Source organism: Vibrio satsumensis, assembly GCF_050337435.1.
In the GTDB taxonomy this organism is placed as follows: Bacteria; Pseudomonadota; Gammaproteobacteria; order Enterobacterales; family Vibrionaceae; genus Vibrio; species Vibrio satsumensis.
This window is the reverse complement of sequence record NZ_JAKJSX010000004.1, coordinates 346029-461371: the sequence shown is the minus strand read 5'-3', so window position 1 is coordinate 461371 and position 115343 is coordinate 346029. Positions and strand designations below refer to the sequence as shown.

Annotated in this window: 100 protein-coding genes, 1 pseudogene and 1 riboswitch (1 of these 102 only partly in view); of the genes and pseudogenes, 59 read left to right on the top strand and 42 right to left on the bottom strand. The window is 44.2% G+C overall.

Features of this window, described 5'->3' with window-relative positions:
* Positions 1 to 1221, top strand: the final stretch of a protein-coding gene (gene luxQ / locus L4C44_RS05035) for a quorum-sensing autoinducer 2 sensor kinase/phosphatase LuxQ (protein ID WP_428804523.1). The gene continues 1350 nt to the left of window position 1, outside the view; only the last 1221 of its 2571 coding nucleotides appear in the window; the start codon falls outside the window, past its left edge; its stop codon occupies positions 1219 to 1221.
* Positions 1222 to 1269: 48 nt separating this feature from the next.
* Here luxQ and L4C44_RS05030 read toward each other — a convergent pair whose 3' ends face one another.
* Positions 1270 to 1929 (bottom strand): PilZ domain-containing protein, encoded by a 660-nt coding sequence (locus tag L4C44_RS05030; RefSeq protein WP_060981612.1) that lies wholly within the window; start codon positions 1927 to 1929, stop codon positions 1270 to 1272.
* 193 nt (positions 1930 to 2122) lie between these two features.
* Between L4C44_RS05030 and L4C44_RS05025 the strand changes: the two genes are divergently transcribed.
* A complete protein-coding gene (locus L4C44_RS05025) occupies positions 2123 to 2473 on the top strand; it encodes a HopJ type III effector protein (RefSeq protein ID WP_285953495.1) in 351 nt (116 codons plus the stop codon).
* A gap of 109 nt (positions 2474 to 2582) precedes the next feature.
* Here the strand turns inward: L4C44_RS05025 and L4C44_RS05020 are convergent, their stop codons facing one another.
* Positions 2583 to 2891 carry a DUF1289 domain-containing protein gene (locus tag L4C44_RS05020; RefSeq protein ID WP_428804522.1) on the bottom strand — a complete coding sequence of 103 codons (309 nt, stop codon included), beginning with the start codon at positions 2889 to 2891 and terminating at the stop codon, positions 2583 to 2585.
* Positions 2892 to 3049: 158 nt separating this feature from the next.
* Between L4C44_RS05020 and yegD the strand changes: the two genes are divergently transcribed.
* From yegD to L4C44_RS05000, 4 genes are all read left to right on the top strand, one after another.
* On the top strand, positions 3050 to 4402 hold the full coding sequence (yegD, locus tag L4C44_RS05015; protein ID WP_428804521.1) for a molecular chaperone: 1353 nt from the start codon (positions 3050 to 3052) through the stop codon (positions 4400 to 4402).
* A gap of 491 nt (positions 4403 to 4893) precedes the next feature.
* Positions 4894 to 5952, top strand: a complete 1059-nt coding sequence (locus L4C44_RS05010; RefSeq protein WP_102479721.1) for a porin — start codon at positions 4894 to 4896, stop codon at positions 5950 to 5952.
* Between the two features lie 288 nt (positions 5953 to 6240).
* A complete protein-coding gene (locus L4C44_RS05005) occupies positions 6241 to 6873 on the top strand; it encodes a fumarylacetoacetate hydrolase family protein (protein ID WP_146490054.1) in 633 nt (210 codons plus the stop codon).
* Positions 6874 to 7023: 150 nt separating this feature from the next.
* Complete coding sequence (locus tag L4C44_RS05000) at positions 7024 to 7656, top strand: LysE family translocator (protein WP_146490055.1); 633 nt, start codon at positions 7024 to 7026, stop codon at positions 7654 to 7656.
* 102 nt (positions 7657 to 7758) lie between these two features.
* Here the strand turns inward: L4C44_RS05000 and L4C44_RS04995 are convergent, their stop codons facing one another.
* Complete coding sequence (locus tag L4C44_RS04995) at positions 7759 to 9465, bottom strand: phospho-sugar mutase (protein WP_146490056.1); 1707 nt, start codon at positions 9463 to 9465, stop codon at positions 7759 to 7761.
* A 470-nt stretch (positions 9466 to 9935) separates the two neighbouring features.
* Here L4C44_RS04995 and coxB point away from each other — a divergent pair, with 470 nt between their 5' ends.
* From coxB to L4C44_RS04975, 4 genes are read left to right on the top strand one after another with little or no spacing between them, the layout of a single operon-like run.
* The gene (gene coxB, locus L4C44_RS04990) at positions 9936 to 11153 is read left to right on the top strand and encodes a cytochrome c oxidase subunit II (RefSeq protein WP_428804520.1); all 1218 of its coding nucleotides are present in this window, start codon (positions 9936 to 9938) and stop codon (positions 11151 to 11153) included.
* Complete coding sequence (gene ctaD / locus L4C44_RS04985; RefSeq protein WP_052880005.1) at positions 11150 to 12811, top strand: cytochrome c oxidase subunit I; 1662 nt, start codon at positions 11150 to 11152, stop codon at positions 12809 to 12811. Before coxB ends, ctaD begins: the two co-directional genes overlap by 4 nt.
* 11 nt (positions 12812 to 12822) lie before the next feature.
* Positions 12823 to 13452 (top strand): cytochrome c oxidase assembly protein, encoded by a 630-nt coding sequence (locus L4C44_RS04980; protein WP_428804519.1) that lies wholly within the window; start codon positions 12823 to 12825, stop codon positions 13450 to 13452.
* Between the two features lie 38 nt (positions 13453 to 13490).
* A complete protein-coding gene (locus L4C44_RS04975; protein WP_086712597.1) occupies positions 13491 to 14375 on the top strand; it encodes a cytochrome c oxidase subunit 3 in 885 nt (294 codons plus the stop codon).
* A gap of 19 nt (positions 14376 to 14394) precedes the next feature.
* Here the strand turns inward: L4C44_RS04975 and L4C44_RS04970 are convergent, their stop codons facing one another.
* Entirely contained in the window at positions 14395 to 14625 is a 231-nt protein-coding gene (locus tag L4C44_RS04970) for a DUF2909 family protein (protein ID WP_371995751.1), read from the bottom strand.
* Between L4C44_RS04970 and L4C44_RS04965 the strand changes: the two genes are divergently transcribed.
* The 4 genes from L4C44_RS04965 (at position 14564) to cyoE (ending at position 18203) form a co-directional block, all read left to right on the top strand.
* Positions 14564 to 15454, top strand: coding sequence for an SURF1 family protein (locus L4C44_RS04965; protein WP_428804518.1), 891 nt, complete (start codon positions 14564 to 14566; stop codon positions 15452 to 15454). The two genes, L4C44_RS04970 and L4C44_RS04965, sit on opposite strands and share 62 nt — an antisense overlap.
* Positions 15455 to 15508: 54 nt before the next feature.
* Complete coding sequence (locus tag L4C44_RS04960) at positions 15509 to 16117, top strand: hypothetical protein (protein ID WP_146490062.1); 609 nt, start codon at positions 15509 to 15511, stop codon at positions 16115 to 16117.
* A 102-nt stretch (positions 16118 to 16219) separates the two neighbouring features.
* Entirely contained in the window at positions 16220 to 17275 is a 1056-nt protein-coding gene (locus tag L4C44_RS04955) for a COX15/CtaA family protein (protein ID WP_428804517.1), read from the top strand.
* The gene (gene cyoE / locus L4C44_RS04950) at positions 17265 to 18203 is read left to right on the top strand and encodes a heme o synthase (RefSeq protein ID WP_428804516.1); all 939 of its coding nucleotides are present in this window, start codon (positions 17265 to 17267) and stop codon (positions 18201 to 18203) included. Before L4C44_RS04955 ends, cyoE begins: the two co-directional genes overlap by 11 nt.
* A gap of 111 nt (positions 18204 to 18314) precedes the next feature.
* Here cyoE and gbpA read toward each other — a convergent pair whose 3' ends face one another.
* Positions 18315 to 19781, bottom strand: coding sequence for an N-acetylglucosamine-binding protein GbpA (gene gbpA / locus L4C44_RS04945; protein ID WP_428804515.1), 1467 nt, complete (start codon positions 19779 to 19781; stop codon positions 18315 to 18317).
* 72 nt (positions 19782 to 19853) lie between these two features.
* Positions 19854 to 19943, bottom strand: a riboswitch (cyclic di-GMP riboswitch).
* 322 nt (positions 19944 to 20265) lie between these two features.
* Here gbpA and L4C44_RS04940 point away from each other — a divergent pair.
* The 4 genes from L4C44_RS04940 (at position 20266) to aroG (ending at position 22984) form a co-directional block, all read left to right on the top strand.
* Entirely contained in the window at positions 20266 to 20619 is a 354-nt protein-coding gene (locus tag L4C44_RS04940) for a hypothetical protein (protein ID WP_048659090.1), read from the top strand.
* Between the two features lie 99 nt (positions 20620 to 20718).
* A complete protein-coding gene (locus tag L4C44_RS04935; RefSeq protein ID WP_428804514.1) occupies positions 20719 to 21390 on the top strand; it encodes a DUF3313 domain-containing protein in 672 nt (223 codons plus the stop codon).
* Between the two features lie 12 nt (positions 21391 to 21402).
* Entirely contained in the window at positions 21403 to 21618 is a 216-nt protein-coding gene (locus L4C44_RS04930) for a DUF3820 family protein (protein ID WP_004730103.1), read from the top strand.
* Positions 21619 to 21931: 313 nt separating this feature from the next.
* On the top strand, positions 21932 to 22984 hold the full coding sequence (gene aroG, locus L4C44_RS04925) for a 3-deoxy-7-phosphoheptulonate synthase AroG (protein WP_060981594.1): 1053 nt from the start codon (positions 21932 to 21934) through the stop codon (positions 22982 to 22984).
* 110 nt (positions 22985 to 23094) lie between these two features.
* On the opposite strand, the gene L4C44_RS04920 is transcribed toward aroG, so the two are convergent.
* The 3 genes from L4C44_RS04920 to L4C44_RS04910 all read right to left on the bottom strand — a co-directional run bounded on the left by L4C44_RS04920 (position 23095) and on the right by L4C44_RS04910 (position 27240).
* Entirely contained in the window at positions 23095 to 24519 is a 1425-nt protein-coding gene (locus L4C44_RS04920; RefSeq protein ID WP_428804513.1) for a phosphohexomutase domain-containing protein, read from the bottom strand.
* 15 nt (positions 24520 to 24534) lie between these two features.
* Positions 24535 to 26019 carry a mannose-1-phosphate guanylyltransferase/mannose-6-phosphate isomerase gene (locus L4C44_RS04915; protein WP_428804581.1) on the bottom strand — a complete coding sequence of 495 codons (1485 nt, stop codon included), beginning with the start codon at positions 26017 to 26019 and terminating at the stop codon, positions 24535 to 24537.
* A gap of 105 nt (positions 26020 to 26124) precedes the next feature.
* A complete protein-coding gene (locus tag L4C44_RS04910; RefSeq protein WP_285953485.1) occupies positions 26125 to 27240 on the bottom strand; it encodes a mechanosensitive ion channel family protein in 1116 nt (371 codons plus the stop codon).
* Positions 27241 to 27426: 186 nt separating this feature from the next.
* Between L4C44_RS04910 and L4C44_RS04905 the strand changes: the two genes are divergently transcribed.
* On the top strand, positions 27427 to 28083 hold the full coding sequence (locus L4C44_RS04905) for a potassium channel family protein (protein WP_428804512.1): 657 nt from the start codon (positions 27427 to 27429) through the stop codon (positions 28081 to 28083).
* Positions 28084 to 28108: 25 nt separating this feature from the next.
* Positions 28109 to 29476, top strand: a complete 1368-nt coding sequence (locus L4C44_RS04900; RefSeq protein WP_327784423.1) for a TrkH family potassium uptake protein — start codon at positions 28109 to 28111, stop codon at positions 29474 to 29476.
* Positions 29477 to 29589: 113 nt separating this feature from the next.
* Here the strand turns inward: L4C44_RS04900 and msrB are convergent, their stop codons facing one another.
* A complete protein-coding gene (gene msrB / locus L4C44_RS04895) occupies positions 29590 to 30732 on the bottom strand; it encodes a peptide-methionine (R)-S-oxide reductase MsrB (RefSeq protein WP_123961962.1) in 1143 nt (380 codons plus the stop codon).
* Between the two features lie 199 nt (positions 30733 to 30931).
* Here msrB and L4C44_RS04890 point away from each other — a divergent pair, with 199 nt between their 5' ends.
* Positions 30932 to 31330: an OsmC family protein gene (locus L4C44_RS04890; protein WP_048659099.1), complete on the top strand. Its 399-nt coding sequence runs from the start codon at positions 30932 to 30934 to the stop codon at positions 31328 to 31330.
* Positions 31331 to 31454: 124 nt separating this feature from the next.
* Here L4C44_RS04890 and L4C44_RS04885 read toward each other — a convergent pair whose 3' ends face one another.
* From L4C44_RS04885 to phnW, 4 genes are all read right to left on the bottom strand, one after another.
* On the bottom strand, positions 31455 to 32534 hold the full coding sequence (locus tag L4C44_RS04885) for an OmpA family protein (protein WP_428804511.1): 1080 nt from the start codon (positions 32532 to 32534) through the stop codon (positions 31455 to 31457).
* Between the two features lie 343 nt (positions 32535 to 32877).
* Positions 32878 to 33696: a phosphonoacetaldehyde hydrolase gene (gene phnX, locus L4C44_RS04880; protein WP_048663347.1), complete on the bottom strand. Its 819-nt coding sequence runs from the start codon at positions 33694 to 33696 to the stop codon at positions 32878 to 32880.
* A gap of 84 nt (positions 33697 to 33780) precedes the next feature.
* Entirely contained in the window at positions 33781 to 35220 is a 1440-nt protein-coding gene (locus L4C44_RS04875) for an aspartate aminotransferase family protein (protein WP_428804510.1), read from the bottom strand.
* Positions 35220 to 36323: a 2-aminoethylphosphonate--pyruvate transaminase gene (phnW, locus tag L4C44_RS04870; RefSeq protein WP_428804509.1), complete on the bottom strand. Its 1104-nt coding sequence runs from the start codon at positions 36321 to 36323 to the stop codon at positions 35220 to 35222. The genes L4C44_RS04875 and phnW overlap by 1 nt, the downstream gene beginning before the upstream one ends.
* A gap of 382 nt (positions 36324 to 36705) precedes the next feature.
* Here phnW and L4C44_RS04865 point away from each other — a divergent pair, with 382 nt between their 5' ends.
* The 12 genes from L4C44_RS04865 to gntR all read left to right on the top strand — a co-directional run bounded on the left by L4C44_RS04865 (position 36706) and on the right by gntR (position 50593).
* Positions 36706 to 37716: a putative 2-aminoethylphosphonate ABC transporter substrate-binding protein gene (locus L4C44_RS04865; RefSeq protein ID WP_017104203.1), complete on the top strand. Its 1011-nt coding sequence runs from the start codon at positions 36706 to 36708 to the stop codon at positions 37714 to 37716.
* 152 nt (positions 37717 to 37868) lie between these two features.
* Positions 37869 to 39290: an FAD-dependent oxidoreductase gene (locus L4C44_RS04860; RefSeq protein WP_428804508.1), complete on the top strand. Its 1422-nt coding sequence runs from the start codon at positions 37869 to 37871 to the stop codon at positions 39288 to 39290.
* 227 nt (positions 39291 to 39517) lie between these two features.
* The gene (locus L4C44_RS04855; protein WP_428804507.1) at positions 39518 to 40627 is read left to right on the top strand and encodes a putative 2-aminoethylphosphonate ABC transporter ATP-binding protein; all 1110 of its coding nucleotides are present in this window, start codon (positions 39518 to 39520) and stop codon (positions 40625 to 40627) included.
* 21 nt (positions 40628 to 40648) lie between these two features.
* Positions 40649 to 42358 (top strand): putative 2-aminoethylphosphonate ABC transporter permease subunit, encoded by a 1710-nt coding sequence (locus L4C44_RS04850; RefSeq protein WP_428804506.1) that lies wholly within the window; start codon positions 40649 to 40651, stop codon positions 42356 to 42358.
* A gap of 68 nt (positions 42359 to 42426) precedes the next feature.
* The gene (gene phnR / locus L4C44_RS04845) at positions 42427 to 43131 is read left to right on the top strand and encodes a phosphonate utilization transcriptional regulator PhnR (protein ID WP_146490080.1); all 705 of its coding nucleotides are present in this window, start codon (positions 42427 to 42429) and stop codon (positions 43129 to 43131) included.
* Between the two features lie 135 nt (positions 43132 to 43266).
* A complete protein-coding gene (locus L4C44_RS04840) occupies positions 43267 to 44169 on the top strand; it encodes an EamA family transporter (RefSeq protein WP_428804505.1) in 903 nt (300 codons plus the stop codon).
* Between the two features lie 200 nt (positions 44170 to 44369).
* Positions 44370 to 45386 carry a TRAP transporter substrate-binding protein gene (locus L4C44_RS04835; RefSeq protein ID WP_019820432.1) on the top strand — a complete coding sequence of 339 codons (1017 nt, stop codon included), beginning with the start codon at positions 44370 to 44372 and terminating at the stop codon, positions 45384 to 45386.
* Positions 45387 to 45451: 65 nt separating this feature from the next.
* Positions 45452 to 46009, top strand: coding sequence for a TRAP transporter small permease subunit (locus tag L4C44_RS04830; RefSeq protein WP_146490082.1), 558 nt, complete (start codon positions 45452 to 45454; stop codon positions 46007 to 46009).
* On the top strand, positions 46002 to 47324 hold the full coding sequence (locus tag L4C44_RS04825) for a TRAP transporter large permease (RefSeq protein ID WP_012600364.1): 1323 nt from the start codon (positions 46002 to 46004) through the stop codon (positions 47322 to 47324). Before L4C44_RS04830 ends, L4C44_RS04825 begins: the two co-directional genes overlap by 8 nt.
* Before the next feature lie 118 nt (positions 47325 to 47442).
* Positions 47443 to 47940, top strand: coding sequence for a gluconokinase (locus L4C44_RS04820; RefSeq protein WP_146490083.1), 498 nt, complete (start codon positions 47443 to 47445; stop codon positions 47938 to 47940).
* A gap of 3 nt (positions 47941 to 47943) precedes the next feature.
* Entirely contained in the window at positions 47944 to 49452 is a 1509-nt protein-coding gene (gene gndA / locus L4C44_RS04815) for an NADP-dependent phosphogluconate dehydrogenase (RefSeq protein ID WP_428804504.1), read from the top strand.
* 139 nt (positions 49453 to 49591) lie between these two features.
* Entirely contained in the window at positions 49592 to 50593 is a 1002-nt protein-coding gene (gntR, locus tag L4C44_RS04810) for a gluconate operon transcriptional repressor GntR (RefSeq protein WP_146490085.1), read from the top strand.
* A gap of 119 nt (positions 50594 to 50712) precedes the next feature.
* Here the strand turns inward: gntR and L4C44_RS04805 are convergent, their stop codons facing one another.
* The 3 genes from L4C44_RS04805 to L4C44_RS04795 form a co-directional block, all read right to left on the bottom strand.
* Positions 50713 to 51495: a siderophore-interacting protein gene (locus L4C44_RS04805; protein WP_428804503.1), complete on the bottom strand. Its 783-nt coding sequence runs from the start codon at positions 51493 to 51495 to the stop codon at positions 50713 to 50715.
* 201 nt (positions 51496 to 51696) lie between these two features.
* Entirely contained in the window at positions 51697 to 53175 is a 1479-nt protein-coding gene (locus L4C44_RS04800; protein WP_048669525.1) for a peptide MFS transporter, read from the bottom strand.
* 415 nt (positions 53176 to 53590) lie between these two features.
* The gene (locus L4C44_RS04795) at positions 53591 to 54961 is read right to left on the bottom strand and encodes an L-serine ammonia-lyase (RefSeq protein ID WP_428804502.1); all 1371 of its coding nucleotides are present in this window, start codon (positions 54959 to 54961) and stop codon (positions 53591 to 53593) included.
* Positions 54962 to 55299: 338 nt separating this feature from the next.
* Between L4C44_RS04795 and L4C44_RS04790 the strand changes: the two genes are divergently transcribed.
* A complete protein-coding gene (locus L4C44_RS04790) occupies positions 55300 to 56178 on the top strand; it encodes a YdcF family protein (protein ID WP_327784415.1) in 879 nt (292 codons plus the stop codon).
* 4 nt (positions 56179 to 56182) lie between these two features.
* Here the strand turns inward: L4C44_RS04790 and L4C44_RS04785 are convergent, their stop codons facing one another.
* Together L4C44_RS04785 and L4C44_RS04780 are read right to left on the bottom strand one after the other, a co-directional pair.
* The gene (locus L4C44_RS04785; protein ID WP_146490090.1) at positions 56183 to 56860 is read right to left on the bottom strand and encodes a hypothetical protein; all 678 of its coding nucleotides are present in this window, start codon (positions 56858 to 56860) and stop codon (positions 56183 to 56185) included.
* 211 nt (positions 56861 to 57071) lie between these two features.
* Entirely contained in the window at positions 57072 to 57326 is a 255-nt protein-coding gene (locus L4C44_RS04780) for a putative hemolysin (protein WP_428804501.1), read from the bottom strand.
* 302 nt (positions 57327 to 57628) lie between these two features.
* On the opposite strand from L4C44_RS04780, the gene L4C44_RS04775 reads away from it, so the two are divergent.
* The 5 genes from L4C44_RS04775 (at position 57629) to L4C44_RS04755 (ending at position 62885) form a co-directional block, all read left to right on the top strand.
* Positions 57629 to 58147, top strand: coding sequence for an NUDIX hydrolase (locus tag L4C44_RS04775; RefSeq protein WP_060981568.1), 519 nt, complete (start codon positions 57629 to 57631; stop codon positions 58145 to 58147).
* Positions 58148 to 58374: 227 nt separating this feature from the next.
* Complete coding sequence (locus L4C44_RS04770; RefSeq protein WP_428804500.1) at positions 58375 to 60138, top strand: ABC transporter ATP-binding protein; 1764 nt, start codon at positions 58375 to 58377, stop codon at positions 60136 to 60138.
* A complete protein-coding gene (locus L4C44_RS04765) occupies positions 60132 to 61916 on the top strand; it encodes an ABC transporter ATP-binding protein (protein ID WP_428804499.1) in 1785 nt (594 codons plus the stop codon). The genes L4C44_RS04770 and L4C44_RS04765 overlap by 7 nt, the downstream gene beginning before the upstream one ends.
* 220 nt (positions 61917 to 62136) lie before the next feature.
* Positions 62137 to 62403: a hypothetical protein gene (locus tag L4C44_RS04760; protein WP_061017461.1), complete on the top strand. Its 267-nt coding sequence runs from the start codon at positions 62137 to 62139 to the stop codon at positions 62401 to 62403.
* Between the two features lie 47 nt (positions 62404 to 62450).
* Complete coding sequence (locus L4C44_RS04755) at positions 62451 to 62885, top strand: hypothetical protein (RefSeq protein ID WP_428804498.1); 435 nt, start codon at positions 62451 to 62453, stop codon at positions 62883 to 62885.
* Between the two features lie 139 nt (positions 62886 to 63024).
* Here L4C44_RS04755 and L4C44_RS04750 read toward each other — a convergent pair whose 3' ends face one another.
* Positions 63025 to 63540 carry a cytochrome b gene (locus tag L4C44_RS04750; protein ID WP_146490095.1) on the bottom strand — a complete coding sequence of 172 codons (516 nt, stop codon included), beginning with the start codon at positions 63538 to 63540 and terminating at the stop codon, positions 63025 to 63027.
* 277 nt (positions 63541 to 63817) lie between these two features.
* Here L4C44_RS04750 and L4C44_RS04745 point away from each other — a divergent pair, with 277 nt between their 5' ends.
* On the top strand, positions 63818 to 64657 hold the full coding sequence (locus L4C44_RS04745; protein WP_327784411.1) for a tetratricopeptide repeat protein: 840 nt from the start codon (positions 63818 to 63820) through the stop codon (positions 64655 to 64657).
* A gap of 161 nt (positions 64658 to 64818) precedes the next feature.
* On the top strand, positions 64819 to 66075 hold the full coding sequence (locus L4C44_RS04740) for a peptidoglycan DD-metalloendopeptidase family protein (RefSeq protein WP_428804497.1): 1257 nt from the start codon (positions 64819 to 64821) through the stop codon (positions 66073 to 66075).
* 139 nt (positions 66076 to 66214) lie between these two features.
* Here the strand turns inward: L4C44_RS04740 and L4C44_RS04735 are convergent, their stop codons facing one another.
* The 3 genes and pseudogenes from L4C44_RS04735 to L4C44_RS04725 form a co-directional block, all read right to left on the bottom strand.
* Complete coding sequence (locus L4C44_RS04735) at positions 66215 to 66535, bottom strand: heavy metal-binding domain-containing protein (protein ID WP_146490098.1); 321 nt, start codon at positions 66533 to 66535, stop codon at positions 66215 to 66217.
* A gap of 36 nt (positions 66536 to 66571) precedes the next feature.
* Positions 66572 to 66826, bottom strand: a pseudogene (locus L4C44_RS04730) (LysR family transcriptional regulator); the annotation flags it as partial.
* A gap of 19 nt (positions 66827 to 66845) precedes the next feature.
* Positions 66846 to 69869, bottom strand: a complete 3024-nt coding sequence (locus L4C44_RS04725; protein ID WP_428804496.1) for an HD domain-containing phosphohydrolase — start codon at positions 69867 to 69869, stop codon at positions 66846 to 66848.
* A gap of 306 nt (positions 69870 to 70175) precedes the next feature.
* Between L4C44_RS04725 and L4C44_RS04720 the strand changes: the two genes are divergently transcribed.
* The 4 genes from L4C44_RS04720 (at position 70176) to L4C44_RS04705 (ending at position 73784) form a co-directional block, all read left to right on the top strand.
* Positions 70176 to 70922, top strand: coding sequence for a phosphatase (locus L4C44_RS04720; protein ID WP_428804495.1), 747 nt, complete (start codon positions 70176 to 70178; stop codon positions 70920 to 70922).
* 156 nt (positions 70923 to 71078) lie between these two features.
* Positions 71079 to 71474 carry a cytochrome b562 gene (locus L4C44_RS04715; protein WP_017059534.1) on the top strand — a complete coding sequence of 132 codons (396 nt, stop codon included), beginning with the start codon at positions 71079 to 71081 and terminating at the stop codon, positions 71472 to 71474.
* Between the two features lie 336 nt (positions 71475 to 71810).
* A complete protein-coding gene (locus L4C44_RS04710; protein WP_146490102.1) occupies positions 71811 to 72161 on the top strand; it encodes a hypothetical protein in 351 nt (116 codons plus the stop codon).
* Between the two features lie 111 nt (positions 72162 to 72272).
* The gene (locus L4C44_RS04705; RefSeq protein WP_428804494.1) at positions 72273 to 73784 is read left to right on the top strand and encodes a PepSY-associated TM helix domain-containing protein; all 1512 of its coding nucleotides are present in this window, start codon (positions 72273 to 72275) and stop codon (positions 73782 to 73784) included.
* Between the two features lie 83 nt (positions 73785 to 73867).
* Here L4C44_RS04705 and L4C44_RS04700 read toward each other — a convergent pair whose 3' ends face one another.
* Positions 73868 to 74800 carry a LysR family transcriptional regulator gene (locus tag L4C44_RS04700; RefSeq protein WP_428804493.1) on the bottom strand — a complete coding sequence of 311 codons (933 nt, stop codon included), beginning with the start codon at positions 74798 to 74800 and terminating at the stop codon, positions 73868 to 73870.
* Positions 74801 to 75281: 481 nt separating this feature from the next.
* Here L4C44_RS04700 and L4C44_RS04695 point away from each other — a divergent pair, with 481 nt between their 5' ends.
* From L4C44_RS04695 to L4C44_RS04685, 3 genes are all read left to right on the top strand, one after another.
* On the top strand, positions 75282 to 76475 hold the full coding sequence (locus L4C44_RS04695; protein WP_428804492.1) for a glycine C-acetyltransferase: 1194 nt from the start codon (positions 75282 to 75284) through the stop codon (positions 76473 to 76475).
* Between the two features lie 109 nt (positions 76476 to 76584).
* Positions 76585 to 77616: an L-threonine 3-dehydrogenase gene (gene tdh / locus L4C44_RS04690; protein ID WP_123301518.1), complete on the top strand. Its 1032-nt coding sequence runs from the start codon at positions 76585 to 76587 to the stop codon at positions 77614 to 77616.
* Between the two features lie 176 nt (positions 77617 to 77792).
* Complete coding sequence (locus tag L4C44_RS04685) at positions 77793 to 78653, top strand: hypothetical protein (RefSeq protein ID WP_428804491.1); 861 nt, start codon at positions 77793 to 77795, stop codon at positions 78651 to 78653.
* Positions 78654 to 78733: 80 nt separating this feature from the next.
* Here L4C44_RS04685 and L4C44_RS04680 read toward each other — a convergent pair whose 3' ends face one another.
* From L4C44_RS04680 to L4C44_RS04670, 3 genes are all read right to left on the bottom strand, one after another.
* Entirely contained in the window at positions 78734 to 79957 is a 1224-nt protein-coding gene (locus tag L4C44_RS04680) for a DUF819 family protein (protein ID WP_428804490.1), read from the bottom strand.
* A 527-nt stretch (positions 79958 to 80484) separates the two neighbouring features.
* Positions 80485 to 82410 (bottom strand): monovalent cation:proton antiporter-2 (CPA2) family protein, encoded by a 1926-nt coding sequence (locus L4C44_RS04675; protein ID WP_428804489.1) that lies wholly within the window; start codon positions 82408 to 82410, stop codon positions 80485 to 80487.
* Positions 82411 to 82413: 3 nt separating this feature from the next.
* Positions 82414 to 83028, bottom strand: a complete 615-nt coding sequence (locus L4C44_RS04670; protein ID WP_428804488.1) for an NAD(P)H-dependent oxidoreductase — start codon at positions 83026 to 83028, stop codon at positions 82414 to 82416.
* Between the two features lie 303 nt (positions 83029 to 83331).
* On the opposite strand from L4C44_RS04670, the gene L4C44_RS04665 reads away from it, so the two are divergent.
* Positions 83332 to 84408, top strand: a complete 1077-nt coding sequence (locus L4C44_RS04665; RefSeq protein WP_428804487.1) for a threonine aldolase family protein — start codon at positions 83332 to 83334, stop codon at positions 84406 to 84408.
* A gap of 124 nt (positions 84409 to 84532) precedes the next feature.
* Here the strand turns inward: L4C44_RS04665 and L4C44_RS04660 are convergent, their stop codons facing one another.
* A complete protein-coding gene (locus L4C44_RS04660) occupies positions 84533 to 84658 on the bottom strand; it encodes a hypothetical protein (protein WP_017060906.1) in 126 nt (41 codons plus the stop codon).
* 247 nt (positions 84659 to 84905) lie between these two features.
* Here L4C44_RS04660 and L4C44_RS04655 point away from each other — a divergent pair, with 247 nt between their 5' ends.
* Entirely contained in the window at positions 84906 to 85340 is a 435-nt protein-coding gene (locus tag L4C44_RS04655) for a YccF domain-containing protein (protein WP_017111843.1), read from the top strand.
* 115 nt (positions 85341 to 85455) lie between these two features.
* Here L4C44_RS04655 and L4C44_RS04650 read toward each other — a convergent pair whose 3' ends face one another.
* The 3 genes from L4C44_RS04650 to L4C44_RS04640 form a co-directional block, all read right to left on the bottom strand.
* The gene (locus L4C44_RS04650; protein WP_285954642.1) at positions 85456 to 86379 is read right to left on the bottom strand and encodes a hypothetical protein; all 924 of its coding nucleotides are present in this window, start codon (positions 86377 to 86379) and stop codon (positions 85456 to 85458) included.
* A gap of 235 nt (positions 86380 to 86614) precedes the next feature.
* Positions 86615 to 87763 carry an L-threonine dehydrogenase gene (yiaY, locus tag L4C44_RS04645; RefSeq protein ID WP_428804486.1) on the bottom strand — a complete coding sequence of 383 codons (1149 nt, stop codon included), beginning with the start codon at positions 87761 to 87763 and terminating at the stop codon, positions 86615 to 86617.
* A 260-nt stretch (positions 87764 to 88023) separates the two neighbouring features.
* Positions 88024 to 88176: a hypothetical protein gene (locus L4C44_RS04640; protein ID WP_017060903.1), complete on the bottom strand. Its 153-nt coding sequence runs from the start codon at positions 88174 to 88176 to the stop codon at positions 88024 to 88026.
* A 213-nt stretch (positions 88177 to 88389) separates the two neighbouring features.
* Between L4C44_RS04640 and yjjG the strand changes: the two genes are divergently transcribed.
* Positions 88390 to 89064 (top strand): pyrimidine 5'-nucleotidase, encoded by a 675-nt coding sequence (gene yjjG / locus L4C44_RS04635; RefSeq protein WP_428804485.1) that lies wholly within the window; start codon positions 88390 to 88392, stop codon positions 89062 to 89064.
* Between the two features lie 180 nt (positions 89065 to 89244).
* Positions 89245 to 90177 carry an aromatic amino acid DMT transporter YddG gene (gene yddG / locus L4C44_RS04630; protein WP_146490112.1) on the top strand — a complete coding sequence of 311 codons (933 nt, stop codon included), beginning with the start codon at positions 89245 to 89247 and terminating at the stop codon, positions 90175 to 90177.
* Positions 90178 to 90226: 49 nt separating this feature from the next.
* Here yddG and L4C44_RS04625 read toward each other — a convergent pair whose 3' ends face one another.
* Positions 90227 to 91123, bottom strand: coding sequence for a cation diffusion facilitator family transporter (locus L4C44_RS04625; protein ID WP_017629660.1), 897 nt, complete (start codon positions 91121 to 91123; stop codon positions 90227 to 90229).
* A gap of 364 nt (positions 91124 to 91487) precedes the next feature.
* Here L4C44_RS04625 and L4C44_RS04620 point away from each other — a divergent pair, with 364 nt between their 5' ends.
* Positions 91488 to 91838: a hypothetical protein gene (locus tag L4C44_RS04620; RefSeq protein ID WP_428804484.1), complete on the top strand. Its 351-nt coding sequence runs from the start codon at positions 91488 to 91490 to the stop codon at positions 91836 to 91838.
* Positions 91839 to 91872: 34 nt separating this feature from the next.
* Here L4C44_RS04620 and L4C44_RS04615 read toward each other — a convergent pair whose 3' ends face one another.
* Positions 91873 to 92751: a LysR family transcriptional regulator gene (locus tag L4C44_RS04615; RefSeq protein WP_146490114.1), complete on the bottom strand. Its 879-nt coding sequence runs from the start codon at positions 92749 to 92751 to the stop codon at positions 91873 to 91875.
* Between the two features lie 161 nt (positions 92752 to 92912).
* On the opposite strand from L4C44_RS04615, the gene L4C44_RS04610 reads away from it, so the two are divergent.
* The 3 genes from L4C44_RS04610 to L4C44_RS04600 all read left to right on the top strand — a co-directional run bounded on the left by L4C44_RS04610 (position 92913) and on the right by L4C44_RS04600 (position 96313).
* Entirely contained in the window at positions 92913 to 93512 is a 600-nt protein-coding gene (locus L4C44_RS04610) for a class I SAM-dependent DNA methyltransferase (RefSeq protein WP_060981529.1), read from the top strand.
* 273 nt (positions 93513 to 93785) lie between these two features.
* Positions 93786 to 95342, top strand: coding sequence for a YjjI family glycine radical enzyme (locus tag L4C44_RS04605; protein ID WP_428804483.1), 1557 nt, complete (start codon positions 93786 to 93788; stop codon positions 95340 to 95342).
* A 56-nt stretch (positions 95343 to 95398) separates the two neighbouring features.
* Positions 95399 to 96313, top strand: a complete 915-nt coding sequence (locus tag L4C44_RS04600) for a YjjW family glycine radical enzyme activase (RefSeq protein ID WP_285954635.1) — start codon at positions 95399 to 95401, stop codon at positions 96311 to 96313.
* Positions 96314 to 96353: 40 nt separating this feature from the next.
* Here L4C44_RS04600 and L4C44_RS04595 read toward each other — a convergent pair whose 3' ends face one another.
* From L4C44_RS04595 to yccS, 5 genes are all read right to left on the bottom strand, one after another.
* Positions 96354 to 97274, bottom strand: coding sequence for a LysR family transcriptional regulator (locus L4C44_RS04595; RefSeq protein ID WP_428804482.1), 921 nt, complete (start codon positions 97272 to 97274; stop codon positions 96354 to 96356).
* Positions 97275 to 97349: 75 nt separating this feature from the next.
* Positions 97350 to 98612 (bottom strand): hydroxymethylglutaryl-CoA reductase, encoded by a 1263-nt coding sequence (locus L4C44_RS04590; RefSeq protein ID WP_048617136.1) that lies wholly within the window; start codon positions 98610 to 98612, stop codon positions 97350 to 97352.
* Positions 98613 to 98773: 161 nt separating this feature from the next.
* A complete protein-coding gene (locus L4C44_RS04585) occupies positions 98774 to 99094 on the bottom strand; it encodes a hypothetical protein (protein ID WP_060981525.1) in 321 nt (106 codons plus the stop codon).
* A 121-nt stretch (positions 99095 to 99215) separates the two neighbouring features.
* Positions 99216 to 99377: a hypothetical protein gene (locus L4C44_RS04580; protein WP_179946897.1), complete on the bottom strand. Its 162-nt coding sequence runs from the start codon at positions 99375 to 99377 to the stop codon at positions 99216 to 99218.
* A gap of 354 nt (positions 99378 to 99731) precedes the next feature.
* Positions 99732 to 101915 carry a YccS family putative transporter gene (yccS, locus tag L4C44_RS04575; protein WP_052880058.1) on the bottom strand — a complete coding sequence of 728 codons (2184 nt, stop codon included), beginning with the start codon at positions 101913 to 101915 and terminating at the stop codon, positions 99732 to 99734.
* A 177-nt stretch (positions 101916 to 102092) separates the two neighbouring features.
* On the opposite strand from yccS, the gene helD reads away from it, so the two are divergent.
* Together helD and L4C44_RS04565 are read left to right on the top strand one after the other, a co-directional pair.
* Positions 102093 to 104168 carry a DNA helicase IV gene (gene helD / locus L4C44_RS04570; RefSeq protein ID WP_428804481.1) on the top strand — a complete coding sequence of 692 codons (2076 nt, stop codon included), beginning with the start codon at positions 102093 to 102095 and terminating at the stop codon, positions 104166 to 104168.
* A gap of 82 nt (positions 104169 to 104250) precedes the next feature.
* A complete protein-coding gene (locus L4C44_RS04565; RefSeq protein ID WP_146490120.1) occupies positions 104251 to 104601 on the top strand; it encodes a VOC family protein in 351 nt (116 codons plus the stop codon).
* Positions 104602 to 104694: 93 nt separating this feature from the next.
* Here the strand turns inward: L4C44_RS04565 and L4C44_RS04560 are convergent, their stop codons facing one another.
* Both L4C44_RS04560 and torT read right to left on the bottom strand, forming a co-directional pair.
* Positions 104695 to 105150 carry a methylglyoxal synthase gene (locus L4C44_RS04560; protein WP_052880060.1) on the bottom strand — a complete coding sequence of 152 codons (456 nt, stop codon included), beginning with the start codon at positions 105148 to 105150 and terminating at the stop codon, positions 104695 to 104697.
* 60 nt (positions 105151 to 105210) lie between these two features.
* On the bottom strand, positions 105211 to 106239 hold the full coding sequence (gene torT / locus L4C44_RS04555; protein ID WP_428804480.1) for a TMAO reductase system periplasmic protein TorT: 1029 nt from the start codon (positions 106237 to 106239) through the stop codon (positions 105211 to 105213).
* A 92-nt stretch (positions 106240 to 106331) separates the two neighbouring features.
* Here torT and torS point away from each other — a divergent pair, with 92 nt between their 5' ends.
* Positions 106332 to 109343: a TMAO reductase system sensor histidine kinase/response regulator TorS gene (gene torS, locus L4C44_RS04550; protein WP_428804479.1), complete on the top strand. Its 3012-nt coding sequence runs from the start codon at positions 106332 to 106334 to the stop codon at positions 109341 to 109343.
* Positions 109344 to 109514: 171 nt separating this feature from the next.
* Here torS and L4C44_RS04545 read toward each other — a convergent pair whose 3' ends face one another.
* From L4C44_RS04545 to L4C44_RS04535, 3 genes are all read right to left on the bottom strand, one after another.
* Complete coding sequence (locus L4C44_RS04545) at positions 109515 to 111869, bottom strand: fatty acid cis/trans isomerase (protein ID WP_146490123.1); 2355 nt, start codon at positions 111867 to 111869, stop codon at positions 109515 to 109517.
* A gap of 201 nt (positions 111870 to 112070) precedes the next feature.
* Positions 112071 to 113735 carry a VRR-NUC domain-containing protein gene (locus tag L4C44_RS04540; protein WP_428804478.1) on the bottom strand — a complete coding sequence of 555 codons (1665 nt, stop codon included), beginning with the start codon at positions 113733 to 113735 and terminating at the stop codon, positions 112071 to 112073.
* A 57-nt stretch (positions 113736 to 113792) separates the two neighbouring features.
* Complete coding sequence (locus L4C44_RS04535; RefSeq protein ID WP_061017387.1) at positions 113793 to 115031, bottom strand: L-lactate MFS transporter; 1239 nt, start codon at positions 115029 to 115031, stop codon at positions 113793 to 113795.
* Positions 115032 to 115343: the final 312 nt, after the last annotated feature.

The window sequence follows — 115343 nt, the reverse complement described above, 5'->3', positions numbered from 1 at the left end:
CAAGGACAAGATATTACCAAGCTTATTGAAGCTGAGAGGCAAGCAGATCGAGCAAGAGAAGAAGCAGAACACCTTGCGAATGTACGTGCAGACTTCTTAGCTAAGATGAGTCATGAGATTCGTACTCCACTAAACGGTATTCTCGGTGTTTCTCAGTTACTGAAGCGCTCTATACACAGTGAAGATAACCGAGAACAGGTGGATGTACTTTGTAATAGTGCGGAGCATCTACTTGCGGTACTTAACGATATTTTGGATTTCTCAAAGATAGAGCAGGGGCAGTTCAATATTCAAAAGAAAAACTTCCGTTTGGGGGAGTTGGTCAATACGTTGGACAGCATTTATCGTCCGCTTTGTGAAGATAAATCATTAGCGTTTACGATTGTGAATCACATAGTTGATGACATCGAAATAAATACCGACCAAGTGCGTCTTAACCAGATCATGTTTAACCTGCTGAGTAACGCCCTTAAGTTCACTCACCAAGGTGGCATTTCCGTGAGCTTTGAACTCGAAAGTATCTTTAATTCAGACCATGCTAGTTTGGTCGTTCGAGTGAAAGATACAGGTATTGGTATCGATGAAAGTAAAATTGATGCTGTGTTCGAACCTTTTGTTCAAGCTGAAGAGACTACTACTCGTGAGTATGGTGGAACAGGGTTGGGTTTAACGATTGTAAAAAACCTTGTCGATATGCTGGAGGGGGACATCCAAGTCCGAAGCGTTATAGAACAAGGTTCGGAGTTCATTATAGAAATACCTGTGGAAGTGCGCTCTAAGTCGCTCTTGAGCATTAAGCAACAAGTGAATATCGATCCAGAGGCGTTGTTTAGCCGGTCTTTGAAGGTGCTGCTGGTGGAAGATAATCACACTAACGCCTTTATTGCTCAAGCTTTCTGCAAAAAATATGGAATGGTAGTTACTTGGGCAAAAGACGGTTTAGAAGCGATAGAAATGGCTAAGGCGACAGCCTATGACCTTATCTTGATGGATAACCAACTTCCCAATCTAGGTGGTGTTGAAACTACACAGCAATTAAGAGGCGAAATTGGTGTCACAGCTCCAATTTATGCGTGTACCGCTGATGCTCAAGATTCAACCAGAGACAACTTTATGGCTGCAGGAGCGAATTACGTGATTGTAAAGCCTATTAAAGAAGAGTCGTTACACCAAGCATTTGTTCATTTTAAAAACTTACACTGGGATGTAACGAAATACTAATTTGACTCTTTGAAAGCGCTATAGATCAAGTATTGTGAATAAAATCATTTATACAAAGCCGGCAACAAAGGCCTGCTCTAACAGCAGCGTTTTTAACTCGTCACTCATATCTAGGTGTTCAGGGAACTGAATGCCTAACAGCCAGCCTTGGCCTTGTCGTTTCTTGCTCACCACTTTGTAGACCAGTTCACTATCTAAGTACTCACTTAAGACAGAGTTTACTTGTATCTTCCAACCTACATCGATATCTGATTGTTGCGTGATATAAATGCCGCAACCTGAAACTGAAAAATCGACCAAAGTGGCATCCAATGACAAAGTATCAAAGGTGACTTCACAGCTAAGGCGTACCTTGTATCTTTCGTGTTCTCGGATAGGCTTGCTTGCAAAGCTCGAAGGAGGACGCAGGAAAATAAGGTGCGCGGGCGAGGTGATATGAGCCAGTACATTGGTTTTAAAGGCGACAATATGCCCCAGTTCAGTATCTGTGATAGCACGAACAATAATATCTACATTGATGAGTTTTCTGAGCGTCAGAGCTTCTGTCGCTTTTTGTGAAAGCTCTAGGATAAGGTACTGATCTTCTTTGTATCCGATATAAAGTGTACTGATCTGGATGGAGTCGTCTGGGCCAAATTCTAATACAGCTGCTGTTTTTGTACCTGGTTTAAGGTATCTAAACAGTTCTAAGTTCTTATCTTTATGCATATTCGTTACTGAACAATGTTAACCGCTTGATAAAATAATATAACGCCCTGACAAAACTATGTCATTACTTTCATTGAGGTAATTAGCATTGTAAGCCCAAAAGTGAATCGCTGTCCAAAGTAAACAACGGCTTACTCTTACCGAAAAACAAGATACACTGCTGTCAGTTATATACTTGATGGAGAAATAGTAAATGGAACTGGAAACCTTATTAAATACTCTGGCTGAAACTCCAGAAAGCGTGCAATTTGAAGAAACAATGCAGGTGATTGAAGCTCACTATGATTTTACGGAGAGTGAATTTCGTAATGGTGAGGTGGTGAATGCAGCAGGGCAAAATAATGGTTCGTGTAAGATTTTTGCTTTTGGTTTAGCGCAAGGTCTATCAGTAGAGCAAACACTTGCTTGTTTTGGTCAATTTTATCGTAACGACGTGCTAGCTTTTCCTAAGAACACCGATCATCAAAATATTCGTAACTTCATGGTTCATGGCTGGAACGGAATACAGTTTTCTCAGCCTGCGCTGGTTGCAAAAGCTAAGTAATAAGTAAATTGCTTTAAAGAAGAAGTAAATACTTACTAAACAATAAGTGTTTTGAAGCGAGATTTGATTTTCTCGCTTTTTCTTTTTGAGTGGCTTTTATCTTGGTGGGCTACTGAATCGGCAACTCAGACAAGCACTTACGACACATGCATACCCCAGTTTTAGGTACGGAGTTAGTATCTCTCTTCTCTAGTTCAAAACACCAACACGTTTCTTTACCTGCACTAATATCGCACTGAGCCGGTTCATTGCATTGTGGACACTGGTGAGTGGAACTTACACCGCTAAGGTTATTCATGACTGACAGTCTTTCGTCTTCAGATAAGCTTTTCCAGCCTATAATCTCATCCATAGTTCGAAAGCAGCCACTGCACATTCCACCGTTATTTTTACAAGCCGCTAGGCAAGGTGTTTTCATTTATCTAACCTGTGATTCATTTGCGCTGAAATGTAGCATACTTGTTTCGCTATTAAGAGTCAGAAAAATAAAAATGAGCAAGCGAAAGAAGCAAATGACCTCGTAATTTCAAGGCTTTTCAGGTAGCATCTTGCCCCTTTTGTTGAGTGGGGGATACTATGTTTATTGGATTTGATTATGGAACAGCTAACTGTTCTGTCGCGGCGATGGTTAATGGAGAGCCAAGCCTGTTACCACTAGAAGGTAACAACCATTATATTCCCTCAACTGTGTTTGCGCCCACCCGTGAAAGCGTTTCTGAACATCTATTCCGCCACTTGAATATCAAGCCGAGTGATGCGATCGGTGAACAAGTACTCCGACGTGCTATTGCTCTGAACAGAGAAGAGAGTATCGATCTAGTGCCAGAAGACATGGCATTTGGTCAGGCTGCGTTGGATCTCTATTTAGAAGACCCTCGCGACGTTTATTATGTTAAGTCCCCTAAGTCTTTCCTTGGTGCGAGTGGACTGCACGATGTTCAGGTCAGCTTTTTCGAAGATTTGGTGTGTGCCATGATGGCCAATATTAAGCACCAAGCCGAGCTCACGACTCAAGAACAGATCAAACAAGCGGTTATCGGCCGACCAATTAACTTTCATGGTCGAGGTGGTGAAGAGGCAAACAGGCAAGCTGAAGATATATTGTCTCGCGCAGCTAAGCGTGCCGGTTTCTTTGATATCGCTTTTCAATTTGAGCCAGTAGCTGCAGGTCTTGATTACGAAAGTACATTAACTGAAAACCAAACGGTATTGGTTGTGGATATTGGCGGTGGTACCACCGATTGTTCATTGTTAGAAATGGGACCAACTTGGTCTGGTAAAGCGGATCGTACCCAGAGTTTGCTCGCACACAGTGGACAAAGGGTAGGGGGCAATGACCTAGATATCTATCTTGCTTTCAAACAACTGATGTCACCTTTTGGTATGGCCAGCAAAGGCATTTCGGGTATCGATATGCCACTGACTCAATTCTGGAATCCAATTGCGATTAATAATGTTGAAGCTCAAAAGAATTTCTATTCAAGAGAAAACCTAGCAGCATTGAAATTACTTCGTAAAGAAGCGTCAGAGCCTCAAAAGCTAGAACGTTTGATGAAGGTTTATCATGATACTTTAGGTTACGGCATTGTGCGCAGAGCGGAAGAAGCTAAGATCGCGCTGGCAGAATCCTCTCAATATCGTGCTGCAATTAATGTTGCCTCTGAATTGGTCGAAGTGGACATCTCAATCGAACAGATGGTTGAAGCGATTGAAACACCAAAGTCTAAGATGATTGAGTTGGTTAAAGAAGCGATTCAACAAGGCCAGAAAAAGCCAGACGTAATCTACATGACGGGTGGTTCAGCTCGTTCACCGATACTTCGTGAAGCTGTACAACAAGCTGTGCCTAACGTACCTATTGTGAGTGGCAACTATTTCGGTTCGGTAACTGCAGGTTTAGCTCGCTGGGCTGAAGTTTGCTTCAAATAAGAGTTTAATGATGTGTTATTAGGGAGCAACCAGTTGCTTATTGGTTGCCCTTTTTTTGTATTTTTTCTAGTGCACTTTCAATTGAGTGATTTTTCCTAGCTCAAATTGAGAATTGTTTCACAAAGAAAAATATTTCAGCTGAGTTCTATATGTTACAAAATGTTTCAAGGTTAAAGGTGTGTCACTCAATGGTCTAATGAGTAATATGTTGCTTTGAATTTTAATGCTACTTTCACGATTGAAAAATCAAAATCTGACAAGGTGTCGGTCTCAAAATATAAAAAGGTTACGGCGGGTTTGTGTTCTATCCTTTTGTTTAATATTGATTTTTTGTTTTTTATAGTGTGATTTGTTTTATTTTATATATTTTAATGCAACTTTTTTGTCATTCGTATATTAGTGTTTTCCTACTTGTTAAATGCAGGTAACAACTTCTCCGTAAGCACGAGGTTGTTAGTGAATAACTCACCCAGTTACAAATGGATATGACAATGAATAAGAAACTTTTAGCGCTAGCAATTTCTGGTGCAGTATTTGGTACACAGGCAGTTGCAGTAGAACTTTACAACGAAGACGGCACAACATTCTCAGTTGGCGGCCACGTTTCAGTTGCTGTTGGTGATGTAAACAGTGGTGACCGTATCAACGAAGATGATATCGGTGTAGAGTCTGTTTCTCCACGTATTAACTTCAACGCTACTCATGAACTAGGCAACGGCTTTACTGCTGATGCTAAAGGTGAATGGGCGCTAAACATGCTTGACGGCGGTGATGAAGCATTCACAACTCGTCTAGGCTACGTTGGTCTAACTCATGATGACCTAGGTCGTGCAGCAGTAGGTACTCAATGGGCACCTTACTACAACGTTGCTGGCGTTGCTGATATGCCAATCGCTTTCGCAAACGACTTTATTTACGATGATCACGGTAACCTAGGTACTGGTCGTGGCGAAGAGATGGTGAGCTACGCTAATGCACTAGACTTCGGAAACGCAGGCTCTCTAAGTGCAGCTGTTGCATGGCAAGGCCGTAAGGCAGATAAAGACAATGGCAACGATTACGGAAACCGTGGCCAGATCGCTTTGAACTACGCTATTGCTGACTTTACTGCAAACTACGCTTACAACACAGGTGACGTTGATTACGCAGGTTTTGTTGGCTCAAAAACTGCTGATTCTCACGTATTAAGTGCAACTTACGGTTCATACGGCGCGGAAGGTCTATACCTTGCAGGTGTATACGCAATGAACAACTACATGAACTCTGCGACTGTAGGTAGCTTCACTGGTGTACTAGAAGAGTCTGTAGCAATTGAACTACTAGCTTCTTACGCTCTGTCTAACAGCCTTAACCTAAGCGTTAACTACGAAGCGGTAGAAGACGACAAGAACAGCGAAACTGTATACAGCACAACGGCTCTACAAGCTGAATACAACTTCACATCTCAGTTCGTAGGTTTTGCTGGTTACCAGTTTGATCTTCAAGGTTCAGGCCTTTACAAGAAAGATGCTGACGACCAATGGCTACTTGGTGCTCGTTACTACCTATAAGTCGCAGACTTATTTAGCATAGTGTTTACTCCTTAAGTTTACCTTTTAGGATACTGTCCTAGACACCATGCTAAGCCCTCTCAAACCTTTTGGTTGGAGAGGGCTTTTTTCGTTTAGAACTTTTATCTGGATTGTTATTTCGTACTGCTGCGATCTTCGGATAAAAGTATTTAAATCATTTAATTGAGTTAAAGATCAGAATTTAGATATTGGTAACCATCTTGTCGAAGACTCTCATTTTATGATGCGTTAAACTTCTCACTCCAAAAAATAGTTCAGGGACAAACTATGAGCAGCGTTGTAGAGCAGGAACAATTAATGAATTCGAAGCGAACCGCAACCCCAACTAAGGTGCTGTGTGTTGGGCGTAACTATGTCGATCACATCGAAGAACTCAATAATGCAATCCCAGACTCTATGGTGGTTTTCAATAAGCCGAGCACCAGTGTTACGTCCTCTCTGTCTTCTTTTCATCAAGAAGCCCTGCACTACGAAGCAGAAATCTGCTTCATCGTTAAAAATGGTCAATACTCCGCTGTGGGTTTAGGGTTAGATCTTACCAAACGTGAATTACAAAGTAGCTTAAAAGCGAAAGGCTTACCTTGGGAGCGGGCCAAAGCGTTTGATGGTTCAGCCGTATTTAGTCGCTTTGTTCCAACAGATAACCTAGATATCACAGACTTAAATCTGGAACTGTTTATTAATTGTGTTCGCGTTCAAAAAGGGCACGTAGAGCAGATGCTTTATTCTCCACAAACTATCCTCGAAGAGTTAACCTCTTACACGACTTTGCTTGATGGCGATGTTGTAATGACAGGAACCCCCAAAGGCGTTGGTGAGGTGCATCGAGGTGATATATTCCTTGGTCGTCTAAAGTGTGGTGAAACGACACTGATTGAGATTGAGTGGGTAGCGAGTTAATTAATACTCTATGTTTAGTTAATAAGTTGGTACAAGTGATTAAAGTTGGTTTTTAATTCGAATATACTCCCGCATTACCACTAATTGCATCTGGAAGGGTGTTGGTAATTGATATAAAATTCGCCTCCGTTTTTATCAATGCTGAAACCCATGATCGACTTAACCATTTTACCTGTCTACCTGACTGCCGTTGTTGCACTTCTCCTTTTACCTGGCCCTGATATGTTACTCATCGCGAGCTCAAGTATGAGCTATGGCCGTAAGGTTGGTGTGTTCGCAAGTTTAGGTAACGCGACTTCCGGAATCATCCTGACAGTATTGGCTGCAATGGGTGTTTCAGCATTGATTGCGATGAGCCCAATAGCTTTAAAAGCCCTTCATCTTTTAGGCGGAACCTACTTATTGAAAATGGGGTGGGATTGCCTTCGGACAGAACAGGGGAGCGCGCCTGAGCTAAGCGATAACTTTGCAGCAAAAGCCTACTACCAAAGAGCGCTAATCAGTAACCTGCTTAACCCTAAAGCGTTGGTGTTCTTTGTGATGTTTTTGCCTCAGTTCGTGTCGACGAATATTGAAGCGACTTCCGGTGAGCAGATGCTTGTTCTGGGTTTATTATTGAATGTTCTTGGCCTAACGTTCAACTTTTTGCTGGTGGCTTTAGTGGGTACGATTGGTAAGTCTCTGGTGGAAAATGCTAAGTTTCGCACCTATCAACAAAAAGTGATGGGCGGGGTCTTCATCGTATTGGCGATCTGGATGCTGTCTTCTTTCTTTACGTCGTAAGCTCACAACCAAAACATACTTCCGGGGTTAGTCGCCGAAAAAAATGGACGCTCTAAGCGTCCATTTTTGTTCTTAGCTGTTATACGTTGAACATGTCAATCGTTAAGAATTCAGTTCCTGCTGGTGTTGCTCAATCAGGTTCTCCATGTACTTCTCACCGCGCAGGCGAGTGTCTTCGTACGTTTCTGTCCCTTCAAATCTTGTTACCGTCTCATAATAGACTTTCACTTTTGGCTCAGTGCCCGAAGGTCTTACGATAATGCGTGAGCCATCTTCGAGATGATAGATGAGCACATCACTGGAAGGTAGATTGATCGCTTCGGTATTGCCGCCAATAACAAAGCGCAGAGAAGACTGTAGATCTTCAATCACAGAGATAGCGACACCGTTTATGGCTTTAGGCTGAGCCGAGCGGAGTTTAGAACCAATCGACGGTGAATTTGGGTCTAGGGCAATACTTCGTTGCGCGTTGGTGTGAACCCCATGTTCAAATGAAATCTGAGCAAGGAGATCCCAAACCGTTCGGCCTTGAGATTTTAACTCTTCAACCAATTGAGCAAACACGACGATAGCCGATAGCCCATCCTTATCTCGTACCTGAGTACCAATGGTGTAGCCTAACGCTTCTTCATAGGCGAACAAGAACTCGTTATTCTCATCTTCTAATTGCATGCCAATATTAGCTAACCATTTAAACCCGGTCAGCGTTTGGAAATAAGTCGCACCATGAGATTGAGCCACTTTTTCAAGCAAGGTTGAAGAGACAATACTGTTGCCAACTAACTGGTTTTTCGCGTGTGGCTTTGACAGTAAGTAATGTGCGAATAACACACCTACTTGGTCGCCAGTTAGCATTTTGTATGAGCCATCATCTGTCCTCACAGCAACCGCAAATCGGTCCGCATCAGGGTCATTGGCACAAGCAATATCGGCATCGACACTTTTCGCTAGGTTGACCACCAGATCCATTGCGCCTTTTTCTTCCGGGTTCGGGAAGTTCACGGTTGGGAAGTTACCATCAGGCTCTCTTTGCTCGGCCACGCTGAACACCTTATGGAAACCAGAATCATGAAGAAGATCCTCAGCCATTTGTGCGCCGACACCATGCATAGCGGTGTAAGTGATGGTGGTGTTCGCCGATTCCTTCTCTTTACTCACGTATGGGCTCTGATTGATCGCAGCGCGGTACGTCTGATAATAACCTTCAGTTAACCATACTAACTTACCTTGCGTTTCAGCATCACTTAAACTCATTAAAGGGATTGGCTTGGTTGATGCGATATCGATTTCAGCGGCAATGCCTGCATCATGAGGTGGAATGATTTGCGCGCCATTTTCCCAGTATACTTTGAAGCCATTATATTCCGGAGGGTTATGGCTGGCTGTAACAACAACAGCCGCAGCTGCATTGAAATGCTCAATACCAAAGGCGACGATAGGTGTCGCTGCTACATGAGATGTAAGGTATACCTTAATACCCAAAGCCGTGAGCACAGAAGCTGTATCAATGGCGAATTGCTTTGAGTCTAATCGGCCGTCGTAACCCACGACCACTCCTCGAATGGTAGCATTAGCGACATGTTCGATTAAGTAGTGGCCGAGTCCGGTTGCTGTTTCCTGTATGACTAAACGGTTCATTCGATTTGGACCGCATCCGACTTTACCTCTTAGTCCCGCAGTTCCGAACTCTAATCGTTGAGTAAAGCGGTCTACTAATTCGTCGTGCATCTCCTCGTCGATGAGGTGCTGAAGCTCTTCACGAGTTCTTGGGTCTGGGTCTCTCGCTAACCAGTTCATTGCATCTTGCATAATCACTAAACCTTTAAATGTCTGTATGACTTACTGTTGGATTTAACTTAATTGATATTGATTATCATTTCCATGAGGGCAATCGTAAAACTCGATATAAATTAAATTCCAACGGCAAGAAGGCATGTAGATTAAGCCACTTCAAATAATTGACTGTTTAGTAAGTAAACTTACCTTGAACAATTGGATATCACTAACTAGCCTTTTACATAAATATAACAAAATTTAACAAGTTCGCCGTTTTTGAATCTTTCATGGAAACCTCCAACGCTTTTGAACCGTATTAGTTCTTAGGTTATATGAGGTCAGTAGCCCACTTACAGGCTAATTTCATGTGAGTTGTAGATTGAGATTCGCCTTTTCATGTGTAGCCGGAATAACAATGAATGTTGTCCAGCTCTGAATGACATATAGCTCGCAACGACATTTAGGTCGCAAGTATCCAATTAGGAAGGATAAGGAGAGATCTTTTGAAAAGATTACTGGTTAGGCTAGCGTGGCTTTTGAAGAGTTTTGTTGTGCTTTTAGTATCGCCTTTAGTGCACGCAAGCAGTGATTACAACATGACTCAAGGCGTCACTGAGATCAGTGGTAAGGTGTATGAGCTTCATATGCTGATCTTCTACATCTGTTGTGCGATTGCCTTTGTTGTTTTTGGTGTGATGTTTTATTCGATTTTGAGGCACAGGAAATCGAAGGGCGCAGTTGCTGCTCATTTTCATGAAAGTACCAAAGTCGAAATCCTCTGGACTATTATCCCTATTATCATCCTTATCGCTATGGCCATACCAGCCACCAAAACCTTGATAGCGATGGAAGATACCTCCCAATCAGACCTGACAGTTAAAATCACTGGATCACAATGGAAATGGCATTACAGCTACTTTGGTGAGGATGTCGAATTCTTCAGCCTTCTAGCGACCAGCGACAAAGAGATTGAAGGCATCGAAGTGAAAGGCGCGCATTACCTACTAGAAGTTGATAAGCCACTTGTATTGCCTATTGACCGAAAAGTCCGCTTCTTGATGACTTCCGACGATGTAATTCACTCATGGTGGGTGCCAGCGTTCGCCGTTAAGAAAGATACCATTCCAGGCTTTATCAATGAGGCTTGGACAAAAATCGATGAGCCTGGGGTATATCGCGGCCAATGTGCTGAGCTATGTGGTCGTGCTCATGGTTTCATGCCGATAGTGGTGCATGCCATGGAAGAAGATGAATTTGACGCATGGCTAGCAGAGCAAAAAGAGTTGGCGCTAGCCGAACAGCAAGCCGCGAAAGATGCATTAGATGCGTCACTTTCGTTGGACGAGCTGAACGCTATCGGTGAAGAGGTCTACAAAGCTCGATGTGCAGTTTGTCATCAAGCAAACGGTGAGGGTATTCCTGGGGCGTTCCCAGCCATTAAAGGGAGCCCTATCGCTCTTGGTGATGTCGATGTTCATATTGACACCATTGTTTATGGTCGTGGCGGCACGGCGATGCAGGCATTCGATAATCAGCTAACCGAGAAAGAGATCGCAGCGGTAGTGACTTATCAACGAAACGCTTGGGGCAATGATACAGGCGATATTGTTCAGGCTTCAGATATTAACGCTTACAAAGTTAAACAAGAAGGCGGAGCCCAAGCACCTGACGAACAGGGCTCATCGGACGAAGCACAAAATGATGCTAAGGAGCAATTATGAGCTCACCAATCAATAAGCCGGTGAAATCGGCTCCGGCAGAAGATCAAGTACTGAGCCATTCTGCGGAAGGCACCTTGGGTAATAGTGATTTGCCTGTTGATGATCACGACTCACATGCGGCACCTAAAGGCTGGGCTCGTTGGCTATATTCAACCAATCATAAAGACATTGGGACACTTTATTTGTGGTTCAGCTTTGCGATGTTCTTAACGGGTGGAGCTATGGCAATGGTGATCCGCGCGGAGCTATTCCAACCGGGGTTACAACTCGTTGAGCCAGACTTCTTCAACCAGATGACCACAGTCCACGGCTTGATCATGGTGTTTGGTGCGGTGATGCCAGCATTTACGGGGTTAGCTAACTGGATGATCCCAATGATGATCGGTGCTCCAGATATGGCTTTGCCGAGAATGAATAACCTCAGCTTCTGGATCTTGCCGTTTGCTTTTCTAATCTTAATAGGGTCTTTGTTTACAGAGGGTGGTGGCCCGAGCTTTGGGTGGACTTTTTATGCGCCACTCTCGACAACTTATGGCCCGGACAGCACTGCACTATTCGTGTTCTCAGTACATATTATGGGGATCAGTTCGATCATGGGGGCGATTAACGTGATCGTAACCATTGTCAATATGAGAGCGCCGGGCATGACTTGGTTCAAGTTACCGATGTTCGTATGGACTTGGTTAATTACCGCTTTCCTACTGATAGCCGTTATGCCGGTGCTGGCCGGTGCGGTCACCATGGTACTGACCGACAAATACTTTGGAACAAGCTTCTTTGATGCGGCTGGTGGTGGTGATCCGGTGATGTTCCAGCACATATTCTGGTTCTTTGGTCACCCCGAAGTGTACATCATGATCTTGCCGTCTTTTGGTATTGTCTCAGCCATCATCCCTGCATTCAGTGGCAAGCGTTTGTTTGGCTATCACTCGATGGTATACGCGACTTGCAGTATCGCATTGCTGTCATTCTTGGTTTGGGCGCATCACATGTTCACCACGGGTATGCCAGTATTTGCCGAATTGTTCTTCATGTATTGCACCATGTTGATCGCTGTGCCGACAGGTGTGAAAGTCTTCAACTGGGTGGCGACCATGTGGCGGGGTGCTTTGACCTTTGAGACGCCAATGCTGTTTGCTATTGCTTTCATTGTTCTGTTTACGATTGGTGGGTTATCCGGATTGATGCTCGCTATCGTACCTGCTGATTTCCAATACCACGATACCTACTTTGTTGTAGCTCATTTCCACTATGTTCTGGTGACAGGTGCTGTGTTCTCAATTATGGCCGCCGCCTATTACTGGCTGCCGAAATGGACTGGGCATATGTACGACCACAAGCTCAGTTTGTGGCATTTCTGGACGTCGGTGATTTCAGTCAATGTACTGTTCTTCCCTATGCACTTTTTAGGGTTAGCGGGTATGCCGCGTCGTATTCCTGATTATGCGATTCAGTTTGCTGACGTTAACCAAGTGGTGTCGATTGGTGGTTTTGCCTTTGGGTTGTCTCAGCTAATTTTCTTATGGCTAGCGATTAAGTGCGTAAGAGGGGGAGAGCCTGCACCAAGCAAGCCTTGGGATAGAGCAGAAGGTCTTGAATGGACAGTACCAAGCCCTGCGCCTCACCACACCTTTACTCATCCACCTAAAGTGGATTAGAGGGATGAGCTATGAGTGATAAGCAAAGCGATCCCAATCAAGATAAAAAACAACCAAAGCGCCTGTCTAATAAGCGATCGACTAAAAAGCTGACGGGTTACTTGGTGTTGAGTGTAGTTGCGATGTTTGGCTTCGGTTTCGCTTTGGTGCCGCTCTACGATGTGATGTGTGAGGCTTTAGGGATCAATGGCAAAACTAATACCGTTTCAGCGGTGCAACCTCAGGGAATGCAGCCCGACTATTCTCGTACTGTTCGAGTGGAATTCATGTCGCACATTAAGCCAGATATGCCGTGGCAGTTCTCGCCTGAAGTACGTGTGCTAGAGGTTCATCCAGGAGAGGTAGTTCAAACCAATTACATCGCGAAGAATCTATCTGCGAGTTCATTGGTTGGTCAGGCTGTACCATCTGTGTCTCCAGGTATGGGAGCGACCTACTTTAATAAGATGGAGTGCTTTTGTTTTAATCAGCAGCCATTGGACGGGCACAAAAGTGCAGAAATGGGTTTGATATTTTACATTGAGCCAGATATTCCAGAATCGATACATACGCTTACGCTCTCTTATACGTTATTTAATATTACGAGTGAGGTGGGTGCAGCGGCCAATAAATCTGGGCCTAACGTACTCGCAAGTAATTAGGGATTTACAGAACTAGTATCAACATAAGGAGTTGAGCGATGAGTTCTAAAAAGGAAGTTTATTTCGTTCCACATCAAAGCCACTGGCCATTGGTGGGTGCTGTAGCACTGTTTTTGGTCGCGGTTGGCGCTGGCTTGACGGTACAAAACATGGGTACTGATGCCGCTGGTGGTGTGTTTGGAAAAGCAGTGCTGTTAGTCGGATTTTGTGTGTTGCTTTACATGCTTGCAGGTTGGTTTAGCAATGTGATCACGGAATCATTAAGTGGTCTCTACTCTGAGCAGATATCTCGTTCGTTTCGACAAGGCATGAGTTGGTTTATCTTTTCCGAAATCATGTTCTTCGGTGCTTTCTTTGGTGCGCTTTTCTATGCTCGCATGATTTCTGTGCCTTGGATTGGTGGGGCGGGCAATAATGAAATGACTCACGAAGTGTTGTGGCCGATGTTCCAATCGATGTGGCCGCTAACAACCACACCTGATGGCGTGACGACACAAGCTATGCCTTGGCAGGGTATCCCTCTTAAGAACACCATTATTCTACTGCTTTCATCCGTGACGTTGCACATGGCGCACCTAAGCCTCGAACAAAATAAGCGCATGGCGTTAATCGTCTGGTTGGAGATCACGATTGTTCTAGCTGGCTTCTTCCTATTTTTCCAAGTTGAAGAGTATCTTCACGCTTATCAAGAGATGGGGCTGACACTTCAATCTGGCATCTATGGCAACACATTCTTCTTACTGACTGGATTCCATGGCTTGCATGTCTGTTTAGGAACCCTCTTTTTGATTGTGTTGCTAGCAAGGGTTGCGAAAGACCACTTCACTCCGAAAGACCATTTTGCGTTCCAAGCGGGCAGTTGGTATTGGCACTTTGTCGATGTGGTTTGGTTAGGTCTGTTTGTGTTTGTGTATGTGCTCTAACTGCTGAGCCTATTGGGAATTAATAGGGGCGAGGGTTGGGAGTTATCACTCCTGAACCTAAAGCCAGTAATAACAGTAACACGACAACAGCTGACCATATCACACGACGACCCAAGAAGTGGCTCAGTCTTTTGCCATTGTGTTTGCCCGAGGCGATTTGGATTAGGCCTTTCATCAAGTTGAAAGCGATGAAGAACAGCAAAGCGACCAACACAATTTTAAACAACAACACAAAGGTAGATGACGCCATAGTGATAACTCCAAACCGATTGATTGATGATGAACACAAGTTCCGCAGTAAAGGTTTTTGGATAGCGGTTGTTTTAACTGTGGTTTCAGTCGGCATTTTAATCAAGTTGGGTTTATGGCAGTTAGAGCGAGGTAACGAGAAATTGCGCTATGAACAGCAGCTATCAGAAAGAGCGCAGCAATCGTCTAGGTCGTTGGATACGGTGATCTCTGAATGGAAGGGCTCGCGTACACAAATGCAAGGTGCATCTGAACTGCCGTCTTTAAATGGCTTAAGAGTTGACGTGGAGCTGGAAACACCCAGTGGTTTAGTGGTTTTGTTAGACAACCAGATTAACCAAGGAACGGTAGGCTATGTGATTTACATGTTGGGTGAGGTTCGCTTTGAAGATGACAACAAATCCTTAGTGGCTGAAAAACAGTTATTGATCGATCTTGGGTTCGTTGCAGCGAGCAGTGACAGAAGAGAACTCCCACAACTAGGAAGCATCACACTATCAACCAAAATGTCAGGGCGTTTGTATACACGTTCGGTGAATCCTTTAAGCCATGAGTTAGCTTTAGAAAATACGACACCAAATAGAATCCAAAACCTAAACATAACAGCGTTATCAGAGTACACCGGGCAAGAAGTACTGCCCTTTGTCTTCCAACCTCAGAGTTTAGATTCATGGCCCTATGAAATGTTGTGGCGTCCAACGGCGATGAAATCTGAGAAGCACTTTGGTTACTCATTTCAATGGTTTGTAATGGCTGCCGTACTTTTGTTTTTGATGTTGTTGATAGGGTTCCGATATTTTAAGAAAAATAGCCACATGAATAAGAAGTAGGCACTCGAGATTGAAATAGCGACTTAAAGGCAGTGCTTACCACAAGGAAGAAATATGGATAAATCTCAAGCGCAAATGAACCAGGAAAGCACCGATGCAAACATGGCTGAGCTTAAAAGCCGCCAGACTAAGGGACGTCTGGTATTAATCGGATTATTTTTGATTTTCGCTTTACCTGCGATTATTGCCAAAACCGTGCTGGACCAGAATTGGTATACCTCAGGTGTCACTAACTCGGGCGAATTGATAGAACCCAGAACCACACTAGCGGATTTTGGCATAACGGTACCCATGGCTGGAGAAGGGTGGTTAGTAGGTTATATTGCTCCCACAGAGTGCGAAAGCTTGTGTGAGCAACAGCTCCATTATTTGAATCAAAGCTATTTGGCGCTAGGTAAAAACAAAGAGCGGGTGACCCCCGTTGTTTTTGTATCGGAGGGTAACTCGTTATCGGGTTCGCTCGATAAGCCTGCTCTATCTTTGTTAGCTGGTGGTGATCAGTTAAGTACCGAGTTTTCGCCTGCTTCCATTGTCATTATTGACCCACTAGGACAGTTGGTCATGGAGTACAAAAGCGTTTCTGATCTTTCGCAGTTAGTTGGTCAATCTAAAGGCATGATTCATGATTTAAGAAAGCTTCTCAAACTGTCACGAGTTGGGTAGTTGATAAGATTATCAACTAAAGCTTAAGTCTATAAGCTTTAGCAGATGGAGCTAATGCTTGAGTGTAAGCAACGAAAGGGAATAAGTATAGGGAGATAAACGATGCAGAATAAAGCCCCTGATTTACTGATGCTCGTGATGAGATTAACTATCTTGTTAACCCTTACCGTGATTGTTCTCGGCGCTTATACACGTTTGTCTGATGCTGGCCTTGGCTGTCCTGATTGGCCGGGTTGTTACGGAAAGATCACCGTGCCCTCTGATGCCCAAGCGGTGAATCAAGCCAATCTGCAATTTCCAGAGCGAGCTCTCGAAGCAGATAAAGCTTGGATTGAGATGATACATCGCTACTTTGCAGGAACATTAGGGCTGCTTATCTTTGTCGTTGTAGCTTGGTGTATTAAAAAGAATATTACTTCGATTGGGCTTCCTTTGCTTATTTCAGCCACTGTGATTTTTCAGGCTTTGCTTGGAATGTGGACGGTGACTCTCAAGTTGATGCCCGTTGTGGTTATGGCGCATTTGATGGGGGGCTTCACACTGTTGTCACTGTTGTGTCTGCTCTACTGTCGTTTGTCTCAATTCCAAAGCCGTTTTGGCGAGGCTTTTTATTCTCCATCACTTAAAGTTTGGGCGCTCTTTGGATTACTCATTGTGATTGGGCAGATACTACTTGGTGGCTGGACATCGTCAAACTATGCCGCTTTGGTGTGTACCCAACTGCCTATTTGTGAAGGTAACTGGATGAGCTACCTCGATTTCAAAAATGCGTTCGATTTTGCTCAACGCGGACATGATAATTATGAGTTTGGTGTGTTGGAGTATCCTGCAAGGCTCACCATCCATGTCATGCACAGGTTTGGGGCTATTGTGGCGACGTTAACGGTGCTGATGGTCGTGTACCAGTTATGGAAGTTTGGCCAAGCGCCCCATCAAAAGCTAAGCGTGATTGTGGCATTGGTATTAGCCGTGCAAATCAGTTTAGGGATCAGTAACGTGTGGTTCCATCTACCGATTTCAGTGGCAGTGCTTCATAACTTAGTTGCGGCGATGCTGCTTGTCAGTTTGGTTGTGACAAACTTTGTTGTGTGGCAACGAAAACCAAGTGAGCGCTTGGTAAAGAACAGTGTATTACAAGGAGGTAATCATGGTCAGTAGAACTTCAACACAGCATCAAATTGTGGTTCAAGATACCGCTTCAAGTAATGAAGTTGCTGCTCAAAACAAAGCAGCTTGGAAGGTCTATTTAACACTGACTAAGCCTAAAGTGGTTGCTTTGATGTTGTTAACAGCATTAGTCGGCATGTGTTTAGCGGTGCCTAATGGATTGCCATTACAGCAAGCATTATTTGGCATGGTAGGGATAGGGTTGATGGCGGGTTCAGCCGCTGCATTTAACCACTTGATCGACAAAAAGATCGACGGTCAGATGACTCGAACAAACCGACGACCTTTACCGTCAGGTGAGCTGAGTAGTGTGCGTGTATTCAGCTTTGCAGCGGGTATCGGCTTACTTGGATTCGTCACGCTTGTCGTGTGGGTCAATCAACTCACCGCTTGGCTAACTTTTGCAAGCTTGTTGGGTTATGCAGTGATTTATACCATGTACTTAAAGCGAGCGACGCCACAAAACATCGTGATTGCTGGGATCGCAGGTGCAATGCCTCCGCTATTGGGTTGGACGGCGGTTACCAATGAGTTGCACTCAAATGCTTGGTTGTTGGTGATGATCATCTTTATTTGGACGCCTCCGCACTTCTGGGCGTTGGCAATTCATCGTCGTGATGAGTATGCCAAAGTGAATATCCCCATGCTGCCTGTGACCCACGGAATCGAATACACTAAGACTTCTATTTTGCTCTATACCTTGTTGTTGAGCATCGTGTGTATATTGCCGGTGTTAGTCGGCATGAGCAGCTGGATATATTTGAGCGCTTCATTGGTGCTCAACGGTGGGTTTGTTTACCACGCTTGGGTGCTTAAGTATCGTGATGAGCCTAATATGGCGATGAAGACCTTTAAGTTCTCCATCTATCATCTCATGATCTTGTTTGTTGCTCTGTTGGCAGACCACTATCTACTTTAACAACTGGCGTTTTTACTTTTACTGAACAAGAAAACGGATGCTTTGGGCATCCGTTTTTGTTTGGTTGATGGCTAAAACGCACTTAATACAAAGTAAGTATCTAGCGAGTACTTAGTCCACTTTGTTCCAAGCACTTTGCCAGTGTGAACCGACACCTGGTTCGTACTGAGTTGCTGTTGGTGCCCATTGAACACAGTAGCCAGAGTATGGGAACTCTTTACACTGATAAACGCCACCATCGCTGCTCAATACTTTAGTACCGGCAGTGTAAGACTCAATGCTTTCTGGGAATACGAAGTCGTAATCGCCCGCTGGTGGAGGTGTTTGCTCGTCCATCAGATGGAAATCAAGCGTGTTCTGAACCACTAAGTTACCTTGGTCATCTTTCGTCACAACCACAAGCATGTGGTGGCCAGCTTCAGACTTAGAAAGAGTCAGCTGAACACCTTCAACTTGTCCGTCTGTTAGGTCCGATTTCTGAGATGCAAGCGCTTCACGGTGATGGTTGTACACGGTAAGCTCAGCTTGGATATCGCCTGTTGCCGCTAACGTAAGATCTAGCTGGGTAGGTTGGCTCTCATCGATAATGTACTCTGACTCTAGACCTGTTACTTCTAGCTCATGCTCTGGTTCTGGAGTATCAATCTTGTAGCCGATTTCTACACTGTTAAAGCCAGAGCCTGCTTTTAGATAAACAGGGTTAGTGCCGTAAACGGGGGCGAAATCACCTTGGTCGTTCAATTGACCTGCTTTGATTTGCGTCTGCTCTTGGTTGATTTTAGAAGAAAGAGCGTAAGACCAATTATTGGCTTTGCCTTGCTCAGAACTTTCAATCACAAGCTCAGTGCTGTATGAAGCGTTCTCACCGGATTGATCGAATACGCGAGTGTAAACAGCGTCACCTACATTCAGGTCTTGTGTTGGGTTGATTTGACCGCCTTGATCCCAATCAGGAATGATAGGGCCGTCGCCATCAAACTTCACATCGATAACGTTGTAGAAAGCCGCAGCAGTGTCACCTACATCCCATACCGCAAGGATCACTTGATAACCTTCGCGTTCTGGCACATTACACAAGTGGCTTACTTGCATCGGTGGCTGTTTCATATTGCCTTCAACAACACAGAATGGCGTTAAGTCAAAGGAGCTGCGCGCCAAAGGCTGGTTTGGGTTCCAGTCTGGTTGAGTAATGTAATATTTCCAATCGCGAGTCTTGTGGTTAGCTGTGAACGTCCATTCAAAGTACTGAGAACCAGACTTGATAGGGCGTTTAACCCAGCGATCTGCTTTTTGCTCGTCTAGTGCTGCTGCTAAAGAAGATTGCGCACTGGCGATTTTCCCATCAGCAGGGCCGACTTCAGGAAAGCCTTCAGGGCCTTCCACACTTTGTGGCTCGTATTGGATACCACCACAGTTGGTGTTTTTCTCTTGCGTATCACTCGCGGGGAACTTACATAGGGCAACACGGCTCTCAGCAACGCCATTGTTGTATGCAGAGACATAACCGTGACCGAAGCTTGCACCGCTTACGCTAAGTAGCGATAGTGCGATGAGTGATTTTTTTGGGAGTTGTTTCATTATTTGTCCTTACTGTATTTGGCCGACAAAAAAGAGAACACTCCGGCATGCATTTACACTTAAATCCTATTAAGTGGCGGCCCCGCTATCATAGACAGAATATTTGTCGACAGACCGGTGGCTTTGCGTCCTATTCTTTCAAATAGTTTGCCAGAAGTGCGTTTGAGCAAACGAAATGTAGCCAACCAGTTTTATAAATGCGAATCAATCGATTGAAATGTGGAATGCCAATCTCGAACTTTTAATTCTTAATACAAATTAACTTGCTATATATTTCTTAAGTTAATGTATAAATTATTGATATAAATAAAGAAAGTATTTGCTCTAATCGTTTTTGTGAATACTTTGAGTCTTTGTGTTTCGTTCTGTAGAACAATTGTGCTCATATCAAAACCAAACCTTTGGTTTCCACTAACCGAACTCTGACATGTCATGTATGAAAAAACGGACAATTGATTGGTATGAATTATATAAAGGAGTCGGTATGGAATTCACAGAACAAGACAGAGATGCGTTGTATCAAACGTGGATGTCACAAAAATCGAGAATGCGAATTACGCAGATGGAGTTTTCAAAAAAGCTAGGGATGAACCAGCTTGATTTCTCAAATGTACTGCGAGGGGAGACGCCATTGACCATGTCTTTCATCAGTCACTTTTGCCGTTTACTTCATTTAGAACCTAGAAATGTGTTCCCTTCACTTAAAGAAGGTAATGAGTCTGGACCTAAAGTGGTGTATTTGAAAAGTAGAATGAGTGTTGATGGCGAGATTCAAAACGCTTATATCGAAGGAAATCAGGTGATTGTAGAGTATGCTCATACCGTGCAGCATGACTAATTTTAGAGCTAGCTCTGAGTTTTAACCCCTTTTTCTACAATCTTCTCACATAGGGTATGGCATACTTAGTTGGATTTTTCTATTTAATGTAAGTGCGCTATGAAACCTTTAAAACTTCTCTTGCTTGTTGCAACCATCATTTTTTTGTTTGGTTGTGCAGGCGGTCCAATTAAAACCGCAACCAAGTTCACCAGTTATGAAGATTTTCAGCCAGGTCCTGACGGTGGTGTTGACTTAGTTTGGGCCAGAATCGGTCTGCGTGACGCACAGCGTTTGAAATCCAAGTTAGATGATTACGATTCTGTAGTGATCGACCAAATTTTTGTTTTGGCAGAAGAAGGTTCGTTAGAGCAGGACGAAATTCAGGTGCTCACTACCCACATGGTTGCGCGTTTGGAAGAGAAAATATCGCCTCATAAAACAATCGTCGATGAGCCTACGGGTAAAACATTACGCCTGAGTATCGCTCTGAGTAACGTTGAAACGCCCAACCCGATCTTAGCTGTAACGAGCAGCGTTCTGCCGTTTGGTCTTGCGATGTCAACCATATCTAAGGTGACAACAGGAGAACACACTAATGTTGGGAGTGCGAGTGTAGAGTTGTTGGTCAGTGATGCTCAAGAGGGTACTCCATTATTTGCTGCAATCGACCGAGAAGCGGGGAATAAAGATTTTTCAACCATGATTGATTCGCTAGATGATGCCAAAGATGCGATCAACTATTGGGTTGAACGTTTAGGTGATACTCTACAGAACATAGATGACGCATAGAAAGGCCGAATAGTGCTAGAGAAAGAGAATCTGATTAAGTTGGCTCGAATGCAGATGCCATTTGGAAAGTACGCGGGTCGTACACTGATTGACTTACCTGAAGAATATTTGCTGTGGTTCGACAAAAAGGGATTCCCGTCAGGCGAACTAGGCGACTTATTAAAATTGTGCCTTGCTCTCAAAATTGAAGGGCTTGATAGTGTCGTCAAGCCATTGAAAAGAATGTAATTAAACAAAAGTTCACGCTGATAACGTGAGCTTTTTTGTTTTTCAGTTCTACACAATTTCACAGGAATGGTGAAGCTTGAAGAATTACTACTCTTGCTTTCCTATAAATTACGCAATCGATAACGTGTAAATAATGTTATACGGGGTGTTTTAAATATAAAACACAAAAAAAATTGCGTTTATTTTCAATTAGTGATTGAAACTAGAGTTTTTACTAGTTAAGTTACAGGGAACAAGAAGATTAGTGCTGATAGAAAGTGACGTGAGACAACGTACATTCAGCTCAAGGATAGAAAAAAGGAAGAAGTAAGCAATGTTCCAGACTGATGATGTAAGAATTAACAAAGTAAAAGAGTTATTACCACCTGTTGCTGTTTTAGAAAAGTTTGCAGCGACAGAAATTGCTTCTTCTACAACCTTTGAAAGCCGTAAAGCGATTCACAATATTTTAGAAGATAGTGACGATCGCTTGCTTGTAATTGTTGGTCCATGTTCTATTCATGACACAGAAGCTGCTCTTGAGTACGGCAAGCGTTTAAAAGTGCTGCGTGACGAACTCGGCGATAAGCTTGAAATCGTAATGCGTGTTTACTTTGAAAAACCACGCACAACGGTAGGTTGGAAAGGTCTAATCAACGACCCGTACATGAACGATACGTTCAAACTAAATGATGGCCTTCGTTTAGGACGTAAGCTACTGCTTGACCTAACTGACATGGGCATGCCAACGGCAAGTGAATTCCTAGATATGATCACGCCTCAATACGTTGCTGACCTAATCAGTTGGGGTGCAATTGGCGCACGTACGACAGAATCTCAAGTTCACCGTGAGCTGGCTTCAGGCCTATCTTGCCCAGTTGGTTTTAAGAATGGTACTGATGGCAACATCAAGATCGCAACAGATGCTATTCGCTCTGCTAGCGCTTCTCACCACTTCTTATCGGTAACTAAGTACGGTCATTCAGCTATTGTTGAAACAGCAGGTAACCCTGATTGTCATATCATCCTACGTGGTGGTAAAGAGCCAAACTACAGCGCAGAACACGTTGGTAAGATCAAAGAAGAGCTAGCAGCTTCAGGTCTTCCACAAAAAGTAATGATCGATTTCAGCCACGCAAACAGTTCTAAGCAGTTTAAGCGTCAAATGAATGTATCTGATGACGTAAGTGCACAAATTTCTGGCGGCGACAAAGCTATCTTTGGTGTGATGATCGAGTCTCATCTAGTTGAAGGTCGTCAAGACCTTGTTGATGGTAAAGCAGCAACTTACGGTCAATCTGTTACTGACGCATGTATTGGTTGGGAAGATACTGAAACAGTACTTCGCCAGTTGGCAGACGCTGTTGAAGCTCGCCGTAACAAATAGACCAATTACAGTCAGCGACTAAGCTACTGAAAATTCAAAGCCCTTATTAGCAATCGTTAGTAAGGGCTTTTTTATGGTTTTTAGTTGAAAATTGGAAGCACCTTGTACTCTTAAATGAGAAAAGACAGTAGCTCGTTGACTTTAAATGATAACAAAGCTCTATCTTGTTTGGTTTCAACGTTAAGGCGTATTAATGGTTCTGTATTCGATTGTCTTAGGTTGAAGCGCCATGTTCCCATATCCATACTGATACCGTCTGTATGATCGATCTCAACGGCATTATCTCGGTAGTGCGATAACACGCAAGCCATGACCTGCTCGGGGTCTGAAACTTTGCGATTTATCTCTCCGGAAGAGGGGAATTTCTGCATACTGGTACTCGTCAATTGATGAAGAGATTGTTGAGTCTTCGACATCAGTTCGATAACTAGTAGCCAAGGAATCATCCCTGAGTCGCAATATCCAAAATCACGAAAATAATGGTGTGCGCTCATTTCTCCACCATACACTGCGTTTAACTCTCGCATTTTCTCTTTGATCAAAGCATGTCCAGCTTTTACGCCAACAGCGTTTCCACCTAGTCTTTCTGCGATCTCTATTGTATTCCATGTCATGCGCATGTCGTGCAGTACAGTTGCATTAGAGTCTTTTAGCAAGAAGGCTTCGGTTAGCAGACCAACGATGTAGTAACCTTCAATGTAATTGCCTTTTTCATCAAAGAAAAAGCAGCGGTCGAAGTCTCCATCCCATGCAATTCCAAGGTCTGCAGAATGTTCTAAAACGGCATCTCGAGTGGCTGCTTGACTCTCTCTAATCAAAGGGTTTGGAATACCATTGGGGAAGTCTCCATCGGGCGTATGATGAACCTTGACGAAAGTGATAGAGGCACTGAGTTTGTTAAATTTATTCTCTAAAGCATCAATGACATGTCCTGCGACGCCGTTTCCTGCATTAACTACAATCTTCATTGGCGAAAGCTTAGAAGGTGATATATAGGAGAGTAGGTGGTCTACATAAGGGGCGAGAATACTAGTCGGTCTACTAGAGTTACTTGGTTGCACATAAACGAGCGGTAAATTGCTGTTTAGCTCTTGTTCGAGTACTTCAATGCGTCGTTTGATTTCATCTAAACCACTGTTTTTACTAATAGGGCTAGCGTCTACACCGACCAATTTCATGCCGTTATAATTGATTGGGTTATGGCTAGCTGTAATTTGTATTCCGCCAATCGCTTTTAGGGAACGTGTCGCAAAGTAGACTTCTTCTGTGCCAGTCATACCTAGGTCTATCACGGTAATCCCTGACTCGATTAAGCCTTTGGTCATGGCTTCTTGTAATGAAAGAGACGTTTCGCGGTTATCACGACCAATCACCACTTGCGCCAAGTCATCGAATGAGGTTTCAGGCGTAGCGGACAGGACATATTCGCCAAATGCTCTACCCAGCAGGTAAGCAAGGCGCTCATTGATTTGTTTACCAATGATTCCTCGGATATCGTTATTTTTAAAGCAGCTGAGCTCTAAATTATGTTTCATTCTATTGTGGCTGCTCTAGTTCGATTTGTTGATTTGAGGTGAGCTAGATTGTTTGCTCCGCCCGTAACTATCTTGATATCGAATAATGTCGTCTTCAGTCAAATGGCTACCGGTTTGTACTTCGATCATTTCGAGTGGAGTGTCCCCTAGGTTCTCTAGGCTGTGGATATGGCCTAAAGGGATGTAAGTGGATTGATCTTCTTCAACCAGATAGGTTTTCTCATCGTTGGTCACTTTCGCAGTACCCGCCACGACTACCCAATGTTCCGCTCTATGGTGGTGCATTTGTAACGACAACTTGTGACCAGGTTTTACGGTGATACGTTTAACTTTGTCGCGCTGGCCTAGATCGATAACATCGTATTTACCCCAAGGTCTAAACACCTCACGATGATGCAAATGTTCTGTGCGACCGGCTTGATTCAGTTGACTGACAATCGATTTAACACCTTGAACCTTGTCTTTGTTCGCAACCAATATAGCGTCTTTGGTTTCGACAATAATGAGGTTCTCGACACCTACCGTCGCAACCAGCTTGTTTTCAGCGTGGATGTAGTTGTATTGAGAATCGACAGTTAACACATCGCCTTCAATCACATTGTTGTGTTCATCTTTATCACTGACATCCCAGATTGCAGACCATGAACCAATATCATTCCAACCAACATCCATCGGTATCACCGCAGCATCCGACGTTTTTTCCATCACGGCATAGTCGATAGAGTCGCTCGGGCTGCTTTGGAATGCTTCGGCGTCAATACGGATAAAATCGAGGTCGGTGTTTTGCGTTGTGAGAGCGAGTTTACAGGCCGTTAAGATCTCTGGACGATGTTCAGCAAGTTCTTCAAGGTAGCGTGATGCTCTAAACATGAACATACCGCTGTTCCAGAGGTATTGCCCTGAATTAACGTATTGTTCTGCGGTTGCTAGATCTGGTTTTTCAACGAAACATTCAATGGCAAAAGCATGATGGGAGAGTGGCTCTCCTTGTTTTATATAACCATAGCCAGTTTCTGGTACGTTTGGAGTAATACCAAAAGTAACCAGTTTACCTTGTTTTGCGTATTCAACGCCTCTTGCCACCGTTTGCTGAAATGCAGCTGTTTTTGCGATGTGATGATCTGCAGCCAGCACTAATAATATTGGGTCAGATTTATGTTGTTGGCTGCTGTTCGAGTGACCTAAAGCCTGTAACGCAGCTAGTGCGATGGCTGGGGCTGTATTTCTACCTACAGGTTCTAACAATATTCCACTGTGTTGGATATTGGATGCTCGAGCTTGTTCTGCGGCAATGAAGCGATGCTCTTCATTACAGATGATGAGCGGGGCATCGCAGTTACTATCCGTTAAGTACTCATCAAGACCTTGCAGTCGTTGAAGTGTTTGCTGAAGCATGGACTGCTTGCCGGCAATATTGAGAAATTGCTTAGGGTAAAGCTCGCGAGACAGTGGCCAGAGACGACTTCCGGAGCCGCCAGCTAGAATGACAGGTACAATCATAGAGTGGTAATTGGGTGCATTGGAAGACTGGCACCATGTTACCACGCTTCACCTTTTTTGCTTATCGCTAAGAAATTTACTTAACGATAAGCAATATAGGTGTGCTTATTGATGCGCTTCTGGATTGGACATGATCATAGCTTGAGCTTCGCTAAAACCTTGAGGATCAATCTTGAGTGTTTGTGTTGGGAATGCGATATCCGCATTGTGTTTATGGATGATCGCTAGCACCTGTAACAGAACATCTTGCTTAACTTCATGGTATCTCACCCAGTTGACCGTTTTTGTAAAGGTGTAGATAAAGAAATTAAGCGTTGATGGCCCAAATTTATCAAAGTTAACGATCAGCGTCTGTTTGGCATCAATATCTGGGTGCGTTTCAAGCATGGCTTTTACGTCATCCACAATAACAGCCAACTTGCTTGCGTCTTCGTAACGAAGCCCGAAGGTTTCATTAATTCGGCGGTTTAGCATTCGCGATGGATTCTCCACCACAATGTTACTGAATACCGAGTTTGGTACGTACAAAGGGCGTTTATCGAAGGTGCGAATGATGGTCATACGCCAGCCTATACGTTCGACTGTACCTTCAATTTGGCGGTCAGGTGAGCGAATCCAGTCTCCGACTTTAAAAGGGCGGTCGAAGTAGATCATCATGCCACCAAAGAAGTTCGATAGTAGATCTTTTGCTGCCAAACCAACGATTAAACCACCCACACCACCAAAGGTGAGTAAGCCTGACAGGCTGAGCCCAAATGCCTGCATGATCGTCAGGCCGCCCATAACCATAAAGAACAGACGAGCTACTTTTGCAATTGCTTGTACTGTGGTTTCATCTCTGTTTTTCTGCTCTAAGATGTACGCTTCAGCATTGGTGATCATTCGTAAGGTGAACCAAACGAAGGTACATATGATCAATATGTGCTTGAGCGTTTTTAACCAGTTGATTTCGTTGCCAAACTGGTCTTGAAGGATCAACCCGATAGATACGGTCGCGGGCCAACACCAAAGTAACGTACTGACAGGGGTTTTCAGTGCCTCTAGTAGCAGGTCATCCCAGTGAAAGTGGGTTCTCTGTGCCAGAACTTCCAAGCGATTATGGATAATTCGCCAAGCTACCCAAGCGAGAAAACTTGCAATAGTGATGAATAGGACGCTGTTTGCCCAATCACTATGGCTCTGGTTGATGTAGGTTTGTACTTGGGTTATGAATTCATTCATTGTGTGTGCTGCCGCAGAAATTATGAATTGGAAATTAGCAGAAACTCGAGTTGTTCTCTACCTTTATAAATCAAGCGATTATGACAATAGTATAACCTTATTATTACAGAACTAACTTTTTTTGAGATAGAAACTAATGTAGGTTTGGCTATCCCGTATAATTAAAATTTCTAAACAGGATTTCAAATGAGCGACAAACAATATGCAGTTATCGGTTTAGGGCGTTTTGGTCTGTCAGTTTGCAAAGAGCTGCAAGGTTCAGGGGCGCAGGTATTAGCCGTCGATATTGATGAAGAGCGAGTGAAAGAAGCAGCGGCTTTCGTTTCACAAGCTATTGTTGCGAACTGTACGAGCGAAGAGACGGTTACAGAGCTAAGGCTCGACGAGTACGACATGGTCATGGTGTCGATTGGCTCTGATGTTAACTCCAGTATTCTAACCACTCTGGTGGTGAAAGAGTCAGGCGCAAAAGCCGTCTGGGTGAAGGCGAACGATAAATTCCACGGCAAGATCCTCTCTAAGATTGGGGCTGACCATATCATCATGCCAGAGCGCGATATGGGTATTCGTGTTGCACGTAAGATGTTAGACAGGCGCGTTCTGGAGTTTATTGACCTTGGCAGTGATTTGGCTATGACTGAAATTGTTATTGGTTCAAAACTCTTGGGTAAGCAACTTCGTGACTTGAAGCTTTGCAAAGAGGTAGGTGTCGAAGTTCTTGGATTTAAGCGCGGACCTAATCTCACTAAAGCACCTGAACTGGATATTAGTTTAGAAATCGGAGATGTGGTGATCATCGCTGGGCCTAAAGAGACCCTATCTAGAAAGCTACGTAATTGGTAATGGGAACTTGTAATAGGGTAACAGTATGAATTCGTTTCAGCGAAAAGGTACTTTCTACACACTCACAAGAGATGAAAAGCCGCGTAAAGGCTCTGAACCTAAGATAATCCTGACCAGCTTTTTGGCGGTTCTTATTCCCTCGGCCATCTTACTAACGATGCCCGTATTTTCTGTCACAGGGCTCAGTTTCACAGATGCATTGTTTACTGCGACTTCTGCAATCAGCGTAACAGGGTTAGGAGTCGTTGATACGGGCGAACACTTTACTTTGGCCGGGAAAATCTTGCTGATGTTCTTGATGCAAGTGGGCGGGTTAGGGCAGATGACCTTATCTGCGGTTCTTCTGTACATGTTTGGTGTTCGGTTAAGCTTGAAGCAACAAGCATTGGCGAAAGAAGCATTAGGGCAAGATCGTAAGATTAACCTGCGTAAGCTAGTAAAGAAGATCATCATCTTTGCGTTAGTGGCGGAATTTATCGGCTTTGTATTGCTTTGTTTCCGCTGGGTTCCTGAAATGGGATGGGCAACAGGTAGCTTCTACGCACTGTTTCATGCGATATCAGCATTCAATAACGCGGGTTTCGCTCTGTTCTCAGATAGTATGATGAGCTTTGTTGACGATCCATTAGTGATCTTTACCTTAGCGGCTCTGTTCATTTTTGGTGGCTTAGGCTTTACGGTGGTCGGTGACTTATCGAGTAACTGGCGTAAAGGCTTTCGACATCTGCATCTACACACCAAGATTATGCTAACAGCGACACCGACTCTATTGTTGGTCGGCACGGTGATGTTTTGGCTTTTGGAGAGGAATAACTCAGCAACCATGGAGGGGTTATCGACTCAAGGGCAGTGGCTGGCAGCGTTTTTCCAGTCGGCGAGTGCTCGTACTGCTGGCTTTAATAGTGTGGATTTGTCTCAATACACTCAGCCTGCATTGCTGGTGATGATTGTTTTGATGTTGATTGGTGCAGGTTCTACCTCAACGGGTGGTGGTATTAAGGTTTCGACCTTTGCGGTTGCCTTTGTCGCGACGTGGACGTTTTTACGTCAGAAAAAACATGTAGTGATGTTTAAGCGAACCGTAACTTGGCAAGCGGTAACAAAGTCATTGGCCATTATTGTGGTAAGTGGGGCGTTATTAACCACCGCGATGTTTCTGTTAATGCTTACTGAAAAGGCTGCGTTTGATCGAGTGATGTTTGAGGTGATTTCAGCCTTTGCAACGGTAGGACTGACGGCTGGATTAACTGCGAATCTGACTGAGCCAGGTAAATACATCATGATTGTTGTTATGGTGATCGGGCGTATCGGTCCTTTAACGTTAGCTTATATGTTAGCTCGGCCAGAACCTTCTTTGTTGAAATACCCAGAAGATACGGTGTTAACGGGTTAATAATGCTAAGAGGCTAGAGTTAATCCTTCTCGTTAGAGCGTTAGAAAAACGAAAGCCAGCGATATGCTGGCTTTGTTATTTATGAATAGAATTCTGTGGAATTGAGTCTTTAACTAGCCCTCAAACATCTCAACGTATTCTTCGTAGCCTTCTTCCGCTAATTTATCCGCTGGGATAAAGCGCATCGCAGCTGAGTTCATGCAGTAACGCAAACCTGTCGGTTTAGGACCATCTTTAAATACATGACCTAGATGAGAATCTCCAAATTTACTACGGACCTCTGTTCTTGGGTAAAGCAGTTTGTAGTCAGTAGTGGTTACTACATAAGCTTCGCTGATTGGCTGTGTGAAGCTCGGCCAGCCTGTACCTGATTTGTATTTGTCTTTTGACGAGAACAAAGGCTCACCGGTGACGATATCAACGTAAATACCTTCTTGCTTGTTATCCCAGTATTTGTTGTCAAACGGGCGCTCTGTTGCATCGTCTTGTGTTACATCGTACTGCAGTGAGGTTAGTTTCGCCTTAATCTCAGCATCAGACGGTTTAACGTAGGTCTTAGCGTTTGCTGTCGCATTTTTGCTGTCGATGATCTGGCGGATAGTTTGTGGGTTTTCCTTTCTATCATCACCGAAGATTTTATCTAAATATTGATCACGACCGGAAGCGTAACGGTAATAGTTATAACGAACCTTGCTCTTTTTGTAATAATCTTGGTGGTAACCTTCGGCAGGCCAGAACTTTTCAAACTTAATCAGTTCTGTTTTTAGTGGAGCACCAAAGATCTTAGCTTTGTCGATTTCCATCATAAAGTTCTGAGCGACGTCTTTTTGCTCTTGATTATGATAGAAAATAGCAGGTCGATATTGAGGGCCTCGGTCTACAAATGAGCCTTTGTTATCGGTTGGATCTATGTGTCTAAAGAATTGGTCAAGAACCTGTTCGTAGCTGACAAGATCTGGATTGTAAGTCACGTTGATGACTTCGATGTGACCAGACTTACCTGAAGATACTTGTTTATAAGTGGGGTTTTCTAATTCACCACCAGAATACCCAGAGATAACGTCGGTCACGCCTGTCAGTTTTTCTAGGTCGGACTCTGTACACCAAAAACAACCACCAGCCAGTGTCGCGATTTCATTTTTACCTGAATCAGCCGTTTTATCCATTGTATTGGCAGTGCCAGTCTGGCTTACAAACAGCGAAATCAGTGGCAGTACGACTACGAGTGATACCAATATTTTAGATAGTTTATTCATAGATACCTCATCTTGACGTTTTTCTTATTCAATTTTGAATGTACGAATAGAGACAGGTTTTAGATGAAAAAAATTGCATCGTTCACAAAAAATATGTCGCCGAGAACATCTTGCTCATAAATGCCGCCAGTAGTAGGGTGTCAGTATTGATATCCAATAATAGATACTGATGGCGGTTATCGTACATCTAAGGAACCACATGCAAGCAGAAGTTAAATGGGTCGAAGGCTTTAAATTCCTAGGTCAATCTCAATCAGGTCACTCTGTCGTGATGGATGGAAGTGGCGGTGCTACTGCGCCAAGCCCGATGGAAATGGTGTTAATGGCTGCCGGTGGTTGTAGCTCTGTTGATGTGGTTGATGGTTTGAAATCTGCTGGCCAAAATATCACAGGCTGCAATGCAAAACTTGAAACCACACGTCGTGAAACCGCACCAAAAATCTTTACCGTGATTAACATTCATTTTGAAGTGTCTGGTGACAACCTAGATCCTGAGTTGGTCGCTAAAGTGTGTGCTGACTCTTTAGAAAAGTACTGCTCAGTGTGCTTAATGCTGGGTGCTGGCGTTGAAATGACGCACAGCTGGGAAATTATCTAGTCTCTGATTGTACTGCTTGGCGGTAGGCTAATTTTTACGACTTACGGGCATAGCTAGATAAAGAAAAGGGCGGAGCACTTTAAAGTGTTCCGCCCTTAATTATTCTAGCTAGAGTAGAGTGCTATTATTCAGTCGTTTCTACAATAACTTCTTCAATTTGAGCTTCTTCTTGGTATTCAAAGCTTGGGATCGTTGCGTCAACACGACGGTTTTGCGCACGGCCTTCAGCGGTAGCGTTTGATGCGATTGGGTTTTCTTCCCCTTCACCAGAAGCCGTAATACGCTCAGCTTCAATTCCTTGCTCTTCGATGTATGCAGCTACAGCGGCAGCACGTTTCTTAGAAATCATCATGTTGTATTCTGCCGCACCAGTTGAGTCAGTGTGGCCAACAATGTTAACGGTCGATTGAGGGTGCGCTTGTAAGACTTCAACAATTGGCTGTACAGCTGTTTTACCTTCTTCTGAAAGCTCTGTGCTGTTAGTCGCAAATGTACCTTGAGAGAAGCTCTCGGTTTGCGCTTTAGTAACAACTACCGCTGCTTCTTCTTCAATAACCACAGTTTCTGGCTCGGTGATTGGCTCAGAAGGTGCTTGAGTCACTGCCGCCGCAGAAGCTGCAGAAGCTGCAGCCGCTGCTGATGCGGTTGTGTTACCTGTACCGAAGTTGTAGCTAAGGCCAACAGTCACAAGGTTGGAGTTAAGGTCTTGGATAATCTTATCGTCAAAATCATCGAAGTATTGATATTCAACTCTAAGCGCCCAATCGTCTGATAGCTGTTTCTCAGCGCCGATACCTAAGGCTAATACAACGTCGTCTTCGTCGTCATGCATGATGTAAGCAGGACCTGCTTTGAAGAAGATATCAAACTCTTGTTTAATCGCTAGTCGATACATCGGGCTCAAAGAAATGGCTACGATAGAATCGCTATATGTTTTAGGCGTTCCGTTGTTGTTAAAGCTGGTATCATAATCACCTAAGTAATCTGCATTCAATTCAAGAGTAATGTTATCGGTAAAGTTGTAACCACCGTAAATACCACCCGCAACAGAATCATCTTCACACTTTTCACCGCTTACACAAGCGCTATCTAGCCAACCCATGCCAACTTTTGCGCCTACGTATGTCGTTGCGGCAATGGATGGAGCAGCAGCGAAACCTGAAGCTGCAATCACAGCACACATGATTTTTGAAAGTTTTTTCATAATCTTATCCTTGGATTAATTTTTATTGTTATCTGAACTGGCCATTAAATCGAAAACTTACCGTGTGGGACACTGCAACGGTAAGTAAATCAAGGCTTTAATTCAGTCAGGGCCTTTTCAGGAACTGTTAACACATTGTTAGTCTGATTGCTTATGAGAGTCAATGTGATTGTTGGGATTTATATTTTTCAAGGTGCCTATTTATAGCTTTTTTGTCGAAAAATTGTTGTCTCAAATGTTGGAAACGAAGAAACCTCGCATCATTTTTACGTGATACGAGGTTTCATTTTGCATGTGTGCGGATTATTGGGCTACAGACCCTGATTTGCAGAAGTGGCAGGAGTTATGGACGCTCACCTGCTAGTAAGCGCTTCTCGATATCAGCAATGATACCTGGCAGATCTGCAATAGTATCGATCAGGTAGTGTGGGTTTGATTTGTTTAGCTTCACGCTGGCTTTTTCACGTGCATCGGCGAGTGTTGCTTCATCTGCGTCTAAGTATTCTTGGTAGGTGAAGCCAGCTTCGTTGCCTGATAGTACAAGGCCTACTGTCCACATGCCTGCGTTGTGGCCTTCATCGATACCCGGCGCAGCGTCATCTACTTTCACACATGCAGCGACGTTTGTTACACCTAGATCTATCACGTTTTTAAGAGCCATAAATGGAGCTGGGCGGCCACCTTGAGGTAAGTCATCCGTTGCAACTACGTTGTCTGGTCGGTAACCGTAATCTGCCGCAGCAGGGATTAGCACATCCATCACTTCACGTGGGTAACCAGAACAAGAGCCAATTTTTACATTCTTTTCTTTTAGGTTATTTACAACTTCAATTGCGTTTAAAATTGGTGCTGCGTGGTCTGCTACTTTTGCTTTCTGAAGAGGCATGAATGCCGCGTAGATCGCATCAACGTCTTCACTTGTCATCGAGCGTCCGAACTGAGCCTTCCAACGAGCGTCAACAGCAGGAATTCGACCAACTGCTTGGATGTGGTCCCATTTGCCGATCCCCATAGGTTCACGCGCTTCTGCTAAGTCGATATCAAAGTTGAAACCTTGTCTGAATGCTTCAACGAAAATACTGGTTGGAGCAAATGATCCAAAATCAACGATAGTGCCAGCCCAGTCAAAGATAACCGCTTGGATAGGTGATGTTGTGTTCATAGTCGTGTCCTATTTCTGTTCTCTCCCAGCTAAAGTTGTTCTGGGAGATGAATGATTGTTTTAAGTTACTGGTTAGATGATGGTTTAAAGGTATTCAAAGTCTTTGCAGACTTTTGCTATCGCTTTTTCGAATACAGACAGAGCGACTTCTAATTCGCTGCGGCTGATGATCAATGGTGGACTCAATTGGATCACGTTACCTTGTGACACCTTAAAGCTCAGGCCATCGTTTAGACACTGGTAAAGCACCGCTTCTGCTTCATCGAAAGCTCGGTTTTTGGTGATGTGGTCAGTGACCAATTCGACCCCCCAGAGCAGGCCAATGCCGCGAATGTCACCAATGACTGGGTACTTCTCTTTCATTTGAAGTAGCTGTTCACGTACGAATGCGCTGTCTGCTTGTACTTTTTCAAGTAGGTTTTCTTGCTCAATCACTTCCATGGTCGCGAGTGCTGCCGCGCAGCCAATTGGGCTTTTCTCGTGGGTGTAGTGACCAAGAGATACTTGCGCTGCCGTGTTGTATTTGTCTTTAGTGATCATGGCTGCGATTGGTACTAAACCGCCGCCAAAACCTTTACCGATACAAAGGATGTCAGGTTCGATATCAAACGCTTGGTGAGTAAACCATTCGCCGCTACGACCCATGCCATTTGGGATGTCATCAATGATCAACATGACGTTGTGTTTGTCACAGATCTCACGGATGCGTCTCCAATAAGCCTTACTTGGCACTTGAACGTCTGTGTTACGCACTGCTTCCGCAATGAAGGCACCAATGCCACCTTCTTTTTCAATCACATACTCAAGGTAATCGGCGTAGTGAACATCACATGCGGTCTCGTTCGCATCACTGGAGTTTTGCCCGCGAAGCGAAAAAGAGTCATTGAGCGGAAAAGCACCACGATAGGAAACCGCTGGTGGAATACGTTCTACGCCAGCCATTAATGGCCCCATTCCTTCGCGGAAACACGCTTCGCCACCTACTGAAATTGCATCCAGCGACGCACCATGGAAGGAATCCCACAATGAAACGACTTTAAAGTTGTTGGTGATATGTCGAGCCAGTTTGAGCGCCATGCCGATCACTGATGTGCCACCTGGAGCAAACAACACGCGATTTAAATCACCACCGCAGATCTGTGTGAGTTTCTCAGCACACTGAACCGCAGTTTCATTGGTAAAGCGACGTGGTGAAAACGGCAATGACGCCATTTGTTGAGTCACTTTGTTAATGATGTGGGGGTGGCCATAACCCAACTGATGGACATTGTTGCCGTGAAAGTCCATGTACTTCTTGCCAGTCGCATCTTGAATGTAGATGCCTTCTGCGGCTTCAAGTGTATCTAGACAAGGCGTTGACATCGCTTGATGAAGAAATACGTCAGAGTCACGTTTTAACATCGCTTGAGTCGCATCATCGTTTAGCGACTCGTTCCATTTTTCACGAGCTGGTGTGGTGTTCACATCGCCTTCGCTTCGAAAGTGCGTCGCCTTTAGAACAGGCTCTTGGTTGGTCGTGGTCATTATTTGACGTCCCAGTACATAGCGTTTTTAACTGCGCCAATTAGGGCTTCAATGTCTGACGGGTAAACTTCACCAATGTTACCGATACGGAAGCAGTCTGCGTTTGAAACCTTGCCCGGATAAATTACAAACCCTTGTTCTTTCAACCGGTCGTAGAATTCCTTGAATTGGTAATCACTATGAGTTGGAGAATAGAAAGAGGTGATGATAGGTGAGTGAAGGTCATCATTGAGTAATGGTTCAAAACCAAGAGAGCGCATCCCTGAAACTAATGTGGTTTGGTTGGTTTGGTAGCGATTATGACGAGCTTCAATGCCGCCTTCTTGTTCCAATTCAAGTAGAGCTTGGTAGAAAGCACGCACTGTATGAGTCGGAGAGGTGAAGCGCCATTTACCATGATTGCTTTCCATGCAGTGCCACTGGTCAAACAGGTCAAGGCTTAATGAGCGAGCTTGGCCTTTGCACTTCTCGAGTTCCGATTGCTTGGCAATAACAAAGCCGAACCCCGGTACGCCTTGAATACATTTATTTGCCGAGCTGATCATGTAATCGATACCTAAGTCATCAATATCCATAGGGATACCACCAAAGCTCGACATCGCATCAAGAATGACGGTTTTATTGTGTTGTTTTGCCAATTTGGCAATGTCTTCAATTGGATTCAGCATGCCTGTGGTGGTTTCACAGTGGACAATCGCCACGTGAGTAATGTCTGAATCCGTAGCCAATGCCGTTTCCATTTCGTTCAAGTCAGGCTGTGATGTTTCACCTGGGGAAACAACATGGCATGGAATATTTAAATATTCTGCGATTTGAGCAATACGAGCACCATACGCGCCGTTATCAACAACAAGAAGCTTGCCGCTTTTAGAGATAACGCTACCGATTGTTGCTTCAACGGAAGCGGTGCCGCTACCTTGCATTAGTACGCTCGTATAACCCGTTTGCTTAGTCGCCAAAGTCACTAGCTTTCTACGAATCACTTCAACAACGTCTTTGTTGTATTCATCATCCCAAGTACACCAGTCTTTTAGCATCGCTTGGCGAACAGTTTCAGAAGTAGATAGAGGACCTGGTGTCAGTAGTAAGTATTCGTTTCTCATGTTCAATTCTCGTGATTTCTCGTTTTGGACTATACCAATATTTAGAGTTACTTTAACAACCAATTTAAACGGTCGTAAATAGCTCAAACATCATTTTCATAAAAGCTTCATATTCAAATACGTCGCTTGTCTTGAGAAAGTTTTCGATCTTGAAACTGCCATTTTTTGTTCATTTAACCGTCACAAAAGTCAATTAGGTTAGTACTCGTTATCTGGTACATACCAACACAAGGCGTGTACTAACAACCTAAATGAATTTATGGATATAGGCGCCTCTGATGAGGCTTCTAATTTAAGAAACGTTAAACCTCGGCAATTTTAATCCTCGGTAACTTTTAATTTTGGCAACTTCTCACTTTAGAGTTGGGCCTGACTGGAGAAAATGATGAAAAACCGTTTTATGAAAGGATCACTTGCAGCATTAGTTACTCTATTAGCTGGTAATGCTTATGCAGCACAGGAAGTGACGGTTTACACCGCTTTTGAAACTGACATTTTAGCGAAGTACAAAAATGCTTTTGAAAGTGAAAACCCAGACATCAACATCAAATGGGTGCGTGATTCTACCGGGATCATGACGGCAAAATTATTGGCTGAGAAAAACAACCCTCGTGCAGAAGTAGTATGGGGTCTTGCGGGTTCTTCTATGGCGTTACTTAAAGAAGAGGGCATTCTTAAGCCTTACACACCTCAAGGTGTAGAGGCGTTGCGTGCAAACCTTAACGACCCGCAATCTACTCAAGCTTGGTATGGCAATGACGCGTTCTTCAATGCAGTTTGTTTCAACGAAGTGGTTGCTAAGCAACTTAACTTACCTGCACCTAAATCTTGGGATGACCTAACGAAGCCTATCTACAAAGGTCACATTGCGATGCCAAATCCGGCGTCTTCTGGTACGGGCTACATGCAGGTTTCGGCTTGGTTACAAAACATGGGTGAAGACCAAGGTTGGAACTACATGCAGAAGCTAGATCAAAACATTGCTCACTACACGCACTCAGGTTCGAAGCCATGTGTTCAAGCAGGTATGGGTGAAGTGGCTATCGGTATTTCTATGGCGAGCCGCGGTGCGAAGCTAAAAACTCAAGGTGCGCCACTTTCTGTGATTACGCCTGAAGGTATCGGTTGGGAATCTGAAGCGGTAGGTCTTGTGAAGCCTTCGGATGCAGCGCAACGTGTTATCGATTGGTCTATCTCTAAAGCTGCGAATGAACTTTACATCGAAATGTACCCAGTTGTTGGCCATCAAGATGTAACAGGCAAAGCAGAGAACTTTCCGAACGTAGAGAAGAATATGGCGAAAATGGACTTCGCTCGCATGGGCAGCGAACGTGCAGATGTTCTGAAAACTTGGTCTGAGAAGTTTGACGCTAAATCAGAGCCAAAATCTTAATCTTTTGAGCTAGTTAGTTTATTGGCTACTTGGTTCATTAGACATTTAGTCCATTAAATACGCAGCCCATTAGAAGTTAGCAATCAGCAAAGGAAGGCTTCGGTCTTCCTTTTTTAGTTTTACGCCTTTAGGTTTTAAGTAAGGTACAACAAATGACAAAGCATTACTCATATTGGTTCAAGCAAGCATTGGAACAGGAATTTGGCAGTATTAATGCGGGACTAGATTCGGCTAAGCCGCTTCAAAAAGACGTTAATTGTGATATCGCCATTGTCGGCGGTGGTTACACTGGTTTATGGACGGCGATTTTAATCAAACAGCAACAACCTCAAAAGCACGTTGTGGTGATTGAAAAAGATTTGTGTGGCAGCGGTGCTTCTGGCGCGAACGGCGGGTGTATGCTGACGTGGTCGACAAAGTATCCAACGTTGAAAAAACTCTATGGAAAAGAACAAGCGAAATGGCTGGTTAAGGAGTCTGAAAAGGTCATTTACGAGATCGAAGCTTTCTGTAACGAACACAACATCGACGCGCATCTGTATCGCAGCGGTACCTATTACACGGCGACTAATCAAGCTCAAAAGGGTGGAATGGAGCCTGTTGTAAATGAATTGGTCAAGCAGGGCATAAATAGCTGGAAGAAGTGCGATCAGTCATTGCCTGATAAAGCGGGTTCAGATCGTCATATTGAAGGTTATTACTCGGAAGCCGCAGGCAGTGTGCAACCGGCTTTATTAGCGAGAGGCTTACGCCGAGTTGCGCTCGAATTAGGTGTCGAAATTCATGAAAACACTGAGATGACATCACTCGACTATGGCTCTCCGGCTCGAATTCAAACCAAAGGCGGGACGATCTATGCCGATAAAGTGATTTTGGCGCTCAACGCGTGGATGCTCGATCACTTCAAAGAGTTCAAACGCAGCATTGTGGTTGTTTCTTCAGATATGGTGGTGACCAAGCCTATTCCTGAAAAGCTCAAGCAATTTGGCCCAGAGAAAGGGGCGGCGGTGGTGGATTCGCGTATCTTTGTCCACTACTACCGAGATACCCAGGACGGACGACTCATGTTGGGCAAAGGCGGTAATAAGTTCTCGTTTGCCAATCAAGTTGAAAGCATGTTTAACCAAACGACCAACTACCTGCCGATTCTCAATCAATCTTTCCAAAAACTGTTCCCTAAACTGGAACAAAGTGAATTCGATTACAACTGGTCGGGTGGCTCAGATCGATCGGTAACAGGATTGCCATTTTTCGGTAATCTAAAAGGCCAAAAAAACATCTATTATGGGCTTGGTTACTCAGGTAATGGTGTTGCTCAAACTCGCATGGGAGGCAAAATTTTGTCTTCAATGGTACTCGATATCGACAATGCTTGGACACGAAGCGGTTTAACTAAAGGCCCATTAGGACACTTCCCGCCAGAGCCATTCCGTTGGGTAGGTGCGATGATGGTTCGTGATGCGGTACGAAGAAAAGAGAACGCGGAAGATTCGGGTAGCACGCCATTGTGGCTAGATAAACAGTTATCCAAACTCGCAGGTGCGGCGGGCAAAGCCGACAAGGTTGAATCATAGATTAATCTAGCGTTTAAATTAGAAGTTTACATTTAGGCTCTCCGTGATTTATGGGTAAGTCACTGAGGGCTTTCAACGTTGAACTAACTTTTAATGCTGAACAAATAGCAATCTTTAATGCTTATTATTTCTGCAATATAACTGTCATTTAGCTTCTATAAATTTGTCACTCAACTGCAATATTCAAAGTTTAAATTTGGTATATACCATTTAAAGAGTGCTGTAGTATGAGCAACCAAACTTATTTGAATATTGAAAACGTTGTAAAACAATTTGGCCAATTTACAGCGTTAAAAGACATATCCCTATCGATCGAAAAAGGTGAGTTCGTCTGTTTCCTTGGCCCGTCTGGCTGCGGTAAAACGACACTACTACGTGCGATTGCAGGACTGGATTTACCGACCTCAGGCTCGATTGAGCAAAATGGTAATGACACGACCTTCTTGCCACCAGAAAAGCGCGACTTTGGCATCGTGTTCCAATCTTACGCTTTGTTTCCAAATCTCACTGTGGAAGAAAACATTGCGATTGGTCTGAAAAACCAAGGCATGTCGACCAAAGAAGCCCTTGAGACGGTTGAGTCTTGGTTAGAGACCATCGGTTTACCAACGTCTGGTCAGAAATACCCAAATCAGCTATCTGGTGGACAACAGCAGCGTGTTGCTCTGGCTCGCGCATTAGCGTTGTCTCCAGGCTTGTTGCTACTCGATGAACCGCTTTCTGCATTGGATGCGAAGGTAAGAACACACCTGCGCGATGAGATCTGCCAATTGCAGCGTAAGCTGGGCATTACCACCATCATGGTGACCCATGATCAAGATGAAGCCTTAACAATGGCCGATCGTATTGTGGTCATGAATCATGGTGTTATCGAGCAAGTGGGTGCTCCGCAAGAAATCTATCAAAATCCAGTCAGCCGCTTTGTCGCTGAATTCGTTGGTAGTATGAACTTTATTCAAGCTTCTGTTGCTGCGAAAGGCAAAATGCGCATTGCAGAGTCGATGTTAGCGTTGCCAGTTTTAGATAACATGACCCCAAAGCATGGCGATCGTTTTGATATCGCGGTGCGTCCAGAGCAAATTCAGTTTGTTGATCGTTTTAACGAGTCTTTGCCAGTCAGGATCGTATCGAGCGAGTTCCTAGGGGCGTTTTATCGTGTTGAGTGTGAGCTGCAACATGACTCAACGGCGAAAGAGATCATCGTTGATGTATCAGTCAAAGAGTTTAATCGATTGAAACTGCGTCGCAGCGATATTCGTTACGTAGCGTTTGATGAAGAAGGTCTGAGAGCTTACCCATCTGAAAGCCTGCAAGTGATGAAAGACGAGGCGGCGTAAACAATCATGGAATCGACTCAAATGATGCAATCTAAGCTGCTAATTCAACGACGAGTACAACCTTTTCTGGCTCGGTTAAGCAAAGACAACGTAATCCTATTCGGGCTTCTGGCTTTTTTGTCTGTGGTCATGACGCTATTCATCCTGATGCCACTGTGGGCAATGTTGAAAAAGAGTGTTCAGAACGCAGACGGTGAATTTGTAGGATTACAGAATTTCGCAACGTATTTTGCTTCTCAAAGCCTGTGGCAGTCGGTAGGTAATACGTTTACTCTTGGGCTGTTAGTAACGGTTGTCGTGGGTGTATTAGCGTTTGGTTATGCCTATGCGTTGACTCGTTCATGTATGCCTTTCAAGGGGCTTTTTCAGGTGTTGGGCTCAGCGCCGATTCTAGCTCCATCGTTGCTTCCTGCGATCAGTTTGATCTTCTTATTTGGCAACCAAGGTATCGCCAAAGAAGTATTAGGGGGAAATTCGGTATACGGTTTGATTGGTATATCACTAGGCCTGATATTCTGGACGTTTCCACACGCCTTAATGATTTTAACTACTTCATTGAGAACCTCTGACGCTCGTCTTTATGAGGCGGCACGTGCACTCAATACTTCATCGCTAAAAACCTTCTTCATGGTGACGTTACCTGCGGCAAAATACGGTTTGATAAGTACCTTGATCGTTGTGTTTACGCTGGTGGTTTGTGATTTTGGTGTGCCAAAGGTGATTGGTGGTAGCTACAACGTTCTGTCTACCGATATCTTTAAGCAGGTAGTAGGGCAACAGAATTTCTCTATGGGCGCGGTGACCAGCATCCTATTGCTATTGCCTGCGTTGCTTGCGTTTACCGTTGACCGCTGGGTTCAAAAGAAACAGAAGAGCTTGTTTGATACTCGCTCCGTCGCTTATCAACCAGAGCCAAACACTCTACGTGATGGCGTGTGTTTACTCTATTGCACCGTAATTTCAGTGGCTGTTGTTATCGTGCTAGGTATGGCGATATACGGTTCTATGGTCACTTTCTGGCCTTGGAATAAAACGCTAACGCTAAATAACTATAACTTCGCAGAGATGAGTACTTATGGTTGGACGCCATTTTTCAACTCTTTAACCCTCGGCGCTTGGACTGCGATTATCGGTACCGTATTGATTTTCTTAGGCGCGTACTGCATTGAGAAGGGCAGAGCATTTGGTCCTGTTCGTCAGGCAATGCAGATGCTTAGTGTTGTGCCAATGGCGGTTCCGGGGATGGTTTTAGGCTTGGGCTATATCTTCTACTTCAATGATTTGAGCAACCCACTTAACTTCTTGTATGGCACGATGGCGTTCTTGGTCATCAACACTGTGGTTCACTACTACACAGTCGGGCACATGACAGCATTAACTGCATTAAAACAGCTGCCTGAGGAAATAGAAGCGACGGCGGCTTCGGTTAACCTACCGCAATACAAACTGTTCTTTAAGGTGACGGTACCCGTTTGTCTGCCGGCGATTTTAGATATTGCGACATACCTGTTTATTAATGCACTTACCACGACATCTGCGGTAGTATTCTTGTATTCTACCAATACGATCCCAGCATCAGTTTCAGTATTGAATATGGATGATGCGGGGCAAACGGGTGCAGCTGCTGCTATGGCGGTGATGATCATGATATCGGCAGCGAGCGCGAAGTTGATTCATATGTTAATCAACAAGTTATTCGAGAAGCGAACCCAAGCTTGGCGTAAACGCTAGCGAACCATTTTATATTGCAGTTGGCCAAGGAGTGGCTGACGACAAGAACAAGAATAAAAGGAAATGAAGTGCAGTACGTAAAAATCAAAGATGTCATCGTAGAGCAGATAGAGTCGGGGATGTTAACACCACGACAGAAGTTGCCTGCGGAGCGCAAACTGGCTGAATCGTTTGATACGACTCGAGTTACCTTACGTGAAGCCTTGTCTTCACTTGAAGCGGAAGGGCGTATTTATCGAGAAGACCGACGTGGTTGGTTTATCTCTCCCGAGCCGCTTCGTTATGACCCAACACAAACACTAAACTTCACCAATATGGCTCTGTCGCAGAACCGTAAGCCGAAAACAGAGTTGGTGGCAGCGAAAGGGATGTTGGCAACCAAGGAGGCGACTAAGCTTCTTGAGTTACAACCGTTCTCAGATGTTTATCGAGTCGACAGAGTTCGCTACCTTGAAGACAGGCCTGTTGTGTATGTGACTAACTACATTCGACCAGAGCTGTTTCCTAACTTGCTCGATTATGATCTGTCTAAATCACTGACGGACATCTACCGCGAGCACTTTGGCATGGTGTATCAGAAGATCCGTTATCGTGTGAGCACAACGTCTTTGCTTGGCGAAACCGCGCAAGCACTGCGTGCAACTTCTGGCTCTCCTGCAATGGTGGTTGAGCGTGTTAACTACAATCAAAACGGCGATTTGATTGATTGCGATATTGAGTATTGGCGTCATGACGCGATCAGTATTGAGTCGATAGCGCAGTTAGAGCGTTAGTCGTACGTTAGAACGCTGGCACATCTCACTTTAGGGATTTGCCCAACTGGAATGATCAAAGGTCTCTTATCTGGAGGCCTTTTTTATCCCCTGTTTTCAGCGACTGCTTTTATCAGTCAATAAGTTAGGAATGAAATGGAATTCTCTGCCATCATCATCGTGATTATTTCGGCTCTGCTGCATGCGGGCTGGAATGTTCTAGGTAAATCAAATCAAGGATCGGGCTCGTCTTTCTTCTTAGCCTCTGGGGTTGCTGCCGCAGCGATATTGACGCCATATTTGATTTGGTATGTTCACAGTGTAGGGCTATCAAATATCTCACTTCCATTTTGGCAGTTGGTTTTCTTGAGTGGGATTTGCCAAATCGTCTATTTGATTGGGTTGGGTGCTGCCTATAAACAAGCTGATATCGGTGTGATCTATCCAATGGCACGAGCACTACCTGTGTTAATGGTTGGCTTGGGTACAGTGTTGATTGGTTATGAGCTGTCACCTAATCAATGGATGGGATTTGCACTGATTACATTGGGTTGTTTGTTTGTACCACTTAAGCAATTCTCTGAGTTGAGGCTCAAGGCTTACCTTAATCTTGGTGTGTTGTGGGCGTTAATCGCCGCCATTGGAACCACGGGTTACTCCATTATTGATAAAGAGGCGCTTCTATTATTAGAGCCTCTAAGTACACCCACCATTACTAACAAGCACACAGCAGTTTTTTACCTGGGTATTCAATTTTGGGCGATCGTGATTCCGCTTAGTATTTGGTTATTCGCAACCAACCAAAGAGTCGAGTTCACCAACGCATGGATACTACGTAAGAAAGCTACGATTGCAGGCATTATGATGGCATCGACTTATGGTTTAGTGTTATTTGCAATGACCATGACAGAGAACGTCAGCTTGGTTGTGGCGCTTAGGCAAGTAAGTATCATCTTTGGTGTTGTGATGGGGATCTACTTTTTAAAGGAAAAGTGGCACGCCACTCGCGGTGTAGGCGTTGTTTTTATCATTGCTGGTTTAGTTATCTCACTGATTTAAAAATAAATTAAATCATGCTTCCAACCTATAATGTGACTTTTCAGCCACATTTTTCTTATTGATAGCAAACGTTTTACCAATGTTAAAGATGTGATCCTTCTCATAGACAAGGTTGTAAAGTTACCGGTAACATCGTCCCTAACGTTACCGGTAACATATAACAACAAACCGGACTCTGTGAAACTCATAAGGATACCCAAATGAAAGCTCTGACTAAAACGCTGATTGCTGCTTCCCTCACTGGCCTATTTGCTACATCAGCAATGGCTGCAGACTTTAAACTTAAGATTCAATCTTCAGATCCATCTGGTGATTTGAACTTCAAGGTTCAGCAAAAGTGGGCTGAGCGTGTAGAGACGATGTCTAACGGACGCATCGACATCGACCTTCTGCCTGTAGGCGCTGTGGTTAAACACACTGAAACGCTGGGCGCGATCAAGATGGGCATCCTTGATGGTCATATCACAGCAACAGGTTACTTCTCTGGTAAAGATCCAGCATTTGGTCTTATCGGTAATATGGTTGGTGCATGGTCAGACACAACACAACTGCTTCAGTACATGAACTACGGTGGCGGTAACGAGCTAATGACTGAGCTTTACAAGCCTTACGGTGTTCAGTTCGTTGGTGCCTCAACAACAGGTGTTGAGTCTTTCATCTCTAAAAAGCCAATTGACGGTGTCGCGGATCTTAAAGGTCTTAAATTGCGTGCGCCTGAAGGCCTAGTACAACAAGTGTTTGCAGCAGCAGGTGCGACTCCAGTAAACCTTCCGGGTTCTGAAGTATTTACCGGTCTAAGCAAGGGCGTAATTGATGCTGCGGACTACACAGTGTTCTCTACTAACCAAAAAGCGGGCATGAACGATATTGCGACGCATCCAGTTCAACCGGGCTTCCACTCACTGCCGCTTATCGATATCTCAGTATCTCAGAAGAAATGGGACAAGATGCCTGCTGATCTACAAACAATCTTACAAACATCCGTGCGTGACTTCTCTTACGACATGACGACTCAGTTAAAAATGGCTGACCAAGCAGCAGTTAAAGAAGCACAAGCGAACCCAGAAATTACGATTCATGATTGGTCTCAAGAAGAGCGTAAGAAGTTCCGTGAGATCGCAAAAGGTCAATGGAAAGTATTTGCAGAGCGCTCTGATAACGCACAGAAAGTTTACACCTCAGTTACCGTGTTCCTAGAAGAAAACGGCTTACTGTAACTTAAACTTAGCTTACTGACGTGGGAGGGCATTGCTCTCCCGTATTTTCCCAGGAAATTTGGCCCATGACAGACAAAATCCCCCACGCCCCAGCTGAAAACGACGAACAACCAAGAAACACACTTGACCGTCTTATTATAAAGTTCAGTAACCTCGTTAGCTGGTTGTTTATTTTTACAGTATTGATTTCATTTTACGAAGTTGTGATGCGTTATGCATTTGATGCCCCGACCACATGGGTACATGAAACGGCTTCTTTCATCGGTGGTTCTTTATTCATTATTGGTGGCATCTACGCTTTTGCTGCGAATAAGCACGTACGTGTGGTTCTTATCTACGATTCAGTCTCTAACCAAGCACGTAAATATCTTAATCTTGTTCACCATATTGTTGGTTTAGCCTTTGCTGGCATGCTTGCTTACGCGGCTTATTTCACCGCAGAAGAAGCGTGGTTTGCACCATGGGGTGAATTCCGCCTTGAAACATCAGGCTCAGTGTTAAACGCGCCTTATCCAGCGCTGCTGAAAGGCCTGATTTTTGTCGTTTTGTGTGTTCTTGTTGTCCAGTTTGTATTGCACCTAATCCAAGAGTTGATGGGTCTAAGGAAGAATGACGATGTTTGATTTATCTTCTATTGGTATTGCATGGGGCAGTTTGCTCATGCTGGTTATGATGATTGGCTTGCTACTAACGGGTATGCAGCTTGCGTTCGTAACAGGCTTCGTCGCGATCTTCTTCACTCTATGCTGGTTTGGCCCAGATGCATTACCTTTGATTGCAAGTCGCACTTACAGCTTTGCTTCTGGTTATGTGTTCCTAGCAGTACCCATGTTTGTATTGATGGCTGCTTTACTAGACCGTTCGGGCATTGCTCGTGATTTGTTTGATGCAATGAAATCTGTTGGCCGTAAGGTTCGCGGTGGTGTTGCGGTACAAACATTATTAGTTGCGGTTCTATTGGCTTCAATGTCGGGCGTTATCGGCGGCGAAACCGTTCTTCTTGGTATTCTTGCTCTGCCACAGATGCTTCGCTTAGGGTATGACCGTAAGCTTGCGATCGGTACAACATGTGCAGGTGGTGCTCTCGGCACCATGCTTCCACCAAGTATCGTGCTGATCATCTATGGTATGACAGCCAGCGTATCAATCGGTGACTTGTTCAAAGCTTCTTTCTTACCAGCGTTTATCCTCGCAGGCTGTTACATCGGCTACGTATTGATTCGTTGTAAGTTGAACCCTTCTCTTGCGCCTATTCCTAGTGATGATGAAACAGAGGAAGACATCGCGAATCAGCCTAGCTACTTCAAGGCCCTGTTTTTCCCACTGCTATCAGTCGCAACGGTTTTAGGCAGTATCTACACAGGTATCGCATCAGTAACAGAAGCGTCTGCTTTAGGTGTGGTTGGTATCATGATCAGTGCACTAATCCGTGGCGAGCTGAACTACAACATGTTGAAAGAGAGTGCCATCGCGACAATGCGTACCTGTGGCATGATCATGTGGATTGGTATCGGTGCAAGTGCTCTGGTTGGTATCTACAACCTAATGGGCGGTATTGATTTTGTTGAAGAAACCATCCTTGCACTCAGTGGCGGCAACGCAACAGTAACACTGCTAATCATGATGGCTATCTTGCTGGTTCTAGGTATGTTCCTTGACTGGGTAGGTGTGGCACTTCTAACAATGCCAATCTTTGTTCCAATCATCACTGGCCTTGGTTTCGACCCAGTTTGGTTTGGTGTTGTGTTCTGTCTAAACATGCAGGTGTCTTTCTTGTCACCTCCATTTGGTCCGGCGGCGTTCTACTTGAAATCGGTAGCACCGAAAGACATCAGCTTAGGTGAGATTTTCTCTTCACTACTGCCGTTCATTGCACTTCAAGTATTGGTTCTGGCACTGGTTATTATCTTCCCTCAGCTCGCGCTTTGGTGGCAATAACAATGAAGGTTCCCGAGCAAACTTAACGTTCAGGAACCGACCAGCAGTAACACAAGTTTAACTATTAGATTCGATTGTCAGCTCCAGTATTAGTTGGGGCTTAGGGAAGGCTTGCCTTATGAAAAGCAAAAAAATACTCGTGATGGGCGTATCTGGATGCGGAAAAAGCCTGATTGGTAGCCGTATCGCACTGGCTTTAGATCTTCAATTCTTTGATGGGGATGACTTCCATCCGCAAAGCAATGTAGAAAAAATGCGCCAAGGTATTCCGCTGACTGACGAAGATCGTCAAGGATGGCTAGAAACACTTAATAAGCAATATATCGAACAACCAAGCGCTGTGATCGCTTGCTCGGCACTAAAGCCGCAATACCGCGATATTCTGCGCAACAACAATGAAGATTTGGTGATTGTATACCTACAGGGCAGTTTCGATACGATTTGGAATCGTCATAAAGCTCGTGAAAATCATTATTTTAACGGTCAAGAGATGTTGAAAAGCCAGTTTGAAACCTTGGTTGAACCTGAGCTAGGTGAAGCGTTATTTGTCGATATCTCGCAAGATGTTGAGCAAGTCGTAGAAAGTGCACTTAAACAAATTAAGCAGATAGGCTAAACCATGACTCAGATAAAAAATGACATCGCGATGATTGGTTTAGGTGTAATGGGCAAAAGCTTAGCGCTTAACCTACTCGACAATGGGTTCAATGTTTCGGGTTTTGATTTAAACGCTGACAACATTGAACGTGCAAATTCAGAAGCGAAGCAGCTTAATGAATCCTTTGACGGCAAAGGTCAGTTCACTAAAGGCACTAGCCTTGAACATGTATTACAGAGCTTAGCAAAACCACGTGTTATAGCGTTATCGGTTCCTGCAGGAAAACCTGTCGATATCGTCGTGAATAATCTACTTGATGCAGGTTTGGAGAGCGACGATATTGTTATCGATACGGGTAACAGTTTATGGACTGATACCGAGGCGCGTGAACAGGATTACAAAGGTAAACTTCGTTTCTTCAGTACCGCAGTGTCTGGTGGTGAAGAGGGAGCGCGTGTTGGCCCTGCGCTGATGGCGAGTGGTGACCAGTCTGCTTGGCAATATGTGAAGCCTATGTGGGAAGCGATTGCTGCAAAAGTGGATGCGAACGGTTTACCTGTTGCTCAATTTGAAGCGGGTGAGGCGTGCGCTGCGTATGTTGGCCCTTCTGGCACAGGTCATTACGTTAAGATGGTGCACAACGGCATTGAATACGCCGATATGCAGCTCATCTGCGAAGTGTACCATTTCATGCGTGATGTTCTGGAAATGCCAGCTCAAGAGATTGGTCAAGTCTTTGAACAGTGGAATAACGGTGTTCTAAATAGTTACCTGATGGAAATCAGCGCGGATATTCTTCAGCAAGACGACATTGTTACTGGGAAGCCTTTTGTTGATGTCGTGTTGGATAAAGCCGGGCAGAAAGGCACTGGGTTGTGGACTGCGGTGAATAGTCTACAAGAGGGTTGTCCAACGCCAACCATTGCACAGGCGGTCTATGCACGTGCGATGAGCGGTCAAAAATCACAACGTATTCAAGGTCGCCAGCTTCTAAAAGGCAATATTGCGGATGCCAGCCAATTGGACAAAGCGGAGGTTGTCTCTGAGCTTCATGACGCTCTCTACTGCGCCAAGCTATCTGTTTATGCTCAAGGCTTTGACTTGTTGAAAACAGCGTCAGACAAAGAAGGTTGGAACCTAGATTTCACCCAAATCGCTAAGATTTGGCGAGCAGGTTGTATTATCCGTGCTGCTTTTTTGCAAAATATCACTTCGGCTTACCAGCAAAATAGTGAGTTAGCGAACCTGTTGTTTGATGAGGCTTTCATCAAACAAGTGGAAGAACGTGAATTGGCTTGGCGTATCGTCGTGGCTAATTCTGCTTTATATGGTGTGCCGATGCCGGGCATCAGCTCTGCATTAAGTTACTTTGATTCTTTGCGCTGCGAAGTGTTGCCAGCGAATTTACTGCAGGCACAACGGGATTACTTCGGTTCTCACACTTATTCGCGAGTCGATAGAGATGAGACTGATAAGTTTCACGTGACTTGGAGTCAGTCTCCAAGAACAGAAGTTAAAGTTAACGCTTAAACAATGTATAACGCCCTCGCTACGAGGGCGTTTGTAATTGTGATGCTATATCAACCTTTTAGTAAATTAGGCTTCAAATTCCAAGTCAGTTGGATACACTGTTACCAGTAACATAACTCAAAAATAATAATTATTAATTATGTCGAATAAGAAAAAACGTCCTACATTACAAGATGTTGCCAACTTAGTTGGTGTCACCAAGATGACCGTGAGTCGCTGTCTGAGAGATTCATCTCAAGTATCAGAAGCGCTACGAGACAAGATCAACGCCGCAGTCGATGAACTGGGCTACATCCCTAACCGCGCACCAGATATTCTTTCCAATGCAAAGAGCAACGCGATAGGCGTGCTGGTTCCCTCGCTAACCAACCAAGTTTTTGCTGAAGTGATCCGAGGTATCGAGCAAGTCACCGCGCCAGCAGGCTATCAAACCATGATTGCCCACTACGGCTATAGCGCAGAACTGGAAGAACAGAGTATTGCTTCGCTGCTCTCATACAATGTGGATGCGATCATTCTGTCTGAGAATGTGCATACCGATAGGGCGCGTAAGATGCTGCAGACCGCTTCTATCCCAGTCATTGAGATTATGGACTCGGTATCACCAAGAATTGAACAAGCTGTCGGCTTTGATAACTTCGAGGCGGCTAGAGCGATGACCAAAACCATGCTCGACAGAGGACGCACCAATATCGCTTACTTAGCAGCACGTATGGATGAACGAACTCGCTTAAAAATGGCCGGCTATGAACATGCGATGCAGGAAGCTGACAAAACGCCTGTAACACTGCAAACGGAAGACGCTTCCTCATTTACTCTCGGCGCTAAACTGATTGGTGAGTTACTTGAGAAGCACCCTGAAGTGAATGGCATTTTCTGCACGAACGATGACTTGGCAATCGGTGCTTTCTACGAATGTGTACGTCGTGGTATTCAAGTACCAGAACAGATGGCGATTGCAGGTTTCCACGGGCACGACATCACAGTGGCGATGACACCTCGATTAGCCACTGTGGTTACACCTAGGGAGCAAATTGGTAAAGTCGCTGCAGAGCAAGTTGTGGCGCGTTTAAAAGGCAACAAAGAGTGGGTTGCCAAGCTTGATCTTGGTTACGAGATTGAAGTGGGTGAGAGTATTTAATCTGACAGGTCGGTTTTGCTTTTCATTGGATTCATACCAAAACGCCCTGAACTTCGTTAAGGGCGTTTTCAATTTGTCTTTCTCTGCTTTTAGTATCAAGGCTTGTCTAACAACGATCTTTAGCTCGCTAAGGCCTGAGCATCCTGCTGTTTCAACACTTTGTGACCATCTTCAGTGACGCCACGCTTCCAATAACTGCTGATGTAAATGTTCTCTTTTTCTACTTCTTTTTCGTTACGGAAGTATTGTCTCAGCTCGCGCATGCTTTCAAATTCACACGCTGTCCAAATCGAAACCTGACCGTCTAACCATTCTGAATTGCGAACCGTTCGTGACAGGGATTCTGAGGTTTCGTCTTCAATTAACCAAGTGATCTTGATCCCTTCAGGTGCTTCAAGTGTTTGCTTATCTGCTGCTGAATTAATCTGAATGACAGCATGGCCCGTTGCTGTTTCTGGAAGTGTTTTCACTTTTGCAGAAAGCGCAGGCAATGACGTCATGTCTGCCACTAAGAAGAACCAGTCAGACTCAAGATTTAGCCCTTGAATCAAACCTGGGCCAGCCACTGAAATCGTGTCACCCACTTCTGCGTTCATTGCCCAGCGTGCGGCAAAGCCACATTGCAGATCTGTAGTGATGTGACGAACGAAATCAACCTCAATCCACTTTTCTACAGGGTTGTATTGTCGAATGGTGTAGGTGCGCATAGTAGGGCGTTCACCTTCGTTCAGTTGGCTTAAATCGGTTGTGCCTAATGGCGAGAATAAAAGCTTGATGTAGCCGCCGGCACATTCTGTTGGATACTTACTTAACCCCTCACCGCTAAGCGTTATACGCTGCATGTTTGGAGTAATGGTTGAGGTTTGAGTAACAGTTAATGTGATAGGGCTAGGCTTGCTCATATAGGGCTCTCTTAGATTTTGATTTCCACATCATAATCCTGAACCAGAAAACACTCAATACTAATAGTTATCATTTACTTTTATTTACACAGATGCAACGTAACTTGAATGCTCTGATCTATATTGACAACAACCTCAACAAAAAAGCCCTTTAGAAAACTAAAGGGCTTGATGTATTAGAGCGGGTTAACGTGATCAGAATTAGCTGTTTGCTTGCTCTAGTTCAATCGTTTCGTCAGCGGCTTTTGCAGCTTCTAGCATCTTACGAATAATGAACGATGCAGCCATTGCGATACCCACCATCACTACCGCTAAAACGGTCAGCATTTGGAAGTAGTCACCGTAAACCGTTTGCACGATTTCTTGTGTGATTTCTTGACCTTTCTCTAGTGCAATAGACGTTGAGAATACGGCACCAACAATGCCTGATAGTGCGATAGCAACAGAGAACAAACTTACAGAGAAGTTCTCGATGTGTTTAGGTGCAACAGACAGGATGAAGGCTACAACCATTGAACCTACAATCACTTCACCAAACGCTAGGAAGAAGTGGATCGCTAGGAAGACTTCTGGGCGGATCAGAACATCATCACCAACTGTGGTTACTGCCATCGTAAGGATACCGAAAGCGATAGCCGTAAGGATGAACGAGAAACCTACTTTGGTTGCAGTAGAGAAGTTAATGTTTTTCTTTTCTAGGTTAGAGAAGATACCCGCAATGATTGGGCCTGCAACCATACACCATAATGGATTCATTGCCATCGAAGCTTCAGGTGCGACAGGGATGAAGCCGAATAGGTCACCACGCATTGTGTTGATCGCTACCATTGTCATCGATGTCATCATCTGGCCGTAGTACACGAAGAAACATGTCGTCAGGAATGTGATGATTAAGATTGTGCCCATTTTAAGCATGTCTGATTTCTTCGATTTCATCATCAAAGAAACAAAATAGATGATCGCTGCACCGCCAATTGCGTATACGATGTTTTGGCCAATATCCATGTTAGAGAACATGAAGAATACTAAGCCAATCATAGCGGCAGAAAGACCAAGGAAGGCTGCCCAGTTTTTCGTACTTACTGGTTGTTGATCGATTTCTGCACTTGCTTCAACAAGGCCTTTGCGAACAAAGATCATCATCAGAAGCGCCGCACCCGCTAGAACAGCAGAAAGAAGGAAACCACCGTGGAAACCAACAACAAGCACTAGCATTGGGAATAAGTATTGACCTAGCAGAGCACCAATATTGTTTACTGAGTAGTTGATTGGGTAGCAGTTCTCAAAGTCTTCTTGAGTTTTGAACGTGCGTTTGTAAAGACTTGGGTAAGAAGGGGACATCAAACCACGTGCATAACTTGCTAACGCAATACCACACAATGCCATAGGCACATTGGTTGCTGCAGCGCCTAGTACTAGTAAAACGTAACCACTCGCGAATCCCAGAAAAGCGATGGTTAAAGAACGATAAGCACCTAAGAATTTGTCGGCGATAAAGCCACCTGCGATAGCAAATAGCGGTCCGATTGCAGAGAAAGCACCAACAACCATCATGGTGTCGGCTTCATTGTAGTTCAGATCTTCAAGGAAGAAACGAGTCAAGATCACCATGACGCCATAGAACGAAAGTCCGAACATCATTTGGCAGAACATCATTGATTTGTTTAATCTATTCCACATTATTTTATTCTCACATTTGTATTAATATGTAGTGTAATTACCCAATTATAATATCATTGGTGGTAATACATAAACTGAAACATCTATCCCAAACCGAACTTTACTCGATATATCTTTTCTTATGAGTGCATTCATATTTCTCATGAATGAAATTTGCAACGTTAGATTTTGCTAGTGGATGCATAGCGGTTTGAAATTTAGCCGCCATCATTTGCGGCTAAGTAATGAACTAATAAAGGGAAAGTTAGAGGCATCTATCTGGTAAAGTGTTTTGAGTGAGTATTACTTTCAATTGGCTGCTGGGCTTTAGCCAATAAAAAAGCCAGCTTAGTGGCTGGCTTTGTTGAGATATTGAAACCTAAGTTTACAAGAATGCCGTCTCTATAGAGGCTTTCTCCAATCGTGTTCTTGTCTGTTATTCACACGGTGGTGCCATGTGGATCACGGCTAGGCCTCCTAGAGAAGTTTCACGGTACTTCTTGTTCATGTCTTTACCTGTTTGATACATGGTTTCGATAACCTTGTCTAACGAGATAAGACACTTGCTGGTACGTTTCAGTGCCATGCGTGATGCATTGATCGCTTTCATTGCACCCATTGCGTTACGTTCGATGCATGGTACTTGTACAAGACCGCCGATAGGGTCACATGTCATGCCCAGTGAGTGTTCCATCGCGATCTCAGCTGCAATACAAATTTGTTCGTTGCTACCGCCACGTAGGGCAGTTAGGCCTGCAGCGGCCATTGATGAAGATACGCCGACTTCACCCTGACAACCTACCTCTGCGCCAGAAATTGAAGCATTGGTTTTGTAAAGGATGCCGATAGCGCCAGAGACTGCCAAGAAGTCTTTAAGCTGCTTAGTGTCTAGCTCTTTGATGAAACGGTGGTAGTACATCAATACCGCAGGGATTACGCCGGCAGCACCATTGGTTGGTGATGTCACGACCTGACCACCTGCTGCATTTTCTTCACTCACGGCAAAGGCAAACAGGTTAATCCAATCCATGATCTCCATTGGATCGTTTTCAATCGAGGCATTCGCTTCCAGCTTTTTCAAAAGCGCAGGAGCTCGACGCGTTACTTCTAGGCCGCCATCAAGAATGCCTTCAGTGTCAAAGCCACGTTGCATACACAGAGACATCACCTTCCAGATTTGGTCGGCTTTCTGGTCAATTACATCCATATCTTGGAATGAAACTTCGTTGCGCAGGATTAAACCACCAAGGCTAAGCCCTTGTTGCTCCGATAGTTCAAGTAACTGATCAGCTGAAGAGAAAGGGAACTCAACTTGTGTTTCTGCTTCTTGCTTGCCGTTTTGTAGCTCATCAGCGGTTGCGATAAAGCCACCACCAATTGAGTAGTACGTTTCCATATCCAGAAGGCTGCCGCTTGCGTCAAAGGCAGAGATAGTCATGCCATTTTCATGCAATGGAAGGTTGGTTTTGTGGAAGAGTAGGTCGCTTTCTACATCGAAATGAATTTCATGGTTACCGCTAACCAATAGAGATTTGTCTTCAATCGCTTTACGCATTGCTTGGTTAGCACTGGTAATTTTAATGGTGTCAGGGCGGTTACCTAGCAAACCTAATAAGGTCGCTCTGTCTGTGTGGTGACCAATACCCGTCAATGATAACGAGCCGTATAAGTCGATTTGAATACGCTTCACTTGCTTAAGTTGAGCATTAATTTTTTTGGTAAAATTAAACCCAGCGATCATTGGTCCATTTGTGTGGGAGCTGGACGGCCCAACTCCAATTTTGTAGATATCAAAAATAGACAGCATAGTAACTTCCTGTGAAGACGGTTCGATGAACGAACTCTGTGTAAAATTTATATTTAGTTAGTTCCACTTCTTTGAGTGAACCTATTCGTGATTGAGCCTAATCATTGATTGAAACGGCTCTTTTATCGACTCATGCTAACAAGCATAGAGCGATGAAATACAAGAGCGTGCTATGTTTGCTTTAAAGCGACACGTCTATTCTTGTATGACCTAAAGTGTTGCTATCAATAGTGAGCGTTATTGCGAGCAACATATAAGAATTTCAAAATACTTTTGTTAACAAGTATTGTATACATAATTCACTTCATCTAATCCCCAAAACGAGACTTGAACATAAAATGAGCATTAATCACCTCCTTATTGTGCTGGGTAAGCGACTTAATGAGAATAAATTGACTGATGAAGGAATCAGTCGAGTTGATGCTTTAGTTAAGTATCTGGTGGAGCCTTTGGTCGAAGAGTCGAATCAGCAAACTGCCGTTGCATTCTGTGGTGGGATCACAAAAGGGCAAACCCTCTCAGAAGCCGATGCGATGCACCAGTATTTTAGAAAGCTTGAAAATCAGCGTGCACATCCGTTCCCGTTAGGGGCGGTTTTGCTTGAGCAGCATTCGACCAACACTGTCGAGAACATTCAGAACTTGGCCTCAGAGATGGTTGCAAGCGGGCTGTTTACTCGCGGGCAGAGTGTGCAGGTGACATTCGTTTCTAATGACTACCACTTACAGCGTATATTCGAGATTCAATCGCTCATGGACGAGCAAGGTTTGCTTAAAGTTCTCATCGAGAAGTGTTCCGCACTTGGGGTGGAGCTGCAAGTAGATCGCAGGTTGGAGGCTCATGTTGCGGTGCCATACCCACATCAAAGTGCTCAAGGGCAATTGTTTCTGTTGATGGATGTACTGACGACCTATCGAGTCTATCTTGAAGGTGTCTGTGCGGGCGTATTTAAGCGAGATTTGGAGTTGGTTAGACGAGAGCCCGAAAGGCTGTCTTTGGAAGCACTGATAACTGCCAAGGAGCTCGTCGGACGTTCATCTCACTTTGAAATTGTAGACAGTTTAATCCCAGTATTGGAGAGCTGTATCCAGCAGACGTCAGTGGGTACAGACATAAAAAAAGTCAGGGGATACCTAGCTCTACTAGATACTAACCTGACTTTATTGAATCGTTATTTAGATCCGGAATCGGATCGCACGCATCGCTGGTGGCGATAGGTGATTATTTCTTTCTCGTGATGCCAATAACGGTTTTTAAACTCGCAAACGCAATCAGACAGTAAGCTAGAAGCTCTGTGCCTTCTTCTGCGATGTTTTTAACCGCTCGAACGTAATCATCGCCCATAACATTGTGCCAGAAGCTACCCATGCCAAATAGGCGGGAGAATACCAACAGTAGCATCACGCCAGTCACTAGCAAATTCATGTGTGGGGATGCAAGAATAAGTGCAAGCTGATCAATGGTTCGTTTACCATTTTTAATCGCATAGAAAATTGCGCTACCAGCAACCAAGAGGGCAGGGACAACCCAAGCGCCATGTACAATCTTGTCGAACCAAAAATCCATTTCACGAATAAACATCACACTGAAGAATGCACAGATGAGCATAGCTGCGTGCTTAACTTCACGGGTCTCTCTTGCTAGATAAGCAAAAGACCCAGACGCGATAATAAGCAGTAACTGTTGCAGCATCTCGGTCACCGAGATCTCACCAACATTGCCATTCAACAATACGAAATCAATTCGAAGCGCAAGGTTTGCGACAATACCAATCGCTAAAACAACGAGAGCGGTTTGGCAGCGTTTGAAGATCACTTGAGATGTCGACTGGGAAAGGGTGAACTCTGGCAGTTCAAATGACATTTGAGTTTGTTCTTTCGTTTTTGATTGGCTTTTCATAATAATTCTATGTGTAAAATTTTGTAACAGGCGGGCATTCTATCGGCCTAGGTTAGGCTAATGTCAGAGCTATGTCAGGAATAAAACACTGTTCAATTGGTGTGTGTGTACGGTAAACCGCTGCCTTATGGCAGGCAGTTTACGTAACTTAATTGAATTTTTAGGGGTAGGGTTTTAAAGCTTTGAGATTGGAAACTTGTAAGATAAGTGATTACTTTTCAGTTTCTTGCTCATGGTTATTGCGGTAGTACTCCCACTGTTCAATACGCTCACCGTCATCGAATACACAGTAAGTTGTACGTTGATTGTTTTCAGTCACCGTGTCTAATTCACCGTTCTGTTGAACACAATAAACCGCTGCTGGGTTAGCGACTGAAACACGTTGGCCTTCGCTATATTCTGCATAGTCGTTTGCACAACCGCCCAATACAACGGCACATACAGCCATCAAACCAATTTTTTTCATGTTTATCTCCTACGTGATAACTCTATAATCGAATGCGTTAAGTTCTACAGAACCCAATGAGAAGCTCTATGAAATGAGTATATTTTAGATTTCAGAAAAGGTTGTCCTAATTTGGTCAAGATATTGAAATAGGTTGATATTTCTCCATCTTTAACTACTTTTTGAGTGTTGGATCAAGCTAAGTGGATTTAAGTTAGCGTTGGAATATCTCCGTCCGATAAGTTCTTGTTGACGATTGTGAACCTCGAATCTATTGATGATTATGATATGATGCCGCCAAATTCAGTAGAGCAGTCACAATCATGAGACACCTAAAAACAACCATCCACCCTGATATCGACCATCTAGATAATAAAACGGTCTATAAGCGCAACGCTGCCCGTGCCATTGTGTTAGATGGTGAAGACATTCTGATGCTCTATACAGAGCGTTATCACGACTACACCATTCCTGGTGGTGGTTTGGATGAAGGGGAAGATGTGATTGCTGGTATGGTCCGTGAACTCGAAGAAGAGACAGGCGCGAAGAATATCCATAGCATCAAGCCGTTCGGTATTTTTGAAGAGTTTCGTCCTTGGTATAAAGACGATGCGGATCTGATGCACATGATCTCTTACTGTTACTCATGCAAGATTGATCGCGAGCTTGGTGAAACAGCTTACGAAGACTACGAAGTGAAAAATGGGATGAAGCCAGTGTGGATGAATATCCATGAAGCGATCGCACACAACGAAAAGACGATGGCCGAGAGCCCTAAGAAGGGGATGAGTATTGAACGTGAAACCTTTTTGCTGCATTTGATTGCCAAAGAGATGCTTTAGCTTTTATCAATACAAGCCTGTTAAGCTATTTATTTGCCGCCATTTTTGGCGGCAAAGTTGTTTCTAGCAATGCTAAAATGTAATAACGGTAACCAATCACTGAATGTGGTTGACATTGTCAACTAGATGTTTTTGATGTATCTTTACTCAGCGATGGCCCTATTTAGTTTAACTGCCCGGTCATATCGCTAAATCTCGCTGTGAGCCTGCCCCAAACAAAGAATACTATGAATAAAAGACAGTTTATTGCCCATTATCTGCGCATGAATCGCACCTCGTACTTGTTGGCGATTGTGTTCATCTTTCTCGTCAACTGGTTACAAGTAGAGATCCCTCGTTATATCCAATTGGCGATAGATTTGATTGATGATGCCTCTTCAACTGGCCACCAACAGCTTCAAACCTATGTTTGGATTGTGGTCGGTATGTCGGTTGCCATGGTTGTGGTGAGAATTTTGTCTCGTATTTATGCGCTTAATCCGGGGCGAATTACAGAGGCTGCACTTAAAAGTACCCTTTTACAAAAGCTGAACCGCTTACCAAGTAGCTTTCACGAACACTTTGCTTCTGGTCGCTTGATCTCAATCATCAACAATGACCTGAGCGGTATTCGTTTAATGTTTGGTGTCGGCTTCCTGCAGTTCTTTAATGCGTTGTTAGCTCTGTCGCTGACGCCTCTATACATGTGGCGTATTTCACCAGAATTAACGCTTTATTCGATTATTCCTATCTCAATCGCTTTTGTGATTTTCCGTGTGGGCTTCAAGCGTATGAAAACGCTGCACTTAGAGCACATGAAGCGACTGCAAAATCTATCTGCTCAGTTGATGAGTTACCTATCAGGGATTGATCTGATCAAGAGCCAACAGATGTCACCTTGGGTGAAGGCGGAAACTGAAAAGCTCAATCAACTGTTGCTTGAATGTCGTCTTAAGATCACTCGTATTCAGGTCTTCTTCATGCCGGTGCTCGATTACGCCAATGATCTGATGAAAATCATCATTCTTGGTCTGGGGGGGGGCATGTTGATGAGACAGGAACTCACACTTGGTGAGATAACCGCTTTCTTAACTTACTCGGTTTTGCTCGCTATGCCATTGATGCAGCTTGGCAGAATCGCGACCATTTATCAGCGTGGCATGGTAGGCATTCAAAGTGCACAAACCATTCTTAACGCCAAAGTCCCAGAGTTGGATGAAGATAGGCTCACTGAGTTAGATGTTGAATCGCTAAAAGGAAAAACGTTTTCCGTTCGCAATCTCAGCTTTAGTTATTCAGGTGAAGAGCGTCTGATTCTCGATGACATCAGCTTTGATATCCCAGTAGGCAAGAAAGTCGGAGTACTTGGTGGAATAGGGGCGGGTAAAACGACATTAGTGAACTGCTTGAACCATCATTTGGACGTTCCAGAAGCGGCGATTTTCCTTGGGGAAAAGGACATCACTAGCTTCTCACGGAGTGACTTGCGCCGTTATATTAAAACCGTGACTCAAGACCCTTACCTGTTTTCAGCAACCGTCGAAGACAATATCCGTTTTGGTAGCTTAGATACTGATTTGGCAAAGAGTCAGGTTGATGAAGTGCTAGAGCTCAGCCAGTTGGCCAGTGACGTGACGCGTTTTGAGCATGGCGATCAAACCTTAGTTGGTGAGAAAGGGATCATGTTGTCAGGTGGTCAGAAGCAGCGCCTGAGTATTGCTCGGGCTTTACTACAACCCACCGATTTGATCATCATGGATAATGTTCTGTCTGCGGTCGATTATGAAACCGAAAGAAAGATCTTAGAAGGCTTGTTTAAACGATTGGAAAATCAGTCGGTTCTTGTGGTTTCACACCGCGTTAATGCCCTTGAATATATGGATGAAATCATCGTGTTGAATGAAGGTAAAGTGATCGCGAAGGGCGACCACGCCACGTTATTGAAAACGTGCGATTACTATTACGATACATGGCAACTACAGCAGAATGAAACGGAGGCAGCAGCATGTTAAAAGGTGTTGATCTCAAGTACCTCAAGCACTTTTTTAAGTTTGCTAAGAAATACAAAGGCTTTGCGATTCTGGGCATCGCTATGCTTCCTCTTTCTGTCATCACGAGTTTGTTGTTCCCTTGGCTGATCATTCAAGTGATCGATGTTCACCTGAGCCACGGTGATATGGATGGTTTGCTCGAATACGTCTTCTATCTCGTTGCCGTGTTGGTAGCGAGCTATGTTGTGGATACCACCTATTCGTACAACCTGCGTAAAACCGGACAATACACGATAACTGACATGCGATCAGTGCTGTTTGCTCGCGTGCTTAAACTGCCACGTAGCTATTTTGATAACACACCGATTGGCGTAACGCTTTCGCGACTAACCAGTGACTTGGAAACCATCGGCGAGACGTTTGTTCAATCGGTTGTAGGGCTAGTTAAAGACAGCATTAATACCATTGCTCTGTTGGTGATGATGTTCTTTATTGACTGGCAGTTAACTATGATTGTGTTGATAATCATGCCGCCGGTGATGTACTTGACGGTGTATGTGAGAAACCGACTTCGTGCTTTATATAAGGTGACCCGTTCTTCGCTCGCTCGCGGTATTGGCTTCCTACAAGAAGTCTTATTTGGCATGAAAACCGTTCAGATGTACCGAGCAGAAGAGCAAGTAGAACAACGCTACCAAGGCTATACTGATGAGTTTCTAAGAGCGCAGAAGAAGATCAATAAATACGATGCGATTTTATTCTCGTTTATCTCTGGCATTACCTCGATCACCATCGCGATTATGATCTGGTATGGCTCTGAGCAAGTGATAGAAGGGGCGCTTACTTTGGGGGTGCTGATTGCGTTCATCAACACCTTAGAAAAAGTGTTCGTGCCGATCCGCGATTTTACTTCTCAAATTGCATCAATTCAGAGCTCATTTGCAGCGTTCGATCATATTGAAGAGCTGTTTGTTGAGTCAACGGAAGAGGAAGGACGCAACCTTTTGCCGTCTAACGAGTTAGAGAAACAGCTTGAACAGTTTGTGAGCCTTGAGTTTAAGAAAGTGAGCTTCCGTTACAAAGATGACTCTCCCTATGTTCTAAAGAATGTTTCGTTTGTATTGGAGAAAGGACATCAAATCGCGCTTGTGGGGTCGACGGGGTCGGGTAAGTCGACGATTCTGCGTTTGATCTCTAAAACCTACCAAGACTATGAAGGTAGCATTTTGTTGAATGGAATAGAGTTGTCGCAGATCTCAAGCGAAGACTCTGCTCATTTGTTCTCAATGATGATGCAAGACGTACACTTATTTGAAGAAACAATTCAGTTCAATATTGCACTGGGTAAAACACATTTATCTAGAACAGAGGTTGAACAGGCGGCGCGCTATGTTTATGCCGATAGGTTTATTGAACAACTCCCTAAAGGTTATGATTTCCATCTGGAAAAGAATGGCTCCAATTTGTCTGTGGGGCAAACGCAGCTTATTTCGTTCGCACGAGCGGTTGCACAGGGGGGGCAATTGATGATGCTTGATGAGGCGACCAGTTCGGTAGATTCAATCACCGAAGACCTTATCCAAAAAGCGATGCAGCGTCTGTTTAAGGAAAAAACCGTGATTGCGATTGCACACCGCTTGAGCACCGTTCGCCACTCGGACACCATTCTCGTGTTGGAAAAGGGTGAAATTGTTGAGCAAGGTAGTCATCAACAGTTAGTGGCTCACAATGGAGTTTATGCTGGGTTGTTGAAGGAATCGATTGTAGAAATGAGTGATTCTCACGTTACAGTAGCCTGATGGCTCTAATTTAGGTTCTGATTTTTCGATAGGTGGTATGTTGCGCTAATGTCTATTGCTTGCCAATACCTCTTGGGTCAAAGGAAAATAAAACATAATTTACGATCATTAATATGTTATGATCTCTCTACTACTAAAGGGGTGTCTTCGGGCATCGGGGTGTATGCGAGCAAACAGGCGTGCTTGTGTCAGTCACTTTCTGGCGAATATGGAATCGAAAATGTTGTTGGAAGAAGTTGTAGAAATTATTGAATTAACCGATTCAGACCATTTATCTCAAGCAATGGAACTGTTTAACGAGCATGGCTTTGTTGACGCAGAGCACTTACCTTTTATGACGGTTGTTTTTGAAACAGCACCAGAGCACCTTGCGAAAAAGTTGTCGCAAATAGGCTTTAAAGGTTTAGTACAAGTAGAGAAGAGCGAAGACGCAACTGGCTTTATGATTGTTGATGCTGAACGAATCCAGCTTAGCAAAAGCGCGTAACTGGAATCGCTCCGTAACATCCATTATGACTATTTGAGGTTAACACAGTGACAACAGCTACCGTTTCATCAACAAAGCAACACGTATCCAATGAACATGCACTTTTGGGTGCGTCGTTATTAGCATCACAAAAAGTAGAACTGGCGCTGTTTACTGTGATCTCTAAATTAGCTAAAGCCTTATCAAAAGAGCAGCAACAGTCATTAGGTTTGGATCTGGATACCTTTTTAAGGGAGAAGCCAAGTGAACAAGCCTCTACGTTGAGCCTATACGAACAGACGTTTGGTGAGCAGCTTCCTTTGACGAAAAATGAACTCAACGATTTTATTTATCATCGAAACTTGGTAACTCGTGGCTTTTGGCGAGTGACTGGCGCCGATGTTAAAGGCGGCGAGAAGCTTGCTAACCCAGAACTTTATTTAAAAGAGTTCTTGGCAAAATGTGAATACTGGCAAGTGATGCTTGATACCCAAGCCAAGTAAGCGAATTGAAATAAGAAAGCCATAGCGAACATGTTATGGCTTTTTTGTTTGTGCAAACAACATTAAGTTTCTTAATGTTATATGGTCGCCTCGAATACTTTGGACAACACTTTTAGTGCTTAAAGCTCGCCCCCAATTCCTAAAGCATCATCTTCAAAACATAGTTCTTAGAGACAAAGTGGTGTTTAAGTGCAGCGCTGACATGCAGCACAATTAAACAGGCTAGGGCAATACAACTGGCACGATGTAAATAAAAAAAGAAGCCATTGATTGCAGAGTCAGTAATTAGATTATTTACGCTCACTAGCCAAAATAAAGAGTACGGTTCTTTTAGCATTAAGTAACCAGTACTGAAGACCATAAACATCGTAAGGTACATCAAAGAGTGTGCAAGCTTCGCTACACATTTTTGCCCTTCAGGCACAGAAGTTGGCATGGTTGGCGATGACCGGAAGTGACTCCAGACATAACGAACCACGAATAATGGTGTTGCCACTGTCGCCAATGACATATTGAGTACCGACAGAAAAGAAAACAGCTCAGGATGACTGGTAACATAGTGCATCACATACCCTGCAATTGTTGCATAGATGATTACAGAAGCCATTACCCAGTGCAGTACACGGCTTACTAAATCGTATCGTGGATTATTCAAATTAACCTCGTTCTGATCGTTATTAATATAAAATTCATCTCGATGCAATAAATCAACTCTTGGTATATTCGCATCGCGAATTAATTATATAGAACAGTATTACGCGGTATTTTTATAATTTAGAAATTAATGATGTTGCTTCAGGTGTTTTATAATTATCAATGATGTTTTAGAGTGTTAATTCCAATGCGGACAAGCCAAGTTTGTCGACTTCCTGGCTTGTATACCTATTACAAGATACAGTTAGCTTAAAGATGAAACATATAAGGAATGTATAATGCTTCGAATCTTATTGATTGTAGTTATCTCGGTGTTCAGCTCGATGAGTTTTGCAAGCGAAGAGGATAAATACTCTGAACAGGAATATTTGGATAGACCGCTGATGGAACGCTATATCTTGGACGAGTTGAAGCAACTACGAATGGAACAGCAGGATCTTGAAAGGCGTCTCACCATTCAGATGACAGATCGTGAATTGGCAGTAGCGGATAAATCGTTGAACTATGCCAATGTGACCGTGACGTATTTCTTCTACATTATTGCTGGTGTAGCTTCTCTTATTGCATTGGTGGGTTGGCAATCACTCAAAGAATTGAAACACACCACCAAAGAGATGGCTGACCGACGACTCAACGACATTGCCCAAGATTATGAGAAGAAGTTTAACGTTCTTGAAAGGGATCTTAAGCGTAAGACTCGAATCATCTCTGAGAACAACCGAGAAATCGAAATCATCAATGAAATTCATAATTTATGGTTGAGGGCTCAGAATGCTCAAACTGCCGAGCAAAAAATTGAAATCTACGATGAGATCTTAAAAGTTCGCCCGGGTGATTTGGAAGCACTAACTTACAAAGCCGATGCCGCAATGGACATGCAGGAATACCACTGGGCGATGAGCTTATGTAATCGCGTGTTGGAAGTGGACGATCAAAACGCTCACGCCTTGTATCAACGTGCTTGTGCTTACGCAAGGTTAGGGGCTGAAGGTCAAGCGATCGATGACTTAGAGCGCTCGGTTGAAGCAAGTGGCTCAATGAGAGAGCTATTGGCTGATGAACCTGACTTTGAAATGCTGCGCGGCTTAGAACGCTTCGAAGCACTTCGTGAGGAGTAATGTGAGGTAAAGATCCGTGTTAACTAAGGTGGTGGGCTTTGCACGCTCACCATACTTTCACACCTATCGCGCTATGGTTTCTTACATTCCATTTATTTTCTTGATTGAATTGTTATGTTATAACACTTTTTAAGTTCCTTGTTATAACCGCTAAGTATTTTATGAAGTTCCTCCGTATTGGCCTGATCGTTATTGCTATCAGTGCATTTTTCCTTGCTTCTTTGCTCTCTTTTCACTCCGAACCAGAACCAGAAATCTCTATCAAAATCACACCTTATCAAGATTCTCAACCGAATGATGAGGGAGGTGTCGATTTGCAACCGACTCCCAACTCTTTGGTCAAAGTTCATTATTTTGTGAAAGTTGGTGACACGCTAAGCAATATATTTTTGTCATGGAAACTGCCTTATGGAACGGTTCAAAAGGTAATGGAGGCGGATCTGGAGTCTTTGAAACTCGACACAATAAAGCCTGGTGATCATCTAGAGTTGCTGTTGGATAGTGACTCTAAACAACTCGTTGAGCTGATTTTCCATGAAAGCCTCGTAGAACAAGCTGTCTTTACGAAAAATGATGATGGCAGTTTTAACTACCAATTCCATGAAATGCCTGGTGAATGGAAGGAAAAGCTTTATCAGGGCAGCGTTCATGGCAGCTTTTCAACGTCAGCCTATAAAGCGGGGTTAACTACTAACCAGATAGCCAATATCACCCGCACACTAAAAGACAAAGTCAACTTCTCTAGAGAACTCAGAGCCGGTGATAGCTTTAATGTGCTGGTTAATGAGCAGTACACAGACGATCACCTTACAGGAAAAACGGAAGTTCAAGGGATCTCCATTAAGTTGAGAAACCGAGAAGTGGCGGCTTTTCTAGCACCTGATGGGCGCTTCTACGACAGAGAGGGAAATAGTCTAGAGCAAGCCTTTGATCGATACCCGGTCGACAGAAAATTCCGAAGAATCACTTCTTCGTTCAATCCGACACGAAGACACCCCGTAACTGGGCGAATCTCACCGCACAATGGTACCGATTTTGCGACCCCTGTGGGCTCACCTATCTACTCAACAGGTGATGGTCGTGTGGTGGCACTTCGTGACCACCCGTATGCTGGTAAATATTTGGTGATTGAACACAACAGCGTATATACGACCCGTTATCTTCACTTGAGCCGCTTCTTAGTTAAGAAAGGGCAGCAGATTAAGCGTGGCCAGAAAATAGCGCTCTCTGGCGCAACAGGCCGTATAACAGGGCCTCACTTACACTTTGAAGTGTTGGTGCGTGGTAGGGCGGTCGATGCGATGAAGGCTAACCTTCCAATGGCGAGTTCTATTCTTCCTCAAAATAAGAAAGAGTTCCTTACCCGAATTGCTTCATTTGATGGTTTGATTACAGATCAACAGAGCAGTTCAAGCTGATTTATGGTGGCCATTACACATATAGCCGATAGCTAATGACCGTTGATTTTCCCTTCCCGCTTAATGGGAAGGGGAATAGCAGACAAGTTATTTACTCGACTGTTTTAGCAGCTTGGCTATTTGTCTTTTTATTACTTAGTTAAGCGACGACAACCGCTGTGCCGCTTGCGGATACCATCAACATGCCATTACCTGTTCCTAAAACTTCGTAATCGATGTCGACACCGACCACCGCGTTAGCACCTGCTTCAATCGCTTTCTGTTCTAACTCTTTGAATGCGTAGTTACGTGCTTTTTCCAATTCCTTCTCGTAAGTGCCAGAACGTCCACCCACAAAGTCACGAATCCCCGAAAACATATCTTTGAAAACGTTAACCCCTAGGATAGCTTCTCCAGCAATAACCCCTTTGTAATCGACAATGCGCTTGCCTTCGATTGATTGTGTGGTGGTAATAATCATAATGGCCTCTTGTAAGCTTGCTGAGTTGTTACTCGCTTATTGATTGATAGTTCGGTCTTGTTCTTGAATGTCATTGCTCCGTGTTGTCTCTGAGCGCGTGAATTCATGCCTCAACCATGTTCTCAGTTTTAGCACACTTTCTTGTTTTAATTTGTTTTTTGGGCAAACAAAGTAGAAATCTTGGTGTGGGTTAGCGACTGGCTCGCCAAGCTCAACCAGCATGCCATGACTGATGTCATCTTTCACAAACAAGTGGGGGCTGATTAATACCCCAAGCGAGTGAATCGTAGCTAAAAGCGAGATCTTAAGATTAAAATAATGAGCGTATGTGCTCTTTTACTCGGTCGATGTGTTGGTTTGGTTCAATCTCACAACGCTGCTTAGTCTCTAGGAATCGCTCAGCGTATTTGTCGTAGATTTTGTTTTCTAAGAACAGCAAATACAGCTTGGGATCGATATGACCGCTGGTGGCCATGTCGGTCATGATGTTGAGTGATTCGCTTAGGAGTTTGCCTTTCTTATACGGGCGATCACTAGAGGTGAGCGCTTCGAATACATCGGCAATGGCCATCGCTCTGGACGGCAGAGGTAACTGGTCTTCGTTTAAGCCTCTCGGGTAACCCTTACCATCGATACGTTCGTGGTGTCCGCTAGCAATATCCGGAATATTCTGGAGGTAAGGCGGATAAGGCAGCTTGTTAAGCATGGTGAAGGTTTGAATAATATGATCGTTGATCATGAAACGTTCTTCATCGTTTAACGTGCCACGACGAACTTTCAAGTTGTGCAGTTCACCTTGGTTGTATTTGACCTCTCCTGGCTTAAGCACAAACGCTTCTTGCCATACATCAGCAGGGCTAAAGCCATTGTCCCACGGTATTTTATGCTCAGGCTTATCGGCAAGTAGCGGTTCCATCACCGGTAGTATTTGGTCTTTTCTTGCTGGCTCGGCTCCACTCTCCTCTGTCGTGTCTTGTTGTTCATTGAATCTCTCTTTTTCAGACCAAGATAACCCTAGCTGATCGTCGAGTGTTCGTTTCCATTGGCGCTTGGCTATTCGGTCTAAGCGTTCTAGTTGTTCGTCCGTCATCGACTCTCCACCAAGGTTGCACTCAGCAACGAAGGCAAATTCTTCATCCAATTCTGACAAGCTTTGTTCGAGGGTCTTAAGCTGATCCTCTTGAAGCGCTCCGTTCGCTATGGCTTTCCAATAGTCGGTTTCAGCCTGTTGTTTTAACAGTTCGAAACGCATTCGCACTTCGTGGATTCGGTCGTAAATGGTTTCAAGTTTTGTAGCTTTGTCTACGACATACTCAGGTGTGGTTACCTTGCCGCAGTCATGAAGCCAAGCGGCGAGCATTAACTCTTCCCACTGTTTACTATCCAATGAGAATTGCGGGTAATAACGGTCATCATCAATGGTTGCTTGAGTTAGCCATTTGGTCAGTTCAGGCACTCGTTGGCAGTGCCCGCCCGTGTAAGGTGATTTGGTATCAATCGCTGATGCAATCAACTCGATAAAGGCATTCAGCATGTCTTTCTGTTGCTGCATTTGGTCAATGTTATCTTTGGCTATTTCCGCAAAGCTGAGCAGTTCTCGTAAGAAGGCGTGCTTGTCTGCCTGCATCTTGGTAATCGGTCTTTCATAGCCAATTGCGACGATACCCACCAACAACTTCTCACGGTTTAATAGTGGAAACAGGTACAGATCTGAATTGAAGATCGAATCTTGGTAATAGTTGAGAACATTGTCTTCTCGGTTTAAGTGGATGGTTTCCCCAGATTTAAGTTGGCACAACAACCAAGGGGTATGTTTGATGAAGTCATTAATGTCGGCTTTAAAGGGAATAATGGCGAGGTTAGCCGCAGTATCAAACACGTCTTTCTCTTTTGATTGGGTGAAAAGGACGATGGTTTCTGCTTTGGTAATTAAATAGCTTTGGTGAGCAATATTCTTGGCTAAGATCGAAAATTCCTGATTACCTGCAGTGTCTCGAAGTAGTGTTATCAGATCATGAAGCGTGTGTTCCATCAGCTCAATCGAATGGGCGAGGTTAGCCACTTCTTGAATCATGCTTTTGGGATAATGAGTACGCCTGAAGTCAAATCGAGCGATGTTGTCGGTGAGTTGCATCAGCGTATTAAGCGGCTGAGACAGTCGATTAGCAACAAACCATACGATAGCGAAGCAGATGAACAACATCCCAATCGCGACCGCAACTTGCTTGTCTCGCATTGAGATAAGATCAGCGAGCAGCTCATTGTGTGGCGTCGCTTCTGCCAAGTATAAGGTGACGTTTTGAGTGAGTTGAACCGGCGTTAGCGTTAATGCCCAAGTGTTTAAGTTGTATTCAACGTTTTTTAGGTTGAGGTTAAACTTCTCTTCATCAGAGATAAGCGGCGCTATGACGGAAGCTTTCAATGCTTCCATCTGTTCACGTTTGGGCACATTAAAGAAGCTTAGGTCTTGCTCACTACCAGAGAGTTTTCCCGTCGCTTGGTTATTCGTTTTCTCAATTTCACTTGTGTCATTAGGCTGGGAGGTAAGCTTGGGAATTGATAGATCAAGTTGATGCTGACCGAGAAGATTAAAATGTTGGTCGAACAAGGCGAGTCGAGTTTGCGGAGAGTAGGCCAATTCACTGATCTGGGAAGAGAGAGATTTCAACGTGAAGTCGGCACCAACGACATGCTTGCCATCCAAAGAACGTCTAGAAAGCGTAATGCCATTGGTTTGCAGGAAATAGAACAGGTAGGGCTCAGAAAGTTGTATTGAGCCGTCAGGCTTTGCATTACGAAACCAAGGTCGAGTCGTAGGGTTGAACTTACTCTCGTCTTGTCGGGTACTGATCACTTGGTGTGCGCCATCGAGAAAGCTAATAAAGTTTTCACCATCTAGGTTGGTGCTGCTGACCATCATTGTCGCTTTGGCGGGAGCGTTGTTGTCGGTTCTCTGTTTAATGGAACTCAGAGGCCGAAAGATTCTAAAATTACCATCTTCAGAGCCATAGAACAGAGCGACTAAATTGGTATTTTGTTTGAAGATGATATCGACCGAAGCAAGCCAAGATTCTTTTTCGACGGAGGAGGTTTGATGAGTAACAAACGGGCTTACTGCCATCACGTTTAAGGTTGTGATGACTGGGGCAATAGCTTGTTTAAATACCGATTCCAGCTTATCGCGATGTTCATTACTGACTTCGCGCACGGTGCCTAAAAGCAGTTCTTGAGAGTGCCGATAACTTATCGAAATCAGTACGGCACCGACAAGAGTGGTCAAAATTAAGAAAAGGCTAGTGATGTGGATACTCAGCGGATATCGTCTTCTTCTCATCTAACACTCCAACTTGTGAACTGGTTTAAGTATTGACGAACTTGGGTAGGTTGCAAAAAATTGGTGCAATTACTGAGTTCATTGCGGATAAGTTCGGGCTCTCCGCGTTATTTTGAGTTGTCTAAAGGAATGAATAATAAACCTTTATGTTTGGGTGCTAATTGTCACTTTCAGCTGATAAACTGGTCGCATTGCTGCCATTAGGTATTTCTTTTCAGAAAAAGATGCAGACACTCCTTTCCAGAAAGAAGTTCAGAGTCACTTTCTGAAAAACGTTTTTTGACCAAGCGAAGAGGGCATTGATTCATGGAACTCAAAGTAGATACTCACACTCATACATACGCAAGTGGTCATGCTTACAGCACATTGATCGAAAATGCCAAGTCGGCAAAGCAAAATGGTTTAGCCATGTTTTGTACCACCGACCATTCAGAATCAATGCCTGGTGCTCCACACTATTGGTTCTTCAGCAACCAACGTGTCCTTCCTCGTTTTATCGAAGAGGTTGCCATCATCCGTGGTGTTGAGTCGAATATCATGAACACTCAAGGAGAAATCGATATCCATCCGAGTGTAGATAAGAACTTGGATTGGGTGATCGCAAGCTTCCACGAGCCCGTTTTTCGCCCATTGGATGTCGCAACGCATACAGAGGCTCTCGTGAACGTGATTAAGGGCGGGCGAATTGATGCGCTTGGTCATCTAGGGAATCCTAATTTTGATTTCGATTTTGAAACTGTCATTCAATGCGCAGTTGAGCATAACGTAGCGATTGAAATCAATAACACCACACTTAAAGGTAATAGCCGAGTTGGCAGCGTTGACCGCTGTTATGAGATTGCAAGAATAGCGAAAGCGAAGGGCGCGTTTATTACTACAGGCAGCGACGCGCATTTCTGTTTAGATGTCGGTGGCTTGGACTTGGTCGCTGCATTGTTAGATGAAGTGGGTGTAGATTCGAGTAAAGTGATCACTCATTCACCACAGCAATTCTTAGAATTTTTAGCTATACGTGGGCGTGAATCTATCGTTGAGTTTTCGGGGTTTGAGTGATTGATCGTCTGTTATTAGTTAGCTAGTTTGCATTTCGACACAATCAATTTTTGTGCGTGACGGATTTTTGTATACACTAGCCGGAAAATAATAAAGTCGAAGTGCCACAGTAATGATGGCTCTAACTTCAAAGAGACCGCTTCACTTGGAGAAACAATGAAAACTCGCTCAATCCTTTTATCTGGTTTAATCGCTGCTTCAGTATTGTCTGGCAACGCATTTGCTAATGTAGACCTTAAGAAAAACATGCAAGAAATGAAGCTTGCATTCAAACAAGCGGCAGAAGCTCAAAGCATTGAAGAGATGCAAAAGCCTATCGTTCGTTTAGATACGTTAGTAGCAGAGCTGAAAACGGGTGTTTACCCAGTAGAGAAAGAAGATAACTTCATGGAAGGCTTCAAAAAGATCAGTGCATCACTGGATAGCATTGAACAGAAGCTAGACCAAGGTGACTTAGCGTCGGCACAGCAAGAACTTCGTACTATTGACGGCCTTCGTGAAGAGTACCATGAGAAACGTAATCCAAGTATTTGGAGTAAGATCTTCGGTTAATTTGCTAATCAATTGAGTTTGCTTATCTATCACTGCCGATAGCTATCTTGTTCGCTAGAGTTACCAAAACAAGTTAGTAGATAACAAAATTCAACTTCTAAAACGCCGCTTATATTTCCTTTTTCAGGGAAAATATAAGCGGCGTTTTTAATTGTCTTTTTTCTAATCAGTTTGATGCACTGAGGTGTGTAATATTTTATTAGTGTTTCTGTTGTAACCAGTTTTTAACTAAATAGAGTGTGCGTTAGCTTCAATTTTTTAACCTGATGCTAATCTTTACGTTTACCTATATAACAAGTGCCTCATAATAAGGGAAATTTATAAAGATTAGGAATAATGCGCCGAACTTCGTTCAATTTCTCCATGTTACTTGCTACAGCATTAAGCTGGGTGCTAGTGACATTAATGCCTGTTATCAATGCTCATGGTAATAGTGCGGGAGTATGGGCGTCGTTATGTACGGTCAACGGTTTTGAACTGGTTCAGATTGAAGAAGGTGAACCAAACACACACAAAGGAAAACCGTGTCCGTTTAGCCATTTTTCCACGTTTCACCAAGATGAACTTCCAACTACACTACTGACAACTCGACTGAGTTCTATTGTCTCCGACAGCTACGCTTTTTTGGCTCTAAGCGAACGCTACACGAGGCAAGTTCCACGCGGCCCTCCCTTTGATATTGCTTAAACCTAACCCATTAAAACAATTAAAAAATATAGTATTAAGTAAAGTTAAATATGCTCCGATTACTTTCTGATTTTTCAGAAGGTATGTTTGCGCGTGTCAAAGGAAATAATAATGTTGAGAAATGAATCTCAAGCCTCTGCGAAAGCACAAACTAATTCGCAGTCAGCAAGCAGTGTAAAAACGAAAGACCGCAATAAATTCCTCTACTTCCTCACATGGCGCTGGCACTTCTATGCTGGGCTATTCGTTATCCCATTCATGTTAATGCTGAGCATTACTGGTTTGGTGATGTTGTTTGATGATGAAATTGAATTGGCTTTCCATCACGATGCGATTGAAGTTGCTGCATCGGGTAAACCCGTCAAGGCTTCACTGCAGTTAGCCGCAGTGCAGGATCAATACCCACAAGGCTCGGTGACGCAGTTTGTTCCAAGCAAAGCACCTAATCTCGCTAACCGTTTTTCAGTATCACTTGAAGACGGAACGTCCGTTTTCGCCACCGTGAATCAATACACTGGCGAAGTGGTCGGAGAGATTCCGCGCAGCGATAGCCTTTATCAACTCGTGAATGATATTCATGGCACCTTACTAATCGGTGATTGGGGCGATTACCTTATTGAAGTGGCGATTAGCTTATCGATTCTGCTTCTTATCAGCGGTATCTACTTATGGCTACCGAGAGACAACGCTAGCCGTGCTGGTTTTCTTAAGCTAAGAGTGTCATCAGGGTCACGTGTACTGATGCGTGACCTACATGCGAATATTGGCGGCACGTTATCTCTTATCCTGCTGTTGTTTATTCTTTCAGGATTGGCGTGGACGGGCTTCTGGGGCGGCAAGTTAGTCCAAGCATGGAGCACTTTCCCTGCTCAAATGTGGGATGATATTCCGCTGTCTGATAAGACGCACGCATCGCTTAACCACGGTTCAGAAGAAGAACTGCCGTGGAACTTAGAACAAACACCACTGCCGTTGTCTCAAGATAAGCCTGCAGAGCATGTACACCACGTGGAAGAGGCATCTGAACCTCATGATCACTCTAAGATGGGGGAAGACCACTCTCAACATGTGATTGCAGCAAGCAGCTTTGGTATTGATGATGTCATCGAAAAAGCACGATCTTTCGGCTTCACGCAATACAAGGTGAACTTCCCACGCTCAGAAACGGGTGTTTACACGGTCACAGCCAATACAATGGGCGGGGATATCATCGATCCAATCCAAGATCGTACCACGCACCTAGATCAATATTCAGGTCGTATCCTTGGTGAAGTGACCTGGCAAGATTACAACTTCATCGCCAAGACGTTAGCGGTTGGTATTTCATTGCACCAAGGTGACATCAGTATCATCAATAAGCTTCTAAATGCTTTGTTTTGCTTGGCGTTCATTGTTGTGTCAGTGACTGGCGGTGTAATGTGGTGGATGCGCAGACCTTCTGGCCAACGCAAGCTTGGAGCGCCACCTAAGTTTGGTGACGAAGGCCTATGGAAAGTAGGCTTAGTAACTGTCGTTGTTATTTCAGTGCTGTTTCCACTCGCGGGAGCAACGATTGTGACTGCCTTGCTATTGGATTGGTTGTTGTTTTCACGCGTTGAGAAACTGAAGATGGCGTTAAGCTAATCAATATCTATACAGATCCTCTCAGTTTGAGAGGATCTGTATCATTCACACAATGCTTGCAGCATTATGTATTTCTTTCAGTATCAGTTTATTTCTCCTGCCAGCTTGTCACCCAAGTGTTCCATCGCGTAATCAATGAATACACGCAATCGGGCTGGCATGTACTTGGTTTGAGCAAACTGCATTGCGATAGCACCATGGTAATTACTCTTGATAGTCCAATCTTCCAATACCTGTACAACAGAGCCTTCAGCCAATGCATCTTGAATCACGAAGTCATGGAAAATACCGACGCCAAGCCCTTCTTTCACACCTTTTAGTCGCATTTGCGAGTGGTTCACAGCGTAACGTCCGCTGACGGGGACTGTGTAAAACTCATCATCTTTAAGAAAGTCCCAAATGTGGTCTTTATCTGTTTCTGCAAGGTATAAGCAGTCGTGCTCAGAAAGCTCGGTAGGGTGGAGAGGAATTCCTTTGGCATCTAGATAGTCGGGGCTCGCACATAATACGAGGTTTGTTTTTCCGAGCTCTTTCAATACCAAACTCTCGTCTGGCTTGTCGGTAAGGCGAAACGCAATGTCGATGCCTTGGCGCAATATGTCGATGTCGCCATCTGCTGCTCTTAACTTAAGTTGGATCTCAGGGTACTGGTTTAAGAATGGTACAACGAAAGGCTGTAGAACCGAGTTCAAGAAGGCTTCTGGTGCCGCTACCGTTATAGAGCCCGCAGGTTCAGTATGGTCGGAGGTTGAAAGCTCAACTGCTTGTTGCGCCGCGTTGATCATCACCACGCTCTGATCGTATACCAACTGGCCTGCTTGGGTGATGATAAGGGTACGAGTGGTTCGTTCAAACAGTTTCACCGACAGTGCTTTTTCCAAGCGAGTGATGAGCTTACTCAAGGCTGAAGGTGTCACCCCTAACTGTTTTGCTGCCGCAGTAAAGCTCCCTTCATTTACCACTAAAATGAATGAGGCTAGATCTGGAAGTAGGGCGATGAGTTTAGGGTTGACCATAAGTATCCACGAGTTTCGGCGATGAGCGTAAAGTGATTGTGAGCGATTTACTTTGATTTGTGAATCAATTTCATTAATTGCTTAGTGTGATTACTCTGATAGATTGATGTGTTTGAAGCTTATCTGTATAGCGGCGTTGCTGGTGCTCATTATGAGATAAGCCGGTTTTGATGACTATATCGTTTTGATATTAAAAATTGAGATTTGATATGAAAGCGAAATTATAGGGAAATTAGAGGAGATTTGGCGTTTAAAAGAGAAAGCTAAGGGCGTTAATGTGCCCTGTGTCACTGGGATGAATAATGATTGATGCCTGTGATTCATTAATGTTTTTCCAACTAAAGGGATAATCGAAAAGCGGATGTTCAACTAGAATAGGGGTATAAGTTTTACAGTGTAAATGATCGAATTGAAATCGTTTACATCCCCTACATAATGCGGCGCGCGATGCTGCTGAATAATAATTAGGAAGGAATAGACAATGTCTTCTGCATTTTACCAACAGATTCAAACTCAAATCGAAGAAGTTAAAGAAGAAGGTCTTTACAAGTCTGAGCGCATTATTACTTCTGCACAAAAAGCAGCGGTTTCTATCTCGACTGGTGAAGAAGTACTAAACTTCTGTGCAAACAACTACTTAGGTCTTGCTAACCACCCAGCACTTATCGAAGCTGCTAAAGACGGTATGGATCAGCACGGCTTTGGTATGGCTTCAGTACGTTTCATCTGTGGTACTCAAGACTCTCACAAAGAACTAGAGCAAAAGCTATCTACGTTTCTTGGTAAAGAAGACACTATCCTTTACACATCTTGCTTTGATGCAAACGCTGGCCTATTCGAAACGATTCTAGGCAAAGAAGACGCAATCATTTCTGATGCTCTAAACCACGCATCTATCATTGATGGTGTTCGTCTATGTAAAGCAATGCGCTTCCGTTACTCGAACAACAACATGGAAGAGCTAGAGCAGCAACTAATCGCAGCTAAAGATGCGGGCGCTCGTCACACGCTTATCGTAACTGACGGTGTGTTCTCAATGGACGGCGTAGTCGCTAACCTTCCTGCTATCTGTGACCTTGCTGACAAGTACGGCGCACTAGTGATGGTTGATGATTCTCACGCAGTTGGCTTCATGGGTGAAAACGGCGCGGGTACTCACGAGTTCCACAACGTTGTTGACCGTATCGACATCATCACAGGTACGCTTGGTAAAGCAATGGGTGGCGCTTCAGGCGGTTACACTTCTGGTAAGAAAGAAGTGATCGACTGGTTACGTCAGCGTTCTCGTCCATACCTATTCTCTAACTCTGTTGCACCAGCAATCGTATCTGCTTCTATTCGCGTTCTAGATCTTCTAGCGGAATCTGGCGACCTACGTACTCAACTATGGGAAAACTCTACTCACTTCCGTACTCGCATGGAAGAAGCGGGTTTCACTATGGGCGGTGCTGACCACGCAATCATCCCAATCATGCTTGGTGATGCAAAAGTTGCGGCTGAATTCGCAGAGCGCGCACTAGAGAAAGGCATCTACGTTGTAGGTTTCTCTTTCCCTGTAGTACCAAAAGGCCAAGCTCGTATCCGTACGCAAATGTCTGCTGCACACTCTCGTGAGCAGCTAGACCGCGCAATTGATGCGTTCATCCAAGTTGGTAAAGACATGGGCATCATCTAATTTTAAAGGGGTGCCACGGCATCCTTTAATTAGGTAGAGCAACACCCAATAGAACATATAGATTTTTGATTCTCGCCTTACAGTTAGGCGAGATGAACTAGGTAACATTATGAAAATTAAAGCACTTTCTAAGCTTAAGCCTGAAGAAGGCATCTGGATGACCGAGGTTGAAAAACCTGAAATGGGTCATAATGATCTTCTTATCCGTATTAAGAAAACCGCAATTTGTGGTACAGACGTACATATCTACAACTGGGATGAGTGGTCACAAAACACAATCCCAGTACCTATGGTAGTAGGTCACGAATACGTGGGTGAAGTTGTTGGCATCGGTCAAGAAGTTCGTGGTTTTGAAATTGGCGATCGTGTATCTGGTGAAGGTCACATCACATGTGGTCACTGTCGTAACTGTCGTGGCGGCCGTACTCACCTTTGTCGTAACACAACAGGTGTTGGTGTTAACCGCACTGGTGCATTCTCTGAATACCTTGTGATCCCTGCGTTCAACGCATTTAAGATCCCTGCAGAAATCTCTGACGATCTAGCATCAATCTTTGACCCGTTTGGCAACGCAGTACACACAGCGCTTTCTTTCGACCTAGTAGGTGAAGACGTGCTAATTACTGGTGCTGGCCCAATCGGCATCATGGCTGCAGCTGTTGCTAAGCACGTTGGTGCTCGTCACGTTGTAATCACTGATGTAAACGAATACCGCCTAGATCTTGCTAAGAAGATGGGTGTAACGCGCGCAGTAAACGTGATGGAAGAGAAGCTTGAAGACGTAATGTCTGATCTTGGCATGACTGAAGGCTTCGATGTAGGCCTAGAAATGTCTGGTAACCCATCTGCGTTCAACAGCATGCTGACTAACATGAACCACGGCGGTAAGATCTCTCTACTAGGTATTCCACCATCAGACATGGCAGTAGACTGGAACCAAGTAATCTTCAAAGGCTTGGTTATCAAAGGTATCTACGGTCGTGAGATGTTCGAAACTTGGTACAAGATGGCTTCACTAATCCAGTCTGGCCTAGATCTAACACCAATCATTACTCACCACTACAAAGTGGACGACTTCCAGAAAGGCTTCGACATGATGCGCTCTGGTATGTCTGGTAAAGTAATCCTAGATTGGGAATAAGCGAATAGGGGAAACCCTTAGCTAGTTCTACAATGAAAATGCCCCAAAGAAATTTGGGGCATTTTTTGTTTTCTAGGAATCGATTAATTATTGATGTCGCTGAATGGCTATTTTGTCTCTCGCTAGTCTTTAAAATATGCGTAATACACCGCGTTTAATTTTTAAAGAGGGCTTCAATGGCTTGTAAACCACTTGCACTGATAATAACTGGAATATTATTAACGCCGAATTTTGCTAGCGCTGATGTCGATATTTCGAAAGCCGAAAATGATCAAGCAGCAGAGCAGGCAGCAAAGGAACTTGCAAACCCAAACACAGCTTACGCTAGCCTCAATTTAAAACTCCAGTATTCAGGTGGATACGATGGTGGAGGAGATACTTTCGCAACCGTATTGCAGCCGACACTGCCTTTTCCTATGGATAATGGAGATAAAGTAATCTTCCGTCCGGCTATCTCTTATGTTCAGAATGATTTCCATGTAGATACACCAGCAAGCTCGCAGCGTATGGATCAGTCTGGCGTTACCGACATCTCATTTGATTTAGCTTATGCACCTAAAATGGAGGGCGGTACTATTGTCGCTTTCGGTCTCTTTGCTTCGTTGCCTACGGGCAGCAGTGACTTAACGGCGGATCAATTTGCTATCGGGCCTGAGTTCATGTTCGGGAATGCGAGTAGTGAGCGAGTTGTAGGCATATTCCCAAACCACTTATATGGCGTGTCTGGAGACGGAGCCGATCATTCTGATACTCGAATCAACAGGACGTCGACACAAGTGTTTTGGGTGGAGATCTTAGGAGGTGGTTGGACGGTAGGCTCTGCGCCGACATTCTCGTATGACTGGAATAAGGATCAGGCGGAAATTCCGTTAAATATCAGCGTTAGTAAAACTGCTGTCCTGAACGGACGCCCTTGGAAGTTGGGCATTGAAGCGAATTACTATATCGAGAAAGATGAAAAGACGCATCCAGACTTTATGTTGAGCTTTAATATTAGCCCTGTGGTGGAAAATAAACTGGCGTCTTTACTTGATTAATTTAAGTGTGAAAGAGTAGAAATGAAAAAGGCAGAACGATCATCGTTCTGCCTTTGTGTTATTGGGTTAGTGAGCTTCAATTAACCCGCAGCAGCCTGCATGATGAGGCCACAGATGTAAGCACCGTATGTACCAAGTGCGTAACCCAGTACCGCCATCAAGATACCTACCGGAGCTAATGCAGGGTGGAATGCAGCTGCAACCACAGGAGCTGATGCTGCGCCACCTACGTTAGCTTGGCTACCTACAGCCATGAAGAACAATGGTGCACGAATTAGCTTCGCCATCATAATCATCAGAAGGGCATGGATAGTTAACCATGTGATACCAATGAAGAAGTAACCAGGGTTGTCAAAGATGGCTGTAACATCCATTTGCATACCAATGGTAGCAACTAGGATATAGATGAACGCTGAACCAATTTTCGATGCGCCACTGTGCTCAAGGCTACGTGTCGATTTGAAGCACGAAGCGATCAACGCGAACGTTGTTACCATAACGATTAGCCAGAAGAAGCCAGATGTAAGGCTGTATTTCGCAAGTTCTGGAGCATTCGTTGAGATCCATGGTGCGATTAGGTCACTGAAGAAGTGAGCAAGGCCTGTTAGACCAAAGGCAATTGCAGCGATCTTCATTAGATCGGTAGTAGTGGTTGGTCGAGCGTTCTCTTCTTGGTATTTAGAAACCGTCTCTTTTAGCTCTTCGATAGCTGATGTGTCTGCTTTTAGCCATGCATCAATCTTCTTCTGACGACCTGCCATGACAAGTAATACGGCCATCCAAATGTTTGCACAGATAACATCAACTGTAATCATTGCAGAGAAGAGTTGGTCATCAACCTCGAACACTTCTTTCATGGCGGCTTGGTTTGCACCGCCGCCGATCCAAGAGCCAGCTACTGTTGTAAGGCCACGCCATACATCGCCAGATACAAGGTCAGGGTTGACTTGGTCGATAATCAGAATCGCTAAAGGCCCGCCAATGATAATGCCGACAGTACCAGTTAGGAACATGATGACGGCTTTAGAACCAAGGCCAAATATTTTACGAAGGTCTGCTGAGATGATCAGAAGAACGAGTGCACTCGGTAATAGGTAGCGACTTGCAACGAAGTATAGCTTTGAGTTTGACGCATCGATGATGCCGAAGCTGTTCAGCAATGAGGGAACAAAGTAACAGAGCAATAGACCCGGAACGAACGAGTAGAATTTTTTCAGTGCGCTATTTTGGCTACTTTCCGTGATAAAAACACCGCCAAGAATAACAGCTAACATGCCCATTATTACAGCATCATTAGTAATCATTATTATTATCTCCTTTAAGGTGAGCGCAACCGCCTCACTTTTTGAAGTGCAGGACTATACCGACAACTGGCATACGTTACAAATTGTAACGATAGACATACTTTGAAACGTTTGTGTTAATTTTTACGGTTTGAATTTGTGAATGTGGAGCGTTAACTATTGGTTTTGTGAATGTTTTGATGGCGGCTTGTGAGGCGAGTTTAGATATATGCAATGTAATTCAAGCGTTAGAGAGTGGTCGCTATAAATCGACTCGATGTTCGAATAGTTAGATGGAGTGCATATATAGCCATTTTTATAGTGTGGTTTATGCAAGGGTGGAATGTTTCAATAATGTAAAAAATGAATTCATTTTTGCTATGTGAGTAGAAATTAAAAATTATAGGTAGATCACATAAATGTTGTGGATTACCGATTCCAGCATCGGTTCTTCGTACAGATAGGGCACTTCGTGTGGGTTAGGTGAAGAAAAAGCAGCTTATAAGCCGCTTTTTGAATGGTGTTTGACCTTGTATTTAGAGCCCTGATTAGGATTGTTCTTCCTCAAAGCCGTCGGCATAACCTTTTGGCGGTGGTGTCCAACCTCGTTCTGAACGCGAGTGCTTGTCTGAACGATCTTTTTTCATGTCTTCTTTCATTGCTTCTTCTAGATGAATGAAGATTTGTCGGTAGTTGTTGTCGTAGCGCGGGTTCTCTTCAGCATCAGACCAAGCTTGGTAAAGCTTTTCAGACTTACGACTTTCAACACGTTGATACGTTGATTTTTGCTGTTCGACGAAGAAAGGGTGGTGCCCTAAAGAACGTAAAGCTTCTGCGCCCATTTCGAGTGCCGAGTGGTACGTTTCTGAGACTACAGAATCTGCACCAGCTTCTCGTAGGCGGTAACTGTGACCACGGTCGAATGCTCGCGCCAAGATCTTCACATTAGGGTAGGTGTGTTTAACATACTTCACCAATTCAACGCTTGAGTCTTGGTTATCGATAGCGACGACAAGCATTGCTGCTTCTTCGATTCCTGCGGTATGCAATAAGTCATGACGAGTTGCATCACCAAAGTAAGATTTGATATTGATGGAGCGTAATAAATCGACTTGGTTAGCTTGGTGATCCAGAACCACAGTATTGACATCATTCGACACCAATAAGCGGTTAACGATTTGGCCGAAGCGACCAATGCCCGCAATGATAACGGTGCCTTTCTCTTCAATAGTATCTTCTTCGCGGTCGTTCGATTTTTGTTCGTAACGCGGCAGAATCACTTTATCAAATAGAATGAACAGCCCTGGTGTTAGGAACATTGAAAGTGCTACAACCAGCGACAATGTTTGGACAATGTCAGCAGGTAGTACGTGGTTTTGAGCAGAGAAGCTCAGTAGTACAAAACCAAACTCACCGGCTTGCGCCAAGCTCAATGTAAACAGCCAACGGTCACTGTTTTTGATTTTGAAGATCAACGCCAACGTAAATAGTACTAAGGCTTTAAGAAGCATAACGCCAAGGGTGAGGCCAATGATCAAACCAAAGTCGTTGAATAGAACATCAAAGTTGATGCCAGCACCTACGGTAATGAAGAACAAGCCAAGAAGCAGCCCTTTAAACGGGTCGATATTAGACTCAAGCTCATGGCGGAATTCACTGTTCGCCAATACCACACCGGCAAGGAAGGTACCAAGCGCAGGAGATAAGCCAACAAGGCTCATTAGTGCAGCAATACCAATAACTAACATCAGTGCGGTTGCGGTAAAGATTTCACGCAGGCCTGAGCTCGCCACAAAGCGGAACAGTGGACGACTCAAGAAGTGTCCGCCGACGACTACAATCGCAATCGATGCTGTGATCACAAGACCATAAGCCCAGCCGGGTAGGCCAGCAACAAGACTCAACTCTTCATGGTGATCAGAAGCCGAAGCTACTGCGCTTTGTGCAGCTTCGATTAATTCTGGCAACGCCAATAGAGGGATGAATGCCAACATAGGGATGACGGCGATATCTTGGAACAGTAAGACCGAAAAAGCATTCTTGCCGCCTTCTGTCTTGGAGAGTCCTTTCTCATTAAAGGTTTGGAGAACAATCGCGGTAGATGACAGTGCGAAGATCAAACCTATAGTCAGCGCGATCGTCCAAGGTTGTCCAAAGAACAGGGCAATCCCCATTACAATCGCGGTAGTACCACCAACTTGCAAGCCACCCAATCCCATAAGGCGGTTTCTCATTGCCCAAAGCATCTTTGGCTCAAGTTCAAGTCCGACCAAGAACAGCATCATCACCACACCGAATTCGGCAAAGTGCTGAATGGTCGTGGTCTCTTCACCCACTAAGCCGATGATTGGGCCAATCACCACACCAGCAATCAGGTAACCAAGCACAGAACCGAGGCCAAGCCTCTTGGCGATAGGGACGGCGATGACTGCCGCGAGCAAATAGATAAATGCTTGTAGAAAATATCCTGTCATGATCTAACCTCTGCTCATCATTTCATCGACGTAATGGTTTAGCTTTTCAGCCTTGCTTGCCTTTTTGAGGTCGACTTCGCCGGCAACAAAAGCCTCTAAAAGCGAATTGTAGCTATGTACGTGATCTTGAATTCGGCCTTCTTCTAACGCAGTACGTGAACCAAACAAAGCTAATGGAGCCAAGTAGTTCATGCCGCACAAAGACGCCGTTTGTTCGATTGGGTGAAGCAGTTCACGGATGGTGAAGTGGTTATAACCGTCAGTTTGATAAGCCTCTTTTTTGCCGCCAGCGGTGATACTGCATAACAAGCTTTTACCTTGCAGTTCATTACCGTCGGTGCCGTAAGCAAATCCGTATTCTAGGACGAGGTCTTGCCACTCTTTAAGAATCGCGGGCGTTGAGTACCAATATAGTGGGAACTGAAAAATGATGATGTCATGGTCCAAAAGGCGTTTCTGTTCGCGATCGATATTGATCTTGAAGGTTGGGTATTCAGCATAAAGGTCGACACAGGTGACGCCTTCAATACGTTTGGCTTGCTCAAATAAGGGTTTGTTAGCTTCAGAGCGATGCTGAGAAGGGTGGGCGAATAGCACCAAGACTCGATTTTTCGACATATAGCCCTCTTTGTCCATTAACGAATAATATTTATTGGAATTATAGATATACAATAATAGAAGAATGGTTGAACAACAACGAATTAGCCCATACTTATCTAGTTAGATGCGCGTGTTTTTAGGGACTTAATTATATAAAACACCCGTCAATTTGAGTATTTCCGGCACATGCAGCCGATGACTGAGTAAAACTAATTATTCGCTAATAATAAAAGCGAATAGGTGCACTTTATGTCACCGTTGAAGGCTAACGTAAATAATTCAATCACCCTACATCGAACGACAATGAATAAAGGAAAAGGTATGAGCACGAACTTGCGTCAACAATGTAATTTGCTGCTTTCTGGCCACTTCGATCCAACACCAGCCCAAACCTTCGCGCAAATGGCTGAATGGTGCGAAACACATGATGTGGCGCACGACACCTACGGTGATGGCGAGTTTATCGAGAGCTTTGAGAATAAGGTCGCAGAGCTGCTTGGTTATGAAGCCGCCGTGTTTGTGATTACCGGCACCATGAACCAACCCACAGCATTAGAAATTGCCTGCCAAGAGAAAAGAAACCCAGTAGTAGCGATGCATGAGTCGAGTCATATTATGCGCCATGAACGCCAAGGGTATCAGCTCCAGAACCGTTTCAATGTACTTCCGGTTGGTAATGTATTTCGCACTTGGAATGTCGACGACTTAAAGGCTTGGCCTGATGAGATTGCCGCGGCATTGTATGAACTACCGATGCGAGAGATTGGTGGTCAGCTGCCTGAGTGGGAAGAGCTTGAAGCGATAAAGCAGTACTGCAAAGAACAATCGATTCATCTGCATATGGATGGTGCTCGTTTGTGGGAGTGCGGCGCGTATTATCAAAAGCCATATAGCGAAATCGCGAAGGGGTTCGATACGGCTTATGTTTCGCTGTACAAAGGGTTAAACGGTCTTGGGGGTTCACTCTTATTAGGTGACAAGGCTTTCGTAGCAAAAGCGTCGGCATGGATGAAGCGTCAGGGCGGAAATGTTTATCATCGCACGCCTTACGTGGTTTCGGCAGCAATGCAGTTTGATCAACGGATTGAGTTGATGCCAGCATTGTATGAGCGTACTAAGCAAATCTATCAAATCTTACAAGATTACCCGCAGTTCAAAGTGAACCCGCAGCAACCCCAAGTAAACATGCTTCACCTCTATTTACCGGTGGGTTTTGAGGATGGCATTATCCTGCGCGACAATATAGCTAAGAAGCACAAGATTTGGATAGGAAACCCAGCGATCAGCGAACTGCCAAACCAATGTAAGATTGAATGGTATGTAGGTGATAACTTACTAAACTTGCCAGATCATGAGCTGATCGACATTCTAGACTTTATTAACGAAGAGCTGATTTAATTAACGAAGAGTTGATTTGATCGCAGAAGAGTTGAATTGATTACAGCAGAAGTGAGTTAACTGAAATGAATACAGGAATTGTTTTCTGTATTCATTTTTACGCCGATAAGATGACGGGGATTTGTTACATGTATTGGTTGATGTACACGTCGACTAAAAACATGAATACAGGCACTGTGCTGAGAAGTCCGAAGAAGACGATTGGCACCCAGTTTTTCATTTTCTTTTTAGGTTGCTCAGTGTTGTTCATAAGTTCGGCCTTAAATTAGTTGTTGTAGCTGTTTAGCTTTGTGATACTAAAAATCTACGAACATGGTATCAAATAAAATCGATGATCCCTAAGCGGATTTGGCGTTTCGTGGTGTGTATCAATCACAGAAAATGTAGGCGATTCATAAGCGGTTCATAAAGACTCAATAATAATGAACCTATTAGAACAAGTATTGCCTTATTCGGCATATGAAATAAACAGCATTCAAAGATTTGGAGAAGACAACATGAGAACAATAGGAAACATCATTTGGTTTCTGTTTGGTGGCGTATTTATGGGACTGGCATGGTGGTTCTTCGGACTGCTCGCATTCCTCACCATCGTTGGTATTCCATGGGGTAGAGCGTGTTTTGTAATGGGTAACTTCTCATTCTTCCCATTTGGTCAAGAAGCGATTTCACGTGATGAATTGACCAATGAAACTGACATCGGTACCAGCCCGCTTGGTCTGATTGGTAACATCATTTGGTTCTTATTTGCTGGAATCTGGTTGGCGATTGGTCACATCATGTCAGCAGTAGCGTGTTTCATTACTATCATCGGTATTCCGTTTGCGATTCAGCACCTTAAGCTCGCGGTTATCTCATTGGCGCCAATCGGTAAAACGGTCGTCGACAAGCGTGAAGCAGAAGCGGCACGAGTGAGAAATTATAAAGGTTAAGGCTTCAATTTGAGCTTTATAGAATTGAAAAGCACATCGCATGATGTGCTTTTTTTGTGCTTCTGTTTTTATCTCTCGATGCTCATATCACAAACAATAACTAAACGTGCTTGAGCTAGACATTGTTAAACAGGACTTCAAGCCGAAGGGTGATGTTCGCTTCTTCGGTATGTTTCTCATTGGGCTCTCGTTCCCATTGATAACGAGGAGTGAGTTCGTAGAACAGCCACTCTTTCCATACATTTTGTCGGTAGGTAATCGAAACTTGAGCGTATTCGTAATGATTATAAGGCTCATCTGTTGCATTAATCGTGGCGCTATATTGCAGCGCCTGGTCTTGAGAAAGGTAGTGATACAAGGTTAATCCCGTACCATAGTTCCAACCTTTAAGATCGTCGTTGTACCCCGCAAAGCTTGACCATCGAGCCAAGAAATCATCACTTAAGGAAAGATCAAAATCGATGTCAGTGATTTCGCCAGTCTCTTGTTTTTCTTGATATACACGCTGGGTAAGCCTGAATACCGCATCGGTTGTGAGAGGGTAGGTAAAACGATAGCGAGCTTCGATACGCGGTCGTAATGTCGCCTTAATATTGAAGCTGCTATATCCCTTGGCATAGGCGTCGTAACGCAGACCAAGTGCACTTTCTAATTCCTCAGAATCTTGTGGGAAGAAATCCAAGAACTCTTCATCGCTAACCGATTCATAAATCAATTTGAGGCGTTTGCTAACAAAGGGTAAATGCAAGCGTGCGTTGAGCTTGGTTGAGTAATCTACATCACCACCTTCTGAATAGATGAAATCATTGTACCAACGCACCGAGGTCCCAGCTCTAGCATCTTCCGTAATACGGTCATCAACAAAGAAGCTATCGAACCAGATTGCGGGCTGACAAAACCTGCTGTTTAGGAAGTGATAGGCTTTCTCGACACGTGTGTCTTCCAGCGGCTGGCTGTGACACTCGTCCTTTTCCTCCGCGAGGGCAGAGTGGGTAGCGAGTGATGCCAATAATGAAGTGCTAACTATCCAACGACTCAATGGAACCTATATGTCATTTTATATATCAATAGGTTGACTATAACCAAGCAATTTAAACAATGCGAACTTTTCATCACGAGATGTCGCCGTTAAATCTTGTGAGGCCAAATAGGAAAGGTTGTATTAGTTAGTAGGGTCTGGTTGACCTAAATTAGCAGGGAAGGTTTAGTTTAGGATGAGAAAACGGGCTCTTAAAGAGCCCGTTGTACGTTTCGTTTTTGTATATATTTCTAGATTACATTGCCGCTTCGAAAATCGCAGAAATTTCTTCGTGAGTCGCTTGTTTAGGGTTTGTGAAACCACAAGCGTCTTTCAGTGCGTTGTCAGACAGAGTTGGGATGTCTTCAAGCTTAGCACCAAGCTGTGCGATACCTGTTGGGATGTTCACGTCGTTTGCTAGTTGAACAATCGCGTTGATAGCCGCTTCTGCACCTTGCTCTGGTGTCATGCCTTCAACATTCACGCCCATTGCTTTTGCAACATCACGTAGACGCTCAGGGCAAACTTGCGCGTTGTAGCGTTGAACGTGTGGCAGCAGGATAGCGTTACATACACCGTGTGGAAGGTCGTAGAAACCACCCAGTTGGTGCGCCATTGCATGAACATAGCCAAGAGAAGCATTGTTGAATGCCATACCAGCCATGAACTGTGCGTAAGCCATTTGCTCGCGCGCTTCAATGTCTTCGCCGTACGATACTGCTGTTCTTAGGTGCGCTTGCACTAGTTCAATCGCTTTAATCGCTACTGCATCTGTGATTGGCGTTGCTGCGATAGAAACGTAAGCTTCGATTGCGTGAGTTAGTGCGTCCATACCGGTTGCAGCAGTTAGTGACGCAGGCTTAGCAAGCATCAACTCAGGATCGTTTACTGAGATAAGCGGTGTTGTGTGCTTGTCAACGATTGCCATTTTAATGTGACGTTCCTCATCAGTGATGATGCAGAAGCGTGTCATTTCTGATGCTGTACCAGCCGTAGTGTTGATAGCGATAAGAGGCATCATTGGCTTTTCAGATTGGTCTACGCCTTCGTAGTCTGCAATCTTGCCGCCGTTAGAAGCAACCAGAGCGATGCCTTTTGCACAGTCGTGTGGAGAACCGCCACCTAGAGAAACAACGAAATCACAATCGTTGTCAGTCAGCAATTCTAGACCATCGTTCACGTTAGTGATGGTTGGGTTTGGTTGAGTGCCATCGAATACAACTGCGTCTACGCCGCGCTGGCTAAGAAGGTCTTGTACCTGCTTAACTACACCAATTTGATTCAAGATCTTATCAGTTACGATCAGACCTTTTTTAAAGCCTTGAGACTGAATACTATCAGCAGCATCCTTCAGACAGCCAGTACCCATGAAGTTGATTGTAGGGATGTAAAATGCAGTAGACATTGGAAAACTCCGTTAATTATGATTTTTAATTTCCTACATGTTGTCGGCATTCAAGTGGTCGACCATTGATCTGGAACAACTTTGAATTCGAACTACCACTTTGTGGTTAGTCGTTGTGATAGGGCTCATATAGCAATCGTTTTCATGGTTTTTGGCTGTGTTGATTGTCAGTAATAGATCGCGATAAATCGACTAAATTAGAGACAGTATGGCGCTCTATAACAATGAAAAATAAGGTTTTTCATTGAAAACTCTTCTAGTTAGGCTGGTGTCGACGTTTTATCTGAGTCATCGCTGCATTCAATTTCAGGTTCTTGTGACTCTTCAGAATCAAGCGTGTCTTCTGACTCCTCGTCATAGTATTTGACAAGAAAAGGGGTAAGCATGACAGACGATGGTAAAAAGTGCTTCATAGTACCTCCCGGTACCTAAGTGTATTTATTGTATGGTATTGGTTTAATATGTGGCAAAATTTGCGATACATCATGACTTGTTGCTTGTTTTCTATAAATTCTTAGAACTATATTCAGGCTCACAAAATTGATAGTAGAATGTACATCTGGCCTTTGAGGCTACGAGAAAATAAATACAAGCACTGCTCAACCGCGCGAATAATAGGACATAAAATGAAGTACGATTGGATATTCTTTGATGCAGATGAAACCTTGTTCCACTTTGATGCTTTTCAAGGAATGAAGCTGATGTTCTCCCGGTTTGGCGTGGACTTTAGCGAACAGGATTATTCAGTTTATCAAGAGGTTAATTTGCCGTTATGGGTTGATTACCAAGATGGCCGTATTACGGCAGCACAACTGAAGCACGCGCGTTTTGAAAGCTGGGCAACAAAGTTAGAGACAACAACAGCAGCACTAAACAGTGCATTTTTGACCGCAATGGCAGACATTTGCTCTCTGCTTCCTGGTGCAAAAGAGTTGATGGAGTCGTTAAAAGGTAAAGTGAACATGGGCATCATTACGAATGGTTTCACCGAGCTGCAGTCAATCCGTTTGGAACGAACAGGAATGACAGACTACTTTGACCATGTGATCATTTCTGAGGAAGTCGGTGTCGCTAAACCAGACGCGGAAATTTTTGAACATGCACACAAGCTGATTGGATTGCCATCAAAGCAAAGAGTATTGATGGTCGGGGACAACCCGCACTCTGATATTTTAGGTGGTTTGGATTTTGGTATTGAGACCTGTTGGTTGAACAGCCAAGAGAAAGCGACGCCAGCAGGCATTAACCCTCATTATCAGGTTAAGTCTCTGGCTGACCTGCAAGCACTTTTGTTGGCATAATTGCTAATTGCTAATTGCTAATTGCTATTAGATTTTTGAGTAAATGATTGATAGCCGAGTACAGTTATGTGCTCGGCTACTTATTTTTACCTACTGCAAGTTATCGATAGTGGTGCTTAAGCCTATCTTTGTTTTAAGCTCGCTTTGATTACCCCATTACAATAAAAATAAGGAAGAGGCGTGCTGAAATCTCATCGCCATAGCTGCTACGGCATTGCTGCCATTTTACTTTGGAGCTGCTTAATCGCGCTGTCTCGTAGCGTATCAGAACAACTGGGCCCAATTGGTGGCGCCGCCAGTCTTTATACAGTGAGCTCACTGTTGTTGGTCTGTGTTATGGGGTTACCTAAGCTGTCGCGCTTTTCTAAGTCATACCTGTTGATTGGTGGTGCTCTGTTCGTTTGTTATGAGATCTTCTTAGCTCTGGCTTTAGGGATGGCAAACAACCGACATCAAGCCTTGGAAATGGCCGTTATCAACTACTTATGGCCTGCATTGACGGTGTTGTTCGCGGTATTGCTCAGCGATAAAAAGATTAACTGGTTGGTTTACCCAAGTATTTTCTTAGCCTTCTTTGGTGTGGCTTGGAGTATCAGTGGCGATCAGGGGCTTTCTGTTGATCAAATCGCTGCCAATATTGCCACCAACCCTAAAACCTATTCAATGGCGTTTTTCGGCGCGATTATTTGGGCGGTCTACTGTAATTACACTCAGAAAGTGGCGAAAGGACAGAATGCGATCGTGCTGTTCTTTATCGCGACTGCAATCACCTTGTGGATCAAATACGCAGTGAGTAACGAAACCGGCATGGTGATGACAACCAGTGCTGCAATTGACTTAGTGTTAGCCGGTGTGTGTATGGGCGCAGGTTACGCACTTTGGAATACCGCGATACTTGGCGGCAATATGGTCTTCCTAGCGACCATGTCCTATTTCACGCCTATTTTTGCGACCTTACTGTCTTCTATGATTTTGGGGTTGTCACTGAGCATGACGTTTTGGCAAGGCGTTTGTATGGTGACGATTGGCTCTTTAGCTTGCTGGTGGGTAACCAGAGACAAAAAGCCGACGGTTACGGCGTCGGCTTCTAAAAAGGTTCAATCAGAGTCTTAGTTAACCAGAGGTTGATGGGTTAACTCTTGTTTTTTTTAACTCTCGATTCTTAACTCGCGATATTGAGATTCAATTGAAGCTCATAAGGCATCTTCGATAAGCGTCGCTTAAGTTGGCGGCGCGTACGTTCAATATCATCAACCGCAATTGCATCTTGGTCATTGGTATGAATATCAACGTTGATTCTTAGCTCAGGACCAACCTTAGTCACGCCCATTAGCTCTAAATCTTGATCCGCTTCTTTGTCTACCGCGACAACGTTTTTATCTACCGCATCACAAATGTCTTTGGTTGCCGACATCATCAGTAGTTCACGCATCGCTTCTCGTAACATGTCGAATGGCACTTTGATGAAGTAGAAAGACATCAGCAACATCATCATTGGGTCGGCATATACTGCGTATGATGCAAGAGGTGAGAATGTCATTGCCCACGCTACGACGAAACCAGCCGTTACCGCGACACTCAATAGTGTATCCATCTGCCACTGTTTAGATTCCGCTTGAATAAGACCTGAAGAGATACGTTTGCTCTTGTTCGCGATGTACCACCAAGCATAACCACAGCCCAACACGTTGAAAATACCAAACAGAGTTGCAATAGAAGCATCGACCTCACGACCGCCTGTCATCAAGGCACCAATCGCAGAGTAAAGCGAATAACCAACCACAAGTAGAATCACCACGGCTTTAATCGCAATCACAATCGGTTCGATGATAGCTCGACCGAACGGAAACTCTCTATCTGAAGGGCGGTTAATGTATTTTGAAGCAGCTAGTGACAATAAAGTTAACAGTAAGCTGATAAGAGAATAGACACCGTCAAATACTATGACCAGAGAGCCAACGATAAGACCCAACACCAATCCGCCAATAGCGAAGCCTGATGCTAAAAGGGCTGAGAACAATAGTACTCGATTTTCGTTTTGGCTTTTCCTGTCACACATAATATTTTCCAGATGTTTTTGATAACTTCATTGTTCTAATAATGAGCTAACTTTACAAACCTTATCTGATGACGTTTATATGTACTATTTAATTAGTTCATTTAAATCATTGTAATTCAGTGGTTTAGGTTGATTTTTAGGTGTCAATAAAGTTGACGATGACTGTTTTCTAAGGGATGTGTGCAACTGAGAATAGATGGTTTATGATTAATGAAATATATCAGTCATCAGTGTCGCACAGCTTTGTGAGCTCAATGTTTACATAAACTTAAGCATATCGATAAAGGGAACGCTAGCATTCGAATACGTCGCGTAAATCGTTCAGTTGTAACTGTATGACATCTGGGTCAAGGAGTGGATAAATATGAAGTTTGATAACCTCAATGACAGCGAGTTATGGGAGATTGCTACGCCTATCATGGATAACTTGATGGAAGGTTCAACCAAGGTTGACCATGCTCAACACTGCCGAGATTTTACGCAGCGAATGAAGGATATCGTTACGTCAGAATATTTAGAAAAGGTGTGTCACCATTATCAGCACAGTAATGGTTTTTTTGCTGAACGGGAGCAAGTTGCGCTATTTAGACGCTCAGATTCCATCGCCTTTGTATGGAAACAAGCGTACACCATTGCAAAAGGCGAGTTTGTAGCCGAAATGGTGTTGGTTGAAGAAGACGGGCGTTACTTGGTTGATCACGTGATGGTTTTCTAGAGCAAGACTTAGGTATGGAGTAAAAGTCGTCCGTCTAGAAATCAAACAAGTAATCACTAAGCTGGTCGGCCAACCAATTCATTCCAGGGTGTTCTGCCATGCCCGCTGCAGTGAACATACAGTAGTCTTCTTGCGTTAAGCCGTAGGTGTGTTTGATCACGGCTAGCTCTTGTTCACGCAATAAATGGCGAATCAATGGCTCTGGCATTACACCCCACGCCTCTTCACGTAAAATTGTATCCAACATAAAGTCGAAGCTAGAGAAGCCGATGTAACGGCGAGAGAAGGGCTCAAGCTCAGGGTTGTCCTTTTCATTTAAATAAACCATGGTAGCTTGCATAGAATTTCTTAACACCTCATCAGAGACACGTCGCATCGCGCTCAGATCATGCCCTTTTTTGCACACAGACATCATTCGAATCTTACCAAGAGGGTTGTAGATAATTCTAGGGTCATCGACACGTTCATAATCTACACCAAATGCAAAATCGACTTGCTGAGTTTCGACCAGGTTGGCTAAGTCACCACTAGATGCGAGAACAAAATTGAATGAGGTAGAAGGGTACTTGTTATTTAAGGTGTGAGATAAGTCCTGCCACATTTCGTCAGGTAGGGAGTCGTCTCGTGCAATCCAAATTTCCGCGTTAAACTCCCCCGAAACATGCAAGCAGGTTTGCTTAATACGAGCAGCAGTCACCAATAGGCCTTCGCAATCCTTGTAAATCGCTTTGCCTGCTTCAGAAAGTTCAACGTGGTTTCCGCTACGTACAAACAACTCGACATCTAACTCTTTTTCCAAGGCTTTAATCGACATGCTGAGTTTGGTTCGGTTGCATTCTAACTGGCGCGCGGCTTCAGAAACTGATCCTAAATCAGCAACGGAACAAAAGGCTTGGACTTGAGAAAGGTTCATTTCATTTCCATATTAAGCGGGGGTTGGTGCATATTATCTGAATATTGTGCTGACTATCTTAGAAATAGTCCATCTTTGCATGATAACTCTATGACGAATTGACTAATTTGGTTTACTCTGTGGGGGTTCCGAACCTACAAGAAGTAAAGATGGAGGCCATGATGGCGAAACAATGGGACGAGTACGCCGTTGATTGGGATAAAGATCCCGCGACCGCAGTATTCGCACAGTCCGTATTTGACCAGTTAACACAGCTCGTTGATTTAAACGGAACCCGTGTCCTTGATTTTGGTTGTGGTACAGGACTACTCAGCCAGAAGATATCTCCTTTAGCAAAAGAGATCATTGCACTTGATATCTCCGAAGGGATGATTGAAGAGTTAGATAAGAAAGAGCTACCTAACGTTGAACCGGTTGTTGATATTTTATCGCGCGGACTTGCAGCGCAGCATCCAGCATTCAGAAATCAGTTTGATCTAGTGGTAGCCTCTTCGGTGTGTGGTTTTATCCCTAATCTACAAGACACAGTCAGTCTTATTTACACGCTGCTTGAGAATGACGGCACGTTTGTACACTGGGATTGGTACTTAGAAAACGATAGTGAAGACTATGGCGTAAGCCGACAGCGCTCAGAGAATGTATTGAGTGCAGCGGGCTTTGCAGTGGTTGAAGTCTCTACACCGTTCTCGATTGACACTCCACAAGGAGCGTTAAAGGTGTTGATGGGTGTTGGACGCAAGCAAGCGCTTCCTCACCTGTAATCGTTCGTAGCTTGAGTTAGCATTTAGAATACTCATTTAAAAGACTAAACCCACATTAACGACTTTAAGGTCAGTTATGTGGGTTTTGTCTTTTAGGCGGTATACTTTCCACTAATGCTAAATCTTTATTAACTCTTCTTGTCCTTTATTGTTTATCTTTCGTGTACATCCCATATATTTCCATTTTGGAAATATACCATTGCATACATTTCACTAGTGGAAATCTAATGGCCAGATATAGAATAAGCCCATAACAATATCAAGGGTTTAATCATGAGCCACCAATCTGCTTCTCCACAACTTTCAGAGCAACAACAACGCTTTAGCAATATCATTTCAGATGCCAACCTGTCACCAAAACAGAAGTCGAGCTATCTTGCCCTAGAAGCTGAAGCTAGCCTGCCGTATATGTCGGTAAGCAATGAAGTAGAGCAAGCCTTACAACAAGGTGTGCTGTGTGACATGTTCGAAGGCCATGCACCATTTAAGCCGCGCTATGTGCTTCCCGATTATTCTAAATACTTACATCAAGGCTCAAAGTATTTAGAGCTTAGCGCGGCAACTAATTTCGATGAAGCATTGAACATGCTCACCATCCTCTACCACCACGTGCCATCCGTAACATCAATTCCGGTTTATTTAGGTCAGTTGGATGATGTGTTGATGCCTTTCGTTGGCGAGTTAACGGAAGGTCAGCTTTATCAAAAGCTTAAGCTGTTCTGGATCATGCTGGACCGCACACTACCAGATGCGTTTATGCATGTGAATATCGGGCCAACAGACAATGTTATCTGCCGTACTATTTTACGTGTCGATGCTGAACTTAAGCAGATTGCCCCTAACTTGACCTTTATGTATGACCCAGCCGTGACGCCTGATGATCTGCTTCGTCATGCGGCGAGCAACATCTGTGAATGCAGTAAGCCACACATTGCCAACTACCCAGCGCATGCTGCGGCTTATGGTGATAAACGATTTGGTATTGTGAGTTGCTACAACTCACTGCCTTTAGCTGGTGGTTCTAACACTTTAGTACGTATGAACCTTAAGCAGGTAGCATTGAAGTCTGAAGACAGTGCTGATTTTTTGCAGCAAGTGCTACCAAACTACAGCGCTATCATGGTTGAGCTTATGAATGCGCGTAGCCGATTCTTACATGAAGAATCTAACTTTTTTGAGGGTTTCTTAACCCAAGAAGGCTTGATTGAAGAAGACCGTTTTGCGCCAATGTTCGGCATCTACGGTATGGCTGAAGCCGTGAACATCTTGATGGAGAAAGAAGGCCAAGCCGGACGCTATGGTCACGATGAACAGGCTAATCAGCTTGGCCATCGTATCTCTGAAAAGCTGGCTGAGATCGTTGAAAGCTCTGAAGTGAAGTATGGGTTAGAAGGTAAAGCTCTGCTGCATGCTCAAGGCGGTATTAGCTTAGATGAAGATGTGACGCCGGGTGTTCGTATTCCTTATGGTACCGAACCGGATCCAGTCTCTTACGTTCGTGCTACCGCTGGTCACCATAAGTTCTACACCTCGGGCATCAGTGACATTCTGACCATCGACGAAACAGTGAAATCTAACCCTGAAGCGATGTTCAACTTGTGTAAAGGTGCGATTCAAGCGGGTTACCGTGAGTTCACGGCTAACGTGGCATCAAACGATTTGGTTCGTGTGACGGGTTACATGATTAAGCTGTCTGACCTTGCAAAATACGACGAGCAAGGCTCACGCACCAATACCACCTTCTTAGGTGCTGAAGCTGCGAAGAACACGGGCATACTAGAGCGTAAACCACGCGTGGTGAGCTTAGAGATGTCGCCGACATACGAATAGCTTTAACGTGCGTGCGTTATGTGTATGGTGCGTTTCGAATGCGAACAATGTGAATTATGAAAATTTCTGATCTAACAACTCAAATGGCTAGGGTTAAAAATAATAAGACAGAAAAACAAGCGAAGGTCAGCCGTGTGCTGACCTTTTCTTGTGTTGATGGCCCGGGAAACCGCTTAGTGCTGTTTCTTCAGGGCTGTAACTTTGACTGTATTACTTGCCACAACCCCCACACAATCAATCACTGTAACCATTGTGGTGACTGCGTTAGCGGCTGTCCTAGTGGCGCTTTGAGCAGTGTTGAAGGCAAAGTAAAATGGGATCCAGTTGCTTGCACCAATTGCGACCAATGCATCGATATCTGCGATCATAAATCGAGCCCGAAAATTACCACAATGACAGTCTCAGAGGTGCTTGAACTCGTTAGACATAATCAGTTTTTCTTAAGTGGCATTACTGTTTCTGGCGGTGAAGCGACCATGCAGTTGCCGTTTATCATCGAACTGTTTCAAGCGATTAAACGTGATCCGCAGTTAGCGTATCTCACGTGTTTTATTGATAGTAATGGCTCGCTGTCACTTCAAGGGTGGGGCAAGGTATTGCCTTATCTTGATGGCGCGATGATAGACCTAAAATCATGGCAATCGGAAACACATCAATGGTTAGTAGGCAGAGGTAATCATAGGGTGTTTGAGACCATCAAATACTTAGCTGATAAAGGGAGGTTACACGAGGTTAGGTTGCTGCATATACCGAACAAAAGCGACCTTGAGGACGAAATTGAACAGGTGGGGCGTTATTTAAAGGTGCTGCCAAGTGATGTTCGAATTCGACTCAATGCGTTTCAACATCACGGCGTGATTGGCGAAGCGCTAGATTGGCCGAAGTGTACAGAGCAACAAATGCAGAGCTTTTACGATAAGCTCTACGCCATAGTTCAAAGACCGATGCAAACCCCTGAGGTTTATACCTAATATCTTTAGATAATCAATTATGAAAAGACTTAGGTTTCTACTAAGAGCATTCAGTTTCCAAAAACAGGTCACACAACCATTTGATCGCCTGATCATTCATGTTCGGCTTGTTCCACACTAAGCTATAAGCCACTTTACCGTAATCAAAGGGAAGTGGCTTGCTCACTAAACCGTGCGCTTGTTTTGCATGTTCGGCCCACTGTTTAGAGCTGGTGAATAGGAAATGGGTGTGATGACACAACACTGCCGCTGCGCCGAAATCCGCTACTGATATTGCCATCTCTCTTGGCTTATGGCATTGAACCAAGTTTTGCTCAAAATAAGGCTGAGACAGTTCGTTATCTAAAATTCCAATGTGCTTGTAATCTAAGTAGCCTTCAATCGTCAGCTCTTGCTGAGCAAGAGGGTGGTGTGCACCCATTAAACAAACCATCTCATCTGGAAGAATCGTCTCCCAAACCAGCTCTTTATTATCGGTCGGCGGTTGAGATATATCATGGGGTAATAAGATCAAGTTGACCTTGCCGCTGAGCAAAGCATCGAAGCCGAGCTGTTGCTTTGAATAGATGTTGAGTTTGGCTTTTGGCGCGAGTTTAGTGGTGATTTTGCTTATCTTAGACGCGAACACCTCGAAGGTACTTTCACGCATCGAAAGTGAAAAGCTGCCTTGATACTCATCAGGAGCAAAACTCTTCTGATGAAGCAATCCATTCATACTAGAAAGAATTGCGTGAACCGTTGGAGCGACTTGCAGTGCAAAGGGCGTTGGGATGAGCTTAGTACCATCTCGATAGAACAGCTCATCGTTAAGGATCTCACGAAGTTGAGACAGAGTCTTACTCACACTTGAAGGACTGACACAGAGCTGCTCAGAGGTTTGAGTCACGCTATGAGTGTTCAGCATAATATGCAGCGCAGTGAGGTGCTTAAGGCTCACCCTCGATAAGTGTAAGTAATCCATTTATGACTCACGTATTGAGATTGGCTTGTGATTTTGCATGAACGACAAAACCGAACAAGCCAAATTGTATAAAGGTTATTTACGAGCTAGCTTATGGTGCGCTCGTGAAAAGTGGCCTGCGCAAAATGCGCCTACGATTGATAGCTCACCCGCCAAACACAGTGCAGCACAAACTTCAGCGAGAGCTTGTGATTTACCGTTGCCATGCAGGCCAAGTAAATCTAAACAGGCTTTTTGACTTGGTAAGCCGGTACCACCGCCGACAGTCCCTACCATTAAGTTAGGCAGTGTCACGCTAGCGTATAAACCGCCTTCTTTGTTGAGTTCCATACGCGTCATACCAATCGCTGACTCAGCGACACAGGCCGCGTCTTGGCCGCAAGCGATATAAAGTGCCGCCAGCGCATTCGCATAATGAGCATTGATACCGATAGTACCACTCAAAGCGCCACCGACTGTGGTCATTTGACCAAATTGGACCATCTTCTCTGGCGTCGTATGTAGGTATTTCGCGACAAGCTCTGCAGGAATATTCACTTCTGCCGTTACCTTTTTACCACGAACGCTGCGTAAGGTTTGGGTATTGGCTTTCTTATCGCCTGACAAGTTGCCATCAAGGAACGCATGGTCGGGCTTCACTGGAGTATTTTCTATGATGTACTCAAATACAGCATTGGTAGCAATGGTCACCATGTTCTGACCAGAAGCGTCTCCGGTTAGAAATTCAAACACCAAGTAAACGTGGTTACCTTCGATGTTGATGTTGATGTCGGTAAGTTTGCCGTGCGAAGTTGTCGATTCTGCCAAGATCTTGAACTGGTCATACTGGGTAACTGCCCAAGCCACAAACTGTCCGGCTTCAACTAAGCCTTGGAATGCAAACCCAGGAGTGCGTGTTACCCCTTCATTGAGCAACATTGCACTTGCACCACCACATGCGGTGATCAGTTTTGAGCCGCGGTTATAAGACGCCACAAGCGCTGCTTCTGTCGTTGCGAGTGGTACGAGGTAATCACCCGTAGCAAATAAGCCATTGACTCTTAAAGGACCAGATACACCTACAGGGACTTTAACCGTGCCAATAAAGTGCTCTATGTTTTTCTCATAAGCTTGAATCTGGCTTTGAGTATGAGGGTCGAGCAGCTCTTGCTGCGAATCTGCATTATCGAGAGCAGTCCAACGACGTGTAAGGTTCTTTTCAGTCAGATAAGGGCTCGGAGTCAGTTTATTCACTGGCTTCTCAAAATGAGGCTGGAGCTTCTTTTCTAATTCGTCTGCGGAGATGTCGCCTCCTAAAATAGAAACATAGTCACGGCGATGCAGATTTAGTTTTGGCATAAATAGTATGAAGTAAAGTTTGTGCAGCAAATTGGTTTGCGCTGATTCTACCGAGTAATAAACCAGAAACAAGCGCCTGATATAATGAGTTACAGTTTGTGTGGTTGTTGAAGCAAAAAGCAGCGAAGTTTCACGAAATATAGGCTGTATTTGAGTGAAATTTAGATATGAATGTCGAGAAGGCTACCGATAGCTTCGTTTTGACGATCAACCACACTCGCACCAATGCGGTTATAACTTGCGCTTTGTGTCAGTTTTATTAGGGCATCAGTTGAGGATGAAGTAGGCTCAGGTTCTTTGTCTTTAAACGAAATGGATTGCTCTGGCTCTATTTGATTAAAGCTGAAATCGCTAGTTTGGAAAGCGTCGTCGGATTCTAAGGAGTGTTTAGAGGCTTGATTAAGCTCGATTGCGGCTTCTTCAGCCATGTTGGTTGACTGCTGAATAATGGCGTAACCAGATTGAATACCAGATATCGACATAACAGAACCTTTTATTGACGTATGAAATGAGTCTAGGTGGACGATATTTTGAGCGCAATGGTGAACAGATGAAATTTACGGTGAAAATGTGAACTTAAGCTAAAATAGTGACGTCTGTCTATTAACTGAACAGGTCATTTAGTGCGTTTAACTCTTCATCAGTTAGCACAGAAGGTTGGTCTGTTTCAAGATTACCGTCGATCTCGCCTTGAAGCGCTTTCAATTGCTGTGGACTAAGAAGCTGTATTTGTTGCTTAAATGCTTCAAATTGCTGTGTATTCATATTGTGACCTTAGTTCAAATTTATATGCTCTATAGAGCATAGCCTACTGATACAGGAAATCAAACAAGATTAAGTGAATATTAAATGATGTTTGAAGTTCCCTAAAACTAGGACAACTATAAATTTCTGTGGTCGTTTTTTGTCCGAGAAATGTTAGGCAAAGTTATGGCTTGGTCAATCAAAGTCAGAAAATTCCTACAATGTAAAATCTCTTTAACCCTTATGGAGTAAGGGTAAGCAAGTGGTTGCTCTATCAAGGTTGGGGTTTTGATAGAGCAATATATAAAAACATCTAGCGATCAATATCTGAGCAGTTTCTCTATCTTTTTGTTTTTACGGTATTTTGTTTGTTACTCAAGATACTTCCGTTTCAAACGGTTTATCTATCTTAACCTTAACCGCAAATTTGGTCGCTAAGGTATGCAGTTCTGGTAGCATTCTATAGATCAAATGTAGCTGCTGTAGGACCATTCTGACAGAGCTCTCATCTTCTTCACGCCATTCACTCAAACGTTTATCAAGCTCAGGGTCGTAAGCATTTTTCACTTCACATTGTTCTTGGTGGGAGTAGAGCTGATCATTTAGAGCATCTAGGTGCTCGTGTATTACTCTGTGTGCATCAAGAACTAGCTTATGCGTGGCTTCGTCATCGATACGCGTTCTGTGTGCTCCCAAAGCTGAGATATAGCTGAGTAGGGCATGATTGAGTGTTAGGAATCGGAAGCTCTCATCTTCAGAGGTACGGTACTTGCCCGGCTCAACCAACATGCTACTGATAGCGGCAGTTAGATTTGCATCGTTATTGTGTGCACTACGACGAGCGATACGATAGTTGAGGCTGTCTTTCTTGCCTACGCGGTATTGGCCAATGATCTGAGCGAGATAATTTTTATTGGAATCGAGCGCATCCGCCATTACTTTGTGCAGTCGCTTCGATTGCCAATCCGGCAATACATAAATGACAGCAAGTACGGCGAGGGCACAGCCAATAAAGGTATCCGCTAGTCTTGGTAGAACGACTGCGTAGCCTTCTCCTAACTGGTTAAAGCAGAAGAGCACAAGCAGTGTGATAAAACCGGTCGCGAAGCCGTAGTTATTGATTCTGAACGCAAAGAACATCACGCCACTGATCACAATGAACACCAACTGGCTCTCTTGGGAAGGGAAGAAAGTCAGTAGCGGTACGCCAATCAATAGGCCTGCAACCGTGCCTATAACACGGGCAGTTAGCTTTTGGCGGGTAGCGCTATAGTTAGGTTGGCAAACAAACAGTGTTGTTAGCAGGATCCAATAACCACGCTCAATATTAAACCCTTGGATGATTCCGTAGCCGAGTGTCAGCGTGATCGCCATACGAATCGCATGACGAAACAGCATGGAGTCGGTATGCAGGTTGGCTTTGATTTTATGCCACATTGCCGTCAACGTGTGTGGGTTTGTGTCGTCTAATACACCTTCTTCAATCTTCTCTGCATCTGGGTTACTGATATTTGAGAGCTGTTTTTCAACCGTTGCCAGGTTATTGAATAAGTAATCCAATTGGTTTAACAGCGATTTCCACTCGGGCTTGTTCTGTTGGTGTAGATGGTTAAGTGAAGACATAAGCTCATCAAGTGCCAGTACAGATTTATCACCATGTTGGTATTCCGCACCAACCTTTAATGAGCTCGCCACTTCTTTACAGGCTGTGGCTTGGGCTTCGAGTAGGTATTTAAAACGGAACAACACGTCAGAGCGTTCAAAGTGTTTTGCCAGCTCTTGATAGCGATAATGGCTTGAGCTTACGCGTTCATGAATATCTTGTGCGATGAAGTAAGTATTTAGGAATCGGTCACTTGGTCCATCAATGTGCCCGCGTTTAGAGCGATTAAGCAGCGTCGCTTTACACATGTTGAGTGCGTTAACAGTACTAGCGTTGAGCTTGGCTTCAATGATTCGGTGTGGTTGAGGAATTAAATCTGAAACGGGATAAAATAGTTCCGCTTTTGAATCAATGTAATTGCCGATTTGATCAAATACCGTAGCTAGGTTTTGCTGCACGGGCTGCATTGGCCATACTATCTGCCAAATCATCGACATAAAGTAGTACCAAGCGGCGCCAGTTAACAGTAAAAGTGGCTGAAACCAAAGGTTGGTACTCTCGTGGGCACCGAGCATGGTATAGATAGCAACTAAGAGAGAACCAAACGCGATACTCGCGTATTTGGGGCCAATTGCCCCGAGTATGATAAAAGAGAAGGTTGAAACGAAAAGCCCTAACGCGAATAACCAAGGCGTATCGAAGAGAATCTCGATAGAGAAAGCCGCAACGGCGAAACAGATAAAGGTCAGTGTGAGTGCTTTTAAACGCCCAGTAAAGCTGTCATCACTTTCAGCAAGAGCCGCAGCAATAACACCTAAAATTAAAGGAGTGATCAGTGTGTTTTGTTCATAATACCAAGCAGGAACCACAACACCGAGCAGAGTGATGAGAATTAATACGCTGTAATTTATGGTTTTGTTCGCCCAATAGAGGCGTAATTTGGCTGAGAAGTCCACAGTTGCTCGCTTGACACACTAAAAACCATAATCCTAACAGAAATCAAGCACAAGAATTTGATACTTATCCATAATTGCCCTTAGGTGGTCATGAATGCGTCGATAAGATGTGAGATATTATTAATTCTCATTGCATCATGATATAAATTCAATATTCCTAATTAAGAGCACACTCCAATGCAGCTAAGCGCTAACAAGACTGCACAATTTTTTATTCAAAATGAATATCATCAGGTTGAACTTGATGGCCCACGCTTGCTGTTATCTTCAGTAGGCAGTGAAGAGCGTATTCCGTTTACTATTTGGAGTGGCAAGATCGCGATCAAACGCGGATTGTTTTGGGGATCGCTGCAATTCTTTGCTAATCAACAAGATGGAAAACAGCGCAGTTGGTTGGTACAAGGCCTACCTTGGGATCAATGTCGTCAATTTGCACGTGCGTCAGTTGCCGCTTATCAGAAGTGGCATGACACCCAATGTGAACAATTGGCTGAACACGTTCCTCAATGGGAAGCTGAATTAACTCGTTTAGAGCAATTGCCAGCTTTCCTACCGCATTCTAAGGTCAACACTTGGGTCGATATGGTCAACGCTGGTTTAGAAAGCATGACTATGACTCTGGATGAAGCCGCGCAGCGTATGCCAAACCGTATCGCGAGAATGCAGCCATGGTTATCTGAAACGGAAATCAAGCAAGCTGAAAGAAACCAGCAATGGCTAGAGACCGAGCGAAAAAACTGGGAAGTGTTGTTTGCACAATGTGAATCGTCACCACTAAACTTATCACAGCAGTATGCGGTGTTGATGAATGATGATCACAACCTTATTTTAGCAGGCGCAGGCTCGGGTAAAACCAGTGTTCTGACGGCTCGCGTCGCGTATTTACTGCAAAGCCATCAAGCTCAAGCTGAAGAGTTGTTATTGCTCGCCTTTGGTCGAGAAGCAGCTGAAGAGATGAAGCAGCGCCTCGATAGTAAAATTGGTTTATCAGCAGAGAAGGTACAAGTCAGCACCTTCCACCAGTTGGGTTTAAAGATCCTCAATCAGGTAGAGCCTGAACGCGTGGTTATTTCTCCGTTAGCACTTGATGATAACCAACGTCAGGCGTGGTGTATTGATTGGTTGAAAAAGCACTGGATGACGCCGACTAACTTCAAACGTTGGCAGAAGCACTTGTCTAAATGGCCAATTGCTTACTTAACCGGTGACGATGAGCTAGGTAGTCATGTTTCAAACCTCAAACTGATTGGTTGGCTTGAAAAGCAGCTTGAACAGTTGAATGCATCGGGTTTATCGAAGAAAGAAGTACAACAACAGCTGATTGATCACCGAGACTATACGCGCCTCAACAGCGAGCTTTCACTGTGTTGGCCATGTGTGACGGCTTGGCAAAAAGAACTGAAAGAACAGAATCATATCGACTTCTCAATCATGATCAGTCGAGCGACTCAGTATGTCGAGAAAGGCAAATTTATTTCTCCTTGGAAATTCATCATGATCGATGAGTACCAAGACATCTCTCCAGATCGCCTTGCCTTGGTTGAAGCACTTTGTAATCAGTCGAAAGCTGAGCATCAAGCCTCTATTTTTGCGGTAGGCGATGACTGGCAGTCTATTTATCAGTTTGCGGGGGCGGATGTTGATTTGACCACCGGCTTTAAAGGTCGATTTGAAAGCTCGACCATTCATCACCTCGATACCACTTACCGCTTTAACAATCAGTTAGGTGCGGTTGCCAATCGCTTTGTACAAGAAAACCCGATTCAGATTCCGAAAGAACTTAACAGCTTCAAGCAACAGAAACAGAAGGCGGTGTACAGTGCGCCAAGCAAAGAAGTTGAGAAGATCCTTGATCAATTGAACCGCCAAGCTAAAGGCAAAACCAACAAGTCTGTGCTGCTACTTGGACGTAACCATTACCACAAACCAGAGTTGTTGGAAGACTGGAAGAAGATCTTCACCTCCATTGATATCAAGTTCATGACTTGCCACGGCAGTAAAGGTAAAGAGGCGGACTTTGTCATTATTCTTTGTGTTGACGAAGGACAGTTCCCGACCAAGAAGAAACAGCTGCATGTTGATGGCGCATTGACCGAATCATCAGACGCGTTCCCTTATGCGGAAGAGCGTCGTTTGTTTTACGTAGCAATGACGCGAGCGAAAGAGAAAGTGTGGATTACGCACAGTGGCGACGGGTCTGGCTTTGTGCAAGAGCTGCATGGTTCTGATTACCCAGTGGTTCGTAAGAAGTAACCGCTTAGATTAGGTGTCGACTAAGGGCTCAAGTTGCTTTCGCTGTATTTTATTCGCAGACATAAAGTAGAAGGACATACATATGGAACATGGCTCAATCAATTACATCGAATTTGCCGCGAAGGATATCGCAGCGACCAAGGCGTTTTTCAGCCAAGTGTTTGCTTGGAAATTTGAAGATTATGGGCCTGAGTATTCTGCTTTTGAAGGGAAAGGCTTAATGGGCGGCTTCTATTTAGCAGATCTGGCGTCGAATACAGATAACGGCGCTGCGCTGATGGTTTTCTATAGCGAAGATCTTGAGCAAACTGAGCGCGATGTGATTGATGCTGGTGGGCAGATAAACCGCGAGGTCTTTAGCTTTCCCGGTGGCAGACGTTTCCATTTTAGAGAGCCAAGTGGTAACGAAATGGCGGTGTGGAGTGACAAATAGCCTTTACTAAGAATTTCTATATTTAGATAAACAAAAGCCTGCGATTAAGCAGGCTTTTTAGTCTGTTCTGTAGAGATAACATTTAACGTGCGATTACGTGCGCTCTGCTAGGTACGCTTCGTAGTCAGGGATCTCAATGATCACTTCTTCTTCAAGCAGTGAAGAGTTAAACAGAAAGTTTGCTGTAGCGCGGTTAGTCGCTACAGGAATGTTCCAAACACTTGCGATACGAAGCAGTGCTTTTACGTCCGGGTCGTGTGGAACGGCATTCAGTGGATCCCAGAAGAAAATCAGCATATCGATTTTGCCTTCTGAAATAAGCGCGCCAAGCTGTTGGTCACCACCCATAGGGCCGCTGATCATGCTCTTAATCGCTAAGCCTGTCTCTTTACTTAGTAGAGAACCCGTAGTGCCCGTTGCATAAAGGAAATGTTTTTGTAGTTTTTCTTTGTTCTCTTTGACCCATCTTAGTAGCTCAGGTTTGAAATGGTCATGAGCGACCAAAGCGATATTCTTATGCGTTGGCATAGTACGCGTCGTTTTTTGCATGAATGTTCCCTAAATTATTGTTTCGTTTTTATTGTTTTGAGTTCTTCAGCCAATATAGCACTATGGATTCACACTGAATACCGGTCGAAACTCAGAAGGTGACAATGAGTCGGCGATAATTTGATCTTTGAGTGTTGCCGGTGTTAGCGTTTCGATAGTTGGTGCGCTATGTTCTTCATAAGGTTGTCCGCGCAAGTAATTCGCGGCTTGTTTTACCGATAGGCGACCTTGCTCAACCATTTTATCTGTTGGCGCAAAAAGAACCTTGTTACGAAGTAAGCCACGGTAAGTTCCGTGACTTAAGTAACTCGAAACCAATCCAATTTCTTTGGTTTTACCTGCCGCTCTCAGCTCACTTATCGCGGCTTCAATAGCAACAGCGCTTCCAACAATATATTGAATATCCGGTTGCTCAATGACTTGCTGTACTAAGTTTCTTTGTAGTTCTTTATCGTTATCTGCCCAATAGCTGATCGCGATTTTGATATCGCTCGACTTGATAGCATCATAAAAGCCAAGTGCAACAGGCTTAGTGCCACCACTTGCTTGTGGGCCAAGTAACAGGGCGATAGGTGTTTCTCCTGACCCTTTAGGGTGTCTCTTCGACAAAAATTCTCCGACTTTGAACCCCATTTGATACCAATCAACTCCGACTGTGCCTTTCAATACCTTCTGTTGCTCTTCATTGATGGTTAACTCATTAACGGTCGCAAACACAGGGGTAGAGCCAACCCAATCTGTAAGGTTGTCGTGATAAGCATTAGGCGAAACTGTGCCTAAAATAATGGCATCTGCTCCCCATTGTGTGCAAAGCACCAGTTGTGAGGCTTGTTTGGCCACGTTAGGGTAACCACCAGCTTCCAAAACTCGGAGTTCGACTTGCTGCTTTGCTGCTTCTGAGACCATGCCGTAGTTGACAGATAACCAGTAAGAGTCTTTTAAGTGCGGATAAATGGCGCAAATTTTCTCTTTGTGTGATGTGGCCTCTGAGGGTTTGATTGGGCTTAAAGGCTCGCTAGCACTTGCAACAGTGGTCACTGAGGCCAGTAGTGAGAGAAGAGTTTTTGAAGTGAAAGGTCTAGATAGCATGAATTGCCGTTTTATTGGTTTTAGATAAGAAACACTGCAAAATATAGCGTATTCTGCAGGGGTAAAGAAGAACGTTTTAAGGTTTAGAGTTTATGTTGTTAGCTTCAGCGAGTATTGGACGCAAGCTGCTGGCCTCATTCTTAGTGATGGCACTGTTGGTTCTATTGTCTGCATTGATCGGTGTTTCTGGTTTTAGCTTTGTAGCAAAAACGGAAAGAAACGTCGTTGATTCGGCGCTTCCTGCCATGATCGAAGCTCGCCAGGTTTCTGAGTTGAGTAATCGCATTATTTCATCGGTACAAACGCTTTCTAATGCGAGAAACGAGGCTGAGCGAAAAGAGGCTGGAACGGTATTGTTCGACCAACTTGAGTCGCTTCTTCAGCACATCAAAGAGCTTGGCGTCGACAGCTTCGATTCTCAACTCCTCAATAAACTCGAAAACAATGTCCAAAGTGTTATTAATACACTGGCTGAGTTGGGGGTGTCGGTTGAACGTAAGCTTTGGTTAAGCAAAGAGCTGTCGTCTCGTGTTGAAGAGATGCGCCTACTTGCCGAAGAACTAGAACAGCTGACGCGAACCCAAGTTTTGAACACGGCGACCATTGCAGTTGCTAACGTAACGCACATTTACGACCTGCTAGAAACTAAAGAAACGGATAAAGCCTACCAAGCCCTAGATGCGCTTGTTGAGGTTGACCTTGATTTGTCTGAACGCCTACACGAATTGCATTTGCTGGCGTTTAAAATGCTTAATCAAATTGAAGAAACACAGACAGTTACCAATGTTGAGCGTATTCATCAAATCCAATCTGAATTTGAATCCAACCTAAGAATCATGGCACGTCGTGTTAAAGCGGTCGAAGATCCTACTCGTTCAGCGCAGATGTCTCAGCTTCTTGAAGAGCTAAGAAAACGCCAAGTCGTGTTTGATATTTCGTTAGAACAATATGAGAACACCAAGAAGTCAGAGTTTCTGATGCAAAACACGCTGGAGTTGTTCTCTCAGCTGAATACAACGGTTAACCAACTGGTTGATGATTCAAACCGAAGCACCAAAGAAGCGGTTGATGAGTTGACCAGCACACTGAATCTGGCTCAATGGTCGCTGTCTGTGATTTCGGTTATTGGTTTGGTAATCGTCGCATTTATCGTGTGGCGAGTGGTGTATATCTCGGTTGTTAAACGTCTTACTGAATACTCATCGGCTTTGATGTCTATCGCACAAGGTCGCCTGAATATTGATATCTCGGTTAAGGGTAATGATGAGTTGGCTCATATGGGCGAGGCGATCATTACCGCCAGAAACACCGCGCAGGCACTGCAAGTGGTCGCGGTGGGCGAAGCAAAAGCGAAACGCGAGCTTGAAGAGCACAAAGAGCATCTCGAAGAGTTGATTACTGATCGAACTTATCAACTGCAAAAAACCAATGAAAAGTTGAATATCGAGGTGGGCAATCACGCTAAAGCCCGCAACGCGGCAGAACAAGCAAGCCGAGCGAAATCCGCTTTCCTTGCGACGATGAGTCATGAAATACGAACGCCGATGAACGGTGTGTTAGGGACCGCGAGATTGCTCAAAGATACAGGGTTAGACCCTCTGCAATCAGGCTATGCTGACATCATTAACCGCAGCGGTAAGAACTTACTGGCGATTTTGAATGACGTGTTGGATTACTCCAAGATAGAAGCGGGGCATTTAGAGATACGCACAGCTTCCTTTGACCTTCATCAGATGGTTCAAGACACCTACCAGCTAATGGAAGGACGAGCCGCCGAGAAGAAGCTAAATTTTGATTTCCATATAGAAAGTGACGTGCAACGTTATTGGCGAGGCGACGTAACACGAATTAGCCAAATCTTAAATAACTTGGTCGGCAATGCGATTAAGTTTACTGAAAGTGGCTCGGTCGATATCTTCATTAGCTTAGATGTCGAAGATAAAAATCGAGTGATGTTTGAAGTGTCTGATACTGGTGTCGGAATTGATGCAAGCGAGCAAGCTTGTCTGTTTGATGCTTTTACCCAAACCGATAGCGGTCGTAACAAAACGGGTGGTACTGGACTCGGGTTAGCGATCAGCAAAAGTATTATGCTGGCAATGAATGGGGATATTGGTGTTCATTCTGAAGAAGGCGAGGGAAGCCAGTTCTGGTTCTCACTGCCACTTGAAGCCGGTGAGATGATAGAAACGAAAGTACCGGTCATTGAAGCGTGTATTCGAGCGCAAGTACTTCTAATTGAAGACAATCCGGTGAACTGCATTGTTGCCGAGGGCTTTTTGAATAACTTAGGCCATGATGTTGTGATAGCGACAACCGGGCAAGAAGCGAGAGCCATATTCAGTGAACAAGAGTTTGATATTGCATTGGTAGACATTAACTTACCAGATTGCGATGGGGTTGAGTTAATTCAACAACTTAAAGATGATGCGCTCCAGCATGTGCAAAGTGCCACCCGCAAAGTTCCACCTATGATTGCAGTATCAGCTCACGTATTCAACGAGGAAGTCGAGAGCTATTTAGCATCAGGATTTGATGGTTTCCTACCTAAGCCACTTGAAAAAGAAGCACTTTCTCAGCTCATCGTTGCTCAACTTGATGGTAAAACACTATTGTTGCCACAGCCCGATCCAAATGATGCTGTTTGTAAGCAAAACGGTAACCGTATTATTACGAGCAACTATGATGAACTGCATTCGGCACAGGTGGCTGATGTTTTGGCAAAACACGCGACGACAACTGACGCTCAAGATGAAGGAGGTGCTCCGGTGAAACTGATTGATTCAAAAGTGATCGAGGGCGACCTATCGATCCTTGGGTTAGAGAAAATGAAGCAAATCGTTGTGCTTTTCGAGGAGAGCAGCAACCTTACCTTGAATGAATTAGTCGAGGCGAGTGAAGCCGATAATGGACGAGAAGTGAAGTCTTTAGCGCACAAGCTTAAAGGATCTGCGGGTAGCTTGGGTTTATCAGCACTGTACAGTTTGTGTCAGAGCATTGAAGCAAGCGAAGATCCATTATTGCAGTATAGAGATAACGACCAAGCTTTGTCTGAATTGGTAAAAGGCTCGTTGGAGGCTCTTCTCCCTTATGTTTCTGCGTAATGGTATGAGTTTTTTTTAAACAATACCTAAGCTGCACACCAACAAAAACCCTCTGTACGAATATTCGTCAGAGGATTTTGTATACCGTGCAAGTTAGCCTTCTTTCAGAACGACTAGCCTTTCAAACTAATCTCTCCCAGAGCTAGAACTAAAACCAAGGCTTACCACTTATTATCTATTTTCAAAGCGGTTGTAATCTAATAAACCAAACTCAATCGGTTGGTTTTGTTGATACCAACGATGCACTCGATCACTGAACGGCCAGAACTCACTAGAACTGCGTCGTACCGCAAACTTGTCTAGCATCGCCACGTAGTCCTCTTCTGTGTTTAAGTTTTGCAGCGTTTTAACCAGAGCAGGTATCTCGCTCTCGGTTAATGAAAGGTAAGCGGCAGGGTAGCTTCCCACAACGCCTCGTACGAGTGTTAAGTCGTCGTTGGCGTAATCACGGTTACCTTCTTCATTAAAAAGGCTAGAAATGTTGCTGTGGGCGTTATTGTGAATCATGGTGAACAGTTGCTCTTCGCCGTTTTCACCTTCAATCATGATCATCACTAACTGAGGAACATGACGTAGGCCCTCTCCCTTAATCAAATTCACTTGATTAAGCAGTGCTTCATTCTTTCTACCCAAACCGGTTTCGACAATATCAAAGCGATTATCAAGCACAGGTGCAAGCTTATCTTTTATCATATTAAGCAGTTCACGTTTAGGATCGGCCGTTTTGTAAACCACACTGGTTGGTTGTTCAAAAGGTGCAATATTACGCTGCAAGTAGTCGCTCAATTGTGTGCTTTGGTTTTTATACCAACTAGAGTGCTCAATATGCCGAACGTCTTTAGGAAGAAGGGTTAAGAAATTACTCTCACCTTCAAGGCGCAAGAAGTCCATGAACATGCGTGTAATCAGTTGGTGGCCAAAGTTACCGTAAACATCGAAGCCTGCAACGAGAAGGTAATGAATGCGTTCTAGAAGAGCGTAATCAAGAATCCACGCTGTCTTAGGTTGTGTGCCAACTAACCCTTGCACAACAGATGCGCTATCAAAATGTCTAAAGATGGTGAGGGCTGCATTTGGGTTGACGCCATCGCCATCCCAAATGATGCCAGTGTCTAGGTTCACGCCACTTTCGAACCATTGATTAGTGAAGTCTGATTTCGCATTTAGGTATCGTGCTTGTTGTTTCGCGTATCTTACCCAGTTTGTGACAGGCACAGTGTTGCTCTTGAGCTCACTAGGTAGCTTTAAGTTTTTCTTTTGGCTCGCGTAGAAGGCATTTATTTCTGGTAAATCGGCTTTCTCGGGGTCAATGAAGAAAATCCAAAAGCGGTCGTTAATCACATTTAGGGCAAGTTGACCACGGCACACAGGCCCCTTGATAAAGGCCATGATGGTGTTTTGAGCGTTGTCTAACATGAAATGGAAACGCGAGTTTACTGGCAGCGCTTCAAACGAAGTCATTGGGTTAGCAGAAACATCAATGTTGTAACTAGGAAGTTGTTTTACAGCGTAGTTAGCATCGACAAACCAGGTATTCCACTTTTGTAGTCGTTCCTTATTGAGTGCGAAAGGCATGTGCGTTTTGTCGACAATGGTGCCTTGCTCTGGAATGAGGCGGTAGTAAACACGGTCTACTTTTGGGTCGTCATAAGGGCGACGAGTTGTGATGCGTTGTACCGCTTCACCTGGAGGTGTTGCAGAACGAACAAGGGTGAAGAAACGCGTTGGTTGTGCTAGATCAGAAAAATAGACGTGAGATAAAAACAGGTGCTCGTAGATGTAACGAGCTGAAAGTTGGCTCTTATTATCACTTTTATTTAAAAAGCTTTCGTAGACATTAACGAGCTCTTGTTCAGCATCATTCAGTGGAATGTGGTCGTTCATTAATGCGCCATTTTCCAACCAACTCATTAAAGTCGCGTATTCTGTTTTATCTAAATTCGGCATCCCATAAGGCATCCCCCAAGTTGGGTAATCTCTCTCATATTGAGCATACTCTTCAATCGTTGGGCACTGTTGGTCGCGATCGGTTGAAAAGTCGAAACCTTCAAGCTGTGTTTGATCGGGCAGAGGGTGATTCTCTTTCTGAATCAACATGCGAGAAACAAGGCCAGCATCTAGGTTCGCCGTTGAGTTTTGCATGCGCTCGTTGAGAACCGGATGAAAACCCGCATCGCGCCACTCTTGTGTGGTTAAAGCATCTTCAAATAAGCGAGTAGGGGCTGATGCAGTTAAGCGGGTGCCTTGATAAACGAGTGCCTTGCTCGCGCCTCGGTCTATGCCTTCTACTGAAGACATTTTGAGTTGGCAAGGAGCGTCATAACAAGCGTGACAAACCACGCAACGGTTATCAATAATAGGCTTTACTTCGTCAATAAAGTGCTGTGCTTGAGCCGAAAGAATAGGAGCTTGGCGATCGCGTACTTGTTGTTCGCCAAACAGTTCGTCGAAGTTTAAACCCGCGTAGACGGCACAACCTGAGAAGACACTAACAAAAGCTAAAATGAAGAGTTTTTTCAAATTCATACGTATTTATATATTAAGCATTTTCTCTAATTATATCGAAAATGATTGAAAATGCTCATGTTCTAACAATCTTATAGATAAGATCTTGATGGGACAGAGTAACTTGTCGATGCATGTCACTCGCTTTTGCTCGGAAATTAAGGCTTAGGCCTAGCTAGATTCAAGTGCCAAGAGCTCACAGCCATGAGCCAAAAGTAAGACTCATTGATTGACGTAACAAACAGAGAAAGGGACGGACAATCGCTCAAACTCTTTGATCCAGCGCCATTGGTTGTCTTGCAGTTTATCTCCTGGGCCTTTGACTTCAATCCAATGAAACCCTTCGTCTTTGAACGCAATCAAATCGGGCATCCCGGTTCTAAATAGCTTTAAGTCACTCAATAACACTTTGAAGAGTTCGATAATCAAGGCGCTAGGAATAGCTTCCATACTGTGTTCGATGAGTACTTTAGGGAAATGATTCCAATGAACAAAGGGATTGGTGATGCCTTGCTTTTCATCGTAAGTATCAAACAAGTGGCTCAGCCCGTGCTCGGATAGGGTTTGGAACACAGCTTCAATTTGCTCGGCTCGTTTGTCTACGAAGTCTGAGTGGTAAAAGTCCAGTGGCCGATGTTGGTAACGATTGATAAAAGCGCCTTCGACATCAGAGAAAATGACATCCCAGAAAGCCAAACCGAACAAACCACACAGAAAGCTGTTTTCGGAAAAGTAGACATCCCAACCTTGGCTTTCAAAATGTTGTTTTACCGCGAGCTCGACTCGCGTTTGGCTGAGATCCAATTCTAGTTTTATCTGCGCGCAACTTGGCTTTGAAGGGCGAGGGACCTTGTGGCCCTGTTTCCGTAATAACTTCTGTTCAAGCTTAACCGCGACCTCAAGCTCTGACACATCCGATGGAGTAGCTTGTATTTGCGTGACAATGTCACACATTAAGTCCAATTCATCTTGCTTCTCATAGATGCGCGCAAGTCGCTCTCTGCTTGGAGGAAGTGCCGATTGCTTGAACCAAAAAACAGCTTGGTCATTTTGGTTGAGCCTTTCTAGGTCACGTGCGAGGTCATTGATCAATCGCGATCGTTTTCTAGCAATGCTTCTGTGTTCTGATTCTTCTGGCATCGACTGTAAAAGTAGCTCAAGAAACTCACCGTCTTTGCGGTCTCCTTCTGAATACAAGCGTTGAATATCGCGTATCTGGAGCAATTGATTGAGTTGATCTCTGGAAGTGAAGAAGCGGCGCTGCTTGCTTAATGGATAGTTCTCGAAGGTGTTGAGTCCAAGGTCACTTAACACAAACTGGCTTAGGTCTTGGTAAGTATTGGCGAAGAAGAGAATCAGCAATACATCAATTACTTCGGATTCGACCACGTAAATACAGTCGAAGGGTAGAGTTTGGAACTGATCAAAAGCTTGTGGTTCAAGGAACGCTAACAGTTGGTCTTTTTTAGCAGTTTTGTTGTTCTTAAGAGACGGGAATACATATAGCAGTTCAGGCTTGGTGAGCAGGTGCAATCCAAGTTCGATCTGAGTGATTTCCAAGTCATGTTTGTTAGTAGGGTGACTTAACGTAATGAAGCCAGAGGTGTTTAACTCTCGTAGTGCACTATTTAAATCAGGAATCTCAACATAGCTGAGTTTATCACTTCGAAACCAGCAGCCCTTGCGAGAAAGCAAACGAACCATTAAACACCGACTAGCAATTGAAAGACGTTTATATTCAGATAACCAACGGCATTCTTCGTCACTCAAAAGATCGGGGTAGAGTGTTTGAGTGTGTTCAACCAGCCGATTGAAGTTGTCGAGATAGTAAGTAGGGGAGAGCTGAAGAGTGGTTTCGGTCGTCAATGGAGAAGTCGCTTGATACAAAAAGAGCCTAACCCTAAGGTTAAGCTCTTCAGTAACAAATTCAATCTTTTCTGATGATTAAGCTTGTGATGCTTTTAGTTCAGCAACTTTAGCTTCAGAGATTGGCTTAGTGATGATTGCTAGAACAATACACACCGCCATCATAACTGCAGAGATTGTGTAAGCTAGGCCGTAACCTTCGCCGTTTGCCATAGAGAAACCAACAACTGCTGCACCGATAGCGCCGCCGATACCCCATGCCGTGTAAAGCACGCCGTAGTTAGTACCGTAGTTTTTCAGACCGTAGAATTCAGCTGTAAGTGTTGGGAATACTGCTAGAAGCGTACCGTAACCAACAGCTGCGATAGCCGTACCAATGATTAGCGTGAATTCAGAGTTGAACGTAGCGAATAGAGCCATGTTCGCGCCTTGAAGGATGAACGCTAGAAGTAGAGTGCGTACGCCACCGATTTTATCTGCAAGCATACCCGCAGCAACACGGCCGCCTGAGTTGAATACTGCAAGGATAGACGCTAGGTAAACTGCGTTTGGCAGGTTAGCTTGAACGCTAGCAATCGTAGTGATGTTACCGATGATCATTAGGCCAACAGATGCAGCGAACGCGTACATGATCCATAGAGAGTAGAACTGAGGAGTTTTCAGCATTACTTTCCAAGTTAGGTCTTCAGTCTTCTTAACCGCTTTAGGAGCTTGGCCTGCTTTTACTTTAGGCTCAGCTGGCGTGTAATCCGCTGGTGGGTTGTTGATTGTTGCTGCTAGAGGTACTGCGATTGCAAGTACACCAACACCAAGAATCATAAAGCTAGTTTGGATACCCATGCTGTCGATTAGCGCAGAAGTTACTGGTGCTAGGTAGATAGCTGCAAGACCGAAGCCTGCTGCGATAAGACCGTTAACCATACCTTTCTTAGAAGAATGGAACCATTTCATTGCTGATGGAGAAAGACATGCGTAACCGAAGCCGATACCTGCACCTGTCATAACACCGAACGTGATGTTCAGCATCATAGGTGTTGTAGCGAAACCAGAAGCAATCATGCCTAGGCCTGTAAGCGCTGTACCTAGGATAAGGATCTTACGTGGACCCATACGGTCTTGTAGGATGCCCGCAACAAGAAGACAAACAGAGAATGTGATAGTTGCAATAGCGTAAGGAGAAGATGCTTCAGCAGCACTCCAACCAGCTTCAGTTACTAGCGCTTTGTTAAATACACTCCAAGCATACAGGATGCCAAGACAAAGGTTGATACAGAAGCCTGCTAGCAGGATACGTGTTGCTTTATCAATCTTGCTCATTTTTATTCTCAGTTTTGTCATCGGTTAGTGGAGAGCCACTTAACTAAAGACGGGTTATTGTGATTGTTTCTTCAAAATTAGTTTGCGTTTATCAACAGATGGCGCAAAAGAGCGCGGATTATAACCAATAAAAATGTGATTGGAATCTCTTTTTCCATTTTTGGTAAATTAAATTTAGTTTGTTAATGGGTTGTTTTTCATTGGTTTTCAAAATGTTTTTAACACCTTTCTATTTTGTTCATTTTCGCCCTGCCACCCAATTATTCCTGGGATTTCGAGGTGATCACTTTTTAGTAGACTCGTATTCCGTGC

Excerpts from the sequence above, each read along its gene's own strand:
- L4C44_RS05020 (WP_428804522.1), bottom strand. The coding sequence starts at position 2,891 with ATGAAAACACCTTGCCTAGCGGCTTGTAAAAATAACGGTGGAATGTGC.
- L4C44_RS04715 (WP_017059534.1), top strand. The coding sequence starts at position 71,079 with ATGAAAACTCGCTCAATCCTTTTATCTGGTTTAATCGCTGCTTCAGTA.
- L4C44_RS04905 (WP_428804512.1), top strand. The coding sequence starts at position 27,427 with ATGAGCGACAAACAATATGCAGTTATCGGTTTAGGGCGTTTTGGTCTG.
- L4C44_RS04970 (WP_371995751.1), bottom strand. The coding sequence starts at position 14,625 with ATGGCGTCATCTACCTTTGTGTTGTTGTTTAAAATTGTGTTGGTCGCT.
- L4C44_RS04875 (WP_428804510.1), bottom strand. The coding sequence starts at position 35,220 with ATGACCACGACCAACCAAGAGCCTGTTCTAAAGGCGACGCACTTTCGA.
- L4C44_RS04775 (WP_060981568.1), top strand. The coding sequence starts at position 57,629 with ATGAGACACCTAAAAACAACCATCCACCCTGATATCGACCATCTAGAT.
- L4C44_RS04590 (WP_048617136.1), bottom strand. The coding sequence starts at position 98,612 with ATGCCAAAACTAAATCTGCATCGCCGTGACTATGTTTCTATTTTAGGA.
- L4C44_RS04965 (WP_428804518.1), top strand. The coding sequence starts at position 14,564 with ATGAAGAACAGCAAAGCGACCAACACAATTTTAAACAACAACACAAAG.
- L4C44_RS05030 (WP_060981612.1), bottom strand. The coding sequence starts at position 1,929 with ATGCATAAAGATAAGAACTTAGAACTGTTTAGATACCTTAAACCAGGT.
- gntR (WP_146490085.1), top strand. The coding sequence starts at position 49,592 with ATGTCGAATAAGAAAAAACGTCCTACATTACAAGATGTTGCCAACTTA.
- L4C44_RS04700 (WP_428804493.1), bottom strand. The coding sequence starts at position 74,800 with ATGGTCAACCCTAAACTCATCGCCCTACTTCCAGATCTAGCCTCATTC.
- L4C44_RS04890 (WP_048659099.1), top strand. The coding sequence starts at position 30,932 with ATGCAAGCAGAAGTTAAATGGGTCGAAGGCTTTAAATTCCTAGGTCAA.
- L4C44_RS04620 (WP_428804484.1), top strand. The coding sequence starts at position 91,488 with ATGAAGTTTGATAACCTCAATGACAGCGAGTTATGGGAGATTGCTACG.
- L4C44_RS04770 (WP_428804500.1), top strand. The coding sequence starts at position 58,375 with ATGAATAAAAGACAGTTTATTGCCCATTATCTGCGCATGAATCGCACC.
- L4C44_RS04725 (WP_428804496.1), bottom strand. The coding sequence starts at position 69,869 with ATGAGAAGAAGACGATATCCGCTGAGTATCCACATCACTAGCCTTTTC.
- L4C44_RS04805 (WP_428804503.1), bottom strand. The coding sequence starts at position 51,495 with ATGAGCAAGCCTAGCCCTATCACATTAACTGTTACTCAAACCTCAACC.
- L4C44_RS04585 (WP_060981525.1), bottom strand. The coding sequence starts at position 99,094 with ATGTCGATATCTGGTATTCAATCTGGTTACGCCATTATTCAGCAGTCA.
- L4C44_RS04860 (WP_428804508.1), top strand. The coding sequence starts at position 37,869 with ATGACAAAGCATTACTCATATTGGTTCAAGCAAGCATTGGAACAGGAA.
- L4C44_RS05005 (WP_146490054.1), top strand. The coding sequence starts at position 6,241 with ATGAGCAGCGTTGTAGAGCAGGAACAATTAATGAATTCGAAGCGAACC.
- L4C44_RS04615 (WP_146490114.1), bottom strand. The coding sequence starts at position 92,751 with ATGAACCTTTCTCAAGTCCAAGCCTTTTGTTCCGTTGCTGATTTAGGA.
- L4C44_RS04820 (WP_146490083.1), top strand. The coding sequence starts at position 47,443 with ATGAAAAGCAAAAAAATACTCGTGATGGGCGTATCTGGATGCGGAAAA.
- L4C44_RS04980 (WP_428804519.1), top strand. The coding sequence starts at position 12,823 with ATGAGTGATAAGCAAAGCGATCCCAATCAAGATAAAAAACAACCAAAG.
- L4C44_RS04705 (WP_428804494.1), top strand. The coding sequence starts at position 72,273 with ATGTTGAGAAATGAATCTCAAGCCTCTGCGAAAGCACAAACTAATTCG.
- L4C44_RS05010 (WP_102479721.1), top strand. The coding sequence starts at position 4,894 with ATGAATAAGAAACTTTTAGCGCTAGCAATTTCTGGTGCAGTATTTGGT.
- L4C44_RS04935 (WP_428804514.1), top strand. The coding sequence starts at position 20,719 with ATGAAACCTTTAAAACTTCTCTTGCTTGTTGCAACCATCATTTTTTTG.
- L4C44_RS04855 (WP_428804507.1), top strand. The coding sequence starts at position 39,518 with ATGAGCAACCAAACTTATTTGAATATTGAAAACGTTGTAAAACAATTT.
- L4C44_RS04975 (WP_086712597.1), top strand. The coding sequence starts at position 13,491 with ATGAGTTCTAAAAAGGAAGTTTATTTCGTTCCACATCAAAGCCACTGG.
- torT (WP_428804480.1), bottom strand. The coding sequence starts at position 106,239 with ATGCTATCTAGACCTTTCACTTCAAAAACTCTTCTCTCACTACTGGCC.
- L4C44_RS04900 (WP_327784423.1), top strand. The coding sequence starts at position 28,109 with ATGAATTCGTTTCAGCGAAAAGGTACTTTCTACACACTCACAAGAGAT.
- yegD (WP_428804521.1), top strand. The coding sequence starts at position 3,050 with ATGTTTATTGGATTTGATTATGGAACAGCTAACTGTTCTGTCGCGGCG.
- L4C44_RS04605 (WP_428804483.1), top strand. The coding sequence starts at position 93,786 with ATGAGCCACCAATCTGCTTCTCCACAACTTTCAGAGCAACAACAACGC.
- L4C44_RS04565 (WP_146490120.1), top strand. The coding sequence starts at position 104,251 with ATGGAACATGGCTCAATCAATTACATCGAATTTGCCGCGAAGGATATC.
- yiaY (WP_428804486.1), bottom strand. The coding sequence starts at position 87,763 with ATGTCTACTGCATTTTACATCCCTACAATCAACTTCATGGGTACTGGC.
- cyoE (WP_428804516.1), top strand. The coding sequence starts at position 17,265 with ATGGTCAGTAGAACTTCAACACAGCATCAAATTGTGGTTCAAGATACC.
- L4C44_RS04720 (WP_428804495.1), top strand. The coding sequence starts at position 70,176 with ATGGAACTCAAAGTAGATACTCACACTCATACATACGCAAGTGGTCAT.
- L4C44_RS04800 (WP_048669525.1), bottom strand. The coding sequence starts at position 53,175 with ATGTGGAATAGATTAAACAAATCAATGATGTTCTGCCAAATGATGTTC.
- L4C44_RS04915 (WP_428804581.1), bottom strand. The coding sequence starts at position 26,019 with ATGATTGTACCTGTCATTCTAGCTGGCGGCTCCGGAAGTCGTCTCTGG.
- L4C44_RS04625 (WP_017629660.1), bottom strand. The coding sequence starts at position 91,123 with ATGTGTGACAGGAAAAGCCAAAACGAAAATCGAGTACTATTGTTCTCA.
- helD (WP_428804481.1), top strand. The coding sequence starts at position 102,093 with ATGCAGCTAAGCGCTAACAAGACTGCACAATTTTTTATTCAAAATGAA.
- L4C44_RS04665 (WP_428804487.1), top strand. The coding sequence starts at position 83,332 with ATGAGCACGAACTTGCGTCAACAATGTAATTTGCTGCTTTCTGGCCAC.
- L4C44_RS04580 (WP_179946897.1), bottom strand. The coding sequence starts at position 99,377 with ATGAATACACAGCAATTTGAAGCATTTAAGCAACAAATACAGCTTCTT.
- L4C44_RS04865 (WP_017104203.1), top strand. The coding sequence starts at position 36,706 with ATGATGAAAAACCGTTTTATGAAAGGATCACTTGCAGCATTAGTTACT.
- L4C44_RS04560 (WP_052880060.1), bottom strand. The coding sequence starts at position 105,150 with ATGCAAAAAACGACGCGTACTATGCCAACGCATAAGAATATCGCTTTG.
- L4C44_RS04745 (WP_327784411.1), top strand. The coding sequence starts at position 63,818 with ATGCTTCGAATCTTATTGATTGTAGTTATCTCGGTGTTCAGCTCGATG.
- gndA (WP_428804504.1), top strand. The coding sequence starts at position 47,944 with ATGACTCAGATAAAAAATGACATCGCGATGATTGGTTTAGGTGTAATG.
- L4C44_RS04535 (WP_061017387.1), bottom strand. The coding sequence starts at position 115,031 with ATGAGCAAGATTGATAAAGCAACACGTATCCTGCTAGCAGGCTTCTGT.
- tdh (WP_123301518.1), top strand. The coding sequence starts at position 76,585 with ATGAAAATTAAAGCACTTTCTAAGCTTAAGCCTGAAGAAGGCATCTGG.
- L4C44_RS04760 (WP_061017461.1), top strand. The coding sequence starts at position 62,137 with ATGTTGTTGGAAGAAGTTGTAGAAATTATTGAATTAACCGATTCAGAC.
- L4C44_RS04765 (WP_428804499.1), top strand. The coding sequence starts at position 60,132 with ATGTTAAAAGGTGTTGATCTCAAGTACCTCAAGCACTTTTTTAAGTTT.
- L4C44_RS04960 (WP_146490062.1), top strand. The coding sequence starts at position 15,509 with ATGGATAAATCTCAAGCGCAAATGAACCAGGAAAGCACCGATGCAAAC.
- L4C44_RS04685 (WP_428804491.1), top strand. The coding sequence starts at position 77,793 with ATGGCTTGTAAACCACTTGCACTGATAATAACTGGAATATTATTAACG.
- L4C44_RS04830 (WP_146490082.1), top strand. The coding sequence starts at position 45,452 with ATGACAGACAAAATCCCCCACGCCCCAGCTGAAAACGACGAACAACCA.
- msrB (WP_123961962.1), bottom strand. The coding sequence starts at position 30,732 with ATGAATAAACTATCTAAAATATTGGTATCACTCGTAGTCGTACTGCCA.
- L4C44_RS04695 (WP_428804492.1), top strand. The coding sequence starts at position 75,282 with ATGTCTTCTGCATTTTACCAACAGATTCAAACTCAAATCGAAGAAGTT.
- ctaD (WP_052880005.1), top strand. The coding sequence starts at position 11,150 with ATGAGCTCACCAATCAATAAGCCGGTGAAATCGGCTCCGGCAGAAGAT.
- L4C44_RS04680 (WP_428804490.1), bottom strand. The coding sequence starts at position 79,957 with ATGATTACTAATGATGCTGTAATAATGGGCATGTTAGCTGTTATTCTT.
- L4C44_RS04670 (WP_428804488.1), bottom strand. The coding sequence starts at position 83,028 with ATGTCGAAAAATCGAGTCTTGGTGCTATTCGCCCACCCTTCTCAGCAT.
- L4C44_RS04780 (WP_428804501.1), bottom strand. The coding sequence starts at position 57,326 with ATGAAAAAAATTGGTTTGATGGCTGTATGTGCCGTTGTATTGGGCGGT.
- L4C44_RS04675 (WP_428804489.1), bottom strand. The coding sequence starts at position 82,410 with ATGACAGGATATTTTCTACAAGCATTTATCTATTTGCTCGCGGCAGTC.
- L4C44_RS04840 (WP_428804505.1), top strand. The coding sequence starts at position 43,267 with ATGGAATTCTCTGCCATCATCATCGTGATTATTTCGGCTCTGCTGCAT.
- L4C44_RS04835 (WP_019820432.1), top strand. The coding sequence starts at position 44,370 with ATGAAAGCTCTGACTAAAACGCTGATTGCTGCTTCCCTCACTGGCCTA.
- L4C44_RS04740 (WP_428804497.1), top strand. The coding sequence starts at position 64,819 with ATGAAGTTCCTCCGTATTGGCCTGATCGTTATTGCTATCAGTGCATTT.
- L4C44_RS04655 (WP_017111843.1), top strand. The coding sequence starts at position 84,906 with ATGAGAACAATAGGAAACATCATTTGGTTTCTGTTTGGTGGCGTATTT.
- phnW (WP_428804509.1), bottom strand. The coding sequence starts at position 36,323 with ATGAGAAACGAATACTTACTACTGACACCAGGTCCTCTATCTACTTCT.
- L4C44_RS04850 (WP_428804506.1), top strand. The coding sequence starts at position 40,649 with ATGATGCAATCTAAGCTGCTAATTCAACGACGAGTACAACCTTTTCTG.
- yjjG (WP_428804485.1), top strand. The coding sequence starts at position 88,390 with ATGAAGTACGATTGGATATTCTTTGATGCAGATGAAACCTTGTTCCAC.
- L4C44_RS04735 (WP_146490098.1), bottom strand. The coding sequence starts at position 66,535 with ATGATTATTACCACCACACAATCAATCGAAGGCAAGCGCATTGTCGAT.
- L4C44_RS05025 (WP_285953495.1), top strand. The coding sequence starts at position 2,123 with ATGGAACTGGAAACCTTATTAAATACTCTGGCTGAAACTCCAGAAAGC.
- L4C44_RS04885 (WP_428804511.1), bottom strand. The coding sequence starts at position 32,534 with ATGAAAAAACTTTCAAAAATCATGTGTGCTGTGATTGCAGCTTCAGGT.
- L4C44_RS04910 (WP_285953485.1), bottom strand. The coding sequence starts at position 27,240 with ATGAATGAATTCATAACCCAAGTACAAACCTACATCAACCAGAGCCAT.
- torS (WP_428804479.1), top strand. The coding sequence starts at position 106,332 with ATGTTGTTAGCTTCAGCGAGTATTGGACGCAAGCTGCTGGCCTCATTC.
- L4C44_RS04710 (WP_146490102.1), top strand. The coding sequence starts at position 71,811 with ATGCGCCGAACTTCGTTCAATTTCTCCATGTTACTTGCTACAGCATTA.
- L4C44_RS04595 (WP_428804482.1), bottom strand. The coding sequence starts at position 97,274 with ATGGATTACTTACACTTATCGAGGGTGAGCCTTAAGCACCTCACTGCG.
- L4C44_RS04940 (WP_048659090.1), top strand. The coding sequence starts at position 20,266 with ATGGAATTCACAGAACAAGACAGAGATGCGTTGTATCAAACGTGGATG.
- L4C44_RS04995 (WP_146490056.1), bottom strand. The coding sequence starts at position 9,465 with ATGCAAGATGCAATGAACTGGTTAGCGAGAGACCCAGACCCAAGAACT.
- L4C44_RS04640 (WP_017060903.1), bottom strand. The coding sequence starts at position 88,176 with ATGAAGCACTTTTTACCATCGTCTGTCATGCTTACCCCTTTTCTTGTC.
- L4C44_RS04795 (WP_428804502.1), bottom strand. The coding sequence starts at position 54,961 with ATGCTGTCTATTTTTGATATCTACAAAATTGGAGTTGGGCCGTCCAGC.
- L4C44_RS04545 (WP_146490123.1), bottom strand. The coding sequence starts at position 111,869 with ATGAATTTGAAAAAACTCTTCATTTTAGCTTTTGTTAGTGTCTTCTCA.
- aroG (WP_060981594.1), top strand. The coding sequence starts at position 21,932 with ATGTTCCAGACTGATGATGTAAGAATTAACAAAGTAAAAGAGTTATTA.
- L4C44_RS04660 (WP_017060906.1), bottom strand. The coding sequence starts at position 84,658 with ATGAACAACACTGAGCAACCTAAAAAGAAAATGAAAAACTGGGTGCCA.
- L4C44_RS04785 (WP_146490090.1), bottom strand. The coding sequence starts at position 56,860 with ATGAAAAGCCAATCAAAAACGAAAGAACAAACTCAAATGTCATTTGAA.
- L4C44_RS04955 (WP_428804517.1), top strand. The coding sequence starts at position 16,220 with ATGCAGAATAAAGCCCCTGATTTACTGATGCTCGTGATGAGATTAACT.
- L4C44_RS04610 (WP_060981529.1), top strand. The coding sequence starts at position 92,913 with ATGGCGAAACAATGGGACGAGTACGCCGTTGATTGGGATAAAGATCCC.
- L4C44_RS05000 (WP_146490055.1), top strand. The coding sequence starts at position 7,024 with ATGATCGACTTAACCATTTTACCTGTCTACCTGACTGCCGTTGTTGCA.
- phnX (WP_048663347.1), bottom strand. The coding sequence starts at position 33,696 with ATGAACACAACATCACCTATCCAAGCGGTTATCTTTGACTGGGCTGGC.
- gbpA (WP_428804515.1), bottom strand. The coding sequence starts at position 19,781 with ATGAAACAACTCCCAAAAAAATCACTCATCGCACTATCGCTACTTAGC.
- L4C44_RS04825 (WP_012600364.1), top strand. The coding sequence starts at position 46,002 with ATGTTTGATTTATCTTCTATTGGTATTGCATGGGGCAGTTTGCTCATG.
- L4C44_RS04790 (WP_327784415.1), top strand. The coding sequence starts at position 55,300 with ATGAGCATTAATCACCTCCTTATTGTGCTGGGTAAGCGACTTAATGAG.
- L4C44_RS04920 (WP_428804513.1), bottom strand. The coding sequence starts at position 24,519 with ATGAAACATAATTTAGAGCTCAGCTGCTTTAAAAATAACGATATCCGA.
- L4C44_RS04600 (WP_285954635.1), top strand. The coding sequence starts at position 95,399 with ATGAAAATTTCTGATCTAACAACTCAAATGGCTAGGGTTAAAAATAAT.